Origin of the sequence: Vibrio sp. YT-18 (assembly GCF_033337345.1) — a bacterium.
GTDB classification, from domain to species: Bacteria; Pseudomonadota; Gammaproteobacteria; order Enterobacterales; family Vibrionaceae; genus Vibrio; species Vibrio alginolyticus.
The window spans coordinates 1-115,343 of record NZ_JAWOQO010000012.1 but is presented as its reverse complement, the minus strand read 5'-3'; the positions used below and the strand labels follow the sequence as shown (position 1 = coordinate 115,343).

107 protein-coding genes, 1 tRNA gene and 1 pseudogene are annotated in these 115,343 nt (G+C 44.6%); 53 read left to right on the top strand and 56 right to left on the bottom strand.

The window, feature by feature from the left end:
• Window positions 1-146 precede the first annotated feature (146 nt).
• The 9 genes from R7M72_RS16780 to R7M72_RS16740 form a co-directional block, all read right to left on the bottom strand.
• On the bottom strand, window positions 147-959 hold the full coding sequence (locus R7M72_RS16780) for a hypothetical protein (protein ID WP_033906890.1): 813 nt from the start codon (window positions 957-959) through the stop codon (window positions 147-149).
• 172 nt (window positions 960-1,131) lie between these two features.
• A complete protein-coding gene (locus R7M72_RS16775) occupies window positions 1,132-4,116 on the bottom strand; it encodes a M6 family metalloprotease domain-containing protein (protein ID WP_182016607.1) in 2,985 nt (994 codons plus the stop codon).
• Window positions 4,117-4,476: 360 nt separating this feature from the next.
• Window positions 4,477-5,844 (bottom strand): TrkH family potassium uptake protein, encoded by a 1,368-nt coding sequence (locus tag R7M72_RS16770; protein ID WP_318056262.1) that lies wholly within the window; start codon window positions 5,842-5,844, stop codon window positions 4,477-4,479.
• The gene (locus tag R7M72_RS16765) at window positions 5,841-6,503 is read right to left on the bottom strand and encodes a potassium channel family protein (protein ID WP_005388291.1); all 663 of its coding nucleotides are present in this window, start codon (window positions 6,501-6,503) and stop codon (window positions 5,841-5,843) included. The genes R7M72_RS16770 and R7M72_RS16765 overlap by 4 nt, the downstream gene beginning before the upstream one ends.
• Before the next feature lie 250 nt (window positions 6,504-6,753).
• Window positions 6,754-7,962, bottom strand: coding sequence for a DEAD/DEAH box helicase (locus R7M72_RS16760; protein WP_005382264.1), 1,209 nt, complete (start codon window positions 7,960-7,962; stop codon window positions 6,754-6,756).
• Between the two features lie 99 nt (window positions 7,963-8,061).
• A complete protein-coding gene (locus R7M72_RS16755; protein ID WP_017634789.1) occupies window positions 8,062-8,802 on the bottom strand; it encodes a transglycosylase SLT domain-containing protein in 741 nt (246 codons plus the stop codon).
• A gap of 210 nt (window positions 8,803-9,012) precedes the next feature.
• The gene (locus R7M72_RS16750; protein WP_085569948.1) at window positions 9,013-10,257 is read right to left on the bottom strand and encodes an NAD(P)/FAD-dependent oxidoreductase; all 1,245 of its coding nucleotides are present in this window, start codon (window positions 10,255-10,257) and stop codon (window positions 9,013-9,015) included.
• Between the two features lie 7 nt (window positions 10,258-10,264).
• Complete coding sequence (locus tag R7M72_RS16745) at window positions 10,265-11,332, bottom strand: class I SAM-dependent methyltransferase (RefSeq protein ID WP_053307501.1); 1,068 nt, start codon at window positions 11,330-11,332, stop codon at window positions 10,265-10,267.
• Window positions 11,333-11,359: 27 nt separating this feature from the next.
• Window positions 11,360-11,758 carry a hypothetical protein gene (locus tag R7M72_RS16740; protein ID WP_005382272.1) on the bottom strand — a complete coding sequence of 133 codons (399 nt, stop codon included), beginning with the start codon at window positions 11,756-11,758 and terminating at the stop codon, window positions 11,360-11,362.
• 76 nt (window positions 11,759-11,834) lie between these two features.
• Between R7M72_RS16740 and R7M72_RS16735 the strand changes: the two genes are divergently transcribed.
• From R7M72_RS16735 to R7M72_RS16655, 17 genes are read left to right on the top strand one after another with little or no spacing between them, the layout of a single operon-like run.
• Entirely contained in the window at window positions 11,835-12,563 is a 729-nt protein-coding gene (locus R7M72_RS16735; RefSeq protein WP_017634792.1) for a beta-ketoacyl synthase chain length factor, read from the top strand.
• The gene (locus tag R7M72_RS16730; RefSeq protein ID WP_005388305.1) at window positions 12,560-13,327 is read left to right on the top strand and encodes a lysophospholipid acyltransferase family protein; all 768 of its coding nucleotides are present in this window, start codon (window positions 12,560-12,562) and stop codon (window positions 13,325-13,327) included. Before R7M72_RS16735 ends, R7M72_RS16730 begins: the two co-directional genes overlap by 4 nt.
• 13 nt (window positions 13,328-13,340) lie before the next feature.
• Window positions 13,341-13,601, top strand: coding sequence for a phosphopantetheine-binding protein (locus R7M72_RS16725; RefSeq protein ID WP_005382278.1), 261 nt, complete (start codon window positions 13,341-13,343; stop codon window positions 13,599-13,601).
• Window positions 13,602-13,616: 15 nt separating this feature from the next.
• Entirely contained in the window at window positions 13,617-13,874 is a 258-nt protein-coding gene (locus R7M72_RS16720) for an acyl carrier protein (RefSeq protein WP_005382279.1), read from the top strand.
• On the top strand, window positions 13,874-14,434 hold the full coding sequence (locus R7M72_RS16715; RefSeq protein WP_017634793.1) for a hypothetical protein: 561 nt from the start codon (window positions 13,874-13,876) through the stop codon (window positions 14,432-14,434). Before R7M72_RS16720 ends, R7M72_RS16715 begins: the two co-directional genes overlap by 1 nt.
• Before the next feature lie 4 nt (window positions 14,435-14,438).
• Window positions 14,439-15,839, top strand: coding sequence for an AMP-binding protein (locus tag R7M72_RS16710; RefSeq protein WP_042523999.1), 1,401 nt, complete (start codon window positions 14,439-14,441; stop codon window positions 15,837-15,839).
• Between the two features lie 10 nt (window positions 15,840-15,849).
• Complete coding sequence (locus R7M72_RS16705) at window positions 15,850-16,218, top strand: 3-hydroxyacyl-ACP dehydratase (protein ID WP_017634794.1); 369 nt, start codon at window positions 15,850-15,852, stop codon at window positions 16,216-16,218.
• The gene (locus R7M72_RS16700) at window positions 16,211-17,917 is read left to right on the top strand and encodes a glycosyltransferase family 2 protein (protein WP_318056261.1); all 1,707 of its coding nucleotides are present in this window, start codon (window positions 16,211-16,213) and stop codon (window positions 17,915-17,917) included. The genes R7M72_RS16705 and R7M72_RS16700 overlap by 8 nt, the downstream gene beginning before the upstream one ends.
• A complete protein-coding gene (gene hutH / locus R7M72_RS16695) occupies window positions 17,901-19,454 on the top strand; it encodes a histidine ammonia-lyase (RefSeq protein WP_085569954.1) in 1,554 nt (517 codons plus the stop codon). The genes R7M72_RS16700 and hutH overlap by 17 nt, the downstream gene beginning before the upstream one ends.
• On the top strand, window positions 19,454-19,900 hold the full coding sequence (locus R7M72_RS16690) for an acyl-CoA thioesterase (protein WP_054702228.1): 447 nt from the start codon (window positions 19,454-19,456) through the stop codon (window positions 19,898-19,900). The genes hutH and R7M72_RS16690 overlap by 1 nt, the downstream gene beginning before the upstream one ends.
• Complete coding sequence (locus R7M72_RS16685) at window positions 19,900-20,520, top strand: LolA family protein (protein WP_017819935.1); 621 nt, start codon at window positions 19,900-19,902, stop codon at window positions 20,518-20,520. Before R7M72_RS16690 ends, R7M72_RS16685 begins: the two co-directional genes overlap by 1 nt.
• Window positions 20,492-22,834, top strand: coding sequence for an MMPL family transporter (locus tag R7M72_RS16680; RefSeq protein ID WP_086046588.1), 2,343 nt, complete (start codon window positions 20,492-20,494; stop codon window positions 22,832-22,834). Before R7M72_RS16685 ends, R7M72_RS16680 begins: the two co-directional genes overlap by 29 nt.
• Window positions 22,831-23,442: a DUF3261 domain-containing protein gene (locus tag R7M72_RS16675; protein WP_017634797.1), complete on the top strand. Its 612-nt coding sequence runs from the start codon at window positions 22,831-22,833 to the stop codon at window positions 23,440-23,442. The genes R7M72_RS16680 and R7M72_RS16675 overlap by 4 nt, the downstream gene beginning before the upstream one ends.
• A 20-nt stretch (window positions 23,443-23,462) precedes the next feature.
• Window positions 23,463-24,650, top strand: a complete 1,188-nt coding sequence (locus R7M72_RS16670; protein ID WP_258474063.1) for a beta-ketoacyl-[acyl-carrier-protein] synthase family protein — start codon at window positions 23,463-23,465, stop codon at window positions 24,648-24,650.
• Entirely contained in the window at window positions 24,643-25,107 is a 465-nt protein-coding gene (locus tag R7M72_RS16665) for a hotdog family protein (RefSeq protein WP_005388322.1), read from the top strand. Before R7M72_RS16670 ends, R7M72_RS16665 begins: the two co-directional genes overlap by 8 nt.
• On the top strand, window positions 25,104-25,829 hold the full coding sequence (gene fabG / locus R7M72_RS16660) for a 3-oxoacyl-ACP reductase FabG (RefSeq protein WP_005388326.1): 726 nt from the start codon (window positions 25,104-25,106) through the stop codon (window positions 25,827-25,829). The genes R7M72_RS16665 and fabG overlap by 4 nt, the downstream gene beginning before the upstream one ends.
• Window positions 25,826-27,049, top strand: a complete 1,224-nt coding sequence (locus R7M72_RS16655; protein ID WP_258474064.1) for a beta-ketoacyl-ACP synthase — start codon at window positions 25,826-25,828, stop codon at window positions 27,047-27,049. The genes fabG and R7M72_RS16655 overlap by 4 nt, the downstream gene beginning before the upstream one ends.
• Before the next feature lie 185 nt (window positions 27,050-27,234).
• On the opposite strand, the gene R7M72_RS16650 is transcribed toward R7M72_RS16655, so the two are convergent.
• Window positions 27,235-27,311: transfer RNA gene (locus tag R7M72_RS16650), tRNA-Arg, on the bottom strand.
• A gap of 203 nt (window positions 27,312-27,514) precedes the next feature.
• On the opposite strand from R7M72_RS16650, the gene folD reads away from it, so the two are divergent.
• The gene (gene folD, locus R7M72_RS16645) at window positions 27,515-28,375 is read left to right on the top strand and encodes a bifunctional methylenetetrahydrofolate dehydrogenase/methenyltetrahydrofolate cyclohydrolase FolD (protein ID WP_005382297.1); all 861 of its coding nucleotides are present in this window, start codon (window positions 27,515-27,517) and stop codon (window positions 28,373-28,375) included.
• Between the two features lie 67 nt (window positions 28,376-28,442).
• Here folD and R7M72_RS16640 read toward each other — a convergent pair whose 3' ends face one another.
• The 4 genes from R7M72_RS16640 to R7M72_RS16625 all read right to left on the bottom strand — a co-directional run bounded on the left by R7M72_RS16640 (window position 28,443) and on the right by R7M72_RS16625 (window position 32,234).
• A complete protein-coding gene (locus R7M72_RS16640) occupies window positions 28,443-29,642 on the bottom strand; it encodes a NupC/NupG family nucleoside CNT transporter (protein WP_005382298.1) in 1,200 nt (399 codons plus the stop codon).
• A gap of 257 nt (window positions 29,643-29,899) precedes the next feature.
• Complete coding sequence (locus tag R7M72_RS16635) at window positions 29,900-30,844, bottom strand: LysR family transcriptional regulator (RefSeq protein WP_017634801.1); 945 nt, start codon at window positions 30,842-30,844, stop codon at window positions 29,900-29,902.
• Window positions 30,845-30,932: 88 nt separating this feature from the next.
• A complete protein-coding gene (locus R7M72_RS16630) occupies window positions 30,933-31,904 on the bottom strand; it encodes a lytic transglycosylase domain-containing protein (protein WP_017634802.1) in 972 nt (323 codons plus the stop codon).
• 48 nt (window positions 31,905-31,952) lie between these two features.
• Window positions 31,953-32,234 (bottom strand): YcgL domain-containing protein, encoded by a 282-nt coding sequence (locus tag R7M72_RS16625; RefSeq protein WP_005382303.1) that lies wholly within the window; start codon window positions 32,232-32,234, stop codon window positions 31,953-31,955.
• A 197-nt stretch (window positions 32,235-32,431) separates the two neighbouring features.
• Here R7M72_RS16625 and minC point away from each other — a divergent pair, with 197 nt between their 5' ends.
• Genes minC through minE form a run of 3 tightly spaced genes read left to right on the top strand, consistent with a single transcriptional unit; the run spans window position 32,432 to window position 34,190 of the window.
• Entirely contained in the window at window positions 32,432-33,094 is a 663-nt protein-coding gene (minC, locus tag R7M72_RS16620) for a septum site-determining protein MinC (RefSeq protein WP_005382304.1), read from the top strand.
• 17 nt (window positions 33,095-33,111) lie between these two features.
• A complete protein-coding gene (minD, locus tag R7M72_RS16615) occupies window positions 33,112-33,924 on the top strand; it encodes a septum site-determining protein MinD (protein ID WP_318056260.1) in 813 nt (270 codons plus the stop codon).
• Window positions 33,925-33,926: 2 nt separating this feature from the next.
• A complete protein-coding gene (minE, locus tag R7M72_RS16610) occupies window positions 33,927-34,190 on the top strand; it encodes a cell division topological specificity factor MinE (protein WP_005388332.1) in 264 nt (87 codons plus the stop codon).
• Between the two features lie 77 nt (window positions 34,191-34,267).
• On the opposite strand, the gene rnd is transcribed toward minE, so the two are convergent.
• The 7 genes from rnd to R7M72_RS16575 form a co-directional block, all read right to left on the bottom strand.
• Window positions 34,268-35,386, bottom strand: a complete 1,119-nt coding sequence (gene rnd, locus R7M72_RS16605) for a ribonuclease D (RefSeq protein WP_031777213.1) — start codon at window positions 35,384-35,386, stop codon at window positions 34,268-34,270.
• Window positions 35,387-35,465: 79 nt separating this feature from the next.
• Window positions 35,466-37,157 carry a long-chain-fatty-acid--CoA ligase FadD gene (fadD, locus tag R7M72_RS16600; RefSeq protein WP_005382216.1) on the bottom strand — a complete coding sequence of 564 codons (1,692 nt, stop codon included), beginning with the start codon at window positions 37,155-37,157 and terminating at the stop codon, window positions 35,466-35,468.
• 106 nt (window positions 37,158-37,263) lie between these two features.
• Window positions 37,264-38,118 carry an alpha/beta fold hydrolase gene (locus R7M72_RS16595; protein WP_005382215.1) on the bottom strand — a complete coding sequence of 285 codons (855 nt, stop codon included), beginning with the start codon at window positions 38,116-38,118 and terminating at the stop codon, window positions 37,264-37,266.
• Window positions 38,119-38,124: 6 nt separating this feature from the next.
• Entirely contained in the window at window positions 38,125-38,682 is a 558-nt protein-coding gene (locus tag R7M72_RS16590; protein WP_054578017.1) for a Slp family lipoprotein, read from the bottom strand.
• A gap of 41 nt (window positions 38,683-38,723) precedes the next feature.
• Complete coding sequence (locus R7M72_RS16585; protein WP_017819942.1) at window positions 38,724-39,029, bottom strand: hypothetical protein; 306 nt, start codon at window positions 39,027-39,029, stop codon at window positions 38,724-38,726.
• Window positions 39,030-39,089: 60 nt separating this feature from the next.
• On the bottom strand, window positions 39,090-39,791 hold the full coding sequence (gene tsaB / locus R7M72_RS16580; protein WP_318056259.1) for a tRNA (adenosine(37)-N6)-threonylcarbamoyltransferase complex dimerization subunit type 1 TsaB: 702 nt from the start codon (window positions 39,789-39,791) through the stop codon (window positions 39,090-39,092).
• 29 nt (window positions 39,792-39,820) lie between these two features.
• Window positions 39,821-41,761, bottom strand: coding sequence for an ATP-dependent DNA helicase (locus R7M72_RS16575; RefSeq protein WP_005382210.1), 1,941 nt, complete (start codon window positions 41,759-41,761; stop codon window positions 39,821-39,823).
• A 218-nt stretch (window positions 41,762-41,979) separates the two neighbouring features.
• Between R7M72_RS16575 and purU the strand changes: the two genes are divergently transcribed.
• Entirely contained in the window at window positions 41,980-42,813 is an 834-nt protein-coding gene (gene purU, locus R7M72_RS16570; RefSeq protein ID WP_005382206.1) for a formyltetrahydrofolate deformylase, read from the top strand.
• 74 nt (window positions 42,814-42,887) lie between these two features.
• Here purU and R7M72_RS16565 read toward each other — a convergent pair whose 3' ends face one another.
• On the bottom strand, window positions 42,888-43,487 hold the full coding sequence (locus tag R7M72_RS16565; RefSeq protein ID WP_017634806.1) for a VOC family protein: 600 nt from the start codon (window positions 43,485-43,487) through the stop codon (window positions 42,888-42,890).
• 220 nt (window positions 43,488-43,707) lie between these two features.
• On the opposite strand from R7M72_RS16565, the gene argS reads away from it, so the two are divergent.
• The 3 genes from argS (at window position 43,708) to R7M72_RS16550 (ending at window position 46,666) form a co-directional block, all read left to right on the top strand.
• Window positions 43,708-45,441: an arginine--tRNA ligase gene (gene argS, locus R7M72_RS16560; protein WP_025517318.1), complete on the top strand. Its 1,734-nt coding sequence runs from the start codon at window positions 43,708-43,710 to the stop codon at window positions 45,439-45,441.
• A gap of 124 nt (window positions 45,442-45,565) precedes the next feature.
• A complete protein-coding gene (locus R7M72_RS16555) occupies window positions 45,566-45,994 on the top strand; it encodes an HIT family protein (protein WP_005382194.1) in 429 nt (142 codons plus the stop codon).
• 150 nt (window positions 45,995-46,144) lie between these two features.
• The gene (locus R7M72_RS16550; RefSeq protein WP_042523163.1) at window positions 46,145-46,666 is read left to right on the top strand and encodes a YqhA family protein; all 522 of its coding nucleotides are present in this window, start codon (window positions 46,145-46,147) and stop codon (window positions 46,664-46,666) included.
• Window positions 46,667-46,776: 110 nt separating this feature from the next.
• Here R7M72_RS16550 and R7M72_RS16545 read toward each other — a convergent pair whose 3' ends face one another.
• The 5 genes from R7M72_RS16545 to znuA all read right to left on the bottom strand — a co-directional run bounded on the left by R7M72_RS16545 (window position 46,777) and on the right by znuA (window position 54,808).
• A complete protein-coding gene (locus tag R7M72_RS16545) occupies window positions 46,777-47,007 on the bottom strand; it encodes a FeoC-like transcriptional regulator (RefSeq protein WP_053303289.1) in 231 nt (76 codons plus the stop codon).
• Entirely contained in the window at window positions 47,004-49,280 is a 2,277-nt protein-coding gene (gene feoB, locus R7M72_RS16540; RefSeq protein WP_053303290.1) for a Fe(2+) transporter permease subunit FeoB, read from the bottom strand. The genes R7M72_RS16545 and feoB overlap by 4 nt, the downstream gene beginning before the upstream one ends.
• Window positions 49,280-49,507, bottom strand: coding sequence for a ferrous iron transport protein A (locus R7M72_RS16535; RefSeq protein ID WP_005382190.1), 228 nt, complete (start codon window positions 49,505-49,507; stop codon window positions 49,280-49,282). The genes feoB and R7M72_RS16535 overlap by 1 nt, the downstream gene beginning before the upstream one ends.
• Before the next feature lie 833 nt (window positions 49,508-50,340).
• Entirely contained in the window at window positions 50,341-53,718 is a 3,378-nt protein-coding gene (locus R7M72_RS16530) for a helix-turn-helix domain-containing protein (protein ID WP_315956905.1), read from the bottom strand.
• Between the two features lie 202 nt (window positions 53,719-53,920).
• A complete protein-coding gene (gene znuA / locus R7M72_RS16525) occupies window positions 53,921-54,808 on the bottom strand; it encodes a zinc ABC transporter substrate-binding protein ZnuA (RefSeq protein WP_065274261.1) in 888 nt (295 codons plus the stop codon).
• A 78-nt stretch (window positions 54,809-54,886) separates the two neighbouring features.
• Here znuA and znuC point away from each other — a divergent pair, with 78 nt between their 5' ends.
• Both znuC and znuB read left to right on the top strand, forming a co-directional pair.
• Window positions 54,887-55,675, top strand: a complete 789-nt coding sequence (gene znuC, locus R7M72_RS16520; RefSeq protein ID WP_017634809.1) for a zinc ABC transporter ATP-binding protein ZnuC — start codon at window positions 54,887-54,889, stop codon at window positions 55,673-55,675.
• A complete protein-coding gene (gene znuB, locus R7M72_RS16515; RefSeq protein ID WP_005382183.1) occupies window positions 55,668-56,453 on the top strand; it encodes a zinc ABC transporter permease subunit ZnuB in 786 nt (261 codons plus the stop codon). Before znuC ends, znuB begins: the two co-directional genes overlap by 8 nt.
• A 119-nt stretch (window positions 56,454-56,572) precedes the next feature.
• Here znuB and sucD read toward each other — a convergent pair whose 3' ends face one another.
• The 8 genes from sucD to sdhC form a co-directional block, all read right to left on the bottom strand.
• Entirely contained in the window at window positions 56,573-57,445 is an 873-nt protein-coding gene (sucD, locus tag R7M72_RS16510; RefSeq protein ID WP_005382181.1) for a succinate--CoA ligase subunit alpha, read from the bottom strand.
• Window positions 57,445-58,611: an ADP-forming succinate--CoA ligase subunit beta gene (gene sucC / locus R7M72_RS16505; RefSeq protein WP_005382179.1), complete on the bottom strand. Its 1,167-nt coding sequence runs from the start codon at window positions 58,609-58,611 to the stop codon at window positions 57,445-57,447. The genes sucD and sucC overlap by 1 nt, the downstream gene beginning before the upstream one ends.
• A 213-nt stretch (window positions 58,612-58,824) precedes the next feature.
• Complete coding sequence (gene odhB, locus R7M72_RS16500) at window positions 58,825-60,033, bottom strand: 2-oxoglutarate dehydrogenase complex dihydrolipoyllysine-residue succinyltransferase (protein WP_005382177.1); 1,209 nt, start codon at window positions 60,031-60,033, stop codon at window positions 58,825-58,827.
• Window positions 60,034-60,061: 28 nt separating this feature from the next.
• Entirely contained in the window at window positions 60,062-62,887 is a 2,826-nt protein-coding gene (sucA, locus tag R7M72_RS16495; protein WP_005382176.1) for a 2-oxoglutarate dehydrogenase E1 component, read from the bottom strand.
• Between the two features lie 171 nt (window positions 62,888-63,058).
• Complete coding sequence (locus R7M72_RS16490) at window positions 63,059-63,769, bottom strand: succinate dehydrogenase iron-sulfur subunit (RefSeq protein ID WP_005382174.1); 711 nt, start codon at window positions 63,767-63,769, stop codon at window positions 63,059-63,061.
• A gap of 15 nt (window positions 63,770-63,784) precedes the next feature.
• Entirely contained in the window at window positions 63,785-65,551 is a 1,767-nt protein-coding gene (sdhA, locus tag R7M72_RS16485) for a succinate dehydrogenase flavoprotein subunit (protein ID WP_318056258.1), read from the bottom strand.
• The gene (gene sdhD / locus R7M72_RS16480; protein WP_005382169.1) at window positions 65,552-65,896 is read right to left on the bottom strand and encodes a succinate dehydrogenase, hydrophobic membrane anchor protein; all 345 of its coding nucleotides are present in this window, start codon (window positions 65,894-65,896) and stop codon (window positions 65,552-65,554) included.
• Window positions 65,890-66,282 (bottom strand): succinate dehydrogenase cytochrome b556 subunit, encoded by a 393-nt coding sequence (gene sdhC, locus R7M72_RS16475; RefSeq protein WP_017634811.1) that lies wholly within the window; start codon window positions 66,280-66,282, stop codon window positions 65,890-65,892. Before sdhC ends, sdhD begins: the two co-directional genes overlap by 7 nt.
• Window positions 66,283-66,678: 396 nt before the next feature.
• Here sdhC and R7M72_RS16470 point away from each other — a divergent pair, with 396 nt between their 5' ends.
• The gene (locus R7M72_RS16470; protein ID WP_238970223.1) at window positions 66,679-67,968 is read left to right on the top strand and encodes a citrate synthase; all 1,290 of its coding nucleotides are present in this window, start codon (window positions 66,679-66,681) and stop codon (window positions 67,966-67,968) included.
• 92 nt (window positions 67,969-68,060) lie between these two features.
• Here the strand turns inward: R7M72_RS16470 and R7M72_RS16465 are convergent, their stop codons facing one another.
• The gene (locus R7M72_RS16465) at window positions 68,061-68,819 is read right to left on the bottom strand and encodes a Nif3-like dinuclear metal center hexameric protein (protein ID WP_238970222.1); all 759 of its coding nucleotides are present in this window, start codon (window positions 68,817-68,819) and stop codon (window positions 68,061-68,063) included.
• 231 nt (window positions 68,820-69,050) lie between these two features.
• Here R7M72_RS16465 and R7M72_RS16460 point away from each other — a divergent pair, with 231 nt between their 5' ends.
• The gene (locus R7M72_RS16460) at window positions 69,051-69,824 is read left to right on the top strand and encodes a DUF1853 family protein (RefSeq protein ID WP_017634812.1); all 774 of its coding nucleotides are present in this window, start codon (window positions 69,051-69,053) and stop codon (window positions 69,822-69,824) included.
• Between the two features lie 61 nt (window positions 69,825-69,885).
• Here the strand turns inward: R7M72_RS16460 and pgm are convergent, their stop codons facing one another.
• Both pgm and seqA read right to left on the bottom strand, forming a co-directional pair.
• Entirely contained in the window at window positions 69,886-71,532 is a 1,647-nt protein-coding gene (gene pgm / locus R7M72_RS16455) for a phosphoglucomutase (alpha-D-glucose-1,6-bisphosphate-dependent) (protein WP_315956903.1), read from the bottom strand.
• Window positions 71,533-71,624: 92 nt separating this feature from the next.
• On the bottom strand, window positions 71,625-72,167 hold the full coding sequence (gene seqA / locus R7M72_RS16450; RefSeq protein WP_005382149.1) for a replication initiation negative regulator SeqA: 543 nt from the start codon (window positions 72,165-72,167) through the stop codon (window positions 71,625-71,627).
• 92 nt (window positions 72,168-72,259) lie between these two features.
• On the opposite strand from seqA, the gene R7M72_RS16445 reads away from it, so the two are divergent.
• The 3 genes from R7M72_RS16445 to fldA all read left to right on the top strand — a co-directional run bounded on the left by R7M72_RS16445 (window position 72,260) and on the right by fldA (window position 73,943).
• Window positions 72,260-73,027 (top strand): alpha/beta fold hydrolase, encoded by a 768-nt coding sequence (locus R7M72_RS16445; RefSeq protein ID WP_017819953.1) that lies wholly within the window; start codon window positions 72,260-72,262, stop codon window positions 73,025-73,027.
• A 112-nt stretch (window positions 73,028-73,139) separates the two neighbouring features.
• Window positions 73,140-73,361, top strand: coding sequence for a DUF2788 domain-containing protein (locus R7M72_RS16440; protein ID WP_005393038.1), 222 nt, complete (start codon window positions 73,140-73,142; stop codon window positions 73,359-73,361).
• A gap of 48 nt (window positions 73,362-73,409) precedes the next feature.
• Complete coding sequence (gene fldA / locus R7M72_RS16435; RefSeq protein ID WP_005382146.1) at window positions 73,410-73,943, top strand: flavodoxin FldA; 534 nt, start codon at window positions 73,410-73,412, stop codon at window positions 73,941-73,943.
• Between the two features lie 52 nt (window positions 73,944-73,995).
• On the opposite strand, the gene R7M72_RS16430 is transcribed toward fldA, so the two are convergent.
• Window positions 73,996-74,499: a DUF4442 domain-containing protein gene (locus tag R7M72_RS16430; protein WP_005382144.1), complete on the bottom strand. Its 504-nt coding sequence runs from the start codon at window positions 74,497-74,499 to the stop codon at window positions 73,996-73,998.
• 200 nt (window positions 74,500-74,699) lie between these two features.
• On the opposite strand from R7M72_RS16430, the gene fcrX reads away from it, so the two are divergent.
• Entirely contained in the window at window positions 74,700-75,149 is a 450-nt protein-coding gene (gene fcrX, locus R7M72_RS16425; RefSeq protein ID WP_005382141.1) for a ferric iron uptake transcriptional regulator FcrX, read from the top strand.
• 222 nt (window positions 75,150-75,371) lie between these two features.
• Here the strand turns inward: fcrX and glnS are convergent, their stop codons facing one another.
• Entirely contained in the window at window positions 75,372-77,042 is a 1,671-nt protein-coding gene (glnS, locus tag R7M72_RS16420; protein WP_005382124.1) for a glutamine--tRNA ligase, read from the bottom strand.
• 276 nt (window positions 77,043-77,318) lie between these two features.
• On the bottom strand, window positions 77,319-78,812 hold the full coding sequence (gene nagE / locus R7M72_RS16415; protein ID WP_005384985.1) for an N-acetylglucosamine-specific PTS transporter subunit IIBC: 1,494 nt from the start codon (window positions 78,810-78,812) through the stop codon (window positions 77,319-77,321).
• Between the two features lie 489 nt (window positions 78,813-79,301).
• Here nagE and nagA point away from each other — a divergent pair, with 489 nt between their 5' ends.
• The 4 genes from nagA (at window position 79,302) to asnB (ending at window position 85,221) form a co-directional block, all read left to right on the top strand.
• Window positions 79,302-80,438 (top strand): N-acetylglucosamine-6-phosphate deacetylase, encoded by a 1,137-nt coding sequence (gene nagA, locus R7M72_RS16410; protein ID WP_054578023.1) that lies wholly within the window; start codon window positions 79,302-79,304, stop codon window positions 80,436-80,438.
• A gap of 2 nt (window positions 80,439-80,440) precedes the next feature.
• Complete coding sequence (gene nagC / locus R7M72_RS16405) at window positions 80,441-81,655, top strand: DNA-binding transcriptional regulator NagC (RefSeq protein WP_042523152.1); 1,215 nt, start codon at window positions 80,441-80,443, stop codon at window positions 81,653-81,655.
• A gap of 81 nt (window positions 81,656-81,736) precedes the next feature.
• Window positions 81,737-83,326, top strand: coding sequence for a cation:proton antiporter family protein (locus tag R7M72_RS16400; protein ID WP_005384981.1), 1,590 nt, complete (start codon window positions 81,737-81,739; stop codon window positions 83,324-83,326).
• A gap of 230 nt (window positions 83,327-83,556) precedes the next feature.
• Entirely contained in the window at window positions 83,557-85,221 is a 1,665-nt protein-coding gene (gene asnB, locus R7M72_RS16395; protein WP_005384979.1) for an asparagine synthase B, read from the top strand.
• A 115-nt stretch (window positions 85,222-85,336) separates the two neighbouring features.
• Here asnB and rfaH read toward each other — a convergent pair whose 3' ends face one another.
• The gene (gene rfaH, locus R7M72_RS16390; RefSeq protein WP_005382098.1) at window positions 85,337-85,837 is read right to left on the bottom strand and encodes a transcription/translation regulatory transformer protein RfaH; all 501 of its coding nucleotides are present in this window, start codon (window positions 85,835-85,837) and stop codon (window positions 85,337-85,339) included.
• Between the two features lie 333 nt (window positions 85,838-86,170).
• On the opposite strand from rfaH, the gene R7M72_RS16385 reads away from it, so the two are divergent.
• Window positions 86,171-87,559, top strand: coding sequence for a peptide MFS transporter (locus R7M72_RS16385; RefSeq protein ID WP_005382097.1), 1,389 nt, complete (start codon window positions 86,171-86,173; stop codon window positions 87,557-87,559).
• A gap of 49 nt (window positions 87,560-87,608) precedes the next feature.
• Here R7M72_RS16385 and hemH read toward each other — a convergent pair whose 3' ends face one another.
• From hemH to htpG, 3 genes are all read right to left on the bottom strand, one after another.
• Complete coding sequence (gene hemH, locus R7M72_RS16380) at window positions 87,609-88,571, bottom strand: ferrochelatase (RefSeq protein WP_005382095.1); 963 nt, start codon at window positions 88,569-88,571, stop codon at window positions 87,609-87,611.
• Between the two features lie 167 nt (window positions 88,572-88,738).
• Window positions 88,739-89,383: an adenylate kinase gene (gene adk / locus R7M72_RS16375; RefSeq protein ID WP_005382094.1), complete on the bottom strand. Its 645-nt coding sequence runs from the start codon at window positions 89,381-89,383 to the stop codon at window positions 88,739-88,741.
• A gap of 320 nt (window positions 89,384-89,703) precedes the next feature.
• Window positions 89,704-91,608 (bottom strand): molecular chaperone HtpG, encoded by a 1,905-nt coding sequence (gene htpG, locus R7M72_RS16370; RefSeq protein ID WP_053303298.1) that lies wholly within the window; start codon window positions 91,606-91,608, stop codon window positions 89,704-89,706.
• 271 nt (window positions 91,609-91,879) lie between these two features.
• On the opposite strand from htpG, the gene R7M72_RS16365 reads away from it, so the two are divergent.
• The 4 genes from R7M72_RS16365 to R7M72_RS16350 are packed head-to-tail and all read left to right on the top strand — an operon-like array spanning window position 91,880 to window position 94,387.
• Complete coding sequence (locus R7M72_RS16365) at window positions 91,880-92,758, top strand: transcriptional regulator (RefSeq protein ID WP_017819958.1); 879 nt, start codon at window positions 91,880-91,882, stop codon at window positions 92,756-92,758.
• An 11-nt stretch (window positions 92,759-92,769) separates the two neighbouring features.
• Window positions 92,770-93,285 carry a transmembrane regulator ToxS gene (gene toxS, locus R7M72_RS16360; protein ID WP_005382091.1) on the top strand — a complete coding sequence of 172 codons (516 nt, stop codon included), beginning with the start codon at window positions 92,770-92,772 and terminating at the stop codon, window positions 93,283-93,285.
• 46 nt (window positions 93,286-93,331) lie between these two features.
• Entirely contained in the window at window positions 93,332-94,087 is a 756-nt protein-coding gene (locus R7M72_RS16355) for a sulfite exporter TauE/SafE family protein (protein WP_315956901.1), read from the top strand.
• Between the two features lie 21 nt (window positions 94,088-94,108).
• Window positions 94,109-94,387 (top strand): SelT/SelW/SelH family protein, encoded by a 279-nt coding sequence (locus tag R7M72_RS16350; RefSeq protein ID WP_151514577.1) that lies wholly within the window; start codon window positions 94,109-94,111, stop codon window positions 94,385-94,387.
• Between the two features lie 39 nt (window positions 94,388-94,426).
• Here the strand turns inward: R7M72_RS16350 and yfcE are convergent, their stop codons facing one another.
• From yfcE to R7M72_RS16320, 6 genes are all read right to left on the bottom strand, one after another.
• Entirely contained in the window at window positions 94,427-94,972 is a 546-nt protein-coding gene (gene yfcE, locus R7M72_RS16345; RefSeq protein WP_005389637.1) for a phosphodiesterase, read from the bottom strand.
• Window positions 94,973-95,047: 75 nt separating this feature from the next.
• The gene (locus R7M72_RS16340) at window positions 95,048-95,257 is read right to left on the bottom strand and encodes a hypothetical protein (protein ID WP_005382086.1); all 210 of its coding nucleotides are present in this window, start codon (window positions 95,255-95,257) and stop codon (window positions 95,048-95,050) included.
• Between the two features lie 149 nt (window positions 95,258-95,406).
• The gene (locus tag R7M72_RS16335) at window positions 95,407-95,814 is read right to left on the bottom strand and encodes a CBS domain-containing protein (RefSeq protein ID WP_031781352.1); all 408 of its coding nucleotides are present in this window, start codon (window positions 95,812-95,814) and stop codon (window positions 95,407-95,409) included.
• Window positions 95,811-96,161 (bottom strand): P-II family nitrogen regulator, encoded by a 351-nt coding sequence (locus tag R7M72_RS16330; protein WP_005382084.1) that lies wholly within the window; start codon window positions 96,159-96,161, stop codon window positions 95,811-95,813. The genes R7M72_RS16335 and R7M72_RS16330 overlap by 4 nt, the downstream gene beginning before the upstream one ends.
• Entirely contained in the window at window positions 96,151-96,942 is a 792-nt protein-coding gene (locus R7M72_RS16325; RefSeq protein ID WP_005382078.1) for a DUF1538 domain-containing protein, read from the bottom strand. The genes R7M72_RS16330 and R7M72_RS16325 overlap by 11 nt, the downstream gene beginning before the upstream one ends.
• The gene (locus R7M72_RS16320) at window positions 96,939-97,673 is read right to left on the bottom strand and encodes a DUF1538 domain-containing protein (RefSeq protein ID WP_047102893.1); all 735 of its coding nucleotides are present in this window, start codon (window positions 97,671-97,673) and stop codon (window positions 96,939-96,941) included. The genes R7M72_RS16325 and R7M72_RS16320 overlap by 4 nt, the downstream gene beginning before the upstream one ends.
• A 255-nt stretch (window positions 97,674-97,928) precedes the next feature.
• Here R7M72_RS16320 and R7M72_RS16315 point away from each other — a divergent pair, with 255 nt between their 5' ends.
• From R7M72_RS16315 to R7M72_RS16290, 6 genes and pseudogenes are all read left to right on the top strand, one after another.
• Window positions 97,929-98,843 (top strand): TIGR01777 family oxidoreductase, encoded by a 915-nt coding sequence (locus tag R7M72_RS16315; RefSeq protein ID WP_169628603.1) that lies wholly within the window; start codon window positions 97,929-97,931, stop codon window positions 98,841-98,843.
• 44 nt (window positions 98,844-98,887) lie between these two features.
• Window positions 98,888-99,723, top strand: a pseudogene (locus tag R7M72_RS16310) (SDR family oxidoreductase).
• Window positions 99,724-100,195: 472 nt separating this feature from the next.
• Window positions 100,196-101,050, top strand: coding sequence for a co-chaperone YbbN (locus R7M72_RS16305; RefSeq protein WP_054578026.1), 855 nt, complete (start codon window positions 100,196-100,198; stop codon window positions 101,048-101,050).
• A 159-nt stretch (window positions 101,051-101,209) separates the two neighbouring features.
• Entirely contained in the window at window positions 101,210-102,127 is a 918-nt protein-coding gene (locus tag R7M72_RS16300; RefSeq protein ID WP_213896440.1) for an SPFH domain-containing protein, read from the top strand.
• Between the two features lie 3 nt (window positions 102,128-102,130).
• Window positions 102,131-102,592: an NfeD family protein gene (locus tag R7M72_RS16295; protein WP_005382058.1), complete on the top strand. Its 462-nt coding sequence runs from the start codon at window positions 102,131-102,133 to the stop codon at window positions 102,590-102,592.
• Between the two features lie 611 nt (window positions 102,593-103,203).
• Window positions 103,204-103,386, top strand: coding sequence for a hypothetical protein (locus tag R7M72_RS16290; RefSeq protein ID WP_021707681.1), 183 nt, complete (start codon window positions 103,204-103,206; stop codon window positions 103,384-103,386).
• A 40-nt stretch (window positions 103,387-103,426) separates the two neighbouring features.
• Here the strand turns inward: R7M72_RS16290 and R7M72_RS16285 are convergent, their stop codons facing one another.
• From R7M72_RS16285 to zipA, 3 genes are all read right to left on the bottom strand, one after another.
• Window positions 103,427-104,836 (bottom strand): hypothetical protein, encoded by a 1,410-nt coding sequence (locus tag R7M72_RS16285; protein WP_005382055.1) that lies wholly within the window; start codon window positions 104,834-104,836, stop codon window positions 103,427-103,429.
• Window positions 104,837-105,346: 510 nt separating this feature from the next.
• Entirely contained in the window at window positions 105,347-107,359 is a 2,013-nt protein-coding gene (gene ligA / locus R7M72_RS16280; protein ID WP_318056257.1) for an NAD-dependent DNA ligase LigA, read from the bottom strand.
• A gap of 90 nt (window positions 107,360-107,449) precedes the next feature.
• On the bottom strand, window positions 107,450-108,406 hold the full coding sequence (zipA, locus tag R7M72_RS16275; protein WP_064369048.1) for a cell division protein ZipA: 957 nt from the start codon (window positions 108,404-108,406) through the stop codon (window positions 107,450-107,452).
• A gap of 251 nt (window positions 108,407-108,657) precedes the next feature.
• Between zipA and cysZ the strand changes: the two genes are divergently transcribed.
• The 5 genes from cysZ to crr all read left to right on the top strand — a co-directional run bounded on the left by cysZ (window position 108,658) and on the right by crr (window position 113,588).
• Window positions 108,658-109,401, top strand: a complete 744-nt coding sequence (gene cysZ / locus R7M72_RS16270) for a sulfate transporter CysZ (protein WP_025998633.1) — start codon at window positions 108,658-108,660, stop codon at window positions 109,399-109,401.
• Between the two features lie 164 nt (window positions 109,402-109,565).
• Window positions 109,566-110,534, top strand: a complete 969-nt coding sequence (gene cysK, locus R7M72_RS16265; protein WP_005382045.1) for a cysteine synthase A — start codon at window positions 109,566-109,568, stop codon at window positions 110,532-110,534.
• Between the two features lie 300 nt (window positions 110,535-110,834).
• Window positions 110,835-111,092 carry an HPr family phosphocarrier protein gene (locus R7M72_RS16260; protein WP_005382043.1) on the top strand — a complete coding sequence of 86 codons (258 nt, stop codon included), beginning with the start codon at window positions 110,835-110,837 and terminating at the stop codon, window positions 111,090-111,092.
• A 140-nt stretch (window positions 111,093-111,232) separates the two neighbouring features.
• Window positions 111,233-112,957 carry a phosphoenolpyruvate-protein phosphotransferase PtsI gene (ptsI, locus tag R7M72_RS16255; RefSeq protein ID WP_005389298.1) on the top strand — a complete coding sequence of 575 codons (1,725 nt, stop codon included), beginning with the start codon at window positions 111,233-111,235 and terminating at the stop codon, window positions 112,955-112,957.
• 121 nt (window positions 112,958-113,078) lie between these two features.
• Window positions 113,079-113,588: a PTS glucose transporter subunit IIA gene (gene crr, locus R7M72_RS16250; protein WP_005382041.1), complete on the top strand. Its 510-nt coding sequence runs from the start codon at window positions 113,079-113,081 to the stop codon at window positions 113,586-113,588.
• A gap of 94 nt (window positions 113,589-113,682) precedes the next feature.
• Here the strand turns inward: crr and R7M72_RS16245 are convergent, their stop codons facing one another.
• Window positions 113,683-114,807, bottom strand: a complete 1,125-nt coding sequence (locus R7M72_RS16245; RefSeq protein WP_318056256.1) for a flagellin — start codon at window positions 114,805-114,807, stop codon at window positions 113,683-113,685.
• Window positions 114,808-114,923: 116 nt separating this feature from the next.
• A partial coding sequence (locus R7M72_RS16240) for a flagellin (RefSeq protein WP_263856746.1) occupies window positions 114,924-115,343 on the bottom strand: 420 nt, incomplete at its 5' end.

Below are 115,343 nucleotides of genomic sequence, written 5' to 3'. Positions count from 1 at the left end.
TGTGAGTATACGTGTGAATGTCCCTGTCATTCAGCCATGAAATGGGCATGGGTATTTTGCGTGAATAACGCGAAGGCGGCAGGAAGGTATCAACCTGCCGCAGACCGTCTCCTAAACGGAGGTAGCATGTAAAAACGATCAAAGGGTTAAGCGGAAAATTCTTCACCCGTTTTTGGTGGCTGTGATGGCGTATCAAAACGAGCGCGTTCGATATCCACTACCGTTTTATAGCTCAATGATAACAATGCCAGCTGGTACGCGCCAAAAATACCATAGGCCACACCGACGAGGCTCAACATAAAGAGATTCGTAAAGTGGCTAAAGATCAGCTGACTGAGCAAGCCCGCACCCAATGGAATTAGTCCCATCAAAATGAATACTTGTTTGTTGTATGGTCTGCTCTGGTTCCACGAACGACGCAAACTGCGCGGCTGATGATCCATTGCAGTCGCTGGCAACACAAATGACCATCGCGCCATTACCCAATAGCCAGGAATGCTTGCAATCGTTGTGATAATAGCCATAGCAACAAAGTCGGCTTCACCACTTTCTGCAATGTAGATAAACGACAACACAAAGATCGGGATACCAATAACGAGCATCATCATCAGTCCAAACAGTATCCACCAGCCTATGAAACGGAATTCTCGAGCTGACAAACGAAATACATCCAACGCAGAGTGCATGTAATCGCCGGCTAAATAAATTCGATGCACACGCACAGCCGCCATAGCGGCAACAAGTGGGTACAAAATAATTGTGACGAAATAAAATCCTGCGACATTGCCTTCTTGAACGTTCGCTTGATCTTGCCCCGTCATTTCAGGATACATAAAAGCAAAAATTGAGTGCACGATAATCAACGGAATACAAGCAATAACAATTGCGAGTAGATTCCTTCTCACCATCACTGCCGCTTCTCGGCATATTTCCGAAACAGAAAAGCCCTCGGTAGACATATAACATCCTTAGTTCATAAAAATCGGCCCCTAGGGTAACCGCAGAGTAGAAAAATCGCTTTAAAAATAATGAGAAACACATCTCATAAGACAATGAGAACGAAACCAAAATAGATCAGATAAAAAATAAGCCACTCAATGTGAGTGGCTTATACCGCAATTCAATACCGTTTTAGACGCGACGTCGCCAGCCTAATGTTGCAAGTAACATCAAAGCCCAATAAGAAACACTGCCGCTACCTTCTGAGTTCTTGAATGTCGTTGTCTTCAAAGAAGCAACAACCGTCACGATAACTTCCCCCGTAGCAGTGGCACCATGACCATCTGAAACCGTATATTGCAGCTTGATGCCGTCAGTAGGGCTATCCGGTGCTTGAAAACGGATTTTGCCATTCTCTACACTCGCACTTCCCACACCCGTTACGTTCTGTACGCTTTCTACAACCAGTTTATCGCCGTTCACATCCGAATCATTGCTCGCTGCATCAATCAGAATACTTTCACCAACGGCAACGGTCGCCGTATCTGCAAGCGTAAGTGGCGCTGCGTTTTTCATGGTTAAATCGACGGTAGCACTGGACGTTTCATTACTAGGGTCAGTCACGGTTAAACGGAATGTCAGAACCTCACCCGCTTTTGCACCTTGAGGCACCGTAAAGCTTGTGCTAACACTGGTTGCATTGCCAAGAGAAACTGAAGTGCCAGCCAACTGCTCCCATTTATAACTCAACACATCGCCATCAGCATCCGTACTATTTAACGCAGACAACGTGACTCGCTGCCCAACCGTCATGTCTTTATTATCAACATCAATCACGGCCACTGGCGCTTCGTTGCTGCCAAGCACTTCCACCTGCACATTCACGATTGAAGATGAGTACGCACCATCAACCGACAACAAACGATATTGGAAAGTGTCCAGACCAACGAAGTTAGCTTCAGGTTGGTACTGGTTGCCAGAGATGGTGCCGTGCTCAGGCTTCTGCACAATGTCCACATTGAACTGATACCCTACCGCCATGAAATCATTGTCCATCAGGTTCAGTTTGATTGGCGTATTTTTATTGGTTTGTAACGAATCAGATTTCGCTTCAACCAAGTTGCTCGCATCCACATTTAATAATGCTGCAAACGGAATATAAGAGAACCCGGCTTTTTCTAGACCAAACGTGCCAATCTCACTGTAATCACCAGTCCACATTACAGGTAGGGAGGCTTTTTCAGTTTTTAGCAAGCGGCCGAAGTCAAAGTTTGCATCAAATTGACCGCCTTCCAATTCAACGACCAATAAGTGCTGACCCGCACTCAATTGGCTTGATTGGGGGAATAAAATTCGAGATGACTTTTGGAAGTTACCTTGCTGTAAAAGCTCAGCGTTGTTTTGATTCAATATTAATCGATAGCCAATGTTTCCAGAAAATGGGAATCGCCAAACTCGATAAGTCATGTCACTTTGAGCGCTATCTCTTTGCGCGTAAAGTTGAAGGCCATCAAGCTCTGTATCACTATTCAAGTCCAGTGACACCGCCAGAGTGTTACTCCCACTCGCGTACACATAACCTTGGTGAAGAGAGTTCAGCCATGCTGATTTATTTGGTTCGTTTGTATGTTCAAGAGAAAAACTACCACCGTTGGTGTTGCTGGCAATGTTGGAAATACGAACCCCAGTATCAAACCCTGTGATCGCTCTCAGACCCGGGGTCGATGTATCTGAAATGACATCGCCACCATTAGGATATAAATCGTCAGCGTCACTCCTACCATCATTTTCTAACTCATTCAGACCATCAGCCTGCATGATTTGAACCTGCATCGCGCCAACATCATTAAAGCGGTTCTGGACATTAACCGACGTCGCCAGGATACCTTCAGCCGCCAATGCTCGGTCGTAACCGCTAAAGGTGCGATTTTCCAAGTAAATACGTGGACCAAACTCTTTCAAGTACGGGTCGAGATACACCAGCTTGACATCGTCGTTGTTCACAGAAATAGGCGCTGGACTTTCATGAGTTACCGTTGGTACAACAAAACCAGCAGCGTGTTTGCTCCATGCACTCATGTTCACCGGAGTGTCGCCAGCGTATGAATCTCCCGGTTTCTGCGCCCATGAACCGCCACCCATCACGCCCCAAGAGCCAATCGAGGCATCACTGTTCCTTGCGTACAAATCCGGTAAGCCAAGCATTAAGTGACCAAGCTCGTGTACGATCACGCCCAACGTCGCTTGATGATCAACTTGATAGTCAGCGAACACACAATAGTCTGTGATCTTTTTACCATCTAGTGTGACATCATCGTGAGAGAATTTGTGCGGCCAAATCGCAGGACGGTTGAGAACCCCTGTTGAACGATCGCCCCCCGCAAAAATAAACATGACAGAGAGTTCTGACGGTTCTACGGTACCATTTTGATTGCTGTCGTAGGCCGAAAGATTAAAGTATGGATCCAGTTTTTGATAAGCCTCGGTGAAAACCGCATTCAACTTGGCGGTGCATGTCTTATCAGTCGAACTAGAGTGACAGTTAGGGTGGCTTTGTGCCACAGTCACATCTATCACACCGTCATTGGCGGTGCCGTAACTCTCAAGTGCAGGAACAACTTTGAATTTACCTTGAGAGTTTTTATCAAAGTAATCCACAACGCTTTGACCATTGGTATTAAATACGCGTTGCTCAAAATCATGCACCATTGCTTGGTCATCAAACGAAACTTGCACAACCAATAGGGGCTGCTGCTTCACCGTTGAACTGCTCATCGCCTGGTAACCTTGCGCCGAACGCAGTAGGTTTTTTCGTGCCATCGGCTCAATGGTTTTTAGAGAAGATAATTGCGGTTTAACTTGTAAATCCGGGCGAAACTTCGCCGACTCAGGTGGCTCACTCGACTGCGTTTTCACCACACCTGTCGAGATCAATATTGGCGTGTCTGACTCGCGCTGAATCTGCGCGAAAAACCAAACGCCGTCTTCCTGAAGTAAGGCATTGCCCTGCTTATCTTCAAACCAGTGGAAATCTGCCGTTCCACGTAGAATTGCCTCACTGGAGCTACCATCGCTCAACGCAATAGTATGCCAAACCGGTGATGGCGGAGTAGTTGCCATGCTCTTCCCTGCAAGAAGCGCAGTTAGCATAGCCATGGCGAGTGTGTTGAATTTCAAAGTACGACTCCATCTTTTCGATTCGTTAATTAATACCGAGCACAACAAACACAAAGTAACCCTATGGGCATAGAGTAAGACTGAGTGACTATTGACGAAGGCTGGTATCAATTCGCTCAGATAACACGACGTAGTTTGGTGTCACACTACAAAAGCGTCGGATTCCAAAACGCTGTTATGAGCGTAGCTTCTAAGAATATAAATTGAGTGAATGAATAGTATCGAAACGAAAGGAAGAAGAAATGAACTTCTACGAATTTGTAGGTAAAACTGGGCAACATTCCACATATTCTATAAATGTACGAGCACTGCTATTAATCAATGCTCGTAATGGTCGCGCGGCCATTGTTTAACGCTATATTAACCTGTAAGAACGGCGTCTTCTGGGTATTTGACCAAGGTAGGTTCAGGACGTGCCAACATGTAGGCAAGCGTGAGCGGCCCAATACGACCAATGATCATCACCACGATCATAATGTATTTACCAGGTTCAGAAAGTTCCGCAGTCAAACCGGCGGTGAGCCCCACTGTGGCAAATGCGGAAATGGTTTCAAACATAACTTTATCAAAGCTGGCCTTCTCGGTAAGCATCAATAAAAACATTGCGCTTGTCAGGATGGCTCCGCTCACAACGATAATTGCCAATGACTTAGTCACAGTTTGCCAATTTATGGTTCGCTTAAACATAACCACATGTTTCTTTTGGCGTAAAAAGGTCCACGTAGCCATAAACGCAACAGCAAATGTGGAAACTTTAATACCGCCCCCCGTTGAGGTGGAACCCGCTCCAATTAACATTAGAACAATCATGACCAGTAAGGCTGGCTGGGTAAACAACGCCAAGTCAACACTATTAAACCCTGCCGTTCGAGCACTCGCAGATTGAAAGAATGCCGCCAACCATTGCCCTGTTGCAGGTAAAGACGCCATTGTGTTTGGGTTACTTCGTTCAAGTAACCAAAACAGCATCGTTCCGACTAAGAGCAATATCGGTGTCGCAATCAGCATGATTTTGGTGTGAAGATGCAAAAAGTGGAAACCTTTGCGCCAGTTTATCCAGATGTCACCCACAACAGTAAAGCCAAGCCCGCCAAAAATGAATAGCCCCGCCAGTGTAAAGATAACCAACGGATCATTCACAAAGCTCATCATACTGTCAGAAAACAGCGCGAACCCAGCGTTGTTAAATGCAGAAATTGCATGAAACAAGGCGTAAAACATACCAGTCTTCCAGCCCATTTCAGGGACCCAGCGGATAGAGAGAAAAATAAACCCGATCGTTTCTGCAACAAGCGCGAAAACAACAATCCGCTTTACTAGTCGGTTTAGATTGACTTGCCGATCTTGCCCTAATGCTTCTTTCGCCAGCGCTTGTTGACGCAAACTCAAACGCACGCCGAACATATAGAGTAAGACCGCCGACAAAGTCATCTGCCCCAACCCACCGATTTGCATTAAAAACATCAGCAAGATTTTACCCGCAAGCGTAAAGTGTTGCCCAGTATCGACAACACCAAGCCCTGTCACACTAATAGCGGACGTTGCAGTAAACAAAGCATCCGTTATCGACAGGCCCGTAACAGAAAAAACTGGCAAGGTTAGCAATACCGCAGAAGGCAGTAAAACACCGAGAAAACTGAGCAATATAATTCGCGGTTCGTTGCCTTTCGCTTTCTCTTGTTTACCATCTGGTGCGTAAAAAACACCTTTCTGATGAAAATACGTCATAGCGATTTTAATTTATTTGCGAGCGCATCTTGAGGGCCGACCACAATAATTAGGTCACCAATTTCTAGTGTGGTATTAAGGTCAGGTGCCTTGGTAATTTCTGGGCCCCGTTTAAACCCTAGCACTTGCACGCCATCGACTTTGCACAGAGCCAAATCACTTAGTGTCTTACCCATCCAACGAGAGCCAATCACAAACTCCGTCATAGCTAAGCCACTGCCTAATGGGTGGAACTCAAGAACCCGTTTATCGAGCATTTTACGCGCGACACGTATCCCCATGTCACGCTCAGGCATGATAATGTGGTCTGCGCCAATTTTTTGCAGAACACGAGCTTGGAAGCGGTCGTTGGCTTTAACCCATACTGACTTTACTCCCGCCTCTTTAGCAATCAATGTCGCAAGAATACTGGCATTGACATCCGCTCCGATGGCAATCATCACCATGTCGTAATCATCAAGTTTGAGCTCAGCAACCGTCTCTTCGTGAGTACAGTTAGCCACAACCGCCTGACTAACAAAACTGGCAGCTTCTTTAACTCTGTCTTCGTTGATGTCAACGGCTAAAACTTGAGCGCCTGAATCTTGTAACTCTTTACACACTGCCAAACCAAATCGGCCAAGACCAATAACGGCGAATTGCTTATCACCTGTTTTCATTTGTGCCCCATCTTATGCATTCATTAGCAAGCAAAAAAGTTTGCGCCCATTCCTTACCTTGTGCAAACCTGCGGACAGATAATTGACAAAAGCTTAACGCACCTTGATTCACTTTACGTGTTAAGCGTATGACACTGATTAACTTTTTTCCTCATTACCGAATAGAAACCGTCGCGATGGCTACATTATTGGATGCCTAAAAACGCAAAAAGCCGCAAGAATGCGGCTTTTAGATCATGGGATAAACTGGCTATTTTGATTCGCGCTTATCGTGCGGTTTACGTTTATTCTTAGGCACGTAATTTAAAATTGAAATTGGTACTGGCTTTCTTGGCGCAAAACCTTCAATTTCCACTCGCTCTAGCAAGTGCCCTAAACGGCTTTCAATCATGCAGAGGTTCTTAAAGTCGTCTTTTGAAACCAGTGATATCGCCTCACCTTTCGCGCCAGCACGACCTGTACGACCAATACGATGTACATACTCATCCGCTGGGTAAGGTAAATCGTAGTTGATGACAACTGGCAGATTATCAATATCAATACCGCGCGCAGCAACGCCGGTTGCGACTAAGTACTGGATTTCACCCGCTTTAAACTTTTCTATTAATTCCTGGCGAACACGCTGATTACGGCCACTGTGGAATGCTTCTGCCACAATGCCACGTTTCTCAAGTTGGCTTACCAGTTTGGCTGCACCGTGTTTAGTTTCAATAAATACCAGTACTTGCGACCAGTCATTTTCTTTAAGCAAGTGACTTAACAGCGACGACTTCATGTCTTTATCGACGGTCGTGATCCACTGTTTAATATTTGATTTTGAGGCACTGTGCTTTGCAATCGTGATCTCTTCAGGATCAATAATCGCATTTTTCGCCAAGTCACGAACAGGGTTAGATAACGTCGCTGAGAACAGCAAACTTTGCACATGTTCTGGCATACAGTCGACGATTTTGTCGATCGCATCGATGAATCCCATATCCAACATTTTGTCGGCTTCATCAAGCACTAGCATTTCCACTTCATCAAAGTGAATCGCGCGTTGACCGTACAGATCAATCAAGCGCCCAGGCGTGCTTACCACAATATCGACACCCTCGATCAAGGCTTGTTTTTGTGGTGCATAATCCACACCACCAAACATCGCCATTGAGCGTAATGGTAAGTTTTTACCATAAGCTTCAATACTTTGATGAACCTGAAGCGCAAGTTCGCGTGTTGGCGTTAGGATAATCGCACGAGCGCGTTTTTTACGTTGCGTTTCGCCTCGACTAAGCTTTTCTAAGATTGGCAGAACAAAACTGGCCGTTTTACCTGTGCCCGTTTGCGCTGCTGCAATTAAATTGCGGCCACGCAATACGATTGGAATGGCTTTTTGTTGGATAGAAGTGGGTTTTTCATAACCTAGCGCTTTTACTGCATCAGCAATCGATGCGCTTAAACCAAGCTTAGAAAATGGCATAGAAAGGTCTCAACAGAGGAAATGGGCGCGTAGTGTATCAGAATCCCCGTGAAGTAACAGAAGGATTCATGCGCGAAAAACTAGGAACATGACACAATCTTAGCCCAGGAAATTGGGCTGCAAACCTTTTTCTAATTTTTTCCTCACTTTGTAGGAAACATCATTAAGCGTGATTTTCCCCGTTTTGTGGCGGTCGATACCTGCATTCTGTCGATAGGCAATTGAGCCTTGTCTGAACAAAACGAAAGACGGCGGTTTACCAATCGCAGCAGGGTAGAGAATGGCCATGTAAGCATCTTCTAAGCTATTAATTTTATTTCGATAGGGCCAATAGTACGCTTTCACATAGTCAAGTTGTTCAAGCGCGCTCATTCTCGCAAGAGTCTTTGTGTTCACTCCTAATGACTCTGCGGTAGAGGGCATAAATTGAATTAACCCTGTAGCCCCGCTTCCGGAACCATTTTTGATGCTTGGACTGAAAGTTTCAGCAGTTTCAAATGCCATGCACGCCATAAGATGATTAGGATTGATCTTTAGCTCTTTACTAATACGGATGACTTTAGATTTGAACTCTGGAGAAACTTTACCTCCCCACGCTACCGCGTTCTCGGGATCTGCAATCGAAGAGACCGTTGATGCGTCATGTTCTTCGACAATTTTAGAAAGTAGAGGAAGCGTTTGGCGTAGTCGATGGCTCGAACTCACCAAGCGAATTGATTTGGTAAGAAACTTGTCTTTTTTTTGGTGTAGTTTTTGGAACTTTACTAACTTATACAGTTGCTTATAAACCGTTTTCACAACGAAGCCGGATGTAGGGAACACTCCCAGAATGTAATCCATTTCCTACAAATTTAATATAAATATCAGCAACAGGAATTCTAGATGTGATCAATGTCACCATAAAAATTCTCAAATTCGATACACACCGATGTAAGTGGTCAATGTGTCTCCAACACGCTAGAAGTAAAAGTAAAGAGGCATTAAAAAGGTCTTACCAATTTTTTGGTAAGACCTAGGTTTACTGATTCTCGGATAAGCGAATGTATATTCTTACAGTTCAGCTTCCCGAACCAGTTCTGCAAGCGTCGACAAACGCTGCTCACTTTGTTTTACGTAAGGATTATTCGTATCCCAAGCATATCCAGCCAAAATCGCACTAATCATCTGTTTAATACGTGGATTCGGGTTTTGATAGAAAATCACATCTTGCAACGTGCCGTTGTACCAGCCTTCCACATAAGTGCGGAATGTGTTCACTCCCACCATTAAGCGTTGCGAGTACTCTTCTTGCCAATCAACCTTTTCACCATTCAGCTGACGAACCACGCAGTCCGCTGCAAACTCTGCCGATTTCATGGCGATAGTGACACCCGATGAAAATACAGGATCAAGAAACTCACCTGCATTACCAAGCAACGCGTAGTGCTCTGTCGCTAAACGTTTGACGTTAGCAGAATAGCCACCCAACTCGCCTGCTGGATTCGGGTAATTCGCGTTTCGCAATAAAGCAGCCAAACCCGGCTCTTCATTGGCTAACTGCTGCAACGCTGCAATCTTATCTTCTGGGTATTTTTCGAAAAATTCTGGCTCACCCACCACACCAAACGAACAGGTACCATTAGAGAATGGGATTAGCCAGTACCATACGTCGTGATTTTCAGGATGAACTGAAATTAAAATTTTGTTGCGATCGTATTCCGGCTCTTGGGGAGAGATATGATCTTCGATATGGGTAAAGATCGCTTTTCTAGGCGGAAGACAAGAAGGTTCTTCTAGCTCCAACAAGCGTGGCAAAACACGCCCAAAGCCACTTGCATCCAACACAAAATCTGCTTCGATTTGATAAGCCTTCTTATTTGAGTCGAGCACTTCTAATCGAGACTTTTTCCCTTCAAACACTAGGTTGAGCAGCTCATGCTGATAACGAATCTCTACGCCTTGCTCTTCAGCGCTATCTGCCAATACTTTATCAAAGTTGGCACGTTGAACCTGAAACGTCGTGCCCGGTCCTGGCGTGTATTTGTTTGTAAAGTCGAACTGGGTGTATACGCCATTACGACGAAATGCAGCACCATCTTTATACTGGAAGCCAAACTGCTTTACCGCATTGGTCATTCCTGCTTGTTCAACAACTTCCATACATGCAGGGAGTAGGCTTTCTCCTATGGAAAAACGTGGAAAAGTCGCTTTTTCTAAGACAACAACATCTATGCCACGCGATTTTAATAACGCAGAAACGGTTGAACCTGATGGTCCCGCTCCTACGACAACAACTTGCTTGAGCTCTGTTTTCATTCTGAATTTAGTTTGCTTGTAGTTTTAATAAGGTATGACCAAGGCCAATATTGTCGGTTCTTTCAACGACAGATAAACCTGCCGCTTCGACAATTTCTAAGAAATCATCACTGCGATAAAAGCGACTATTACCGTTAGCTAAACAGGTAAAATAAAGAGAAGTGGCATTAAGGCTATAGGAAGCTCCCGCGTATTTTTGAGCATCCCAAAACAGCTCCAATACGTAAATAGTATCTCCCTTCGTTAACTGGGCTTTAACTTTTTTAAGGATATTGAGGATCTCAATTGGGGAAAAGCAATCCAAGAACTGGCTCATCCACCATACGTCAGCATGCTCAGGCAATGTTTGTGCTTTATCCAGCATGTTTGCAGGGTATGGACGTACACGCTCGACGAACTGGTTTTCTGAAACATTCTTCATCGCTACTTCTAATTGCTGCGGTAAATCAACAATCGTCACTTGAACGTCAGGGTCATGTTTACAACACTGAATCGCCCATTTCCCCGTATTTCCGCCAATATCCACAAGATGCTTTGGCTTGCTTGCAAATACCTCTTTAAGCAGAAGTGGGAACGAGCGATCCGAATAGAAATGATCGAACTTAAACCAGCTCTGTTTGGCTTGTTCTGGTAACGTCGATAGACCTTGATAGATGGTCTCCCAATTGCCCAACTCTTTCAAACCAGACGGTTTACCTTCTTGAATTGCTTCCGTCAAATGCATCATCGCGGCGTAACAAACATCTGCCGTAAAATCCATGTTTGCATTCGTCATACCATCATGAAGAAGGTAAAAACCAAGGTTTGCAAGCGAATAGTTAGGTCGTTCCCATAAAACAATATGCGCACTAATCGCCATATCCAACAGTACTTTAACACCATATTCTGATACTCCCGTTTTCTCGGCAATATCTGTGGCACTCATGCCTTGAGCGCCAGCGCTGTCTAAAGCGGCTAAAATACCTAAATCTCGAAGCGTTTTGGCGGTCTGGAACACGATTGGTGCAAAAGATAACTTCTGAGCTTCTGTCTTCGCTTCAAAAGCATTAAAAGGGTCATTATTTTGATTTAACACGGAAAAACCTAACTGCAATTAATAGTTTTATTGTTGAGATTGATTGCCCAACAATGCAATAGCTCGCTGAATATCAACATTCAAGTTGTTTACCCAACGATTGTAATTGCGGTGGATTTTGCCATCACTTGCTTTGAGATTTACTGAGTTGAGATAAATAATTGAGTAATATTTATTATTGTATGGGATTTTTACTTCTGCAGAGTGTTTACGAACGTGGATTTTTGCAATAAGAACACCAGGGCTTACTTCTTCGATCGTCCAGCCTCGGTTAGTTGCTGATTGCACTATGGCCATTTTTACTTGTTTATTTTGAAGATCATAAGCAACTGGAGTATCCTCCACATTCATTACAGGTTGTACTCGTCCACAACCAACAAGAAGCAAAGTTAATAATAACGAGACATACAGCTTAAAACGCGACATGATAATTTCCTTTTTATTGTGAATTTGGGTCAACCCCAATTTGTATCGAGCTGTAAAATAAACAATTTAACCCAATATGCCAAACTCGAAGATCAACATTTCGTTCAATATTGATGCGTGGACAGCGAATTCATTCGGTTTATCCGAATCCAATGAATGGAAACAATGGGCAACAGAGATAAAATGGCCAGAAGATGGCAAAATCAATGTTGCAAATATTCCTGCGATGATGCGCAGAAGAATGAGCCCACTCAGTAAACTGGCGGTACAAACTGCAATCGAAATGCTTAATCAACATCAAGTTGATTACCTTGTATTTTCAAGCCGTCATGGTGAACTGCATCGCAGCGTCGCACTAGTTGAAGATATAATTAATGGAGAAGAGGCGTCTCCGATGGCTTTTTCTCAATCGGTGCACAATACCGCCGCAGGGCTTGCCACTATCGCAACTAAACAACCCATTCCCCTAACTTCTATCGCTGCGGCAGAAAACACATTCCAAAGCGCAATATTAGAAGCATGGCTGTTTTTGTCCGACAATCCTGACAAAAAAGTACTGCTTGTTGATTTTGATGAGCCTATGCCTGACTCTTATTTAGAATATGAAAGCCAACAATACCAAGGGTTTGGACTTGGCTTAATACTTTCTCATGGAGACAAGTTCGCGATACAAAGCTCCATAAACGCAGAACGTTCCGGTCATCCTCTTCCTCAAGGTTTAGTATTTTTGCAACAATACTTGTTAGATAAAAGCCAGTGGACTATTTTCGCTCCGCAACAAGCTTGGGAATGGCACAAAAAATGACTCGCTTAAATCAGTATTGGCGTGTGCTAGCAACAGGCTTTTGTTTTTCAGTATTTGGGTTAGGTGGTTTAGTACTGAGTTTCATTGTTATTCCGACCATTCGTATTTTTGTTTCAGACCAAACGGAACGCGAATATAAAGTTCAGGGTGCGATTCGATATTCATTCAACACATTTTGTAAATTGATGAAGTTGAGTGGCGCAATCGATTATCAAATTATTGGTGCCGATATTCTTCAACAAGATCGTAATTGTTTAATTGTTGCCAATCACCCTAGTTTAATCGATTACGTTCTCATTGCTTCACAATTAAATCGCTGCGACTGTTTAGTAAAATCGGCAATATGGTCGAATCCTTTTATGAAGCACATCGTAAAAGCAGCCGGATATATTCCCAATGAAGCACCGGATGATTTATTAGCACTTTGTGATGAACGATTTAACAAAGGCAACGTGTTGCTTATATTTCCTGAAGGAACAAGAACAACACCAGGTGTAGAGCCGAAATTACAACGCGGTGCAGCACAAATTGCGGTAAGAACAGAACGAGATTTAAGAGTTGTCCATATTACGGTAACACCAAGTTTCCTCACAAAAGAGAAAAAATGGTATCAAGTACCGGCAACAAAGCCCTTTTTCAGGGTTGAAGTTAAGGATAAAGTTGAGATTACCCCCTTTATAAAGCAAACTACGTCGCCGACAATAGCGGCGCGACGCTTACAACAGCACCTAGCTGAAAACATTTTTCCAGAAAACTTTTATTAATAAGCAGGTCCCAGTGGAACAGTTACACAACGACATTAAGCAACTTATCATTGATGCTTTAAACCTTGAAGATTTAACCGTAGATGATATTGAAACGGATGCACCACTTTTTGGTGATGGACTTGGCTTAGATTCTATCGACGCGCTTGAGCTTGGACTCGCAATAAAAAAACAATACAACATCGTTATTGATGCCGACGACTCAAATACACGCGAACACTTTGCGTCTGTAGCAAATCTAGCGAAATACGTTTCTTCTCAAACTAATGAATAAGTTGTAGGTATATTCATGACTGATGTAAATAAAGATCAAGTATTTGAACAAGTTAAAGATGCGCTTGTTGAGCTGTTCGAAATTGACGCAGCCGACATTCAATCAGATGCGCACTTATACCAAGATCTCGATCTTGATAGCATTGACGCCGTTGATTTGGTCGTACACCTACAGAATGTCACTGGCAAAAAAATCAAGCCAGCAGAGTTTAGTGCAGTAAGAACCGTTGACGATGTGGTTAACGCTGTCACTGAATTATTGAAGGAAAGTTAATGCGCAAATTGCTGACTGGTCTGTCTGCAATTGTACTGTTTGCCTACCCCTTCGCCGTCTATTTCGGTATAGATAAATTTGGCTTGAACTTAGTTGGGGGCTTGTTAATTGCTGCGTTACTTTTGCGTGTTTTCGTCGCAAATAAGACCCCACTAAAAGAGTTTAAGTTCTTGGCGCTCGTTACGGGCGCTGTTGGCATTGTCCTAATTACGCTTGGCATGGTGTTTAAACAACATGGGTGGCTTCAGTTTTACCCTGTCGTTGTCAATGTATGTATGCTGTGTGTATTTGGACTGAGCTTAAAACAGCCGCAATCGATCATAGAGAGGCTTGCTCGCTTGCAAGAACCCGACCTTCCGGCTAGTGGCGTGGCTTACACTCGCAAAGTGACGATGGTTTGGTGCGCCTTTTTTACGCTCAACGCTGCCGTTGCACTCTATACCTGTTTCCTACCAGTAAAAATATGGACGCTTTATAACGGCCTCATCAGCTACTTACTTGCTGGTGGCTTGTTCGCTGGAGAATGGATCGTGCGTCAATTTGTTCGAAAGGAACACTAATCGTATGAATACAACGTATTCGAGCTTTACCTCCCTAGCGACCTTGTTCATCGCGGAGAGGTCTGAGCAATCCCCAGTCTCTTACGATCGCGATACGGTTATCACGTGGGGTGATTTCCAACAGCACGTCGCAACACTTACTCAACAGCTAGAAACCCAACCAACGCAAAACATTGCGTTGTGTTTTGGCAACAGCTACCTGTTTGCCGTTGGCTTTTTTGCTTGTTGTTATGCAGGAAAATCCATTGTATTACCTGGTAATTACCAACCAGAAGCACTCAAAGAGCTCAGTGAGCACTACGATTTGTTGCTGCATGATGCCGATGTCTCGGCTCCAGAACTCGTGAGCTCGCTTTTGATCGAAGCTCAATCATTGCTAGAAACCACCGTGATTAGCGAGCCAGAGGCCAAACAACCTTATTTTTGGCGTGAATTAAACCTGGCAGAAATACCAGTAACGCTATTTACTTCGGGTTCAAGCGGCACACCAAAAGCCATTGCAAAAACGCTGAAACAGCTCGATATCGAAGTTGCTATTCTAGATAACCTGTGGGGCGACACGGTTGCCAGCACACGCGTTGAAAGCACCGTTTCTCATCAACACATTTACGGCTTGCTGTTCCGCGTATTGTGGCCTTTGTGCTCCGCACGTCCATTTTCAGCACACAACCTTGAGTTCCCAGAGCAAATTGTCCATCACGCTGATGCTGACACCACGCTAGTAAGCAGCCCTGCGTTACTAAAACGACTCAGTGAAGAGCACAATCCGGTTGCGATTCGGTGCGTATTTTCTTCTGGTGGTCCCTTGCCAAACCAAGCCGCGCAGCACAGCCAGTTGTTGTTTGGGTCACTTCCTATTGAAGTTTTTGGCAGCACAGAAACCGGCGGCATCGCTTACCGTCAGCAGCACGAAGCCAGTACTCCCTGGACGTTATTCCCTGGTATTGAAGCCGAGCTTAACCATGAAAATTGTTTAAAGCTCCGCTCGCCACACATTGATGAAAACACTTGGTACCAAACTGCGGATGAATGCTATTTCCATGATAGTATTTCTTTTGAATTGCGTGGACGCACTGACCGAATCGTCAAAGTCGAAGAAAAGCGTATTTCCCTTGTCGAAGTGGAAAAACGTTTAGAGCAATTGCCGTGGGTTCAAGAAAGCGTGGTGATCCCAATGGAAGAATCTGGTCGCCTCACGTTAGTCTCGATCATCGTACTTAACGATCAAGGCAGCGATGTGCTTAATGAACTTGGTAAAGGCAAATTTTGGCTTGAGCTTCGCAAGGCACTGCGCAATTGGCTAGAACCGATCGCTATCCCGAGAAAATTCCGAGTGGTCGACGAAATTCCATTGAACAGCCAAGGCAAACGCCAAGTTGCTGAAATTGAAAAACTATTCCAATAAAGCTAGTAACATGGAAAAAAGAAAACCAACTATTCAGAATATTGAAGTGAGTGACCATACCGCGGAGCTGTCGCTGCGAGTGGATGCTGACATCTTAGATTTCCAAGGTCATTTCAATCACTTCCCTCTTTTACCCGGCGTCACTCAAATTGATTGGGCGCTGTTCTACGCCGTTCAATATTTGAATACTCCCAAGGTATTTAAAGGAATGGAAGTCATCAAATTTCAAGAGCCGATTCTGCCAAACGCCGACGTTTGCCTCTCACTATCTTGGGACAATGAGCGCGAGAAATTGACCTTTAAGTACACATCGACAAACGGTGAAACCTTGGTGACTCACTCGTCAGGAAAAATGAAACTGGGTGAGTCACGTGAGTGATTATCGCCCCTGCTTTTTAATTCCTTGCTACAACCACGGCAGCACAATTGCAGACGTGGTTGCGTCGTTATCCTCTTTCGCTTTGCCAGTGCTGGCCGTTGACGACGGCAGCAATGAAGACACCAAACAAGCGCTTTCTGCTTTGAGCAAGCAAGGACTGATAAAACTGATTAGTTTGAGAGAAAACCAAGGCAAAGGTGGCGCTGTGATGGCAGGCCTACATCAAGCTCACCAACTTGGTTTTACGCACGCCATTCAAATCGACGCAGACGGTCAACACGACCTAGAAGCATTGCCGAAATTGCTCAGCGCCAGCGAAACAAAACCAGATAACCTGATTTCGGGCCAACCGATATACGACGAGAGCGTACCTAAATCCCGTTTGTATGGTCGCTACGCTACGCACGTGTGGGTGTGGATAGAAACCTTGTCACTATCTATCAAAGACAGCATGTGCGGTTTTCGCGCCTACCCAGTGGCGAAAACGGTCGCCGTGTTGAACAAGTACAGCATCGGCAAACGCATGGATTTTGATATCGAAATTCTAGTGCGAATGTATTGGGAAGGCGTCGACATTGATTTTGTTCCAACGCGCGTGATCTACCCTGAAGGTGGCATTTCCCACTTCGACGCATTGTGGGACAACGTCAAGATAAGCTGGATGCACACTCGCCTATTTTTTGGCATGTTGCCGCGCATTCCTTCGCTACTCGCCAGAAAGCGCCAAAACACAGATGACAATAATGCCCACTGGTCGAAACGAAAAGAACAAGGCACGATTTTAGGCATCAAAACCTTACTCGCGGTTTACCGCTTGTTCGGCAGAAAAGCGTTTGACCTGATTTTAAAATTAGTCATGCGCTACTACCACTTCACGGGTAAATCTGCCCGTGAAGCGTCTGAGGTTTACCTGCAAAACTTGCAGTACTACGCAACGCAGCAGAGCATCGCACTACCAAAACAGTTGGACAGCTATCATCATCTGCTTTCTTTTGGGCGAACCATGCTCGACAAACTGGCTGCCTGGCAAGGTGACTTTAACGTCGATAACCTAACCATTCACGGCCAGCATCATTTCGAAGAGATGGCGCAGAAAAAACAAGGCGTGCTCATTTTAGGCTCGCACCTTGGCAATATCGAACTCTGCCGCGCGCTTGGTCGTCGACACTCTCATGTCAAAATCAATGCCTTGGTATTTACCCAACACGCTGAACAATTTAATGCTGTAATGAAGGCGGTAAACCCAAATTCGGAACTGAACCTGATTCAAGTCAGCTCAATGGGACCAGACACCGCGATTCTGCTTCAACAAAAAATCGAGCAAGGCGAATGGGTGGTGATCGTTGGCGATCGCACTTCCACCAGCAAAGAAAATCGTGTCGTTTGGGCAGATTTTCTTGGTAAACCTGCCCCATTCCCGCAAGGCCCATTCATGCTAGCCTCGGTATTAAAAGCGCCGGTCTATCTACTCTTCGGCCTACGCGACGATGAAGCGAACATTCCGCATTTTAATGTGTACTTTGAACACTTTAGTGACCAAGTCACGCTACCACGCAAGGAGCGTCAGCAGGCACTAGAACGCGTTGTTCAACAGTACGCACAAAGATTAGAACACCACACACTGCAAGCGCCGTTACAGTGGTACAACTTTTTTAACTTCTGGACTTTAAGTAATCAGCCACATGACAAACAACAATAATCACAACATCACTTTTGGTGCCCAATCTTTAACCATCGAAGATGTCGTTGCCATTGCTCAAGGTGCAAAGGCAAACATGAACACCTCGCCAGAATTTACCGCGAAGATTGATCGTGGCGTGGCGTTTCTGGAACGGTTACTGAAAGAAGAAGGCGTTATTTACGGCGTAACCACGGGTTATGGTGATTCATGCACCGTGGCGATTCCACCCGCTCTTGTGGATGAACTTCCGTTGCACCTTACGCGCTTCCATGGCTGTGGCTTAGGTCAAATCCTTTCTCATGAGCAAGCTCGTGCGGTGCTAGCAACACGTTTATGTTCATTGTCGCAAGGCGTATCTGGCGTGTCTCACGATCTGTTGAACCAAATCGTTACGCTTATCAACCACGACATTGCGCCGCGTATTCCACAGGAAGGCTCGGTGGGCGCAAGTGGCGATTTAACGCCTCTGTCGTACCTAGCGGCGACCTTGATTGGCGAGCGTGAAGTACTTTACAAAGGCGATGTGCGATCAACACAAGAAGTGTTTTCAGAGCTGGGCATTGAGCCAATTCGCCTAAAACCAAAAGAAGGTTTGGCGTTAATGAACGGTACATCCGTGATGACTGCTCTCGCCTGTCTTGCCTACAAACGCGCAGAATACCTAGCGCAGCTGTGCACCAAGATTACCGCAATGGTCTCTGTGGGTATGCAAGGTAACGATTTCCACTTTGATGAAGCGTTGTTTGCGGTAAAACCTCACCCTGGTCAACAGCAAGTTGCGGCTTGGCTGCGTGATGATCTCAATGCTGAACGTCCGCCACGCAATAGCGACCGACTGCAAGATCGTTACTCGCTGCGTTGTGCGCCACACGTAATTGGCATGGTGCAAGACTCACTGCCTTGGCTACGTCAATTGATTGAGAATGAACTAAATAGTGCCAACGACAATCCAATTATCGATGGCGACAATGAGCGCGTTCTGCATGGTGGTCACTTCTACGGTGGTCATATCGCAATGGCGATGGATACGTTGAAAGTGAACATTGCCAACTTAGCTGATTTGCTGGATCGTCAGATGGCGCAATTGATGGATTACAAGTTCAATAACGGCCTGCCGTTTAACTTAACTGGTGCAGAAGGCGAGCGTAAACCGATCAACCACGGCTTTAAAGCGGTTCAGATTGGTATCTCAGCTTGGACGGCAGAAGCTTTGAAAAACACCATGCCAGCGAGCGTTTTTTCTCGCTCAACCGAATGTCACAACCAAGACAAAGTGAGCATGGGCACCATCGCGGCTCGTGATTGCCTACGCGTGCTTGAGTTAACAGAGCAAGTTGCTGCGGCTTCACTCCTAGCAAGCGTTCAAGCGGTTGAGATTCGTCGTCGTCATAACGAATTGGACGAACACCACATGAGTCAGAGTTTGCGAGTAATTCGTGACGCAGTACTGAGCGAGTTTGAATTTGTGATTGAAGATCGCCCATTGGAACAAGATTTGCGCCATTTCATTGAACGCATTCAGCAACGTCATTGGCCACTCTACGCGGAGGTATAATGCAAGAGCAGGTTCTCTACCCATTAGAAGCGGAGGTGACTATGGTCACCTCATTCCAAGATGCTGACCCGATGGGCGTGATTTATCACGGCAACTTCTTTCGATATTTTGAAGAAGCGCGTCGTGTGCTGATGGAGAAGCTCCAATACAGCTATCGCGATATGCAAGACTCTGGGTACATGTGGCCGATCATCGATACGCGCGTTAAATACGTGAAGGCGATTCCGTTTAATCACACCATTCGTATTACCGCACAACTCACTGAGTGGGAAAACCGCTTACGTGTGGATTACGTGATTTACGACGCCGAAACGAATCAACGTATGTGCAAAGCGCATACAACGCAAGTCGCTGTATCCATTGAAAAGCAAGAGATGTGCTTTGTTTCTCCGGCAATCTTTTTAGATAAAGTAGAGCAATGGCACAACCATGGGAGCCTGAACTAATGCAAAAGTGGTTACTCTCTTTTTTGTTGATATTTTCTGTTCCAGCACTGGCCACACCGACAGCAAACGTAACAGATTTGGCGTCGCTTCAACAGCAGTTGTCTCAGCATGAAATCGTGCGCGGAGATTTTACGCAGCAGCGTCATCTGGAAATGTTCAGTCAACCTCTAACCTCTAAAGGTCAGTTCACACTGAGCAAAACACATGGCTTGTTGTGGCAACAAACAGAACCTTTCGCAGTCAATTTGGTATTGACGGAAAACAAACTTCGTCAAACTTTTGCCGACCAAGCACCGAAAACGATCTCTGCACAAGAAAACCCAATGGCGTTCTACTTTAGTCATGTGTTTTTATCCGTGTTCCACGGGGATACTTCTGCACTGCAAGAACAATTCACACTCGATTTTTCAGTTGAGAACAATCAGTGGCAGCTCGTTTTAGTGCCCAAACAGTCACCATTAAATGCGGTGTTTAAAGCCATCACCCTTTCCGGTAAAACGCATATTGATCGCCTAACCCTGCAAGAGCTGCGCGGCGATAAGACCGAAATCACGTTTACAAACCAGACCTCTCTACCTCAGGAACTCACGGATGCCGAAGACGCTCAATTCCGTTTCTAAACTCAGTCTTGGCACTCACACCTTTGCTCTGGTTTGGCTCAATCTCGTTGTTTTAGCGGGCGCGTTGCTACTCAAACAATGGGTTTGGAGTGCAGAATCTCCGATTGAGACCAACATTTTAAAACTGTTGCCGAAGAACCAACAAAACCCGGTGGCTGAGCAAGCCTTTGAGTCGGTCTCGGCAAGTATGAGCGACAAAGTCATTTTCGTGATCACAGCGCCGGACAAAAATGCCCTTTTTGCAGCAGCCGCTGAATTTGATAAGGGTTTGCGTCAGAGTAATCATTTTCGCGATGTGGTGGGAAAAATCTCACCTCAAGAGCAGCAAGCTTGGGCGAGTTACTACTTTAAGCACCGCTTCCAATTGCTGACGCCTGAACAACGAGAGCGTTTAAGCCAAAATCCAGAACAGCAAGTGCAGCATGTGATTCAGTCGCTGTACAACCCGTTTTCTGGAGTGACCGGGCAAGAGTTACAAAATGATCCTTTCTTGCTATTTCGTGATTATTTGAGCCAAGTTACCCAGCAATCGTCCTCTTTCCGATTGGATAACGGCTATCTGTCCGTCGAAAAAGACGGTGCTCAATACTTGCTTATTACTGCCGAGCTAAAAGACTCGCCTTATAGCCTAACTGGGCAACTTGCAGTCCCTGATATTCAAGCGCTAGAACAAGGCGTCGCGCAGAAATATGGCGCTGAAGTCGCACATACTGGCGTTCTATTTTACGCTGACTTTGGTACGCAAAGTGCAAAATCGGAGATCAGCACCATCGGTGTATTCTCTCTACTCGGTATCATTGCATTGTTCTTGCTGGTCTTTCGGAGTGTGATGCCGCTGTCCCTAGCACTGCTTTCCATCACCATTGGTCTGCTCGTTGCGTTGTCCGTTACGACGTGGATTTTTGGAAAAGTCCATCTGTTCAGCTTAGTGTTTGGCGCAAGTTTAATCGGTGTGTCTATCGACTACGCATTCCACTACCTAACGGAACGTCTTGCGGCGGGAAATGAATGGGATAGCGAGCAAGGGTTAAAGCATATTTTCATAGCGATCACACTGGGCTTAATCACCAGTTTGATCGGCTATTTGGGCATGTTAGTGGCACCGTTTCCTGGTTTGCAGCAGCTTGCGCTGTTTTCATCCATTGGTCTGATTGCCGCTTACATCACCGTGGTGGCTTGGTATCCGATACTGGCTCGTAACCCATCGCGCACCATTTCGACTTTACCGGGACAATCACTGTTGGCGAAATGGTTAACGCTTTGGAATCAACCTCGAATTAAAGTCGGATTGCCGATGTTATGTGTGGTTGCGAGTGGCTTTTTCTTGCTGCAATTGAACTACGATGACGACATTCGTCTACTGCAAACGATGCCGAACGATCTCAAGCAGCAAGAAACCTTGATTACGACGCTCAGTGGCATGCAATCTTCACAGCAAATGTTGGTCGTTACCGCCGACGATGACGAAAACCTAATGAAAAAGCTGGAGTCTTTGACGCCAACATTAGAAGCGTGGAAAGCGGACAGCACCATCGAAAGCTACCAGAGCCTGAGCCGCTACTTGAGCTCAGTGGAGCGTCAGCAACAAGACTATCAATTGATTCGCGATCTTTACGCGACACAATCCAGCCCACTTACTTCCGGGCTGGGCTTAAGTAAAAAGCCCAAAATGGACGCCGACTTTATCCCTGTTACGGTTGAACAGTACTTGCAAAACCCGGTATCAGCGCCTGTACGTTTTCTTCATTTGGGTAAAATTAAAGAAAAATCGGCAACGGTAGTGGTGTTAAACCAATTGCAAGACTCCGCTGTTGTTAAGGCATTTGCCAAATCACAGTCTGATGTTGTCTACCTAAACAAAGCTGAAGAAATATCCACCCTATTTGGTGAATACCGAATCAAAATCATGGAGCTATTGGCAGCCGCCAGTGCTGTGATCTTTCTGGTATTAATCAAGCGGTACGGTCTGCAACACAGTTGCCGAGTTTTACTGCCATCATTGATTGCTTGCGCCTGCGGTCTTGCAACTGCTGTCGCGATGGGAACAACATTAAACCTGTTCAACTTGCTTGGCTTGGTGCTCATTCTTGGTATCGGGATCGATTACACTCTGTTCTTTGCCGAGAAAGCCCGCAGTGTGAGCACACTATTGGCGATCACCCTTTCGGCAATGACCACTGTGTTGTCATTTGGATTGCTGTCACTCAGCCAAACTCACGCGATTCACAGTTTTGGCATTACGGTGTTAAGTGGTATTTTTGTCGCTTGGCTGCTCTCTCCGATTGCAATTAAAACAGAGGAAACGACGTCATGATTTTCAATCACGCCTTTCGCTGCGCGACGTTATTCGCACTGAGCCTGTTTTTAAGTGCATGCAGCTTGGTCCCTCACCAATCGACGCCTCAGGTCGACATTGCCGAGCACACCCAAGTTAGCTTGCCCACTCCCGCAAGCTTGGGCTATCAGTTGTCTGCCAGTCAGTTAATTACGGCTTCTTGGGCAATAGATGGTAAAACCAAATCTGAGCAACTTCCGGTACAACTGCAAGTGATCAACAACGAAGTGGTGCTGGCAGGCTTCTCATCCTGGGGGACGAGAGTACTCTCACTGTCTTACGATGGAGAACAAATTCAAACCGAAGTGCTCAACGGTTTACAAGGTTCGCTACCGCAGCCAGAACAGGTATTATTTAACCTGATGATCACGCTCTGGCCGAGTTCCGCTTGGGAAGGGTCGTTAAATGAGGTAAGGTGGCGAATTATTGATAAAAATAATTCTCGCGCCATCTTTGATAGCGACGGTGAAAAGATCATTAAGATTCAATACAGCTCTTCTAACAAGTTAGAGGGTAAGATTGATTTTCATCACCTCAAACATCAGTTTTCAATTTCTATTCAAACACTGCAACATCAGATTAATTAAGAACAATTTAGAATAACAATATGCCTATTCGCTCTTCTCAACCTTTGTATATTCAGGCCTGTGGCTTTCACTCTGCCATGGGACAAGATGATGCGCTCATCCACCAGTGTTTATCAGGAGCGAAGCCATCCAACATGGTGGTTGACCAAGATATTTTAAATTCAGGCCGCCAAACAGTAATCGGTCGAATTGCACAGACGTTACCGCAATTACCGACCGCACTCAGCCAGTTTGATACGAGAAACAACCGCCTCGCACTTTCGGCTTTGCTGCAAATCGAAGGCGACGTGCGTGACGCCATTGCTAAATATGGTCGTGACCGTATCGCAGTCGTGATCGGCACCAGCACATCTGGCATTTCAGATGGCGAAATCGCATTTGGCGAAAAGCTGGCAAACGGTAATTTTCCTGCCGACTACCATTACACCAAACAAGAGCTTGGCAACTGCAGCGATTTTATTGCCGCCTACTTTGATTTGAGCGGCCCACATTACTCAGTTTCAACCGCCTGCTCTTCTAGTGGCCGTGTCTTTTTAACCGCGCAGCGCCTGATTCGCTCTGGCATTGTTGATGCAGTTATTGTGGGTGGTGTAGATACCATTTGCCGCCTCACACTAAACGGCTTTAACGGTTTAGAAGCTCTATCCGATACTCTTTGCAAACCGTTTGACCAACATCGTAACGGCATCAATATCGGCGAAGCCGCAGCATTAATGTTGCTAAGCAAAACACCTGCGCCCGTTGCTCTTCTCGGAGCTGGCGACAGCTCAGACGCACATCATATTTCCGCACCACATCCAGAAGGGTTAGGCGCAGAACAAGCGATGAAAAAAGCGTTGGCCAATGCAGGACTTACAGCGCAAGACATTGGTTACATCAACGCGCATGGCACAGCAACGCCGTTAAACGATGCGATGGAAAGCAAAGCCATTCATCGCTGCTTTGGAGACTCCGTTCCCGTAAGCTCGACAAAGCCACTTACCGGACACACATTAGGCGCAGCAAGTGCAACGGAAGCCGCGATCGCTTGGCATATTCTCAAGTACAACCTTGATTTGCCAATACAGCACTGCGAAACCAAAGCAGACGATATCCATATATCGTTAGTTGAGACGCCAACCAAACTCGGTAACAAAGCGATTCTCAGCAACTCTTTTGCTTTTGGTGGCAATAATATTAGTCTTATTTTTGGTTACGCTCATGACTAAACTTCCTCCCATCGAACAACTTTTGCCACACGACAAACCAATGATCTTGGTTGATCGTGCTTTGGATGTTCAACAAGATACGATTCACTGCCAGGTTGATATCGCAGAACACAACCCGTTCTTCGACTCGACCTCTCAAACCGTGCCAGCTTACGTTGGCATTGAGTTTATGGCGCAATCTGTCGCGGCGTGGTCTGGTTACCACGCATTAATGAAGGAACAAGCGCCACCGATTGGCTTTTTACTTGGTAGCCGTCGATACACGTCTGAATGCGATACGTTTTCTCGCGGACAGGTGCTCGATGTGTATGCTGAAAAAGTTATGGAAGATAACGGTATGGCGGTTTTTTCAGCCCGTATTGAGCTACAAGGAACTGTTGTAGCGACTTGCCAATTGAACGTTTACGTTCCATCAGAAGAAAAATTACAAGAAATGAAAATCAGGAGTCAACAATGACCCGACAAGTCCTCGTTACAGGTGCCAGCAAAGGCATCGGTAAAGCCATTGCCGTTCAATTAGCCAAAGATGGTTTCCAAGTCATTGTCCATTACATGGGCGATCAACAAGGCGCGCAAGACACCCTAAACACCATCGAACAGCATGGTGGTAGCGGTCGTCTTATCCAATTCGACATCAGTGACCGTGCAGATTGTCGTGAGAAGCTAGAAGCCGATATCGCCGAACACGGCGCTTACTATGGCGTCGTAAACAACGCTGGCATCACAAAAGATACCGCTTTCCCTGCGATGACCGAAGAAGAATGGGATGGTGTGATTCATACCAACTTAGATAGCTTCTACAACGTTCTTCACCCTTGTGTTATGCCAATGGTGCAAAAGCGCAAAGGCGGCCGAATTGTTACGCTTGCATCAGTCTCTGGCCTAATGGGGAATCGTGGTCAAACTAACTACAGCGCAGCGAAAGCGGGCGTAATTGGTGCAACAAAATCACTCGCGCTTGAACTGGCAAAACGCAAAATCACCGTCAACTGCGTTGCTCCAGGGCTTATCGACACAGGCATGGTAGACGAACACGTGAAAGAACATGCGATGCCGCAAATTCCTTTGCGCCGCATGGGAGAGCCAGAAGAAGTTGCTGGTTTAGTCAGTTACCTTATGTCTGACATCGCAGGCTATGTAACTCGCCAAGTCATTTCGGTAAACGGAGGCCTAGTATGAGCCGTCGAGTTGTTGTCACCGGAATGTCAGGCGTGACTGCGTTTGGTAACGATTGGCAATCTGTCGAACCAAAACTGCGTGACTGCCAGAACGCGACGCAATACATGCCTTCTTACGAACAGTATGATGGTTTGAACACCAAGCTCGCGGCACCAATTTTAGATTTTGAACTGCCAAAGCACTACAAGCGCAAGCAAGTACGCGGCATGGGGCGTGTTTCCAAATTGGCGACCGTCGCAACAGAAAACGCACTAAGCCAAGCAGGTTTGATTGGTAACAACGTACTCACCAATGGTCAAACGGGTATCGCATACGGCTCATCAACAGGCAGTACTGACGCAATCGGCGCATTTGGTGTCATGCTGAATGAGAAAACCACTAAAGCGATCACCGCAACGACTTACGTGCAGATGATGCCGCATACTACGGCAGTGAACGTTGGTCTATTTTTCGGTTTGAAAGGCCGAGTGATCCCAACCAGCAGTGCATGTACTTCTGGCAGCCAAGCAATCGGCTATGCCTACGAAGCGATCAAACACGGCTACCAAACGGTGATGGTTGCTGGTGGCGCTGAAGAATTGTGCCCAACGGAATCTGCTGTCTTCGATACCCTTTTTGCCACCAGTCTGAAGAATGAAGACCCGAAAAGCACACCAAGACCTTATGACTCCGATCGCGATGGTTTGGTGATTGGTGAAGGTGCGGGAACACTGGTTCTGGAAGAGTACGAACACGCCGTCGCTCGTGGCGCGAAAATCTATGCAGAAATCATCGGTTTTGCCAGCAACTGTGATGCCGCACACGTCACTCAACCACAGATGGAAACCATGCAAATCTGTATGGAAATGGCTTTGCAAAACGCGGGCATTCCTGCTGAGAAGATCGACTATGTATCTGCTCACGGCACAGCCACCGACCGCGGCGATATTGCGGAAAGCAACGCAACAGCGAATGCTCTGGGCAAAGTGCCAATAAGTTCACTCAAGAGCTACTTTGGCCACACACTAGGCGCCTGTGGCGCGATTGAAGCGTGGCTAGGTTTAGAAATGATGCACACAGGTTGGTTTAACCCAACGCTCAACCTAGAAAACCTCGACGAGCAATGTGGCGATTTAGACTACATCGCCGGACAAGGCCGAGAGCTGGACGTGAAATATTTGATGAGTAACAACTTCGCCTTTGGCGGCATCAACACCTCCATCATCTTTAAAAAGATGTAATGCCCTTAGTAAATGCAAAAGCGCTGGTTAACCAGCGCTTTTTTGTTGGTGGCTATCCAGATTGCTAGAAATTGCAATGGCTAGAATGCCATTCAAAAGTTGTAGATAGAGTGGCAATTACAGCCAAAAACCTAAAAACGACAAAGCCCCGACAACTCAAAGAGTTATCGGGGCTTTTGAATAAATGGCACGCCCTATTGGATTCGAACCAATGACCACATCCTTAGAAGGGACGTGCTCTATCCAGCTGAGCTAAGGGCGCGCTACAGGGACAGGATTATACGAGTTCAAACGGGTAAATCAACGGGTTTTCATAACATTCTGATCTGAATGCCTAAAAAAAGTCCATTAAAACGCTTAATGTTCAAAAACACCACAAAGCAAACGTTTGCGTATGGATGTTGATAAGAAATTCTGCGACAATGCGCCGCAGATAATCTGCCTTCTTAATTTATAAGGAAAGTCATGACTGCTCAAAATATAGACGGAACTCTCATTTCCCAAACTGTTCGATCCGAAGTGGCTGCACGTGTTAAAGCACGTGTTGAAGCTGGGCTACGTGCTCCTGGTTTAGCAGTGGTTCTAGTTGGTGAAGATCCTGCCTCTCAGGTTTATGTCGGTAGCAAACGCCGCGCATGTGAAGAAGTTGGGTTTGTTTCTAAGTCTTTTGACCTTCCTGCGTCTAGCTCAGAAGAAGAGTTACTAGCGCTGATTGATGAATTAAACAATGATGATGAAATTGACGGCATTCTAGTGCAATTACCCCTTCCTGCGGGCATAGACACAACACATGTTTTAGAGCGCATTCACCCAGAGAAGGACGTGGATGGCTTCCACCCTTATAACGTTGGCCGTCTTGCGCAACGTATTCCAAAGCTTCGCTCTTGCACGCCAAAGGGCATCATTACCCTACTCGACCGTTACAACATTGAGCTACGTGGTAAGCATGCGGTTGTGGTTGGCGCATCAAACATTGTTGGTCGTCCAATGACACTTGAGCTGCTGCTTGCGGGCTGCACAACAACAACATGTCACCGTTTTACCAAAGACCTAGAGAGTCATGTGCGTCAAGCTGACGTTGTCGTGGTTGCGGTTGGTAAACCTAACTTCATCCCTGGTGAGTGGATTAAAAAAGGCGCAGTGGTGGTCGATGTCGGTATTAACCGTCTTGATTCAGGCAAACTAGTTGGCGACGTGGAATACGACAAAGCACGTGAAAGTGCGAGCTTTATTACTCCTGTTCCTGGTGGCGTTGGCCCAATGACCGTCGCAAGTTTAATTGAGAACACGATGCTCGCTTGCGAACAGTTCCACACAGACAAATAACGTAAATTTCAGATACGAAAAAGGCTCCGCAAGGAGCCTTTTTGCTAATTGTTGATATCTATTTCAATTACAGACTTAAAATCACGCCCGCAATAGAAGCGCTCATTAAGTTCGCCATGACACCAGCGATAATCGCACGGAAACCATGCTTAGAAACAAATGCACGCTTTTCTGGTACCAAAGAGCCCAACCCACCAATCAGCATCGCCATGCTTGAGATATTTGCAAAGCCACACAAAGCAAACGTCACGATTGCTTGTGAGTGTTCACTAAGTTGAGACTTCACTTCTGCAAGCTGGATGAAAGCGACGAACTCATTCACCACAATCTTGTTACCAATCAGCGAGCCTGCTGTGGTTGCTTCTTGCCATGGTATACCCAACAACCAAGCGACTGGCGCAAACACAAAACCTAGGATGAGCTCAAAACTTAATGGTGTCCCAATCAGATCACCTATCCAGCCTAACATGCCGTTTAGCATTGCAATGACACTAATAAACGCCAGTAACGTACCACCGACCGATACAGCAATGCGTACACCCGCCATGGCACCATCGGCTAATGCTTCTACTACGTTGGTTGCACGTGGAATTTCAACTTGGCTAATGTCGATATCTGCTGCTTTATCCGTATCTTCTGGCATTAAAATTTTTGCCATCAACAAGCCGGCAGGTGCCGACATAAATGCAGCAGCAATAAGATAGTTGAGGTCGACACCCAGTGATGCGTAACCAACCAACGTTCCGCCAGCAACTGACGCTAAACCACCTGTCATAACTGCAAAGAACTGCGAGTCAGTCATGTGTTTTAGGTAAGGCTTTACCATTAATGGTGCTTCAATGGTGCCAACAAAGATATTCGCCGTAGCAGACAAAGACTCAGCACGACCGATACCCAGCAGCTTTTGAATACCACCACCGATAAAGTTAATGATTTTTGGCATCACACCAATGTGATAAAGACCTGAGATAAGAGAGGAGAAGAAAACGATGATACCCAGAACATTGATCGCAAAGGTGAAGCCCCCTGTCGCCAAATTACCGAATAAAAACGCAATGCCCTCTTGACCATAGTTGATCAAATTCGACACAACACTGCTCACTGAATTCAGCGCATCTCGTCCTGCTGGTACATATAAAACCAACAACGCAAACAGTACCTGCAAAGCAAACGCAAACGACACCGTTCTCAGCTTTATATTTTTTCTATTTGTAGAAAGTAGCCATGCTAGGAATAGTATGGCTACGATACCAATAATTGAGTTCATAAAATGAATCCGACAGAAGGGGGATATAGAAGGCACCGGATTGTATAGCGGACTCAAAATGCTGCAAGTTGAGGATGTTAACAGTGTGAAAAGTTTAAGCGACCAATAACTGATCAACAAAATAACCAATTGAATTTATTGAAGATAAACGTTTGCTTATTTTAATTGTTTCCATATGGAAAATATGTTTCTGATTCAGGAAAAATTTTTGTGAAGTGAATCACCTTATGTGTCGTTCTACAACGTCATTGATCCTGTTATTTAGGAATAGAGATGTAAGGCGCCAAACGTTGGTCCCAATGACAAGGGTTGCCGATCTTCTGTTTGATAAAGTTAATCACTGCGGATATTTTTTTTGGCATATGCTGGCGGCTTGGGTATACCGCATAAAACGGCATCGACTGGCTGGCTTTCCAATCAGGTAACAGCTGTATTAACTTACCCGTTCTGAACTCATCACCCAGCAAGTAAGTGGCAAGGTAGGCAATACCCCAACCTGCAATAGCCGCATCCCGAACGGCTTCTGCCAGATCTACTGAATAGTTACCCGAGACTTTTACGTTCAATTCTTGCTGATCTTTGGTAAACGCCCACCCCGTATAGTCACGCTCCCAGCTTCTGTATATGAGGCAGTTGTGAGCAGATAGGTCATCCGGTTCTGTTGGCGTGTCATGTTTCAATAAGTAATCTGGCGATGCCGCAACAACAAACTGGCAATCCGTCAAACGCTGCGCAATGTAACCTTCAGGCAAATGCTCGTTGTTGGTTACCCATAAATCGAGCCCTTCGGCTAACATATCGACCTTATAGTCAAACAGATGTACTTCCACTTGAAGTTGAGGATACAGTTCGCGTAACTCTTGAATCGCTGGAATAATGTGTAAGGTACCAAATGATTGCGACAACCCAAGACGTACCAAACCTGCTACTTCATCCCGCTGGGTTTCCATCTCTAATGTGGCGCTGCTCACCGCTTGTACCACTTGCTCACAGTGATGAAAAAAGGTTTTCCCTGCCTCAGTCGGCGTAAAGCTTCGCGTAGTGCGTTGAACAAGCTTGATACCAAGAGACGCTTCTAACTGACTCAACTGTTTACTCACATGAGACACCGACACGCCTAAGCTCTTTGCAGCAGCTGTGAAGCTTTTGTGTTTAAGAAGAGCGGAGAAAATCACCATTTGTGCGGCACGTTCAGATAACACGCTTTACCTCGATTTGGTTATAGAAAAAACAAAGGGCTCCGAAGAGCCCTTGTATTGAAGACTGAATGCCAAATTGTTTGATGGCAGATCAGTATTTAATGCGGTCAGCCAAGTGACTCACAGCAAGTGCGAAGTAGTAAGAGCGGTTCCACTTCATCAATACGTTGTAGTTATTGTAAACCAGATACGTACGACCATTCTCGTCGTCCGGCATGATCAACCATGCTTTGATGTCTTCATCCAGTTTTGGCAACGGGCTACCGTCATATTTTGTGATACCTAATTGGCTCCACTCTTGAAGGTATTTGCCTTTTTCAGCCGTGCGCCCTTCTAGGCTGCGATCAATATTTTTAGGAACCTTAACTTGGCGACCCCAAGTATATTTATCATCCCAACCAGACTTGCTCAAATAGTTAGCGGTTGATGCAAACACGTCCGCTTCAGATTGCCATATGTCTTTTTTACCATCACCGTTGCCGTCAGCAGCAAAACGAAGGAAAGAGCTTGGCATAAACTGGCATTGACCCATCGCACCAGCCCATGAGCCTTTAAAGTTCTCTAGCTCAATATGGCCTTGATCGAGGATCTGAAGTGCCGACATAGTCTCTTTACGGAAAAACTCTTCACGACGGCCTTCAAATGCCATTGTGGATAGTGCATCAATCACTTTAAAGTTGCCGGTAAACTTACCAAAGTTACTTTCAACTCCCCAAAGTGCCACAACAAAGCGCGGGTGGACACCGTACTCATCGCCTATACGCTTTAGCTCGGTGTAATGCTCTTTGTAGAGTTGTCTGGCTTGCTTCACCTTCCATTCAGGCACCGCGCGAGGAATGTACTCATCCAATGTCAGTTTCTTTTCTGGTTGGTTTCGGTCCGCTTTTACTGCTCGGGGCTTGTACTCAACATTAGCAAAAGCAGCACTAATGACCTGCTCTGAGATACCTTTATCACGAGCTTCAGCACGCAGCTTATTCAAGTATTCATCAAAACCCTCGCTACTTGCAAAAGCCGAGGTACACATACCAACGCTAAGCATGGTAGCCAGTATCTTTTTCATATTGCCCTCCTTGAGCAAGGCAGAAATCCCAGATGAAAAACGATGACGTTATTCGCCTTTCTGCTGGGCTTTTTGTTCTTTGTACTTTTCTAATAGGTTCTCCGGCGGCGGTGGAACCTGAAGAAAGAAGCCATCATTTTGTAATGAAGCCTTCACTTTTTCGATATCAACTTGTGCCAATTTACGGCCATCAAGTTTAATCGTCATGACAGCGATAGGCTTACCGAACATCTGCATTAAGGTGTCAGGAACCTGTGAAAAATCATCCTTTTTCGGAATATAGAGATAAGTACCTTCTTTTTTCGAGCTTTTATAAATAGAACAAAGCATGACACGCCTTTTATGCTGATTTAGCCGCGTTGAGTGCGGATTAGGTTGTAAACGTCAAATTCTCGCAAACTTAATAGCAAATTTGAGATTAATTCACCTATTTGCCCACGAGAGAACTTGCTGCGTCAAAGGATGAAATATAACATGACATACCTAGTTTAAGGCAACGCTCTTTCAATAAAGGCAAGAAGTCCACGATGACCCATTCACCAGACCTTAAAGGTAGCAGTTTTACATTGTCAGTTTTACACCTTTCTGACAATGAGATCGCAAAGACTGTCGAATTTTTGCAAGAAAAAGTTTCTCAAGCACCTTCTTTTTTTGCATCCGCGCCTTTGGTAATCAATATAGCAAAAGTACAAGGCGACATTGATTTCCCTAAGCTTAAACAAGGCATCTCAGATGCTGGTTTTATTCCGGTCGGTGTAACGGGCTGTAAAGACAAGCGTGTACAAAACCTTGCTTCCGAAGCTGGCTTCGCCATTATGTCGGCGAGCAAATCACCAAGCCAAGCACCTGCCAAAATGGCACCAACGAAAGTAGTTCGTACGCCTGTCCGCTCAGGACAACAGATCTACGCAAAAGATGGTGATTTGGTGGTGCTAGCGCACGTAAGTGCTGGTGCTGAAGTCATTGCTGACGGCTCTATTCATATCCATGGCACACTTCGAGGTCGTGCGATTGCAGGAGCAAGTGGTCAGCAGGAAGCGCGTATTATTTGCCACGATTTACAAGCAGAACTGGTATCCATTGCGGGTGACTACTGGTTAAGCGATCAAATTGAAAGCGAGTACTGGCAAAAGAAAGTAATGATCAGTAAAGCCGATGAATCATTACATTTAGAAGTTCTCGCGATTTAATCTAAAAAGGAAAAAAAATGGCACGCATTATTGTAGTAACGTCTGGTAAAGGTGGCGTTGGTAAAACCACTTCAAGCGCAGCCATCGCCTCTGGTCTAGCTCTTAAGGGAAAAAAGACCGCGGTGATCGATTTTGACATCGGTTTGCGTAACCTCGATCTAATCATGGGCTGTGAGCGCCGCGTCGTGTATGACTTTGTAAACGTCATTAACGGTGAAGCGACATTAAACCAAGCGCTGATCAAAGATAAGCGCACGGACAACCTATTTATTCTTCCTGCTTCTCAAACTCGTGATAAAGACGCACTGACAAAAGATGGTGTTCAGCGCGTATTCGGCGAACTTGATGAAATGGGCTTTGATTTCATTATTTGTGATTCACCAGCAGGTATCGAGAAAGGCGCGTTAATGGCCTTGTACTATGCCGATGAAGCCATTGTCACAACGAACCCAGAAGTCTCTTCTGTACGTGACTCTGACCGCATTCTCGGTATTTTAGATTCTAAGTCACTGCGTGCAGAACAAGGGCTAGAGCCAGTAAAACAGCATCTGTTACTGACTCGCTACAACCCATCTCGCGTCACTCAAGGCGAAATGCTAAGCGTTGAAGACGTAGAGGAGATCTTACATATTCCACTACTGGGCGTGATTCCAGAAAGCCAAGCCGTGCTTAACGCGTCAAACAAAGGTGTGCCAGTCACTTTTGACGATAACACCGATGCGGGTATGGCTTATTCTGACACCGTTGATCGCTTATTAGGCAATCAGGTTGAATTTCGTTTCCTTACTGAGGAGAAGAAAGGACTCTTTAAACGACTCTTTGGAGGCTAGACATGTCATTATTAGAATTTTTCCGTCCACAGAAGAAAACTTCTGCGAATCTAGCTAAAGAGCGTTTGCAAATCATTGTCGCAGAGCGCCGCAGCCAAAATGATCCTGCGCCGTCTTACTTGCCTCAATTAAAAGAAGACATCTTGAAGGTGATCAGCAAGTACGTGGCAATTGATCCAAATATGGTTGACTTAACATTTGAGCACAAAGACGACGATATCTCAGTTCTTGAGCTGAATGTGAAGCTACCAGACGAAGAAAAGTAATCAGTTTCTCTCGCAAGACGAATACTCTAATTAGAACGAAAAAGGTTGGCATCGAGGCCAACTTTTTTCATCTTTCATTACTTTAATGCTTTGTTCATCTTGTCGCCGAGTAAATCCAAACGCCACCCTTGCATCAAATCAGGCAATACTTCTGGGTCACGATCTTTTTTCCAAACCCAACTGATCAACTGATTGATCTGCTTTTTAGAGGCAAGGAACTCCGTGGCTAAACCTGACTTCTGCGAAGCCGATTTCACCAAGTCTTTCATATTTTTGAAGACCTGCTTGTAACCCGGATAGTCCATTAAACGCTCAATTTTCGCAGGATACTCTTCAGAAGGTGTTTGCTTCGCTTGTTTAACAATCGCGGCAATCTTCGCGCCATGGCGGTTAATCGCTCGGATATCAATATCTTCTGCTTCCATCTTCTTAAAGTTCGTTAAACCAAGACGAGCGACCGTTAATAGATCACCTTCTTTGAAGATAAAGTTCAGCGCTAAATCTCGTTTGATTGCTTCACGATAACGCCACGTCGCCAATGGCTTTAAAATCGCCAGCTCAGAAGGTTTTAATTGCCAAGCGCCCTTAATATCAAGGTAGGCATTCTCTTCATTGGTTACGCGAATACGTTTCGAAACGAGTAAATCACTTTCTTGCTGTACAGCTTCCCACCAACCTGCTTGCGTCACCTTATCGAACAGCTTTTCGTATAAGGGTAACAAGTAATGAACATCTGCGGCAGCATAATCTAATTGCTTTTGTGTCAGTGGACGAGCCATCCAGTCGGTACGTGATTCACTTTTGTCGAGCTCTACGCCTAAATATTCTTCCACCAGCGATGCGAAGCCTGTCGATAGGCCGTGACCGAGAAAAGCGGCCATCAGCTGCGTATCCACCATAGGGAATGGTGTACAACCAAAAGCGTTTTGGAAAACTTCTAAATCTTCACCACATGCGTGCAGCACTTTTAGCACAGAAGTATCTTTTAATAGCGCTACAAACGGCGTCATATCCGTTAATTCAGTCGGATCAATCAGCGAGAGGCGATTACCATCGAAAAGCTGAATCAGACCTAACTGCGGGTAGAAAGTGCGAATACGAACGAATTCGGTATCCAGCATCACTACGTCTGCCTCTCGGGCATGAGTGCAAACCTCTTCTAGGTCTTTGTTTTTAGTAATAATTTGATAGTTCACATACTTCTCGCTATAAAAAATGCCAGCAAAACGCTGGCATTCTATCATTTTTTAAATCTCTCGACTCGACGAAATCGGCTTATGCGCTTTTCTTCGCAAGTTCAGCGTCATTCTCTTCGCGTAAAACACGACGCAAGATCTTACCGACATTGGTTTTAGGTAAGTCTTCGCGGAATTCAACCAACTTCGGAACTTTGTAGCCAGTTAGGTGTTCTCGACAATGCGCGATCACTTCGTCTTTGGTCAAGCTCGGATCGCGTTTCACGACATAAATCTTCACTAATTCACCAGACACTTCATGCGGCTGACCAATAGCAGCAACTTCAAGTACTTTGCCGTGTAGTGCTACAACGTCTTCGATTTCGTTCGGGTAAACATTAAAGCCTGATACTAAGATCATGTCTTTCTTACGGTCAACGATATGCAGGAAGCCTTCGTCATCGAACTTAACGATGTCGCCAGTTGATAGCCAGCCGTCTTCGTTAATCGTATCTTTCGTTGCTTCAGGTCGTTGCCAGTAACCTTGCATAACCTGAGGACCACGAACTTGAAGTTCACCAGTTTCAGTATTCGCAAGAGCGTTGCCTTCTTCGTCCACGATACGAACTTCTGTTGATGGTACCGGCAGACCAATAGAGCCATTGTATTCAACAAGATCATGCGGATATGCCGCCACCAACGGAGAACACTCTGTTAGACCGTAACCTTCGAGCAAGTAGCAACCCGTGGTCTTTTGCCATCTTTCTGCCACTGAGCGCTGCACTGCCATGCCGCCGCCAACAGCTAAACGTAGATTACTGAAATCCAACTCGTGGAAATCTTCATTATTGACCAATGCATTAAATAAGGTATTCACGCCCGTAATCGCAGTAAACGGATGCTTTTGTAGCTCTTTCACGAACCCTGGAATATCTCTAGGGTTGGTAATAAGTAAGTTACGACCACCCATTTCGACAAACAGCAGACAGTTTACGGTAAGAGCAAATACGTGATACAGCGGTAACGCTGTTACGACTAATTCACGCCCCGGAGATAAAACCGGTCCGTACGCGCCTTTTGCCTGTAGAACGTTCGCAATCATGTTGCGGTGAGTCAGAATCGCACCTTTCGCGACACCTGTCGTCCCCCCCGTATATTGCAGGAATGCAATGTCATCCCCAGACATAAACGGTTTAACGTATTGTAGACGACGACCTTTACGTAGAGCCTGACGCATTGAGATAGCACCAGGTAAATCGTACTTAGGCACCATGCCCTTAACGTACTTCACGACAAAATCGACAATCGTACCTTTCGCTCGTGGCAGCATTTGACCAAGACTGGTTAACACTACGTGTTTGACTGGTGTTTTATCGACGATTTGTTCTAGCGTATTCGCAAAGTTAGACACAATCACAATCGTCGTCGCACCTGAGTCATTCAATTGGTGTTCAAGTTCACGAGGAGTGTAAAGTGGGTTAACGTTTACGGCGATACAACCTGCACGCAAAATACCAAACAACGCCACTGGGTATTGCAGTAGGTTTGGCATCATCAGAGCAACACGGTCACCCTTTTGCAGTTTTAACTCGTTTTGCAGATACGCTGCGAATGCGCGACTACGCTCTTCCAATTTACGGAAGGTCATAACCGAGCCCATGTTCATGAATGCTGGTTGGTCTGCATATTTTTGTACAGACTGTTCAAACATTTCTACCAAAGACTCATATTGCTCTGGATTAATGGTTTCAGGTACGTCACTTGGATAACGTGAAAGCCATGGTTTATCCACGATGTTACTCCTCGTTTATAACTGGCTAAAAAATAGCGTCCTTTTTATTTTGAAAGCTATTACAGCACAGCGAACGTGCTTGAGCACGCAACTCTCAAACACTTGTTTAAATTTTGTTAACTACACCAAGAATTCGCGTTGCGACCTCGAGTATTTGCTCTAAATGACAGTGATGACCACCCTTGACAGAAACCACTTGCGGTGGGTTCTCTCCCCAATCAGCTTGGTTAGATGGTAAATTCTGAAATCCTTGATCGCCTAATACAATCAAATGAGGACAACGTATTTGGCTGGTAATCGAGTTAGCATGCGCTTGCGCCATTCGGTAAAGCGACGCACATTTTAACTTGGCGTCATGCCGCCAATACCATTTATCTCCTCGCTGCTCTGTTCCACGCTCTACTATCGGTAGAAGCTGCTCAGCGGTTAATTGGTTGGCTTGCATGCGTAATTTTAACGCCAGATCGAAGGAGGCAATGGCTCGCTCTGGCTTGTTTTGCTGTCTTATTCGACTTAAAACGCCATCGCGAAGACGAGGCAAACTGTTAGTAGGATCCTCATGAAGAGGTCCTGCTCCCTCAATTTGCACAAGAGCTTCGACCTGCTCTGGAAACGCTGCACTATAGCAACTTGCGATTAAAGCACCAAGTGAATGCCCTACTAATATCAGTCTGTTTGGTGATAATTCGTCCAAAAACTGATACAAATCGGCAATATAGTCGTGAAAGGGGTAATAATTATCGTGAGATTTATGACTCGATAAACCGTGACCAAAATGATCGATGGCGAGGAGGTGTAAGTGAGGATTAAGTTGATTCAACTGCTCCATGAGCGCTTTAAAGCTGCCCGCATTATCTAACCACCCATGAAGAAAAACGACTGACAAGTCAGCCGTTTTCTCGTTCCCTATCTCAAGGGCTGCCATTTTGCCGGCAGGAAGCTCGAATTGACGCTCATGCATCGCAGATTATTTGACCTGTTTTATCACTTTACCGTCTTGCGGGAAATCATTACGCCACATGCGGCAGTTAATCGAGTAACATGGGTAAAAGTAGGTTGGCGAGTCATACATGCGTACACGTTCTTCAATTTTCCATAAACGGTACCCTTCCCCCTTAATTACCGGGAAGATGTAACCGTGCTCACCGATCTTTCCTTCTTCTTCCCCTGCTCCTTTGCCTACAACCGTCACCAAACGGCCTTCACTAAAGGCGACAGGCTCTAAATAGCCATCAAAATAGGCGACAAAACGCCCCGTAGGCTCTTCATCAATATCAGGTTTACCAGACTCACTGATAGGAAGGTTTACAATCTCTAGACGCGTTTTATCTTTAAAGTTATCCACTTTAGCGATGATTCCACCAAGGCGAACATCTTCACTCACTTGCCCCTGAGACTCAGCAAACGCTTTATAGTCTGTAACGACCAATGCTGTGCTTGCATTTAGCTCCTCTGGCAAAGAGCTACACGCAGACAAACCAACCGTAGCAAATAATGCGAGAAAAAACCGTCCAAAAACCTTCATAAACCACCTTTCAATATTAGTAACCCCAAGCTGGGGAGATCTCACACGTAAATATCGACACCAAGTAATTGAGCCAGTTCCTCTTTTTTAGCTCGATTCATGACATCCATGTACTGCTCCATTGCTTTACGTGCGCCCCCTTCAGGAAGGTCATATTGCACTTGAGCTCGGTGAATTTGGGACTCATCCACGTGTTTTATGGAGTGCGCCACGGCGTTAGCAACCTTTGAAGGCTGACCTACAGGCTGCTTTGTTTGTGATTTATTTACCTGCTTCTTTTGACTGGCTTTATGAGTGCGATTTGCACCGGGAATCAAAGAAGGAGGCAAGCCATTAATCGACGCCATAGCACTCCATAAAAATACAGGGCAAACGCCCTGCTTTTTGTCAGGTTAATGAAAAACGGACTATTCGCGACCAGGAAGTTTTTTCCATGTCACATTATCACGTAAATAAACAGGGCTCGAATCTTCGACCGGCACGGTATTACCCTTTTTAAATTCTTGTTCAGCAAGAATCACGATGTCTTGTGAATCAGGGTACAGAACGTCACTATGCGTCAAATTAAACGGTAGGTCTGCTAATACTTCTTGGTAAGCATCCCAACCAGTACCTGCTGTCGTCCACGTTTTGTCGTCTGCTTGTGCTTCTTCAACGAGACGTGCTGGTGGAATTACGCACTCTGCATCCATCTCTGCCCACTCACCGTTTGCTTGGCGAGTGTAACGTGCCCAGTAAACTTCACCCATACGTGCATCAATGGCCACAGCGACATCGGTCACACCATGTAAGCGATAGCTACCTTGAGCCATTGCAGCCAGCGTTGAAACGCCGATCATAGGTAAGTCAGCACCGAACGCCAAACCTTGTGCGATACCAATACCGATACGAACGCCAGTAAAGCTACCTGGACCACGTCCAAACGCTAACGCATCCAGCTCTTGTAGAGTCAGGCCAGCTTCTTTGAGTACTTCATCAACCATTGGCAGTACTTTTTGGGTGTGATCGCGTGGTGCAACCGCGCTACGTGAAATCACTTGATCATTAGCCAACAACGCAACTGAACAGTTTTCAGTCGCTGTATCGATAGCAAGAATTTTTGCGCTCATTTAACTCTCTACAACTTTCATTTATTGGGTTATGCCTCAGCACTTGCGTCTGTGACAGATTGTTCTGCTTTCAGGAATGCTTTGATTCCATCTAAGTCTCGCGTCCTTGGGATAGGTGGTAGGCTTCCGAGGAAAATACCACCATAGTCTCGCGTGACGAGGCGATTATCACAAATGATCAACGCACCGTGATCCTTCTGATCTCGAATTAATCGCCCGACTCCCTGCTTTAACGTAATCACTGCATCCGGGATTTGTACTTCAGCAAATGGTTCACCGCCACGTAATCGACAATCCTCGATACGGGCTTTGAGTAACGGATCGTCAGGGGCGGTAAACGGTAATTTGTCGATAATAACACAGCTCAGCGCATCACCTCTAACATCAATCCCTTCCCAGAAAGCGCCCGTCGCCACGAGTAAAGCGTTACCCAGTTCCATAAACTCCGCCAAGGTTTTCTGCTTACTCATCTCCCCTTGCATTAACACAGGCAGCTCAAGTACTTCTCGGAACTTCTCACCTAGTTCACGCATCATGCTGTGCGAGGTACATAAAAAGAAGCAGCGACCATCATTTTCTTCAATCACCGGAGCAAGCATTCGGACTAACTTATCCGCTAAGCCGTTACTGTTTGGCTCTGGCAAATACCTTGGCACACAAAGGCGCGCTTGCTTTTGATAATCAAAGGGGGACGGCAGAGAAAATTGCTTTGTAGGCTTGAGGCCAAGGCGCTCAGTAAAGTGCTTGAAATCGCCCGATACGGCTAGGGTTGCTGACGTGAAAATCCAAGCGCCTTGTTTAATCTCTATTTGCTCATGGAACTTGTCCGCGACAGAAAGAGGCGTAATGTGCAGAGCGAAATGACGAGGCGAGGTATCGTACCAGTATGAGTAACCGGTAATATCGACATCACATACCCGGTCGATACGGCCTTTGATCAAATTTGCTCGTTCAAAGGCGGTATCCAGTAATTGACTGCGCCCTAAGGCTATTTTGAGTACATCAATCGCCAATTCGAGGCTGTCAGTTAAGCGCAATAATTCTCGCTTAATAGAACCTGATTGCAACGCCTCACGCCAGTTGCCACGAAAGCCTGGCTCACCCAATACAATCCGCATGTCCATTGCGCTTTGCATGAGTTTGTCGCCCACTTTTTGCAATTGACGCATATCTTTGGCTTCGGTGCGATAGGCTATTTCAATGTCTTTGGCAAGATCGTGAATTTGGCGGCTTGAAACTGACTGGCCGAAATATTCGCTCGCAATATCTGGCAACTGATGAGCTTCATCAAAAATAAACACATCGGCTTCTGGAATCAGTTCACCGAATCCTGTTTCTTTGATCGCTAAATCAGCAAGAAACAAGTGATGGTTCACTACAACAATGTCGGAATCCATGGCTCGCTTACGCGCTTTCAATACAAAGCAATCAGTGTAGCTCGGACATTCTTTACCTAAACAGTTATCATTGGTTGAGGTGATAGTCGGAATGATCATGCTGTCTTCTGGCAGATCATCACAATCACCAAGGTCACCTGTTTTGGTTTCTGATGACCAAGCACGCACTTTAACCAGTTGAGTTAATAACGTCGGGTCAGATTCATTAGTGTGGCTTTCGACCATTTGGCGGCTCAAACGATCCAAACACAGATAATTAGAACGCCCTTTTAATAACGCCACTTGGCCATAAAAACCAAGCGCATTGACCATGAGCGGTAAGTCACGATGGTACAACTGCTCTTGCAAGTTTTTCGAGCCTGTACTGATGATCACTTTTTTACCGCTTAACAGCGCAGGGACTAAGTAGGCGAAGGTCTTACCGGTTCCGGTTCCTGCCTCCACCACCAACTGGGTTTGATCTTTGATCGCACTGCTGACGGCTTCCGCCATATCGATTTGTGGCTGACGAGCTTGAAAGCCAGGAATGGCCTTACCTAACGCGCCATCAGAGGAAAAAGTTTTTGCGATCATGCTTGGTATTGAGTTTGAAAAATTATCGAGAGTATATCAGAGGAATAGGAGTGACATCAGCCCACAATCTGACCAGCTTGCGGCGACACGCGGATATTTTGTTGAAACCAACGTAAGAATAGATTATTTATGGTGAAACATGGCAGTACAGTTACACCCGCCAGGGAATAATAACAAATTCGTACGCTAAAATATTAATGCATGGAAGTACCTGATTTATGGAAAAGAAAACACTGTTGACCCACTGTTCTGACGCCCCGGGTCTCATCTCGAAAATTACTAATATCTGTTACAAGCACCAACTCAACATCGTTCACAATAACGAATTTGTTGATAATACCAGTGGCCACTTTTTCATGAGAACGGAGTTGGAGGGGTACTTCAACGATCAAACGTTTCTTGCCGACTTGGACCAAGCTCTCCCGCAAGGTGCTAAGCGTAAATTGGTTGGCTCTCGCCGTAAGCGCATCGTCATTCTCGTCACAAAAGAAGCGCATTGTTTAGGCGATATTCTGATGAAAACCTACGATGGAAGCCTAGATGTTGAGATCGCCGCTGTGGTGGGGAATTACGACAAACTGCAAACTCTCACTGAACGCTTCGACATTCCTTACCACCATGTGACCCATGAAAACCTTAGCCGTGAAGAACACGAGCAGAAGATGCTAGAAGTGATCGATCAATACGATGCTGACTTTTTGGTGCTAGCTAAATACATGCGCGTATTAACGCCGACGTTTGTTGAGAAATATCACCACAAAATCATTAATATTCATCACAGCTTCTTACCTGCTTTTATTGGCGCGAAGCCATATCAACAAGCTTACGATCGCGGTGTGAAAATCATCGGTGCAACAGCACACTTCGTGACTAATGATTTAGATGAAGGGCCGATCATCAAGCAAGACGTAATTCCTGTCGACCATACATTCAATGCCCAAGATATGGCGCAAGCGGGACGCGATGTAGAGAAGAACGTATTGAGTAAGGCTTTGAATAAAGTGATCAATGACCACGTCTTTGTTTATGGGAATAAGACAGTGATCCTTTAAGTTCATCGCTTTTGAATGAAAGAAAGGGTTGCTCATTTGCAAACCTTTCTTCTTTCTAGTCGTTCAAAACTTGCTTATTCAGCCTGCTCAGACTCCACAATACGCTTAAGTGAATGCGGGTGCAGTTTGATACAAATGTCTTGGTACTTAAACGCCACCGTTGGGTTGTTCAAGCGTTCGCCATCCCCTTTCGGGCTCGACAGTTTGATCTTCACACCCAGCTCTTCCAACTCATTAAAACGCGCCCCAAACGCTGGGTAAGTGTGTTTCAAATCAGCAAGAAACTCGTCTGCAGTTTCGGCATGAGACGGAATAACAAACTCCACATGTTCCCAGCTTTCAGTTGAGTAGATTTTGCCTTCCGCAGGGTATGGCAGTTCCAGACACTCAATCTTCCAGCCACGACTTTCCAACGCTTTATCGAATTCGATAACGATGATTGGGCGACCGTTGATTTTCGCTTGTGAAATCACCTTACCGTATTGATTCCATGCTTCATGCGCGGCTTTTGCTGTTTCAGTATCATTAATTCGCAGCGCAATATGGTCAGCTTGAGCAAAGCTCAGATCCAGTTTTAACAGGGATGCAAGCTCTTCAATCTTCGCCATAAATGCATCCAGATCTTGGATCATCAATTTAGGCGCTAGGCGTTTTTCAACTAGTTGAGTCGTCATTGTGGCTCTCTTTTGGGGCGATTTATCTCATTACTCTGAGCGCAATAGTAAACTCAAACCAAACCACATTTCCATTCAATCGAAAAAGTATAAATTTCCCCAATTCCTCTCTGTATGAAAAGCAATAAAGTTGTTATCATTAGCCCCATTTTTGTGAACTCCAACAGAACTCGGCACTTACTTCGCCGAGTTCTTCGTCCTTGAATTGAAGGAAACGCGTGTGAATATCCAAGCACTTATTAATGACAAAGTATCTCAGGCTCTAGAAGCCGCTGGCGCACCTGCAGGCAGTCCTGCGGCAGTACGCCAATCAGCAAAGCCACAATTTGGTGACTACCAAGCAAACGGCGTAATGGGCGTTGCTAAAAAACTGGGTACTAACCCACGAGAATTTGCACAGAAAGTACTGGATGTTCTAGACCTAGATGGTATTGCAAGCAAGACAGAAATCGCTGGTCCTGGTTTCATCAACATTTTCCTAAGCGAAGAGTTCCTAGCAAAACAAGCGGAAGCAGCACTGGCTGACTCACGTCTTGGCGTTGCAGCAGACGAAGCTCAAACTATCGTTGCCGACTACTCTGCACCAAACGTTGCTAAAGAAATGCACGTTGGTCACCTACGTTCAACCATCATCGGTGATGCGGTAGTACGTACTCTTGAGTTCCTAGGTCACAAAGTGATCCGTGCGAACCACATCGGCGACTGGGGTACTCAGTTCGGTATGCTTATCGCAAACCTTGAGCGTGTACAACAAGAGTCTGGCGAAGTTTCTATGGAACTTGCGGACCTTGAAGGCTTCTACCGCGAATCGAAAAAGCTGTACGATGAAGATGAAGAGTTCGCAGTAAAGGCGCGAAACTACGTGGTAAAACTGCAAAGCGGTGACGAGTACTGTGCAGAAATGTGGAAAAAACTCGTTGATGTAACCATGATCCAAAACCAGCGCAACTACGACCGTCTAAACGTGTCACTGACTCGTGACGACGTGATGGGCGAGAGCATGTACAACGACATGCTTCCTAAGATCGTTGCAGACCTAAAAGAACAAGGTCTTGCCGTTGAAGATGATGGCGCGCAAGTTGTATTCCTAGATGAATACAAGAACAAAGATGGCGAACCAATGGGCGTTATCGTTCAAAAACGCGATGGCGGTTTCCTATACACAACAACAGACATCGCATGTGCAAAATATCGTTATGAAGAGCTAAGCGCAGACCGTGTGCTTTACTTCATCGACTCACGTCAACACCAGCACCTAATGCAAGCTTGGACAATTGTTCGTAAAGCAGGCTACGTACCTGAGTCAGTATCTCTTGAGCACCACGCGTTCGGCATGATGCTTGGTAAAGATGGTAAGCCATTCAAGACTCGTGCGGGTGGTACCGTTCGCCTTGCCGACCTTCTAGATGAAGCAGAAGTTCGTGCAGCACAACTGATCGAATCTAAAAACCCTGAACTAGATGCGGAAGAAAAAGAGAAGATATCTAAAACAGTTGCAATGGCAGCGGTTAAATACTCTGACTTATCTAAACACCGTACGACTGACTACGTGTTCGATTGGGACAACATGTTAGCGTTTGAAGGTAACACAGCACCATACATGCAATATGCATACACTCGCGTAGCTTCTATTTTCGCTAAAGCTGGTGTTGCTATGGACGCTCTCCAAGGTGACATCAAAATCACTGATGAGAAAGAGAAAGCACTTATTGCTAAACTTATGCAGTTCGAAGAAGCGGTTCAATCTGTCGCTCGCGAAGGCCAACCGCACATCATGTGTAGCTACCTATTCGAACTAGCAGGTCAGTTCTCTAGCTTCTACGAAGCATGCCCTATCCTAGTTGCTGAAGACGAAGCTGTGAAACAAAGCCGTCTGAAACTAGCAGCGCTAACAGCGAAGACCATCAAGCAAGGTCTGTCTCTACTAGGTATTGATACTCTAGAGCGTATGTAATCCGCTTTTACGTAGGTAGCTTAAGTAGCACAAGCTAAATGATGACAAAGGTTGACGTGAAAGCGTCAACCTTTTGTTTTATCTGGCGTATACTGATGTCATTCAATTCAAATCGGACAACATAATGAGTTTTGAACTGCACCCTCAACTGGCAAAAGACACCACCGTTATCGGCCACTTCCCACTGTGTGTGGCGCTTTTGCATAAAGATAACGCCGTGCCATGGGTTATCTTAGTCCCTAAACGTGCAAACCTAAAAGAGCTTCACCACTTGCCAATGCAAGAACAGCAACAGTTTTTGCTAGAGTCTCAAGCGGTAAGCCAAGCACTGGAAGCAACATTCCGTCCAGACAAGCTAAACCTTGGTGCGCTAGGTAATATGGTGCCACAGCTGCACATTCACCATATTGCTCGCTTCAAAGATGACGTAGCATGGCCGGGACCGGTTTGGGGGAACACCAAAGGTGAATTCCGTACAGAAGAAGAGCAAAACGAATTGCTTGGTCGTATTAAGAACGTGTTATCACTGAGCTCTATTTTCCAAAAAGCATAAGCACTGTAAGCGAAAATAATTCGCCTTTGAATACGGCTAAAATAGACAGAGAAAGATTAATACGTATTTGTAACAATCTTTCTCATTTTTCTGGGATTATAACTAAAATAAAACTTGTTTAGACTACCAGCTCAGTTAGAGAGGGTCATCATGAAACAAGTCTTCAACACATTCCGATACGTCAGCTGGATCGCCATCATCTGTTCTATGGCTGCTTCATTCTTGCTTTTTCTTATGGGTGCAGCAAAAACCTATTCAGCATTTGCGGTCTTCATTCTTAATCAAACACCTCCAGAAGCACTCGCACATTTAGATAAAGCAGACATCGCGATCGCTTATTTGATCAAGTCACTGGATACATTTCTTGTCGCACTAGTTTTGTTCATCTTTGCTCACGGCATCTACACACTATTTATTTCCAACAAAGCTAAAGCGAAAACACAAGAGCAGTCGGTTTTGCATTGGATCAGAACCCCAAACATCGGCCATCTAAAAAACATTTTGGCTGAAGTCATCATCGTGATCTTGTTTGTGAAATTCTTAGAGCTCGTGCTGATTAACTTCGACAGCTTAGATTGGACGATCTTAACATTACCTATTTCGATTTTAGTTTTAAGTCTTGGTTTGAAGTTCCTAGGGTTAGGCGCGACTAAACACTCTGAAGAGCATTAATTTCGCTGTATTCACAAACAATAACCAGCAAAATAAAAGCCGCATCATTGCTGATGCGGCTTTTTTCGTTTTAACGTGATAATCTTTTAGGTGACTAATTTTGATACTCGCTACATGGTGACTGTCAGAGACAAACCATCTTGTTTAGTCACTGAGTAGCGAACTCGAGTCACGTCATGAGCTTTATTGGTGTCGACTAAACGGCTAACTTTACCCTTCTTGATCCACACGCTTAACATCGCGTCGGCACCATCTTCACTCATCCCAAACTGCTTAGCCAGATCTGACTGGGAGACGGTTCCTTTGTCTGCAATGTATTGATAAAGCTCTTTTAAAATCATGCTACTTGCGCCTCTAATGCACCGTTTTGCTTCTTACCAACACGTTTGAACACACGGTATGTGCCAAAGAAGATAGCTACGATCACTGCCATCCAAACGCCACTCGTCACTGGGCTATCTGCGAAATGCGTCAATTGGTTGTAGAGCGTCGCACATAGGTAAGCCAAGCCCATTGTCCAAACCGCGATAAAGCGTGCGAACTTATGACCAAACTCACGTACGTAAGCACCCATCGCTGCCACACAAGGTGTGTACAGTAGGATAAAGATTAGGTAAGCAAATGCGGCATTGCCAGAAGCAAACTGCGATTTGATATTACCGAAGATAGAAGCATCGACTTCTTGTTCTTCTGCAACTGCATTTGAGTCAGTTAAGTCACCCACTTCAATGCCTAGTGGATCTGAGTAGCTCAAACCGGCTAGGTTTTCAGGGATACTCATTACTGCCTCTTCTAGGCTGCCCAATAGATCAAATTCTGCGTCTTCACCGTCGCTTGGCGTCGTGTATAGACTGTTCAGCGTACCAACTACCGCCTCTTTTGCGAAGATACCAGTAATGATACCTACCGTCGCTGGCCAGTTATCTTCTTGAACACCGATTGGCGCGAATACTGGAGTTACAACTTGCGCAGCTTTAGAAAGCACCGAGTTTTCGCTGTCTTCATTACCAAAACTGCCATCAGTACCCAATGAGTTGAAGAAACTCAGAATAGCAACAACGATAACGATGGTTTTACCTGCACCAAGTACAAAGCGCTTTAGCTTTTGCCAAGTTTTGATCACCACGTTTTGTAGCGTCGGAAGCTCGTAATCTGGCATTTCCATCACTAGGCTATCGCTGCTACCTGGGTAAAGCGTGTGCTTAAGGAAAAGACCTGTGAAGATCGCTGCCACAATACCAAGTAGGTAAAGTGCGAATACAATGTTCTGGCCAGAACCTGGGAAGAATGCCGCAGCGAATAGCGCGTATACAGGCAGACGAGCACCACATGACATAAATGGCGCCATAGATGCAGCCAGTTTACGCTCACGTTCTTGGTCTAGAGTACGAGTTGCCATGATTGACGGAACGTTACAGCCAAAACCAAGAACCAACGGTACAAATGCTTTGCCCGGTAGGCCGATCTTCTGCATCACTTTATCTAGTACGAATGCTGCACGAGCCATGTAACCTGAGCTCTCAAGTACCGCTAGGAACAGGTACAAACACGCGATAACCGGAATGAAGGTTGCAACCGTCTGGATACCACCACCGATACCATCAGCAAGAACCGTCACTAACCACACAGGCAAATGACCGTCTAACAAGTGATGCCCACCATCAACCAACAATGCGCCCACACCAATGTCAAAAAAGTCGATAAATGCACTACCGATGTTAATCGAGAACATAAACATCAGGTACATAACAACAAAGAAGAAAGGAATTCCAATCCACTTGTTCAAAATAAACTGGTCGAGTCTTTCAGTCACACTACGACTTAACTTGCCTTCGCTTCGGCGAACTTTTTTACACTGTTCATGCAGATGCGTGTACTTAGTATCCGCGACATGCAAATCGATATCCAAATCTAACGTCGTAATGACTTCCAAGACTTTGCTTCTATCAATATCAGAAAGACTATTGAGCACCATTGTGTCTTTTTCAAGCGCACGAATCGCTAGTGCACGATGAGCGACGGTTTGGTCGTTAAAAAGTGCGGAAACCGTTTGAATTGCCGACTCCATCTTCTCACCATAATGCAAAGACAATTCTTTAAGTGGCACTCCTTGAACGATGGATTTATGGAGCTTTTCTTTAAACTCTGCCACTTGAGTTTTATTGGTTGCAGATAAACTGACAACCGGACAACCTAACGTTTTCTCAAGCTCTGCAACGTTAATCATCTGACGTTCACGCTTTAGCGCATCCATCTTGTTGAGGACAACAATCATAGGGCGACCAAGTTCGCGAAGTTGCAGCGTCATGTATAAGCTGCGCTCTAAACTTGTAGCATCCACCACGTTAATAATGAGATCAGCAGGATGAGTTAGAACCGCACGCGATGCGATGGATTCATCAATACTATTACTATCATTACCACTGTCTAATGAGTAAATACCCGGAAGGTCAGTGAGCAAAAACTCATCCCCAGCATGCTTGAATTGTCCCGTTTTCTTTTCAACCGTGACGCCTGCCCAGTTACCAACTTGCTGTTTTGCGCCAGTTAAACCATTAAATAGCGTCGTTTTACCACTATTAGGGTTACCTACGGTTAGCACTTGATATTGCATTACACTCGCTCCACTTCAATTTTCTGAGCAATTGTTTCTCGCAATGCGACAGACACACCACGGACTTCGACTTGTAAAGGATCGCCCATTGGCGCACGTCGAATCACTTTGACTTCTGTATTGGGAAGCAGCCCCATTACCATGAGTTTCTTTCTGATATCTGATGAAAGACCATCTAACAACCGAATCGTCACCGTATCGCCAGGATTAATCTCTGATAACTTCATAGTGGCCCTTAAGAGTATTGCTAATGAGAAATATTATTATTTAATAAGTTTAGGTTGCCAATATTACTCCCCTATACCCCTTCAATCCTTGTGTGAAATCAAAGATTCCGTAAATGTTTTCACGCTTTCAAACGTTAACTTCGTAAATTTCCTCTCGTTATTTACGTCAAAATTAACAATTAAAAATGACACCTAACGAAACAAAAATGTCACAAACCAAGATAGAAAACAAAAAATACAAATTAAAACAATTGGTTAAGTAAAAAACCAAACGTTGTCGCTTTTCTCATATAAACATGGCGTTATTTTTATAAGAAAAATAAGTAACCTCTCGTATAGTTACTCCATCGAGAGGGCAACCTCTCTAATAAATTCCAGAGGTGGCATGGCAACATGTCACTCCGGCAGCAAGCGAAGGTGTCCTTGACACCCGTGGTATAGTCCCCCCGGCTATACCACGATATTTTTTTTCACCTCTTTCAAAACTTCTTTACCTTATTCATCTTTTCAACACAGTTTTCGTTTTCACGAATGTCGCACACCATCATTCACCCAAATGAACAACGCTCTTTTGATACAGCAATACAACTGTCATTTATTTGTTGCAACTATCAATAAATCATTCTCTTGAAGCCATTTATGCTTATTGCTATGAACATCGCGACTAACAGATAGAACGTGATCGTGCTTACGTGTTGAGAATGGATTTGTAGGCTAGATGTGATGAAAAAACAATGAAACTCACTGCGTTAGCAACTGCAGCAATAATAGAGCACTGCATGCAGCTCCCCAGCATCTTAACTATTAACTAGGGAGCGTGTAATGAAGGTTTTCTAGTTAATTTCTTGGCTTTCTTGAGTCAAAGCAAACTTGGACGGGGGCAAACCAAAATGTAGCTTAAACTTTTGGCTAAAGTAAGATGGATCATTAAAGCCACAGTTAAAGGCGACTTCACTGATTTTCTCACCCGCCAATAACTGTTCACACGCCGTTTCTAAACGAACCTCTGTGACATAGTCTTTTAATGTTCTTGACGAGGCAGATTTAAAACGTCTCTGCAAAGAGCGTTCAGACATATACAGCATTTTAGCGGCTGACGCAGTGCCAAATTCAGGATCATGGTAATGCTCTGCCACTAATTGATAGACTTTTTGCAACCACTCTTTCTCTGGTGTGACTTGATCTTCTGCAATAGTTACAGGATTGAGTTCTTGCTGCGGTTCATCCAGATAACTCCTTTCCTTCGCAGATGGCCATGTAATCTCGACTTTGTTTTGAGCATCAGAAGAGAAGACAGCCAAATAACCACCACTCGTTGTCACTAATTGGGCAAGGTGGTCAATACTCAACTCAGAGTGATTTAAGTTAGATGGAAACCCAGTCGCGACTTTATTAGGTAATTGCGTCCCGTAATCAAGAAAGCTCAATGACACAATATCATGCCCCTCTTCTAGCATAATTCTAACCGTTTGACCTCGGAAAGAGCGCTTGATGATATTGGCAAAAATGCTATTGAAAATAACATCAAGATTAAAGCTTTCCAGAGCAACCCGGCTCTGCTTGCTCTCATCTTCTAGCTCTACCAAAATACCCGCTTTTGCAAAGTCATCTTGCCATACATCAACCACTGACTGAGTTATCTGACTCAAGTTGTAGTTCTGGCTCCCACCACTTACATCACTTGGAACACTTTTGAGTTCATTTAACTGCCAATTCGTTTTAGCCAAATGATCCTCTGTCGCAGTATCCAGAGGCATAGGTAGTTTCGCCACAATAAAGTCGACGCTTGATTTTATGGATAGAGCTACATGGTCTACGAGTAGGTTTCTAACTTGAATCTGTTTACGTAATTGCTGGTTGCTCGTAAGCAACACTCTACTTTGATGTCTTAACTGATTCGTTTTGAGGGTCACTTGAGCTGCTAGATCACGGTTAGCCTGTACAACGTAGCGCGAGCGCCAGAATACGAGTACTGCAACGACCGCAATACTAGCTACGACAAAGCCTAAAATAGCAAATCGCGATAGATACCAAGGATGAAGGACGATAAAGTGAGATTCTAAACCAACGACTCCAGCGGCAACTTGAGACTCATTACTGACCTGCAAGTGATATTCACCGGAACTAAGGTGCTCGAGTGTCAGTTGGCCCCCCTCTAACGTTTGCCATGGGTCATCGTTGTTCAATCGATAGTACAAGTTTTGACTGTCTGGTTTTGGCATCACACCGAATAAAAAACTCAGCGAAGATCCATATGGCAGTGTGAGCCCATTCAGATCGGCACTACCAACTTGCAGAACTTCATTTTCAAGCACAACTTGGCTAACAATAAACTTAGACTCTGGGGGATTAGATACAAGCAGCTTGGATGCTTCTGCTTTTACGAGTCCGTACTTCGACCCCAGAACAAGCTCTCGCTCACCAATTTCTGTCTGCTGTATAACGCTACAAATACCAGGGAGGAACTCATTGTTCATTAAGCCTGATGACGATGAGTAATGTTTCACTAACTCACCCGAAAGGTGGTAATAGCTTAAACCGACAGAGGAAGCTAACCATACACCTTGCCTGTCTCTGATCAAGCAAGCAGGTCTGGCGTTGGGCTCACTCATTTCAACAACACGTTTTTCATCGCTTCGTGTATCAGTTTTAAACACACCATAAGATGAAGCAAACCACTGGCTGCCATCAACCGCCGTGGTCATGTCTAATGATTCACCAAACTTTTCTGAAAAACGGATAAACTGGATGTTGTCATTACTGTATTGGTATACGCCATGATCGGTGCCTATTAATAGGGCATCTTCAGTATCATATAGGCGCGTAACCTTAGCAGGCAAATACTGACTTACTAGCCACTCACTTCCAAAGTTTCGTACGCTTTGTGCAGCAGTATCAACATTGTAAAGATGATATCCGCTTGATACCCAAAGACGGTCATCACCATCAACGGTCACATGCTCTACGGCATGTCCGGCCATAACCTGTAAATAAGGAAATGTAATCTTGTTGAGACCATTTAGATCAAATATTTCCAGCCCTTTTGAGGTTGCAAGCCAAAGCATGCCGTTTTGAAACGCAAATTCATTGATCTGCGACTCCAACTCTAAGACTTGGTTAATCCCACTCTTTCCTGAACGATAAATCTTTCGGTCATCAGCAAACCAAAGCGCACCATCAGGACCTTCAATAGTTTGCCGAATTCGTCCTGATAGGGTGTGTGAGTCATAACTACTAAAGGTCACTCGTTCAAATTTTTTACTAAATAGCGAGTAATAACGAATACCTTGGTTAGTCGCAATCCACATCCCTCCCATATTGTCGCTCAACAACGAATAAATCTTCGTGTTATCTAACTCTAACTCAAGAAAACTTGCAGGCGCGACTTCGGTGACCTCACCTGAAAAAAATGAGTACAAATAAAGGCCATGCTCTGTCCCCACCCAATACTCTTTATTTGTCTCTGCGAATGTCAAAACATGTGAGCCGCCAATTCTAATCACTTCTTTATCAGGCTGGTAAATGTTGAAAATTAAAGCGCCACGCAATGTACCTATCAAAATTTCTCTTCGCGTGTGTGAATAATAGACTTTCTCAATGTAGCTTTGACCTGAGGCAGCGACATGGTCAAACTTATCACCTTCAGAAAGATAGAAGCCGGAAGTCGTTGCTAGTGCCCACTTCGTTTCAACTAGCACCGCATCATTAATGTAAACGTAGCTATTATTACTATGTTGATAGAGCTGCAATAGAGAGAAAGAGTTTAACTCGCTAGTGTCGATATTGTAGGTATAGAAATGCGAGCCATCACTCACCCAAATATAGTTCTTTGAAGACCCTATTTTTCTTATTTGTGAGCCTGGATTTAAACTAAAGACTAAACGTCGTTCCTGATTTGGATAAGTTCGATAGACCTCATTTTCAATAAAGGTCCAAAAAGCACCTTTATGATAAGCCAACTGCTTAGCCGACGTTTGTAGGAAGCTACCTGATTTAGGCAATATAGTTTGACCATCGTAAAACAGGACTCGTCCGTGTACGTCATGAATCCACAAACCGCCCTTTTCACCCAAGAACAACTTTTTAGCCGCGATAAAAGTACCCTTTGCCTGAGTTGGCAAAGGGTAAAAGATTGCATTTGCATTATGAAGCGCAAATGCTTGGTAGGATAAGACAAAGCCCAACAGAGCAAGGGCTAATTGGCGTAGCAAGACGAAAACCTTTTGTATCAATTTGTGCTCTGAAAGTGACCGTTCATCGTTTGTAAAACATGGATTGATACGGTTATTTTGAGCTGATAATTATTGGTAATGATATCTCAATTACTTTCTGAGAAAAGGCTCGCCTTACCAAAGGTTGTAATTCTTACTACTGGATCACGTTAAAAAGACTACTCCTACATTACGACAGCACTTAATCTGACTTTTTGTTCAAGCATTGCTCAAAACTATTCGCCATATTGTTGAGAAAAGTAAAGTAACTGCCAGGTTTTGCTTCAATTGTACTCCCTAACGGGTCAAGCTCGCCTTTAGTGACATCACTGCCTCTCATTACGCTCTGAACGACAGCCGGGGTAAACTGAGGTTCAGAAAATACACAAGCCACATCTCCACCACTTAGCTTTTGACGAATTTGAATTAAGGTCTTCGCTCCTGGCTTGCGTTCCGGGCTCACAGTAAAATGCCCCATTTGATTTAGTTCATAACGATCTTCGAAATAACCGTAAGCATCATGGAATACAAAGTAACCTTTGTTTTTTACTGGTGCCAGCTTCTGCTTTATCTGTTGGTCAGTGTCTTTTAGCTCGAGTTCAAACTTTTTGAGGTTCGCTTGATATTGAGCTGCATTTTCCGGATCAAGTGATACAAGTTGATTCACAACAGCCTTGGCCACTTGTTGTGCTTGGCTTACACCTAGCCAAAAGTGCGGATCATGTGAGCCATGATCGTGCCCATCATGGTCATGGTTGTGCTCACTATCAAATTCACGCAATTCTAGATTTGGAATTTGACTAATAGTCAAAGTATTCGATCTATCCGAAACAACTTTCTCTAGAAACGGTTCAAGATCATGTCCGTACCAGATAACCAAATCAGCCGAAGCGACCTTTTTAACATCCGATGGACGCAAAGCGTAGTCATGGGGTGATGTGTTAGACTGCAATAACACGTCTGGTGAAGTTACTCCTTGAGTAAGCTCTGTTACTAACAACTGAATAGGTTTGATACTCGTCAGTACCGTTACCGCCTGTGCTGGCAGTGTTAACATTGCTGAGGCAGCAAGAATTAATGCTCTTTTCATAGTTTTACTTGGGATATGGCGTGGAAAGTGAGATAATGTTACATTATAACATTATTGATTTGCAAATGAGTTTCATTCATGTCTTCCTTAGTCCATCTTGAGCAGTTATGCGTCGAGTTCGATGGCCGCAGAGTTCTCGATAACATTAGTATGGAATTAGAAAAGGGCAAAATAACTACCCTAATTGGTCCCAATGGAGCGGGAAAATCAACGTTAGTCAAAGTTATCTTAGGTCTTCAAAAGCCAACTAGCGGCAAGTTGAACCGACAAAGAAAACTGAAAATTGGTTACGTTCCTCAAAAGTTGAAGCTCAATGACTCCCTTCCATTGAATGTAACCCGCTTTCTAAATTTAGCAGGAAAATACAGTAAGCAGGAGTGCATTGATGCATTACGGCTTGTTGGCGCTGAACATTTACTTAATAGTAATATGCATCGCTTATCCGGTGGTGAAAACCAACGAGTGTTACTGGCTCGCGCTCTGCTTCAACGTCCTCAGCTATTGGTATTAGACGAACCAGCTCAGGGGGTGGATATCCAAGGTCAAATCGATCTCTATGACTTAATTGAGAGCATTCGTCACCGCTTTGATTGTGGCGTATTTATGGTATCGCATGACTTACATTTAGTGATGGCGAAAACGGACGATGTTATTTGTCTGCATCACCATGTTTGCTGCTCAGGTTCACCTGCCACTATTACTCAGCACCCTTCTTACATCGCACTATTTGGCAATGCAGCGAGAGAGTCTCTCGCGTTTTATCATCACGACCATGAGCACCATCATCACGATTTATCCGGAACGCCAGTAAGCGGTGATGCGATATCATGCTCCCACCATAAACACGGACATCACCATCATGATTGAGTTTCTCCTACCTTCTATTCTTGCTGGTATTGGTATCGCGATCATTGCCGGTCCACTTGGGTCATTTGTCGTTTGGCGTAAAATGGCTTACTTCGGAGATACCCTAGCTCATGCATCGTTAATGGGCCTAGCGCTGGGCTTCTTGCTCAACGTAAATCTCTACCTTGCGCTACTCGTCTGCTGTTTAGCTCTGGCCGTTTTGCTTGTCACTCTGCAAAAGCAACAACTTGTGGCTACAGACACGTTGTTAGGTATCTTGGCACACAGTGCACTCTCTATCGGTTTAGTATCGGTTAGCTTTTTGGAAAACGTGCGCGTCGATTTAATGAGCTACCTATTTGGGGACTTACTTGCCGTCTCTCCACAAGATCTGATGTTTATTTACGCAGGTGTTGTTGCGGTAAGTGCGTGTTTGTACGTCTTCTGGCGCCCACTGCTTTCTAGCACTGTTAGTGAAGAACTTGCCGCTGTTGAGGGCGTGAATACAGACTTAGTTAGATTGGTGTTAATGCTAATGGTGGGTGTAGTAATCGCAGTAGGTATGAAGTTCGTTGGCGCGTTGATCATGACTTCGCTCCTAATTATCCCAGCAGCAACAGCACGTAAAGTCTCTTCATCACCAGAGCAAATGGCATTGTTCGCATCCATTATTGGCTCAGTGGCAGTACTGATGGGGCTTAGCCTATCATGGCACTTCGATACACCGGCCGGCCCTTCCGTAGTGATCAGCGCAACATCCTTATTTATGCTGAGCCAGCTGATTAAAAGCAAAGCATAATCGCATTGAGTATTAAACGCGAAAGACCTTGCTAACAACAAACATAAACCCACGGAAACGGAAAAAGAAAAGCCTGCGAAATCGCAGGCTTTTTAATACTTATTAAGTAGTGTGGTCGATTACCAACCCGTCACTTCACGTAGACCTTGGCCAATCTCTGCTAGAGATTTCACAGTTTTAACGCCAGCCGCTTCTAGTGCAGCAAATTTGTCTTCAGCAGTACCTTTACCACCAGAGATAATCGCACCAGCATGGCCCATACGCTTACCAGGAGGTGCAGTTACACCAGCAATGTAAGAAACCACTGGCTTCGTTACATTTTCTTTAATGTATGCTGCTGCTTCTTCTTCTGCAGTACCACCGATCTCACCGATCATAACGATCGCTTCTGTCTCAGGGTCTTCTTGGAACAGTTTTAGGATATCAATGAAGTTTGAACCCGGGATTGGGTCACCACCGATACCAACACAAGTAGACTGGCCGAAACCTTCGTCAGTGGTTTGTTTAACTGCTTCGTAAGTTAGAGTACCGCTACGAGATACGATACCTACTTTGCCTTTCTTGTGAATGTGACCAGGCATGATACCGATCTTACACTCATCAGGAGTGATAACACCCGGACAGTTAGGACCGATCATGCGAACGCCAGTTTCTTCTAGCTTCACTTTCACGTCGATCATATCTGTTGTAGGGATACCTTCAGTAATCGTTACGATTAGCTCGATACCCGCGTCAATCGCTTCTAGGATTGCATCTTTACAGAAAGGTGCTGGTACGTAGATGACTGTCGCTGTTGCACCAGTCGCTTCTACTGCTTCACGAACTGTGTTGAATACAGGAAGACCTAGGTGAGTTTGGCCACCTTTACCTGGAGACACACCGCCAACCATTTGCGTACCGTATGCGATAGCTTGCTCTGAGTGGAAAGTACCTTGACCACCAGTGAACCCCTGACAGATTACTTTAGTGTCTTTGTTAATTAATACAGACATTATTTAGCCTCCGCAGCAGCAACAACTTTCTGAGCAGCATCAGTTAGCGACTCAGCAGCAATGATATCAACATCAGAATTAGCAAGAACTTCGCGACCTAGGTCAGCGTTAGTACCTTCAAGACGAACAACAACAGGTACGCTTACGCCTACCTCTTTAACCGCACCGATAATACCTTCTGCGATCATGTCACAACGTACAATACCACCGAAGATGTTAACAAGTACCGCTTTCACATTGTCATCAGATAGGATGATCTTGAATGCTTCAGCAACACGCTCTTTCGTCGCGCCGCCACCTACATCTAAGAAGTTAGCTGGTTTGCCGCCGTGTAGGTTTACGATATCCATCGTACCCATTGCTAGGCCTGCACCGTTAACCATACAGCCAACGTTACCGTCTAGTGCTACGTAGTTCAGCTCCCACTGAGCTGCGTGTGCTTCACGCTCATCTTCTTGTGAAGGATCGTGCATTTCACGAAGCTTAGGCTGACGGTACAGTGCGTTTGAGTCGATGTTGATCTTACCGTCAAGACATAGCAAGTTGCCTTCACCAGTAATCACAAGTGGGTTGATCTCTAGCAGAGCAAGATCGTACTGAGAAAACATAGTGCCAAGACCCATAAAGATCTTAACGAATTGTTTGATTTGGTCGCCTTCAAGACCAAGTTTGAACGCTAGCTCACGACCTTGGTAAGCTTGTGGACCTACTAGTGGGTCAATTGCTGCTTTGTGGATGAGTTCCGGCGTTTCTTCCGCAACTTTTTCAATTTCCACACCACCTTCGGTAGAAGCCATGAAAACGATCTTACGGCTAGCACGGTCAACTACCGCACCTAGGTATAGTTCGTTCGCAATATTTGAAGCTTCTTCAACAAGGATTTTTGTTACTGGCTGACCATTTGCGTCTGTTTGGTAAGTTACTAGGTTTTTACCTAACCACTTCTGTGCAAACTCTTTAACGCCTTCTTTTGTATCGTGTAGCTCTACGCCACCCGCTTTACCACGGCCACCAGCGTGAACCTGACATTTAACTACTTTCTTGGCTGTACTAATACGGCCTGCGGCTTCAAAAGCTTCTTGTGGTGTATCACACGCGTAGCCTTCTGGCACAGGCAAACCGAATTCTGCAAACAGCTGTTTGGCTTGGTATTCATGCAAATTCATTTCGATATTCCGTTTGTTTTTCCCTTAAGGGATTTATTATTTCCATAACGCTGCAGTCTTGGCTGCTTGTACGTCTGTAGGGTCTTCTCAAATCAATCCTTTATCATGAGTTCTCATACTGAAGGATTCAAATGAAGGCCAAACGTTGAGCTAGTCTAGCCATTGAAATTTTTAACGTCTAGCTACCTACGATAACTAGACGTTTTAGCGATATTAAACGTCTAATAGGAGACGTGCTGGGTCCTCTAGTAACTCTTTAATCGTTACTAGGAAACCAACTGATTCACGACCGTCAATTAGGCGGTGATCGTAAGATAACGCTAGGTACATCATCGGCAAGATTTCAACTTTGCCATCCACTGCCATCGGACGCTCTTGGATCTTATGCATACCAAGAATCGCTGATTGAGGTGGGTTGATGATTGGTGTAGACATTAGTGAACCGAACACACCACCGTTTGTGATAGTGAAGTTACCGCCCATTAGCTCGTCTACCGTTAGCTTGCCATCACGACCTTTGATAGCCAGTTCTTTGATGCCTTTTTCAACATCAGCGAAACCAAGCTTGTCACAGTCTTTTAGGACAGGTGTAACTAGACCACGTGGCGTTGATACCGCCATGCTAATGTCGAAGTAGTTGTGGTAAACAATGTCATCGCCATCAATCGAAGCATTTACTTCTGGGTAACGCTTAAGCGCTTCTGTCACTGCTTTCACGTAGAAAGACATGAAGCCCAAACGAATACCGTGACGCTCTTCGAACTGATCTTTGTACTGCTTACGAAGGTCCATGATTGGTTTCATGTTCACTTCGTTAAACGTCGTTAGCATTGCCGTGTTGTTCTTCGCTTCTAGCAAACGGTTAGCAACTGTCTTACGAAGGCGAGTCATTGGAACACGTTTCTGACTGCGAGCCGCTGCCGGCACGTCAACCACTGCTGGCGAGTCTTCTTTTGACGCAGATTTAGCGTTCGCAAGATGCGCTTCAATATCTTCGCGCGTAATACGACCACCAACACCAGTGCCTTTCACTTGGCTTGCTTCTAAGCCATGTTCAGCCAATAAACGGCGCACTGCTGGGCTTAGTGCGTCATTACTTTCTTCGCTAAGCGCAGCTTTGTGACGCTTATCAGGAGATGCTTCAGTACCTTCTGTTTTGTCTGCAGTTGGTTCACCTGCAACTGCGCCTGGCTTCAATTTAGCAATGATTTGTTTAGAAAGTACTGTCGCACCTTCTGCTTCAACAATAGCTTCTAAAACGCCAGCTTCCGGAGCTGGAACTTCTAGCACAACTTTGTCTGTTTCGATGTCAACCAAAACCTCGTCACGCTCTACTGCGTCGCCCGGTTGTTTGTGCCATGTCGCTACGGTTGCATCAGCAACTGATTCAGGTAAATCTGGAACCAGAATTTCAATTGTCATATCTGTTTCTTCCTTTAACTTCTAGTTCTTAATTCGAAGTTTTTGAGTTCACGTTCAGAGCGTCTTCAACCAACGCTTTTTGTTGTTTCAAGTGCACCGACATGTAGCCAACTGCTGGCGAAGCAGAAGCTGGGCGACCTGCGTATTTAAGATTTGCACCTGCAGGAATAGCGGCACGGAAGTTATGTTGGCTACAGTACCAAGCACCTTGGTTCTGAGGTTCTTCCTGACACCACACGAAGTCTTCAACGTTAGTGTATTGAGCAATTGCTGCTTGTACTTCTTCCATTGGGAATGGGTAAAGCTGTTCAATACGCACGATAGCAACATCGTCTTGCTCGTTGTTACGGCGCTGCTCTAGTAGGTCAAAGTAAACCTTACCAGCACAGAACACGACACGTTTCACTTTGCTTGGTTCTAAATCATCTACTTCTGGAATTGCAGATTGGAATGTACCATCCGCCAAGTCTTCAATCGTTGAAGTACATAGAGGGTGGCGCAGCAAAGATTTCGGTGACATAACAATGAGAGGTCGACGCATTGGGCGTACAACCTGACGACGAATCATGTGGTACACCTGAGCCGGTGTTGAAGGAACCACAACCTGCATATTTTGCTCAGCACAAAGCTGAAGGTAACGCTCTAAACGTGCAGATGAGTGCTCAGGACCTTGACCTTCATAACCATGAGGTAGAAGCATAGTAAGACCGCACAAACGCGCCCACTTTTGCTCGCCTGACGAGATAAACTGGTCGATAACAACTTGTGCACCGTTGGCAAAATCACCAAACTGTGCTTCCCAGATAGTTAAACCACCTGGTTCGGCTGTTGCGTAACCGTATTCAAACGCCAACACAGCTTCTTCTGACAATACTGAGTCAAAGACTTGGAATGGCCCTTGGTTGTCATGAATATTCGCTAATGGAATGTAAGTGCTTGCATCGGTTTGGTTATGAAGAACCGAGTGACGGTGGAAGAAAGTACCACGACCCGAGTCCTGACCAGAAAGACGAATACGCTTGCCATCGTCAACCAATGTAGCATACGCCAATGTTTCAGCCATACCCCAGTCAATAGCTTTTTCACCGGTCATCATTGCTAGACGATCGTTGTATAGCTTATTAACACGGCTTTGCAGTTTATGGCTTTCTGGGTACTGACACAGACGATTGCCTAGCTCAATAAGGCGTGTCTTGTCGTATTTTGAATCCCACTCCATATCCCATTCGTGCCCTAAGTAAGGGGACCAGTCTACAGAGTGCAACGCCATTGGACGCCATTCTTTAACAACCACTTCACCGCGATCTAATGCATCGCGATACTCATTGACTAACTGAGTCGCTGTCTCGATATCTGATTCATTTTTATCGATCAGAACATCTGCATACAATTTGCGTGGTGTAGGATGCTTTTTGATTTTCTGGTACATCAAAGGCTGAGTCGCATTTGGCTCATCCGCCTCATTGTGACCGTGGCGACGGTAACATACAAGATCGATCACGACATCACGCTTGAACTCGTTACGGTAATCCAATGCAATGCGAGTAACAAAAGCAACTGCTTCTGGGTCATCTGCATTTACATGGAAAATTGGCGCCTGCACCATCTTCGCGATATCGGTACAGTACATCGTAGAACGCGTGTCACGAGGATTAGACGTCGTAAAGCCTACTTGGTTGTTGATGACGATGCGTACCGTACCACCAACTTGGAACCCACGAGCAAGAGACATATTGAACGTTTCGGCAACCACACCCTGACCAGCGATTGCTGAATCACCATGGATGGTGATAGGAAGCACTTTGCTACCTTGATTATCACCCAAGCGGTCTTGACGTGCTCGAACTGAGCCCATGACTACCGGGTTTACGATTTCTAGGTGCGACGGGTTAAATGCAAGTGCTAAGTGAACATCACCGCCTGGAGTCGCAAAATCAGCAGAGAAACCTTGGTGATATTTCACATCACCCGTACCCCAAGTTTCGTCGTGTTTACCTGCGAACTCATCAAACAGGTCTTGAGGTTTCTTACCAAGTACGTTCACCAGCATGTTCAAACGACCGCGGTGAGCCATACCGATAACCACTTCACGCATTCCACTTGTACCCGCATGACGGATCAACTCTTTCGTCATCGGAATCAGCGCATCACCACCTTCTAAAGAGAAACGTTTTGCACCTGGGAATTTCGCCCCGAGGTAACGCTCCAAACCTTCAGCGGCTGTTAGCTCTTCTAGGAATGTGCGCTTCTCATCTTTGTTGAATGATGGCTGGCCTACGACAGACTCAAGGCGTTGCTGAATCCAACGCTTTTGCTCTGTGTCAGTCATGTGCATGTATTCAGCACCGATGGAACCGCAATAAGTTTTGTTGAGGGCTTCATAGATATCTTTCAACTTCATGGTTTCTTGCCCAACAGCAAAAGAACCTACGTTGAAAGTTTCTTCGAAGTCATCTTCGGTAAGATTATGAAAAGCAGGGTCTAACTCCGCCACGGTTGGGCGTTGCCATAGACCTAGTGGGTCTAATTCTGCAGCTTCATGCCCGCGGAAACGGTATGCGTTGATTAGCTGTAGAACTTTTACTTGTTTTGCATCGACATCTGGGTCACTAACTTGGACATTGTAATGCTTTGTTTCTCTAGCGAGTCGTCGGAAGTAGTCACGGACACGTGAATGTGGTTGTTCTGCCACTTCTTCTGATGGCTTAGGCAAGCCTTCAAAAACACGTTTCCACTCCTCACTTACCAGATCGGGATCACTTAGATACAGTTCGTAGAGGTCCTCTACATACGTTGCATTGGCGCCAGCCAAGTGTGAAGACTCGAGCCATGCCTTCATCACGCCGTTGTGCATATTTTCCCTTAACCAGTAGTTTTCACGTTTGCTTCGGTCTTTGCCGAGCTATAAGAGCCGACTAAAAATACGGTCGGCAATTTTTGTATTCTTTACTCGAATATTACTGAAGCAGTGAAGCGGTCATATCGGGTGATCCGCAACACTGCGACATTCCTAAGAGCGAGTAAATTAAACCGAACGATTAACCAACATCGACTTAATGTGACCGATGGCTTTCGTCGGATTTAATCCCTTAGGACAAACACTTACACAATTCATGATGCCATGGCAACGAAAAACGCTAAATGCATCATCAAGATCAGACAAACGTTCATCTGTTGCCGTATCGCGGCTATCAATTAGCCAACGGTACGCTGCGAGAAGACCAGCTGGGCCGATGAATTTATCAGGGTTCCACCAGAATGATGGGCAAGACGTTGTACAACATGCACACATGATACATTCGTACAATCCATCTAAATGCGCACGATCATCAGGCGATTGTAGGTTCTCACGTGATGGTGGTAATGCACCATCATCAATCAAGAATGGTTTAACTTTCGCATAGTTATCATAGAACTGCGTCATGTCAACGATAAGATCGCGCACGACAGGTAACCCTGGTAGTGGACGAATAACTATCTTATCGCCTTGTAGAGCAGATAACGGTGTGATACACGCTAGGCCGTTTTTACCATTCATATTCAAACCATCAGAACCACATACCCCTTCACGGCATGAGCGACGGAACGCGATGCTTGGATCTTGCTCTTTTAGCAGAATCAATGCATCAAGCACCATCATGTCTGAGCCTTCGTCTACCTCAAGGGTATACTCTTTCATGTAAGGCTTGGTATCCACATCCGGATTGTAACGGTATAAAGAGAAGTTTAATTTCATAGTCGTATCCTCCCTTTAGTATGTACGTACTTTCGGCGGGAAAGCTTCACGATGCGTTGGCGTCATGTTCACATCACGCTTAGTCATCGCTTCTGTTTCCGGATTGTAGATAGAGTGGCATAGCCAGTTCTCATCATCACGCTCAGGGAAATCGAAACGAGCATGTGCGCCACGACTCTCTGTACGGTAGTTCGCTGCAACGGCAGTTGAAAACGCGGTTTCCATCAGGTTATCAAGTTCTAGACACTCAATACGCTGCGTGTTGAACTCTGAAGACTTGTCCGCTAGATGTGCATCTTTCAAACGTTCGCGAATCACTTTCAACTCTTCTAGACCGGTTGCCATCGCATCGCCTTCACGGAATACCGAGAAGCTATTTTGCATGCATGCTTGTAGGTCTTTACGAATCTGAACCGGATCTTCACCACCAGTGCTGTTTTCCCAACGCATAGTACGCGCTAGAGACGCTTCAATATCAGATTCTGTTGCAGGACGAGCTTCTGCTTGCGCTGCTAGCGTTTCGCCAAGGTGCAAGCCAGTAGCACGACCAAATACGACCAAGTCTAGTAATGAGTTGCCGCCCAGACGGTTAGCACCGTGTACCGATACAGAAGCAATCTCACCACATGCGTAAAGGCCTTGTACTTCCATCTCGCTACCGTCGGCCTTCTGCTTAATTGCTTGGCCAGAGACTTGAGTAGGTACACCACCCATCATGTAGTGACAAGTTGGAATTACTGGAATTGGCTCTTTCACAGGGTCAACGTGTGCAAATGTACGAGACAGTTCACAGATACCTGGTAGACGTGATTCAAGTACTTCTTTACCAAGGTGATCAAGTTTCAACTTGATATGTGGACCCCAAGGACCATCACAGCCGCGGCCTTCACGGATTTCAATCATCATTGAACGAGCAACCACGTCACGACCAGCAAGGTCTTTCGCGTTTGGTGCGTAGCGCTCCATGAAGCGTTCACCATCTTTATTTAGAAGGTAACCACCTTCACCACGACAACCTTCCGTCACTAGAACACCCGCGCCAGCAATACCTGTTGGGTGGAACTGCCACATTTCCATGTCTTGCATTGGAACGCCTGCGCGAAGTGCCATACCAACGCCATCACCCGTGTTGATGTGCGCGTTAGTGGTCGATGCGTAAATACGACCTGCACCACCTGTAGCTAGAATGGTTGCTTTTGATTTGAAGTAACAGATTTCACCCGTTTCCATACAAATCGCAGTACAACCCATGATTGCGTCTTCTTGGTTTTTCACAAGATCCAAAGCGTACCACTCCGAGAAGATGGTTGTTTTGTGTTTTACGTTTTGCTGGTAAAGCGTGTGAAGAAGTGCGTGACCAGTACGGTCTGCAGCAGCGGCTGTACGAGCAGCCTGCTCACCACCAAACTCTTTAGATTGACCACCGAATGGACGTTGGTAGATGGTACCGTTATCGAAACGAGAGAATGGAAGACCCATTTTTTCAAGCTCGATAACTGACTCAGGACCATTTTTACACATGTATTCAATCGCGTTCTGGTCACCGATGTAGTCGGAACCTTTAACGGTATCGTACATGTGCCATTGCCAATCGTCTTTGTGCGAGTTACCCAGAGCAACGGTAATGCCGCCCTGTGCAGACACAGTATGAGAACGTGTTGGAAATACTTTTGACAACAAAGCACATGATAGGCCTTGCTCTGAAATTTGTAGTGCAGCGCGCATACCTGCACCACCAGCGCCGATTACTACGGCATCAAACTCACGAACTGGAATAGACACTTACGCACCCCACAGAATAAATAGACCAGAGAAGACATAGCCGAATAGCACGGCAATAACACCAAGTTGTAGTGCGCCACGTAGTTTCGCGCACTTAATGTAATCAGTTAATACCTGCCACAAACCAACCCATGCGTGAATCAGGATCGAGACAAGTGCCAACATGGTGAATACTTTAGTGAAGGTACCACCAAAGAATTGGGTCCAAGATGCGTAAGAGATATCTGAAAATGCACAGAAGCTAATCAGATAAATCGTGTATAGCGTCATAATGATTGCAGTTGCACGAATTAGTAGGAAATCGTGTACACCATTACGACCAAATGAAGATACGTGTTTTACCATACCAAGATCCCCGCCAATAATGATAATACTGCTGTTGCACCAAACGCGACTTTAGCGCTCATCGTGCCTGAATCTAGTTCTTCAAAGTGACCTAGATCCATCAATAAGTGACGGATACCACCTGCGATGTGGTAGGCAAGTGCAGTAAGAATTCCCCACAGGATGAATTTTACGAAGAAACTATCGACGATGTCAGCGGCTTCCATAAAACCCATTGGGGATGACAGAGAAATGGATAGTAACCACAGTAGTATACCCACCGCAACAAACGTAATTACCCCAGACACACGGTGTAGGATGGATGCGATTGCTGTGATAGGAAAGTGGATGGTCTGTAAATCTAAATTAACAGGTCTTGACTTTCTTTCTTTCACGGGCTTGCTCACTCAGCTCCATTGAGCATTTATTGTTATAACCAATTTCAGCTTCCAAACGTACAAAAGTTAACATCTATTTAACAAATATCGCGAGTAACCACTCAGATAAGTGTAAACAATTTGTTAACAAACGGAATCCAGCAACAAACCTCACTCTTTGTTTCTAGCCCCGAATTTATAAGGATTTAACTAAAATTTTCTTTGCCAATATACGGCGAGCAACATTCTAATACAATTGGTGTAACAAATTATGCTACATAGAACAGATTTTTAACGATTTTCATGAGAAAAATCATAACAAGTGCACACAAAGATGGAGAAAAATTGACTTTAAGCTTTAACAACAGTACAAAAATGGCACATAAACATCCTGGACGGATTAAATAATAAACAAAGGAGATTGTTATGGCGGATAAGAAAGCGACCCTTCATGTTGAAGGTCAAGCGCCAATCGAACTGCCAATTATGGACGGTACGCTAGGTACACCTGTAATTGACGTTCGTAAGCTGGGAGCCAATGGTTACTTTACTTTTGACCCAGGTTTTCTTGCCACTGCATCTTGTGAATCATCAATCACGTACATCGATGGCGGCAAAGGTATTCTTTTGCACCGCGGTTTCCCGATTGATCAATTAGCCAATAACGCAGATTACTTAGAAGTATGTTACATCCTTCTTTATGGTGAAGCCCCTACCCGAGAACAATACGAGCAATTCAAAACGACCGTTACTCGTCACACAATGGTACACGAGCAAATCGCAAGCTTTTTCCATGGCTTCCGACGCGATGCACACCCAATGGCGGTAATGTGTGGTGTAGTTGGAGCACTTGCAGCCTTCTATCACGACTCTCTTGACATTAACAACGACGAACACCGCGAAATTACAGCGTACCGTCTGCTGTCAAAAATGCCAACACTGGCGGCGATGTGTTACAAATACTCTATCGGTCAGCCATTTATTTACCCTCGTAACGACCTTAGCTACGCAGAGAACTTCTTGCATATGATGTTCGCAAACCCTTGCGAAGAGTATGAAGTAAATCCTGTGGTTGCCCGTGCGATGGATAAGATTTTCACTCTACACGCGGATCACGAACAGAATGCGTCGACATCAACTGTTCGTCTAGCTGGCTCTTCTGGTGCGAACCCATTTGCATGTATTGCCGCTGGTATTGCATCCCTTTGGGGACCTGCTCACGGTGGTGCAAACGAAGCCTGCTTGAGAATGCTAGAAGAGATTGGCAGCGTCGATAACATCCCTGAATATGTAGACCGCGCGAAAGACAAAGATGACCCATTCCGCTTAATGGGCTTTGGTCACCGCGTTTACAAGAACTACGACCCACGTGCGACAGTAATGCGCGAAACGTGTCATGAAGTTCTCAAAGAGCTAAACATTCAAGACCCTCTGCTAGACGTCGCAATGGAACTTGAGCGCATTGCGCTTTCTGATGAGTACTTCGTGTCTAAGAAGCTGTACCCGAACGTAGACTTCTACTCAGGTATCATTCTTAAAGCGATTGGTATTCCAGTTTCTATGTTTACGGTTATCTTCGCGATTTCTCGTACCATCGGCTGGATTGCTCACTGGAACGAAATGCACAGCGATCCACTGAACCGCATCGGTCGTCCTCGTCAGCTATACACTGGCGAAACACAACGTGAGTTTTCTCCACTTCACGAACGTGAATGATCTTTTAGTACGAAGATAGACAAACAAAAGGGTTGAGATTTTCGTCTCAACCCTTTTTTCTTTTTTGCGTTTAACGTTATTAATGGAGAACGCTAAACCGGATTATCAATATCGATAAACTCCACATGTAGGCCATATTCATCCGCTAGCCATTTGCCTAAGGCCTGAACACCATAACGCTCAGTAGCATGATGACCTGCAGCAAAGTAATGAATGTCCATTTCACGAGCGGTATAAGTGGTACGCTCTGAAATTTCTCCAGAGATAAATGCATCCAGCCCGTGCTGTACAGCAAGTTCAATGAAATCCTGCCCTCCACCAGTACACCAGCCGACTGTCTCAATCATCTTATCAGTATTCTCTGGAGCGATATGCAGAGGCTCTCTTTCAAGAACTTGGTTGATCTTACTCGCAAATTCAACACCAGACATCGGCTTTTTCAAGCGCCCAAACATAGCAACTGACTGAGGGTGCCCTTCAAGCCCACCTTCTACTTCGATTTCAAGTAAGCGAGCTAATTCAGCGTTGTTGCCTACCTCTGGATGAATATCTAGAGGAAGGTGATAACCATATAAGTTGATATCATTTTTGATCAGGCTACGAATTCGTTTACCTTTCATGCCACGAATTGGCTCAGGCTCACCTTTCCAAAAATAGCCATGATGAACAAGCAATGCGTCTGCATTAAGCTCAATCGCTTTATCGATTAAGGCTTGAGAGGCGGTTACGCCAGTGATAACACGCTTTACCGCTGATTTCCCTTCTACCTGTAACCCATTTGGTGCGTAATCTTTAATTAACTGCGGTGACAGTTTGTCATTAAGAATCTGTTCTAACTTTAAGTTATTCATTATTACTTCCAATTTCTAGCGCATGTAAACCTAAATAACCTCTCGATGGAATCAGACGAAAGAGTGCAACCTAGTTGATACAACAACGTTTTGACATCTGGCACCTTGATATCATTTAGGTCTTTAAAGTGTATCTCGAACCCTAATATCGATGCTAGCCACCCTACCCTCAAAAGCAAATTTAGTTACAATAACAAAGCTTGTCGCCTCACCATAGATTTAGGGATACGGATGAACCAACTGCAACGCTTTTACCAATGGATCGCCACTTCACCTCCGCTTTTCAAGTTACGCCCTCCGTTTGCAACCTTAGAAGATGTCTCGGTCAAACCTTTGAATAGCTCAGAACAATACAATGGTAATCCGAGACTGGGTTTTTTATATCAGCACCTATGCACTGCGGCTCTTTCTAATTCAGGACGATATCAGATTATTGCCGAAGAAATTCAGTTAAACGACGCTGAAGGTAAGACCATTGGTGCTGTCGATTTGGTGTTGAGGAATACAGAATCAAATCAGATAGAACATTGGGAAGTGGCGATTAAGTTTTATCTTCTTTACAACGGCATTTGGTATGGCCCGAATGCTCACGACCAGTTACATGCAAAATTGGATAGAATGCTCACGCATCAGCTGAAAATGAGCGATCGCCCGGAATTTCAAAAAATAATTCCTTTAAACGACTCTCCAGAAGAGCGCCTAATGATGCAAGGACGACTCTATATTAATCCGTTTACTCCAGAGCCAACTCCTAAGGAGTGCTTGGGTTATGAATTAAATCCAAGTCAGATTAGTGGTTACTGGTGCTATCAAAGTCAATGGGATTTAATTGGTAAACCCCTTTATCATTTACATAAACCATGCTGGGCGATCGGTACAGACGATTTCTCTCAACCTATTGAAAAGCCTTTAGATCGATTCATACACGCACAAACGGAAGACGGTCAATTCTGGTTTGTGGTACCAGATTCATGGCCCGGAGATAAAGCGGTTCGGGGCACTTAAACATGAAAGGGTTGATGTTTTCACATCAACCCTTTGCTAGATACATTGACCATTGGATGTTTTACAAACCAGCGGCTGCAAACACTTGATTAACGATCTCTTGTGCTTCTGCTTCGATTTGTTTTAGGTGCTCTTCACCTTTGAAGCTTTCACAGTAAATCTTGTAGATGTCCTCTGTGCCTGATGGACGAGCAGCGAACCAACCGTTAGCTGTCGTTACTTTAAGGCCACCAATCGCAGCACCATTGCCTGGTGCATGCGTTAGACGAGCAGTGATCTCATCACCTGCTAGAGTTTCAGCCGCAACCATTTCTGGTGACAACTTCTTCAATACGTCTTTTTGTGGGCCATTTGCTACAGCTTGAATACGGTTGTACTTCGACTCACCGTGCTTCGCCGCTAGCTCTTCATAGTAATCTTGTGGGTTCTTACCCGTTACCGCAGTGATCTCTGCTGCTAGAAGGCATAGCAAGATGCCATCTTTGTCTGTTGACCAAGGCGTGCCATCTTTACGAAGGAAAGACGCACCAGCACTTTCTTCGCCGCCGAAACCAAACTTACCAGTGTACAGACCGTCTACAAACCATTTGAAACCAACAGGCACTTCACATAGCTCACGACCTAGATCCGCAACAACACGGTCAATCAGCGCACTTGAAACTAGTGTTTTACCAACAGCGACATCTTTACCCCACGCGTCACGATGACGGTACAAGTAGTCAATACAAACGGCTAAGAAGTGGTTCGGGTTCATCAAACCTTTTGGCGTAACGATACCGTGACGGTCGTAGTCAGGATCGTTACCAAATGCTAAATCGTATTCGTCTTTCAGTGCCAATAGACCCGCCATTGCGTAAGGAGAAGAACAGTCCATACGCACAACGCCGTCTTTATCTAGCGACATGAATTGGAAAGAAGGATCGATCGATTCACTTACTAGCGTTAGGTCTAGGTTGTATGCCTGACCAATTTGACGCCAGTAATCGATACCGCTGCCACCCAATGGATCTACACCAATCTTCAGGTTCGCTTTTTGGATTGCTTCCATATCAATAACGTTCACCAGGTCATCGATGTATGGCTTCACCAAGTCCATCTCTACAAACAGATCCGATGCTTTTGCTTCTGCTAGTGGTAGGCGTTTAACACCTTGTAAACCTCCAGCAATCAATTCGTTCGCACGATCTTCGATAGCTTGAGTCAACTCAGCTTCTGCAGGACCACCATGTGTCGGATTGTATTTGATACCGCCGTCTTGTGGTGGGTTATGTGATGGGGTAATAACGATACCGTCTGCTTTTTCATCGTGTTTGATGTTGTAAGTCAGAATCGCGTGTGAAATACCCGGTGTTGGCGTGTAACCGTTGTCTTGTTGGACAATCACTTTCACACCGTTTGCAATCAGTACTTCAATCACACTTGAGAAAGCAGGCTCAGATAGCGCATGCGTGTCTTTACCCAAAAACAACGGGCCAGTTGTGCCTTGCTCAGCACGAACTTCTGCTACCGCTTGAGCGATCGCTAAAATGTGGTTTTCGTTAAAAGTGTGCTTGTCTGCAGTACCGCGGTGGCCAGAAGTACCAAATTGAACTTTGTGTTCTGCGTTTGCCGCGTCTGGTTGAAGTAAGAAGTAGTTAGCAACGAGTGCTGGGATATTGTGAAGATCTTCCTGCTGCGCTTTTTGCCCAGCACGAGGGTGCATAGCCATGTTTGACATCCTTTCTTTCAATACAAATAAAATTAAAAAAGCCTCATAATATCCGCTCACTGCGACGCATTATGAGGCTTCTATCAGGTTTCTTAGATTGAACCTGTTACTTTTTCTATTAAGTCAGGTTGGAACCCCATGTGTGCCATAACTTGTTCAACCATCTGTCTTTTACGACTTGTATTGTTATTCGTGATAACCCAAAACGGTGTGCCAGGAATGGCTTTTGGCTTGGTCGTATTACCGTTTGCTAGCAAGGTTTCTTCATTATCTGCAAAGTACACGCGTTTGCGTCCTTTTACATTCGTAGCCTGGGCGAAACCTTCTGGATTCAATTTATGTAAGGTCGATAATACCAACATAAAGCGATCAATCGCTTTTTTTAGACCGGCAAACTCATCAGAAATAAGCAGCGAACGCATTTCTTTCACTACATCAACAGATTCCGTTTTACCCGCATCTTTACTTACTACAATCCCTTGTGGCTTCTCTACTACAGGCGCGGCTTTAGCTTCCTGCAACTGACCATCAAGGTTTAAAAGGCGTCGCAAAATATCCGAGGCGCTTTCACCGATATGCTTAGTTTGACTAGCTATATAACGGTATAGATCCTCATCAACCTCAATTGTTTTCATTCGCTTTTCACATTCTCAATGTTTAAACTCTGGGGGATTATAACGAGATCCACGCGGATACTCCACGTTAAACCCATCACGAATAAGATAAAATGTCAGCATTACTCAACTATAAGCAGGAAGGCCAAGGCCAAACAGTTGTTTTGATTCACGGATTGTTTGGTAGTTTAAGTAATCTGGGTCTACTCGCCCGCGATCTTATTAAAGATCACACGGTGATCAGTATTGATCTGAGAAATCACGGCCTCTCTTTCCACTCCGAAGTCCATAACTATACCGATATGGCAAAAGATGTGGCTCAGCTCCTTCAGCACTTAAACGTTGAGCCATCTATTGTTATTGGTCACTCCATGGGCGGAAAAGTCGCGATGGCTCTTGTGGACATTGCTCCAAATGTAGTCAAGCAGTTAGTCGTTCTCGACATGGCGCCTGTAGCCTACACTACGAACCGTCACGATAATGTTTTTAACGGCTTACATGCTGTTATTAATGAAAAACCAGCAAATCGACAGCAAGCCATGGATATCCTAGCTCAACATATTGAACTCGATGGTGTAAGACAATTTCTCTCTAAATCACTGTACAAAAATGGCGATAAGATGGATTGGCGGTTTAACGTACCGAGCCTTTTTGAGAATTATGACCAAATTATTGGCTGGCAAGAAATCACACCAACAGATATCCCAACTTTATTTATCAAAGGCGGCGACTCTGACTACTTAATGCCAGAACATCAGCCGGCAGTGAAGCGACAATTTAACCATGCTAAAGCACACATTATCGCTGGCACTGGTCACTGGTTACACGCCGAGAAACCGACAGAAGTAATGAGAGTCATTCGAAAATACATTTCGAGTTAACAAATTCGAAAAGCAACACTAGATTATTGAAATAACCCTTCTTGTAGTGCATTAACTTTACCGTTTAACAGTGGTATAGTGCGCCCAAGATTTTTCGGCATGAAGGGCTAAAATGCTTTACGACTATATGGATATGCTCGAGTCTATTGGGCTCGATCTTCTTTTTGCTGCTATCTTTTTTTTCATCGGGATGGCGATAAAAGATGTGCTAAAGCAAGGCAATGTACCTGTTTTTGGTCGTCGTATTGTGTGGTTAGTCCTTTTCCTAGGCTGTGCTGGCTTTATTGCAAAAGGTGTAATTCAGCTAACTTGGGAAGGCTCAGGGTTAGGTTAAACCCTTAGTAACATCGCCAATAACAAACAATGTAAAGGTATAGACTCTATGGCAAGTGTAGGTATCTTCTTCGGTAGCGACACAGGTAATACTGAAGCCGTTGCAAAGATGATTCAAAAGCAACTAGGTAAACATCTAGTTCACGTTCAAGACATCGCGAAAAGCAGCAAAGAAGACATTGATAACTTCGATCTTCTTCTTCTAGGTATCCCAACTTGGTACTACGGCGAAGCACAATGTGATTGGGATGACTTCTTCCCTGAACTTGAGCAAATCGACTTCTCTACTAAGCTAGTGGCTATCTTTGGCTGTGGCGACCAAGAAGACTACGCAGAATACTTCTGTGACGCGATGGGCACAGTCCGTGATATCGTTGAGTCTAAAGGCGGCACAATTCTTGGCCATACCTCGACAGAAGGCTACGAATTTGAAGCGTCTAAAGCACTTGTTGAAGGTGACGAAAGCCAATTCGTAGGTCTATGTATTGATGAAGACCGCCAACCAGAATTGACTGACGAGCGTGTTGAAAGCTGGGTTAAACAGATCTATGAAGAGATGTGTTTAGCTGAGCTAGAAGGCTAATCAAATTGAATGATGCAAAGACCTCCACTTGGAGGTCTTTTTGTATGTATTGTCACACAGCATCGGTAAGTACTTCCTCTTCGCGATACTGAGGTTTCTTTCTTACATAAAGCTTGCGTTGAACCTCTGAAACCACATTCCCCTGTTTATCTTTTACATGAGTAATAAACTCAGGAAAACACTTTTCTCCATTCCGTGTCATTTGATAAATGTTTTCCAGCATCCCTTCAGTGACCTCAAATTCTGCAAACAAATCACTTTGCCCCGGCTTAATAAAGTTAATGCTTGCCTCTTTATCCCACACATAATATTCCTCTCGTAGAATCCCCATCAGCATCAACGAGTAAATAGGATCAGTTAAAGAGAAAATACTGCCGCCATATTGGGTGCGATTGGCATTTTTATTCCACCAGCGAAGCTTTAAACGTACCTTTACAGTACGGAAGTCTTGAGAAATATGTAAGATTTTAATACCCGCCCCCCAAAAAGGAGGCCAAATATTGAGTGCGAACTTTACAATTCCTGGTTTGTATATCTTCGCTAGTCGCCTATTCATCGCTATCTCTGCCCTCTCCAAGCTTAATGTTACATAATTGTAACTGGTCAGAGCTGTAATATAATAGACCTGTTTCTAATTTACAAAAAGATTCTATTAACCCTTTGAAGTTCGTGGTTTAATGTTCCGAACGCTTATCCTATAATGGTAGGAAGATTGAATTCTGTTAAATCGCTGCAGATGATCCAACGGGAAAGTATATGTCAGATAATAATCAGGCGCTGAAGGATGCGGGTTTAAAAGTAACCCTTCCGAGGCTAAAAATTCTAGAAGTACTTCAGCAGCCAGACTGCCAGCACATCAGTGCTGAAGATTTGTACAAAAAGTTGATTGATCTAGGTGAAGAAATTGGCCTAGCAACTGTTTACCGAGTTCTAAACCAGTTCGACGATGCTGGTATTGTAACTCGTCACCACTTTGAAGGTGGAAAGTCAGTCTTCGAATTATCGACTCAACATCACCACGACCACCTAGTGTGCCTAGACTGTGGTGAGGTAATTGAATTTTCTGACGATCTTATTGAAGAACGTCAAAAAGAGATTGCAGCTAAGTACAATGTCACACTAACAAACCACAGCTTATACTTGTACGGCAAGTGTAGCGATGGTGGTTGTAAAGACAATCCAGATGCACACAAACCGAAAAAATAAGGGTTTGTTAATTTAAAAAGTAAACGTCAGCACATGCTGGCGTTTTTTGTTTCTAGAAGTCAGAACCTTAGACGTCAGTACTTTGGTTACAGAACAAAAGCTACTAAACACCCATCTTTTTTCTCCACAGTTTTGCACATCTATATAGCACTCTGTGGGATTAGGTATAAAAAATGCCAGCGTTTGCTGGCATTTTTTCATCGTTCTCAGCATTAATTGAGATTATTGATTCTCAATTTTTGCCCAGGTATCACGTAGACCAACCGTGCGGTTGAATACTAGATTATCTGCTGAAGAGTCTTTCGAGTCTGCACAGAAGTAACCCATACGTTCAAACTGGTAACCTTTTTCTGCTTCTGCGGAAGCTAGGCTAGGCTCGACGAAGCCATTGATCACAACTAATGATTCAGGGTTGATAGTAGAAGCAAAATCTTCCGCTGCGCCTGGGTTTGGCACCGTAAATAAACGATCGTACAGACGAATTTCCGCTGGAAGAGCTTTATCAGCTGACACCCAATGAATAACGCCTTTCACTTTACGACCATCTGCTGGGTTTTTACCTAGCGTATCTGCATCGTAAGAACAGAAGATCGTTGTGATGTTGCCTTCGGCATCTTTTTCAACGCGCTCAGCTTTGATCACGTAAGCACCACGTAAACGAACTTCTTTACCTAGCACTAAACGCTTGTACTTTTTGTTCGCTTCTTCACGGAAGTCTTCACGCTCAATCCACAATTCACGCGTGAATGGCACTTCACGCACGCCCATTTCAGGTTTATTTGGGTGGTTGGCAACTGTCAAGTTTTCTACTGCGCCTGCTTCAAAGTTTTCGATAACAACTTTAACAGGATCCAGTACAGCCATTGCACGCGGAGCGTTCTCGTTTAGGTCATCACGAATACAAGATTCTAATGAACTAAACTCGATCATATTTTCTTGCTTCGTTACACCAATACGCTTACAAAACTCACGAATAGATGCAGGTGTGAAGCCACGACGACGCAGACCTGAGACAGTCGGCATACGTGGATCATCCCAACCATTAACCAGTTTTTCAGTAACTAGCTGGTTAAGCTTACGCTTAGACATCACTGTGTATTCAAGGTTTAAACGACTGAACTCGTATTGATGTGGACGGCTTTCGATCGTGATGTTGTCTAGAACCCAATCGTACAGACGACGGTTATCCATGAATTCAAGCGTACAAATAGAGTGCGTAATGCCTTCTAATGCATCAGAAATACAGTGCGTAAAGTCGTACATTGGGTAAATGCACCACTTATCACCAGTTTGGTGGTGCGTAGCAAAACGCACTCGGTATAAAACTGGATCGCGCATGACCATGAATGAAGAACCCATGTCGATTTTAGCACGAAGACACGCTTTACCTTCTTCAAATTCACCAGCGCGCATTTTTTCAAACAACGCCAAGTTCTCTTCAACAGAACGGTCACGGTATGGACTTGGTTTACCTGGCGCCTTTAGTGTGCCGCGGTATTCACGAATTTGCTCTGGACTTAGCTCATCTACGTACGCTAAGCCTTTGTTAATCAATTCAATTGCATATTCGTAAAGCTTATCGAAGTAGTTTGATGAGTAACATACTTCACCACTCCACTCAAAGCCCAACCAGTTTACATCTTTCTTGATAGACTCAACGTATTCGATGTCTTCTTTTTCAGGGTTTGTATCGTCGAAACGCAGATTACATTGACCCTGGTAGTCCTGAGCAATACCGAAGTTCAAACAGATAGACTTAGCATGACCGATATGCAGGTAGCCATTTGGCTCCGGCGGGAATCGAGTATGCACGCTAGTGTGTTTACCATCCGCTAGATCTTTATCAATGATCTGGCGAATAAAGTTTGATGGACGAGCATCAGCTTCACTCATCTATAGCACCTCAAAAATATTAGTATTGTCAGAGAAAACGGAACCCTGTATCCAAGTATGGTTTCACAGAGTACATTGTTCCTAATGATCCACAATTCTAAGCAATTAGACAACAAGAACTCGCTCTAAAACGACAATATTTATCGAGTTAGCGTGAAAGCAAAGCAGATTCAAAGGGCCTAAACGAAAAAAGGCCTCCTGCGGAGGCCTTTTGCGATGTTGTAGTATCAATTGTTTGCAATACCAATAACAAACAATCACACCACTATTAAACAGTTAAGCTGGTAGCTGAACACCACTTAAGTCTTCATCTTTAGATACATTCTTCATCTCACCAGCAACAATCTCTGCTAGTGGACCAAGGATAACTTGTAGGTTGTTTGTACCTAGCTTCACAACTCCCATAGCTCCAAGATCTTTCAGAGTTTTCTCATTGATAACGCTCATATCTTTCACAGAAAGGCGCAAACGAGTAATACAGGCATCGATAGAACTTAGGTTGTCATGACCGCCAAGTGCTTTCAAGTACTGACGAGCAAGCTCTGAAGAATTGCTTGATCCAGCCACGTTAGATGAAGCTTCTTCATCATCTTCACGTCCCGGTGTTTTAAGGCCAAACTTAACAATCACGGTACGGAACACGAAGTAGTAAACCGCAAAGAAACCAAGACCTTGCACAATGAGCATGTACCAGTTTACCGCTAGCGGGTTACGAGTCGACAATACTAAGTCGACTAAACCAGCAGAGAAACCGAAACCTGCAATCCACTGCATTGATGCCGCGATATAAACTGATAGACCAGTCAGCGCTGCGTGAAGAACGTACAGTCCTGGAGCAAGGAACATGAATGCAAATTCAAGTGGTTCTGTTACACCTGTAAAGAATGAAGCAAACGCAGCCGCAATCATGATAGATGCCACTTTCTCTTTATTCTTTGATTTCGCAGTATGGTACATCGCTAGAGCAGCGCCTGGTAAACCAAACATCATGATTGGGAAGAAGCCCGCTTGGTACATCCCCGTAACACCTACCGTTGCCGTGCCTTCAGCTAATGATTTCGCACCGCCAAGGAAGTTTGGAATGTCATTAATACCAGCAACATCAAACCAGAACACTGAGTTTAGTGCATGGTGCAGACCAACAGGAATTAGAAGACGGTTGAAGAATGCATAAACACCTGCACCTGCTTCACCCATACCTTGAATGCTTTCGCCAAAACTGACCAGACCGCCGTAAACTGATGGCCAAACGTACATCAGGATGAACGCAATAACGATACCAGCAAAAGACGTTAGGATAGGTACAAGACGCTTACCAGAGAAAAACGCCAGTGCTTTGTGCAGCTCTACGTGAGAAAAACGGTTGTACAACTCAGCAGAAACAATACCAACCAAGATACCTACGAACTGGTTATTGATTTTACCAAATGCAGCAGGTACTTCACTTGGGTCAATGCCTTGAATTTGTGATACTGCACCAGGGGCCAAAAGCGTTGTGACAACTAAGAAGCCCACGAAGCCTGAAAGTGCAGCGGCGCCATCTTTGTCTTTAGACATTCCGTAAGCAACACCAACAGCGAACAATACTGACATGTTGTCAATGATCGCTGCACCAGCTTTAATAAGAAATGCAGCAAGTGCACTGTTTGCGCCCCAGCCATTTGGGTCGATCCAGTAGCCAATACCCATGAGTATTGCTGCTGCAGGAAGTGTGGCAACCGGCACCATAAGCGCCTTACCCACCTTCTGGAAGTATCCGAGAATGTTCACCTTAAGTTCCCCCTATAGGATTAGATGTTATGTTGAATGACTTATTTCAGCCGTCCAATTTAGTCATCCTAAGTTTATGATATTAATTTTGCTCCGCAAATTAAAAGCTCACCGTTTGTGATCATAATCACCACAATTTGCCCTTTCGGAAGGTTTTTGCTAGCGAGATCATAAAACTTATTTTATTATACGAAAAAATGGCGTTTTAAAGATAATATTCTCGCACTTTATGCAAGGCAGAATCAGTGTTATTTTGGTATCTAGGCGGGTAAATCACTGTAACTTTGCTCTGAAAAAGAATCATAAAAAACCATACAATTATTACTTTTCAGTTAGTTACTATGACAATAACATCGATAAAACGCGACTTGCTGTATGTGACTCGTTATCTAATTCAGTGATACAAACTAAGTACCCATATGACTGAAGCAGTCTCTACTTAGATAACGATATAGAAATTGAATTCTCATCTATAAGGACTAGCTGACTATGTATGCGCTAAGTAACTGTAAAATTTATACCGGTAGTGATGTTCTTACCGATCATGCGGTCATCATCGAAAACGATCTTATTCAATCTATTGTGCCGGTTTCTGAGCTACCTCAAAGCATCGAACTAAAAGACCTTGCAGGCGCTAATCTAAGTCCAGGCTTTATCGATCTGCAGTTGAACGGTTGTGGCGGTGTAATGCTAAACGATGCAATTACCCCTGAAACCATGCAAATCATGCACCAGGCAAACCTCAAATCTGGCTGTACTAGCTTCCTGCCAACACTCATTACGTCATCTGATGAAGATATGCGAACTGCAATTGCCGCAGCTCGTGAGTACCACAACAAGTATCAAAATCAATCGCTTGGTTTACACCTCGAAGGTCCTTACCTTAACGTCGCGAAAAAAGGCATCCATAACGTCGATTTTATTCGCCCATCAGACGAAAGCATGATCGACCTTATCTGCGCAAACGCCGATATCGTAGCGAAAGTAACGCTAGCACCTGAGCATAACGACCCAGAGCATATTGCGCGATTAAAGGCTGCTGGCATCGTGGTTTCAATTGGCCACACAAATGCAACCTACGCCGAAGCACGTAAAAGCTTTGAAGCAGGCATTACTTTTGCCACACACCTCTTTAATGCAATGACACCAATGGTTGGTCGTGAACCAGGAGTTGTTGGTGCAATTTACGATACTCCTGACGTATACGCTGGCATTATTGCTGATGGTTTTCACGTCGACTACGCAAACATCCGAATTGCTCATAAAATCAAAGGTGAAAAGCTTGTTTTGGTGACGGATGCCACAGCTCCAGCAGGTGCTAACATTGATCACTTTATTTTTGTCGGTAAGAAAGTATATTACCGAGATGGTAAGTGTGTTGATGAAAATGGCACGCTAGGCGGCTCAGCTTTGACAATGATTGAAGCAGTTCAGAATTCAGTTGAGCACGCGGGGATCGCTTTAGACGAAGCTCTACGAATGGCCACGTTATACCCAGCAACAGCAATTGGTGTTGAGGATCGCCTTGGCCGAGTTCGAAAAGGGATGGTTGCAAACCTGACTATTTTCGATCGTGACTTTAAAGTAAAAGCGACGGTTGTTAACGGACAATACGAGCAAAATTAAGCATGAATGGCGGACAGATTGGTAATGTAGATTTAGTAAAACAGCTTAACAGCGCTGCGGTATATAGGCTGATTGATCAGCAAGGTCCTATCTCCCGTATTCAAGTCGCGGACGTGAGTCAACTCGCGCCTGCTAGTGTTACCAAAATAACCCGCCAACTTTTAGAGCGCGGCCTTATTAAGGAGGTCGCCCAACAAGCTTCAACTGGTGGTCGTCGTGCGATCTCTTTGACTACTGAAGTCAAACCTTTTCATTCGATTGCCGTTCGCTTAGGTCGAGATTACGTACAGTTCAGTTTATACGATTTAGGTGGTACCGCGCTGGCAGAAGATCAGCATGAACTGTACTACACTAACCAAGCAGACTTAATCGCAGGGCTTATCGATTTATTAAAAGATTTCGTAAGCCGTTGCGAAGACAAAATTGATCAACTCATCGCTATCGGCATCACTTTACCGGGCCTTGTTAACCCAACAACTGGCGTGGTCGAATACATGCCTAATACCGATATCGATAATCTTGCTCTCGGTGAAATTGTTGGAGAGAAGTTTAATACAGCATGCTTTGTTGGCAACGACGTACGTGGCATGGCGTTGGCTGAGCACTACTTTGGAGCAAGCCAAGACTGCCAGGATTCTATTTTGGTTAGCGTCCACCGCGGTACTGGCGCAGGTATTATCGTTAACGGCCAGGTTTTTCTTGGTTTTAACCGCAACGTCGGTGAAATTGGTCATATCCAAATTGACCCGCTTGGTGAGCAATGCCAATGTGGAAACTTTGGCTGTTTAGAAACCGTAGCTGCAAACCCAGCGATTATTCAACGAGTGAAGCAACTGATTACTCAAGGATACGAATCAAGCTTAACCGACCTTGAAAACATCACAATTGAAGCGGTATGTCAGCACGCAATGAATGGTGATGAACTTGCGAAACAGAGTTTAGTGCGAGTGGGCAACCAGCTAGGTAAAGCGATTGCGATTACGGTTAACTTATTTAATCCACAGAAAATTGTAATTGCTGGCGATATTACTGCAGCACAAGATATTCTTTTCCCTGCAATTCAACGCAACGTAGAGAATCAATCTCTTAAAACTTTCCATAACGACCTCCCTATCGTGGCTTCTCACATTGATAAGCAGCCAACGATGGGCGCATTTGCGATGATTAAACGCGCTATGCTGAACGGAGTTTTGTTACAAAAGTTACTGGAAGACTAAGTTTATACAACCAATTGAGTTACAATCTCGGGCTGTGTTTTCACAGCCCGTTTTTGTATATCAGGAATACAGCTTAACAGTATGGAAATTATTCTAATTACAGCCGCTTTTTTAGCTGGTTTTATTGCGCTTAAATGCAGCCTCCCTCCCCTCGTTGGTTTTCTACTAGCTGGATTTGGCTTGCATGCATTTGGTTACCAAAGCAATGACGTTATCGTCACTCTCGCAGATCTTGGTGTTACTCTTCTTCTGTTTACTATTGGACTCAAACTCGATGTAAAAACCCTGCTGTCCAAAGAAATATGGGGAGGGGCAACCGCCCACAACATACTCTCTACCGCTTTTTTTGCCCTAGCGTTATCCGGCTTAAAACTACTGGGCTTGACTTCGCTAGCCAGTATGGACGGCAGCCAAATCCTGCTTTTAGCTTTTGCACTATCGTTCTCTAGTACCGTTTTTGCCGTAAAAGCATTGCAAGAAAAAGGCGAAATGAACGCGACCTACGGCACACTCGCGATCGGTATTTTGGTTATGCAAGATATTTTTGCCGTAGTATTCCTGACTGCTTCAACCGGAAAAGTCCCAGAATGGTATGCCATCGGTTTGTTCGCACTGCCTTTCCTTCGTCCCCTATTCTATAAGCTGCTCGATAAAGTTGGCCACGGCGAAATGCTGGTGCTATTCGGTATTTTCTTCGCGCTTGTTGTCGGTGCTGGGCTATTCGAGTTGGTCGGGATGAAACCAGACTTGGGCGCGCTAATTTTAGGCATGCTACTCGCAGGTCACCCAAAAGCCTCAGAACTATCCAAGTCATTATTCAATATGAAGGAGCTCTTTTTAGTCTGCTTCTTTTTAAACATTGGTTTATCCGCCTCATTGAGCGTGAATGGCGTCGTTCTCGCCCTGCTATTTATCTTACTGCTACCAATCAAAGGACTCTTGTACTTCGTCACTATTAATCATTTTAAGTTTCGAGTACGTACCTCTTTGCTCGCCTCTTTATCACTATTTAACTACAGTGAGTTTGGTCTTATTGTTGCTGGATTGGCCTATAAAATGGGCTGGATGCCAAGTGATATGCTTGCTGCGATTGCGGTTGCGGTGTCGGTATCCTTTGTAATTTCCGCGCCACTTAACCGCCTTAGCCATAAAATTTATCAACATTCAGGTAAGTGGCTGCAAGAGACAGCGGTAGAAAAGCTCAATCAACGCGACCAACTCATCAACCCAGGTCATGCCCAAGTATTGATCTTAGGTATGGGGCGTATTGGAACGGGCGCTTATGATGAGCTACGCTCACGCTATGGCAAAATTTCATTGGGTATAGAAATTCGTGAAGACGCTGCACATCATCATCGTTCAGAAGGAAGAAATGTGATTTCTGGTGATGCCACCGACCCGGATTTCTGGGAGCGAATTTTAGATACAGGTCATGTAAAACTGGTTCTGCTTGCAATGCCACATCATCAAGGTAACCAAACAGCACTTGAGCAGCTTAAACGCAGAAAATATAAGGGGCAAATTGCCGCTATCGCCGAATACCCAGATCAATTGGAAGGCTTACTTGAAAATGGCGTTGACGCAGCATTCAATATATATAGTGAAGCTGGTAGCGGTTTTGCTCGACACGTCTGTAAACAACTTCAGCCTAAATTCACACCAATTAAATAAGCAACAGCACTGATATTTTTTGAAAGGCTTTCTATTGATAGAAAGCCTTTTTTGTATAGTTTTTATACCAAACCTTGATCTCATTCACCAAAACAACGATTGAGTTAAATATTTTCCATACAACAAGGCCTTTTATCATTTTTTTAATCACAAAACGTTGCTTTTTTTATTAGTAATGGCAAATTTAAACCATACCGATTAGAAATTGTTTAGTTTAGTAAGGATGTAGTATGTGTTCAGTATTTGGCATTTTAGACATTAAAAGCGATGCAGCCGCATTGCGCCCTATCGCATTAGAGATGTCGAAAAAACTTCGTCACCGTGGCCCAGACTGGTCTGGGATTTACTCTTCAGAGCGTGCTATTTTAGCGCACGAGCGCTTGGCGATTGTTGGTCTAAATAGTGGTGCACAGCCGCTATACAGCCCTGATAAGAAGCTCATCCTTGCCGTCAATGGTGAAATCTACAACCATAAAGAAATTCGTGCTCGTTACGAAGGAAAGTACGAATTTCAAACCGATTCAGACTGTGAAGTCATTCTTGCACTTTACCAAGATATGGGTGCAGATCTCCTTGAAGAACTAAACGGTATTTTCGCTTTTGTGCTCTACGACGAAGAAAAAGATGAGTATTTAGTCGGCCGTGACCATATTGGTATTATCCCTCTTTATCAAGGTCACGATGAGCATGGTAACTACTATGTGGCATCAGAGATGAAGGCTCTTGTTCCAGTATGTAAAACAGTAAGTGAATTCCCTCCTGGTAGCTACTACAGCTCTAAAGATACTGAGCCAACACGTTACTATGTTCGTGACTGGAACGAGTACGCAGCAGTACAAGGTAACAGCACTAGCAAAGAAGAATTGACTGAAGCGCTAGAAGCGGCTGTTAAACGCCAACTAATGACTGACGTGCCTTACGGTGTACTTCTTTCAGGCGGTCTAGATTCTTCTATTACATCTGCGGTAGCAAAACGCTTTGCAGCGATGCGTATTGAAGATGATGAAAAGTCTGAAGCTTGGTGGCCTCAACTGCACTCTTTTGCTGTTGGCCTAGAAGGCGCGCCTGACCTGAAAGCAGCTCGCGAAGTTGCCGACCAAATTGGTACCGTTCACCACGAAATGACGTACACGATTCAAGAAGGTTTGGACGCGATTCGTGACGTGATTTACCACATTGAAACGTATGACGTGACGACTATCCGCGCATCAACACCTATGTTCTTAATGGGTCGTAAGATCAAAGCGATGGGTATCAAGATGGTATTGTCTGGTGAGGGCGCTGACGAAATCTTTGGTGGCTACCTTTACTTCCACAAGGCGCCAAACGCGAAAGAGTTCCACGAGGAGACAGTGCGTAAACTGCTTGCTCTGAACATGTTCGACTGTGCTCGTGCTAACAAGTCGCTGGCAGCATGGGGAGTTGAAGGACGCGTACCTTTCCTAGATAAAGAGTTCATAGATGTAGCAATGCGCTTGAACCCAGCAGACAAGATGTGTGGCAACGGTAAAATGGAGAAACACATCCTTCGTGAGTGCTTCGAGCACTACCTGCCAGAATCGATCGCATGGCGTCAAAAAGAGCAATTCTCTGATGGCGTTGGCTACAGCTGGATCGATACGCTGAAAGAAGTCGCGGAACAGAAAGTGACAGACCAGCAGATGGAAACAGCTCAATATCGATTCCCATACAACACGCCAACGACAAAAGAAGGCTACGTGTACCGTGAAATCTTTGAAGAGTTATTCCCACTTCCATCAGCAGCAGAGTGTGTACCAGGAGGCCCTTCAGTAGCGTGTTCTTCAGCGAAGGCGATTGAATGGGATGAATCGTTCCAAAACTGTGTTGACCCATCAGGTCGTGCAGTACAGACCGTTCACAACGACTCATACTAATTCTCTACGATAAAGATAAGGGTCGGTTCGTCCAACCCTTTTAAAACAGACAGAAAATTAGATACGATCAAAAAGAGGTGCTTTTGCACCTCTTTTTATGTTTGATGGAATTAGGCTATTTTAAATCTAAATCACTATTGTCTATGCTGACAGGCACACGCTTGGTGATCATCTGAACTAGCATAATTGAGCGTTTCTCACCATCTTGTTCTTGGAAGATGGCATCTATGCCCGCAAATTGACCGCTTTTAACTCTAATTTGATCGCCTGGTTTTGGCATACATTCAGAAACGGTATTGTCATTACAACACTTTTCTAGCTGCATCAATTCGAAGACCAAGTCACCTTGAACTTCTTTCGGTTGAGCACCAAAACGCACAAAGTCAACAACACCTCGAGTAGAGCGGACTGAGGTGAAGTTTGGCCCTTGCTCATAATCAAAGTAAGCGAATACGTAACAAGGAAACAGCGGTTCCTCGACTTTTTGTCTTTTACCGCGCAAAATCTTCTCAACTTCTACAGTTGGATAAAAGCACTCTACACCTTGATTTTCAAGGTGTTGTTTCGCCCTAACCTGCTCCCCACGTTTACAATAAAGTAGATACCAACGTTTCATCTTTTTACTAGCCAATTCTATTTTGTTTTTATCCTAGCATTAAGCCAAAGTTGAGTCATTGATATTCAGTTTATCTATAAAAGTATGATTATACATCGCTCGCATTAACGACATTTTTCAGTAACTTACGATAAAGAAGTCCATAGGCAAAAATGGAAATTAAGTTTGTAACACAACCAATACACCATCATATAATCTGCAAATCCAATCAAAAACAGCCACTTAACAAACAAAAATAGTTGAATGGCAAAATTTTATTATTTGTCACTCGTTGAATTGCATTGTATACGTAGAAGTCGTTAAAAAATGTAATAACTATTATTAGAAGAGCTTATGTCAAACCAACATCAATATTTTGGTCATCCACGTGGCCTGTTCTTATTGTTCGGTACAGAACTGTGGGAACGCTTTTCTTACTACGCAATGCGTGCCATTCTCGTGCTTTACCTTACTGATACAACAATGAATGGCGGCCTTGGCTGGTCAACCAAAGACGCATTAGACCTATACGGCATATACACAGGGCTTGTGTATATCACGCCTCTTATCGGTGGTTACCTAGCAGATAACTATTTAGGTCAACGTCGCTCAATTTTGCTTGGTGGCGCGTTAATGGCCATCGGCCAGTTTACTCTTGCACTTCCTGCTGATGCTTTAGGTATTGGTTCGCTACACAGTTTCTATTTAGGTCTTGGCCTACTTATCACTGGTAACGGTCTCTTTAAGCCAAATATCTCAACCATGGTTGGCGACCTTTATCAAGAAGGTGACAACCGTCGTGACGGCGCATTCACTATCTTTTATATGGGTATCAACTTAGGTGCATTACTTGCCGGCGTCGTTTCTGGCTCTGTGACAACCTCTTACGGTTGGAAAGCTGGCTTTGTTGCCGCTGGTGTGGGTATGCTGGTTAGCCTAGTGATGCAAATGGTACTGGCTCAATCATGGCTTGGTGATATTGGCCGCGAACCAGCGGCGAAACGAGATCTAAATAACAAAAACGCCACCACGAAGCAGCCACTCACCAAAGAAGAAGTGAATCGACTAAAAGTAATTCTGGTCATGAGCTTATTCACTATTGTCTTCTGGGCAGGCTTTGAACAAGCTGGTGGCCTGATGAACATCTACACTCAACAATATACTGATCGCATGATTGGTGGTTTCGAAGTTCCTGCTGCGTGGTTCCAATCACTAAACCCATTTTTCATTATTACTCTAGCGCCAGTTCTGGCTGTCCTTTGGGTAAAATTGGGTAAACGTGAACCTACTTCGCCAGTGAAATTTGCGATGGCACTATTTTTCTTGGCGATTGGTTTCCTTTGTATGGTTGGCGCAGTGCTAGAACAAGGTGGAGATACAACAGTAAAAACATCGATGTTATGGTTGGTCGGCGCTTTCTTCTTCCACACATTAGGCGAGCTGTGTTTATCTCCAATTGGTCTTTCATTGGTGACTAAATTAGCACCGCTTCGCTTAGCTTCACTTATGATGGGTGCATGGTTTGGCTGTAATGCGATTGCTAACTATGTTGCGGGCTATGTGGGTTCTCACGTAGGCGAGTTAGGCGCTATGGCTATCTTTAGTGGTATTGCGGTCAGCGCAACCGTAAGTGGCGTAATCTTGCTCCTGTTCTCTAATACACTCGTTCGCTGGATGCATGGCGCTGAAAATACGCACAGCACGGCAGAGCAAGTAGAAGAGCAGCAAGTACAAGTCGCTTGATCGCTCAACTAAACGTAGAAAGGGTCGCTATTGCGACCCTTTTTTGTATCTAAAGTTTAGATTTAACTAACTCAACCATCATCTCGATATGAAGTTCACTATCGTTCAAACAAGGGATGTAGGTAAAGTTTTCACCACCTGCTTCAAGGAAAATCTCTTTACACTCTTCCGAGATCTCTTCCAACGTCTCTAAACAATCTGAAGAAAATGCAGGGGTCACAACATTAATATTTTTCACACCCTTTGCAGGAAGTGCCTCTAGGGTCTTATCGGTATAAGGTTGAAGCCACTCTTCTCTCCCAAATCGGGACTGATACGTCATGCCAATTTGTTGTTCACTTAAACCTAACGCTTCCCCAAGCAAGCGAGTCGTCTCTTCACAATGCTGTGGGTAAACATCACCATTGTCAGCATAGCGTTTTGGAATACCATGATAAGAACACAGCAGGTAATCTCCCTGACCATTCTTTTGCCAATGTTCACGAACTGAATGCGCTAACGCTTCAATATATTTCGGGTGATTGTAATAATCACGAATAAAGCTAAAGCTTGGCATCACAGGCAGGTTTTTAAATGCTTTAGTGATTCCGTCAGAAACCGCTGCCGTTGTTGTTCCCGAGTATTGCGGATACAACGGTAAAACAATGACTTCATCAACGCCTTGCGCCAATAGGGCTTCAAAGCCTGATTGTAAACTTGGGTTACCATACGTCATACCAAGCTCTACAGGTATATCAAGCTTTTGTGCTAACTTTTCAGTTTGGCGTTTAGAGTACACCATCAACGGCGAGCCCTCTTCCATCCATACTGATTGATAGAGTTTGGCAACTTTAGGAGCTCGGATAGGAAGGATAACGCCGTGCAATAGTGGACACCAAAGCCATCGAGTCATGTCTACCACTCGGTGATCATGAAGAAACTGACTTAAAAAGCGCTTTACGGCAGGAGCGGTTGGTGCGTCAGGAGTTCCCAGGTTAACTAGGAGTACACCCTGTTTATTATTCTCTTTCATAACATCCTATTCATGGTAAACGGCTTGGTTCATATATTTAAGTAACCTCGAAGTAACGAATAGCCGAGCTGAAGTTAATTAGATATATGTTTACGAGTAAACTAAAAAAAGCGACCACTTGGGCCGCTTTCAATATATCAAAATATTAAATTTTTGACTTCAGCAAATTAAGATAGTGCTTTCTCGATATCCGCACTAACTTCAGCTACTTGCTTAGTACCATCAAACTTAAGGTACTTAGTCTTGCCTGCTTCAGCTTCTTTGCCGTAGTAGTTGATTAGCGGCGCAGTTTGCTCGTGGTAAACACCTAGACGAGCACGTACTGTTTCTTCTTTGTCGTCATCACGAACAACAAGATCTTCACCAGTTACATCATCTTTACCTTCCACTTTAGGCGGGTTGTAAACCACGTGGTAAGTACGACCAGAAGGAAGGTGAGCACGACGACCAGCCATACGCTCAACAATTACATCGTCTGCAACGTCAAATTCGATAACGTAGTCTACGTCTACGCCCATTTCTTTTAGGCCGTCAGCTTGAGGGATAGTACGTGGGAAACCATCTAGTAGGAAACCGTTTGCACAGTCTTCTTGAGCGATGCGCTCTTTGATAAGACCAAGGATGATTTCATCAGAAACTAGCTGACCAGCGTCAATAACAGCTTTAGCTTGTTTACCAAGCTCTGTACCTGCTTTGATAGCAGCACGAAGCATATCACCAGTAGAGATTTGTGGAATACCGTATTTTTCCATGATGAAGTTTGCTTGTGTGCCTTTACCTGCACCTGGAGCACCTAGAAGAATGATGCGCATGATTTATCCTCTTTAATATTTAAGATTTATACCGAAGCTCACAATAGCTGACCTCTTAGACATCAAACCTGAGAAGCACCTGCAACGATAAGTTTCGGTATAACGTATATAGGCGAGCAAAAATACACGCCTTATTACTCACATTCAAGTCGCAGATTCTATCACAGGTTCTCTGAGCAAAGAGTGTATTAAGACTAAAGAATGTTAACAGTACCCTCTTTCACGCCCTATTGATTATTAACTCAGCACTTGAGATGCAAAATTTTGCGACAACAAACAAAAAGCTCGCGAAATGCGAGCTTTTTGATTTGCAGAGGTTATTACACCTTAGTCAAAAGTTGATTAACGGCTCCTAAGAACTCTGTTGGATCCTCAATAGAGCCTCGCTCCGCTAGCATTGCCTGACCAAGCAGAACTTCAACCCAGCGACCAAACGCTTCTTCATCGGCTTCGTCAGCCATACGCTTAACCAATTTGTGCTCAGGGTTTAGCTCAAAGATGTATTTCACTTCCGGCACAGCTTGACCAGCTGCCGCAAGAAGCTTCGCCATTTGAGTACCCATTTCGTAATCGTCCGTTACCACAACAGCAGGCGTAGATGCGAGTTTGAAGGTGGTACGAACTTCTTTCACACGATCGCCTAGGTAAGACTTCGTGCGCTCTACAACCGACTTAAACTCTTCTTCGGTTTCTTTTTGCTTCTCTTTTTCTGCTTCATCTTCAAACTGACTTAGATCAAGCCCAGCTTTAGTGATTGACTGGAACTGTTTACCATCAAACTCAGTTAAGTAGTTCATCAGCCACTCATCAATGCGGTCGTACATCAAGATAACTTCAATGCCTTTCGCTTTGAACTGTTCTAAGTGAGGGCTGTTTTTCGCAGCTGCATAGCTGTCTGCCGTCAAGTAGTAGATCTTATCTTGACCTTCTTTCATGCGCTCAACGTAAGACGCCAAGCCCACAGTTTGCTCAGAAGAGTCCACTTCAGTTGAGGCAAAGCGCAATAAACCTGCAACTTTCTCTTTGTTTGCAAAGTCCTCCGCAGGGCCCTCTTTCATCACAAGACCAAACTCTTTCCAGAATGATTGGTATTTCTCTTCGTCATTCTTGGCCATACGTTCAAGCATCGTTAGCACGCGCTTAGTACAAGCATTACGTAGAGACTGAGTCACTTTATTGTCTTGTAAGATCTCACGCGATACGTTTAGCGGTAAATCGTTTGAGTCTATTAAACCACGTACGAAGCGTAAGTATGACGGCATAAATTGCTCTGCATCGTCCATAATGAATACGCGCTGTACGTACAGTTTCAAGCCTGATTTGTGGTCGCGGTTCATCATATCCCAAGGTGCTTTCGATGGGATGTATAGTAAGCTCGTGTAGTCGTTTTTACCTTCTACACGGTTATGACTCCAGACCAAGGGATCGGCAAAGTCATGTGATACGTGCTTGTAGAACTCTTGATACTCTTCTTCTGAAATATCAGATTTGTTACGCGTCCACAGTGCCTGGGCTTTGTTGATTTGCTCCCACTTTTTCTCATCTGTTTCCTTGCCTTCGTCATCACGAACGACAGTTTGGATTGAAACAGGAATGCCGATGTGATCAGAGTACTTACTGATAACGTCACGTAGACGCCACTCATTCAAAAACTCTTTACCCTCTTCACGCATATGAAGAATGATGTCGGTACCACGTGACTCTTTGGTAATGTTTTCGATGGTGTACTCACCTTCACCCGCTGAGTGCCATTGTACCGCTTCATCAGCGGCTAGACCCGCAGCGCGAGTGCGCACGGTAACGGCGTCAGCAACGATAAATGCCGAGTAGAAACCAACACCAAACTGACCAATAAGCTGAGAGTCTTTGCTCTGCTCTTCAGATAGCTTTGAGAAAAACTCGGCTGTTCCAGATTTTGCGATTGTTCCTAAGTGCTCAATCACATCATCACGGCTCATACCGATACCGTTATCAGAAATGGTTAAGGTATTTGCGCTTTCATCAAACGACAGTTTCACGCAAAGATCTGCATTACCTTCGTATAGATCTGGGTTAGATAACGCCTGAAAGCGCAGTTTGTCTGATGCATCTGATGCGTTAGAGATCAGCTCGCGCAAAAAGATCTCTTTATTTGAATAAAGAGAATGGATCATTAAATGCAGTAGTTGTTTTACTTCTGATTGAAAACCACGAGTTTCTTTATTTTGAGATACGGTTTCGCTCATGTGTGCTCCATAACATCTAAACTAATTGGCTTTTTCATAGGGACAAGTTTGTGACTTTCCCCTTGAAATCACCTTACCGAGATGTCATTTAACATGTGGCTGACAAATGTAAATTCAAGGTCAATATTGCTAAAAACGGTGTTTTTTTAGAAAATTTTAATTATCCTACCCGTCTAAAAGCATCTAAAATGTCGTGCGCACTCCAAGCGCCCCGGTAATTTTGTGACATAAATCACCATAATTACAACATCATCCATCTAAGAAGAACTAAATGACTAACATTGGCACCAAATTTCTACTTGCTCAAAGGTTCACCTTTGATCCAAATAGTAATTCGCTCGCTGACCAACAAAACGGCAACGACGTTGTACGATTAGGAAGCAACGAAAGCCGTATACTTCTGATGTTGGCAGAGAGACCAAACGAAGTTTTAACCCGTAACGAGCTTCACGAGTTTGTTTGGCGTGAGCAAGGTTTTGAGGTGGATGACTCAAGCCTGACTCAAGCGATTTCTACTCTGCGTAAGATGTTGAAGGATTCAACAAAATCTCCAGAGTTTGTTAAAACGGTACCTAAACGTGGCTACCAACTCATTTGTTCAGTGGAACGCTTGAGCCCATTTTCTACTGACTCTAACACTGACGTTGAAGAAACCGCTTCTGAACACGAAGCGCCAGCAGTGGAGTTAGAAGCGAGCGATACACCACCAACAGAGATAGTGACCGATACTACTGCTGATCTTGAGCCTCAAGTAGAGCCGACTAAAACTCAGCCGAAGCCAGCATCTAACACGATTAACTGGCTACCGCGTGTCATTATCTTTTTGTCTCTGCTGCTTCCTGTTTGCGTATTGTTATTCACGAACCCTGCGGAATCCCAATTCCGTCAGATTGGTGAGTATCAAAATGTACCAGTAATGACACCTGTAAATCACCCTCAAATCAACAACTGGTTGCCTTCAATAGAGCAATGCATTGAGCGCTACGTGAAGCACCATGCAGAAGACTCGTTGCCAGTTGAAGTGATTGCCACTGGTGGACAAAATAACCAGCTGATTCTGAACTACATTCATGACAGTAACCACTCTTACGAGAACGTAACACTGCGTATTTTCGCAGGTCAAAACGATCCAACAGACATCTGCAAATAAAGGAGGCCAATATGAAGATTAAATTAGCATCTGCGGTTTTGGCCGTATCCGTTCTTTTCAGTAGTTGGTTGTATTGGGGAAGTGACCTAAAAGTGGAGCAGCTCCTCACAGCAAACGAATGGCAGTCGACCATGGTGACAGTCATTACAGACAGCTTGCCTGACGATACTGTCGGCCCACTACGCCGAGTTAATGTTGAATCAAACGTGAAATATCTCCCTAATGGTGACTATATTCGCGTAGCAAATATCAAACTATTCGCTCAAGGTTCAACCGCAGAATCAACGATAAATATCTCGGAAAAAGGCCGCTGGGAAGTAAGTGACAACTATTTGTTGGTCTCGCCTTCGGAGTTTAAAGATATTTCATCTTCTCAATCAAAAGACTTTTCCGAAGCACAGCTACGTTTGATTACTCAAATTTTTAAGCTAGATGCGGAGCAAAGTCGTCGTATTGACGTCGTGAACGAAAAAACACTATTGCTCACTAGCTTGAACCACGGTTCTTCGGTACTGTTTAAAAACTAATTTTGATTGGATGATAAGGGGGCAAGACGCCCCCTTTGTTTTGCTTATGGATTGGCTAGATACCCTTACCCTTTTTTTCGGTTCACTAATCGCCAACACGCTGGCTTCACTTTCCGGTGGCGGAGCAGGCTTGCTTCAATTCCCTTTACTCATCTTTCTCGGCTTACCGTTCTCCGTTGCGCTAGGCACACATAAAGTGGCTTCGGTCGCTTTAGGCTTAGGCGCAGCAAGCACGCATTTAAGATCAGGCACTATTAAATGGAAAATCGCGCTCTACCTTATCTTGTCCGGTAGTATTGGCGTGATTTTAGGGGCTAACTTAATTGTACAGATCCCTGATGGTATCGCGGAAAAGATGCTCGGTACGATGATCCTAGCGCTAGGTATCTACTCGCGATTTAAGACATCGCTAGGCCAAGCTGAAGTAATACGCAACCGTCATCCTATTGGTTGGGTTATTGGTGGAATTGGCTTACTGTTTATCGGCATCATCAACGGATCTCTTACCGCAGGTTCTGGTTTGCTCGTGACACTATTTTTAGTGCGCTGGTTTGGTTACAACTACAAACAAGCCGTTGCTTACACCATGATTTGTGTCGGCCTGTTTTGGAATGGCATTGGAGGCATTGCCGTCGTACAGGCAGGGGCCCCTATTCACTGGGCTTGGCTGCCTGTTTTATTGTTAAGCTCATTTCTAGGCGGCAGTTTAGGCGCATGGGCCGCGACTCGATACAGTAACAGAGTGATTAAAGTTGCATTCGAAATTCTCACGTTTGCCGTGGGCATCAAGTTGCTGGTTTAAAAAGATTAAAAGGAAAGTTTCATGGATAAAGCAATCATTGATATTTATTACTGCCGCCAGTGCAACTGGATGTTGCGTTCAACTTGGCTATCGCAAGAATTACTGCATACTTTTAGCGAAGAAATAGAAACAATCAGGTTACACCCAGACACAGGTGGTCGCTTCGAAATTTTCTGTAATGGCCAACAAATTTGGGAACGGAAAAAAGACAGCGGCTTTCCTGAAGCCAAGGTGCTAAAACAGCGCGTTAGAGACATTATCGACCCAGAACGCGATTTAGGACATTCAGACACAAAATAGGGAGCAATTCGCTCCCTATTTTTTTACTTAGTAAAACCGTTAAATCATGGTTTGTGCTAATACTTCGCCTTCTGGCGTTTTTACCGTTAGCTTATTGTCTTCTAGAGTACCAAAGCTTCTCGGTAAGCCATTACGTGGGAATGTCATCGAGCCTGGGTTGAATATAATGGCTCCGTCTTGCATCTCTGCGACGGGAACATGTGTATGACCGTGGGCGATGATATCACCTTCACGCAGTGGCGGCCGTTTTTCAGAGTTGTACAAGTGACCATGAGTCAAAAAGATTCTCTTGCCAGATTCAAGTAGCACCCATGAGTAATCCATCATCATTGGAAACTTCAATAGCATTTGGTCCACTTCACTATCACAGTTGCCACGTACAGAAATAATTTGATCACTGTATTGGTTCAATAAGTCTGCTACCTGTGGAGGGTTGTAGCCTTCTGGAATAGGGTTTCGCGGCCCATGGTTTAGCGTATCTCCTAGCAAAATCAGGTGGTGCGCACCAGAGGCCAAAAATAGATCAATGGTTTCTTTAGTTGCTGGCAAAGAGCCATGCAGGTCTGAGGCAAAAAATAGTTTCACGACATCGTCTCCTCAAAAAGTATGAGGTCATTCTACGGCATTTTTTTAGCAGCTCAACCTACGACGGTTTGAATACTACTGATAGCGCAATGATTCAATGACCATAGGCAAAACATAGAACCATGCTGCATACGCTGTTCCAACCAACACCAGTATCCAAAACACCATCGACATAAATTTTGATTTGGCTAGATGGTGCAGCGGATCGGGCTCTCCGCATCCTGGACATGCATGAGCGCGTTTTGAGATTTGTTTCTCACACACGGGGCAAGAGACTAAAGGCATGATACAGATTCCTCGACATTAGGCTTAGGGCGCAAAGAATAATGGTGAATTAACACATATGCAACCTAACATATATTAAATATTTTAGTTCTTTGTAACAGTCGCTGACTTGAGAAAAAATTCGTTGATTTTTCATTTATATCAACCTATTACACTTCTTCTCGCACCATACCATTGATGACAATATTGTTATAACTCACCATCCCAATGACCTCGCCACTTTCAATGACCGGCGCTCTGCTTATGCCAAATCGCTCAAACAAACGTGCACAATATTTTACGTTCATATCTGGTTCGACACACAAAGCGGGCTTGGTCATGATTTCATAAATATTTGTGCGCTGAGGAGAACGATTATTCGCCAGCACCTTTTTGGCGATATCATTCATCAACACGATGCCATATTCATCATTATCATCTCGCTTTTTCACCACCAGTGCTTTGACTTGGTATTTTTTCGCTAGCGTTATGCCTTCGTATACGGTCATCAGTCCATCAACCATTACATACGTTGCCGCCATAACATCTCGAACTCTAATTATCGTTTGACTGCTCATAATTCATCCTCGACTACTTTGGTCAATGTCTCGACTTGATGCGCGACACCGACTGCATCTTCAATATCGATCTGAATAGCAATCCCCTGTCCCGACTCTCTGTCAAATTCACCAACCTCATTAATGGTCTCTAATATGTGTCGAGATAGATGTTCCTCGACCACAAACAGCAGCACATCTTTTTGCACTTCTAGCGTTAAACCAAAAAACGTTCGCTTTTGATTTAAACCTTGCCCGCGAGCATTGTTAATCACTGTTGCACCGGTCGCACCAGCATCGCGTGCAGCGTCCAACACCTTGTCTGTTTTGCTGTCTTCAACAAACGCAAGTATCAATTTAAAGCGCATTTTCTTCTTCCTCCGAGACGTTTTTATTCAGCCACTGGGTTATTTGCGCATAGCCCATCACAGAGATCATAGGAAATAGACTGGCAAACGCGATCAAGCCAAAGCCATCAATCATTGGGTTTCTTCCAGGGACGGTCGAAGCAAGCCCTAACCCTAATGCAGTTACAAGTGGGACAGTGACGGTAGAAGTTGTTACGCCTCCAGAATCGTAGGCGAGTGGAACAATAAGCTTAGGAGCGTAAAACGTTTGAATCACAACGACGATGTAACCCGCGATGATGTAATAATGAATGGGATCGCCCACGACAATCCGGTAACTCCCTAATGCAATACCAATTGCCACCCCAAACGCAACGGCTACGCGCAAGCCGTTAATACTGATACTGCCTCCAGAGACTTGGTTTGCTTTTATCGCTACAGCGATTAAAGAAGGCTCTGCAATCGTGGTACTAAAGCCTATAAAAAAGGCGAAGGTGTAAACCCAATAATAGTCGACCCACATTAAGGCTTTCCCTACCGATACTTTGAACTCTTGTAAAAACTCCGGCGCCGTTAATTGCACAGCCATCGTCTCCCCAAGTGGAAACAACGCCATTTCTAATCCAAGTAAAAAAAGAGCTAACCCGAAAATCACATAAACGAACCCAAGCAAAACTTTCTTAAGGTTGCTAACAGGACGCCTTAACACCGCTAACTGAAAACCAAAAATAATGCTGGCGATGGGAACGACGTCTCGAACGGTCGATAACAAAGTGTCTAGGAAATGATCAATTGAAATCATGTTACGACCATTCCGTAAACCATCACAAACATCATCGGTAACAGCGAGGCAAAAGCGATTAAACCAAAGCCATCCACCATAGGGTTACGCCCTTTAATAGAAGACGCTAAACCGACGCCCAGTGCAGTGACCAGAGGTACTGTTATGGTGGACGTGGTTACACCTCCGGAATCGTAAGCGACACCAATAATGGCTTCAGGTGCAAACCACGTCAGTATTACAACGCCGACGTAGCCACCAATGATCATGTAATGAATCGGCCACCCTTTTAAGATACGCAAAACACCGATAACGATGGCTATCCCCACTGAGAGAGCTACTGTTACTCGAAGTCCTTCTCCGTAATCCTGCATGGACTGCTCTGAGTTAGCGATCATTCCGCCCTCTGCTGCAACTTTTGAGGCTTCTTCCGCTACCGCGGTTAATGCAGGTTCAGCTATCGTGGTGCCAAACCCCAAACAAAACGCAAAGACTAATAACCAAAACACGCTGCCTTTTTTTGCAAAGGCTTGAGCCATACTCTCTCCGATAGGAAAAAGACCAAGTTCTAGGCCAAAGATAAAAAAGGTTAATCCTAAAACGACAAGCAACAAGCCAAAAAGAATGGAGACCAGGTTGGGCAGCGGCTCTTGCAAAACGACTAATTGGAAAAAAGTGATAACAATGATGATGGGTAATAAGTCACGAGCACTATTGAGGAGCGCTCGAAAAAGCGCAACAAATGCTTCCATGCCTATCCTCCTTGATTGTGCAAACTGATTACGCTCGTTCCAATGAGCGATAACTTCTAGTCTGGCATAGATTTCACTCTTCTACCGTGAATGCACTAGCGCCATCTATAACATTTAGTTACATATTTTCTAATATGTGAAGTTAATAGTATCTCTGCCAGCTTGTCACTATCCCAGAAATAATGGTGTTGAGATGATCAAGCTAAGAACAAAACGACTATAATGTTCTAATACGTGTACATTCAAAGAGATAACATGAAGATATTACTCACAGGTGGCACTGGGTTTATTGGCTCGGAGTTGCTCAAGCTGCTATCAACTCACCAGGTTATGCTACTTACACGCTCTCCAGAGCGAGCAAAACAACGCCTACAGCATGCTGATCTGGGTAATATCGAATACCTTGACTCGCTCGAGTCGTTCGCCGATCTCAATCACGTTGATGCCGTCATTAATCTTGCAGGTGAGCCTATTGCGGATAAAAGGTGGACCAGCGAGCAAAAAGAAAAAGTCTGCAAAAGTCGTTGGAAAATTACCGAACAAATTGTTGAGCTGATCCACGCAAGTACCGAACCTCCCTCTGTTTTTATTAGTGGCTCGGCAGTTGGCTACTATGGTGACCAACAAGATCATCCGTTTGATGAGTGCTTACATGTTAATAGCGACGGCTTTCCTCACGAGGTTTGTGCAAAGTGGGAGCAAATAGCTAAGCGCGCAGAGTCGGAACAAACACGGGTTTGTCTACTGAGAACTGGCGTGGTACTCGGCCTTAATGGTGGTGCGTTGGCAAAGATGCTATTACCTTACAAGCTTGGCGTAGGCGGCCCACTTGGGAACGGTAATCAGTACATGCCTTGGATTCACATCCTAGATATGATCCGCGCTATCATGTACTTGCTTGAAACACCACATGCCCACGGTGCATTCAATATGTGCGCCCCCCATCCTGTGACTAATCGTATATTCAGCGGCACACTAGCTAAAACGCTAAAACGTCCGCATATCTTGTTCACGCCTAAATGGGCGATGGAACTCCTAATGGGAGAATCTTCCTGCTTGTTGTTTGATAGCATGAGAGCCAAACCCAAAAAACTCACCGAACTGGGCTTTAAATTTAGCTACTCCAGAATAGAGCCAGCACTCAAGCACTTGCTTCATGACCGGAGCTGATGAATGATGGCTCCAATCAATGTTTCTGAGTCTTAAATTAAATTATGAAAAAGTCGATTCTTATTACGGGTTGTTCAACCGGCATCGGTTACGTGTGCGCTCACGCCCTACAAAACAAGGGATTTAATGTCATTGCATCTTGTAGGAAAGAACAAGATGTCCAGCGCCTAATTAATGAAGGGCTAACCTGCATCAATCTAGACCTAAATAGCCCAGAAAGCATTTCTTCGGGCGTGAAGCAAGCGCTAGAGTTAGCAGAAGGTAAGCTTTACGCAGTGTTCAATAATGGTGCCTATGGTCAGCCCGGAGCACTGGAAGACTTACCCACCGAGGCTCTTCAAGATCAATTTCAGACCAACTTTTTTGGTTGGCACCAGTTGGTCAGAGAGGTGCTTCCTCATATGCGCCAGCAAGGCGAAGGACGCATCATACAAAACAGCTCTGTTCTTGGTTTTGCCGCAATGAAATACCGTGGTGCCTATAATGCATCAAAATTTGCCTTAGAAGGCTGGACAGATACGCTCAGGCTAGAGCTTGCGGATACGAATATCAAAGTGGCATTGATAGAACCAGGACCGATCGAAACTCAATTTAGAAACAATGCATTACGAGCCTTTGAGAAGTGGGTTGATATTGAATCTAGCCCCCATCGTCATGCTTATGAAGGACAAAGAGAGCGACTCAACAACAACAAGTCTAATAATCGATTTGTTTTGCCTGCAGAGTCTTGCATCGCACCAGTTCTTCATGTCTTCATGCATTAACTAGCGTTTCACCGAAAATTCGTTATCGAATTACTACACCGACTAAATTATTCGCAGTCTTGAAAAGACTATTACCAACCCGTGTACTTGATAAAATTTTGCGACAGGCTGCATAAAAAAGTTTTGTCGAAATGTAATTTCACCGTAACAATGTGATGTCATTATGAACATGTAGGTAAAAAAAACCTCAACTAAACGAATCAATTTCTACGCAATTCAGCGGGGATTCTTTCGCCCAAAGTGATTGAGTTGCTTAGATTTGGTATCGCCACCCATTACGTTTTGTAGCAATGTTTATACTACTGCGAGGCAACAATGACATTAAATCAGCTTAACTGGCTTAGTGTGGGTGTAGTGTTGACCATGTTCATCCTATTTTGATACCGCACTAACAAATAGCATTAGAATTGCGCTGCTTCGGCAGCGTTTTCTTTTTATCTAACACCTGAGCAGCAATAACCTCACTCTATTACCTCACGTTTTCTCAAAATAGAATGATTCATTATTGATGGTGAATGTCGCTTGAATTTCACCTAAATCAACTCCATATCTAATATCAACGACAAGACACAAGGCAAGGATACTCTGATGCAATCCCCATTTATCGTTGAGATAACAGAACAGAACTTTCGCGAAACGCTTGAAGGATCAATGAACACGCCCGTTTTGATCCACTTTTGGGCCAACGCTCAGCCAGAAAGCGCACAGATACTCCCTGAGTTGCAATCTCTTGCTCAACAGTACAACGGTGCATTTACGCTTGCTCTACTAAATTGTGAAGATCAGCCAGCTTTAGCGTCTCAATTTGGCGTGCAAGTATTGCCAACTATCGCGCTGTTTATAAATGGTCAAGCCGTCGATGGTCTGGGAGGCCCCCAGCCAATTGATGCCATTGCTACCATGCTACAAAAGCATTTGCCAAGCCCAGATGAACAACTATTAAAACAAGTCAGTGAACTTCTTCAGCAAGGTGAGCATGCTCAGGCTTTGAGTATAATCCACACTTTGCCGCCAGAGCTGCAAGAGCGTGGTGATGTGAAACTCGCGATGGCTGATTGTTTGCTAGAAACCAAACAATTTGATATTGCCCAAGAACTACTGAACGCTATCCCTCTCGAGTATCAAGATAACTACTACAAGAGCCTAATAGCCAAGCTCGAGCTGCATTTGCAGGCTGCAGATAGCCCTGAGTTACAGCGACTAGAACAAGCATACGCAGCAGACATGGCAAACTTCGAACTCGCTTGTGAATTGGCGGTACAATACAACCAAGTTGGTCGGGATGAAGAAGCGTTGGAACTGCTGTGGAATATTCTTAAAAAAGACTTGGGCGCCCAAGACGGTGAAGTGAAGAAGACTTTTATGGATATTCTCAGTGCGCTAGGTCAAGGTAACGCATTAGCAAGCAAATATCGTCGCCAGCTTTACTCAATTTTGTACTAAGCGTCGCATTCTTCTAGGAAGAAGACAACAAAGGCCGGGATTTCCGGCCTTTGTCATATAAAAAACCAATAACCTCTCAAAGGTCTCAGAACTTCAATTGTCTATTGTCTATAAATAGGTAAAAATGGATCGAATATTATGCACTTAAGGGAATAACTCATGCCAATTGATTCACTGATCACCATCGGTATTTTCGTCGTTCTTGCTGTCGTTATCTTATCTTCAGCCATTAAAACGGTTCCGCAAGGAAACAACTGGACAGTTGAACGCTTCGGACGCTACACCCACACATTAAAGCCGGGTTTAAACTTGATCATTCCATTCATTGATAAAGTTGGTCAAAAAGTAAACATGATGGAGCGCGTTCTCGATATTCCTGCGCAAGAGGTCATTTCAAAAGATAACGCTAACGTGGTTATTGACGCTGTCGGATTTGTTCAAGTGATCGATGCTGCAAAAGCGGCTTATGAAGTCAACGACTTAGAACACGCTATTAGAAACTTGACCCTTACGAACATTCGTACCGTTTTAGGTTCAATGGAACTGGACGAAATGCTGAGCCAACGCGACATGATCAACTCTAAGCTGTTGGCGATTGTTGACCAAGCAACAAACCCTTGGGGCGTAAAAGTCACACGAATTGAGATTAAAGATGTCCAGCCACCAGCCGATCTGACCGCTGCAATGAATGCGCAAATGAAAGCCGAGCGTAATAAGCGTGCGGAAATTCTTGAAGCAGAAGGGGTTCGCCAAGCTGAGATATTAAAGGCCGAAGGTCATAAACAATCAGAGATATTAAAAGCTGAAGGCGAAAAGCAGTCTGCTATTCTCCATGCAGAAGCACGTGAGCGTGCCGCGCAAGCAGAAGCAAAAGCGACTTACATGGTTTCCGAAGCCATTGCAAAAGGTGACATGCAAGCCGTCAATTACTTCATTGCACAGGGTTATACCGAAGCGATCAAGAGCATTGGTCAAGCCGAAAATGGTAAAATCATTATGCTTCCATTAGAAGCAACCGGACTAATGGGCTCGGTTGCAGGGATAGCAGAAATGTTTAAACAGCAAGATAAAGAATAATTTATGGACTTTTTTAGTTTGTTGGAAGGTATCTCTTTCTGGCATTGGCTAGCGTTTGGCTTTGCTCTTTTAGCAGTTGAGCTACTTGGTACCGCAGGGTATTTTCTCTGGCTCGGGATGTCTGCACTTATCGTTGGAGCCATCATGACCGTTTTGCCAATGAGCTGGCAATTGCAATGGCTTTGCTTTGCAAGCTTCAGCTTAATCACCACCTGGCTTTGGTGGCGACGACAATGGTCTAAAGACAAGCAAGAAGACCAAGAAAGAGATCTGAACCAAAAGTACAAGCAGTTAATTGGGCGTACTCTTATCCTTGAAGAAGACTTTTCCGTCGGGCTCAATCGCATCAAGGTAGCCGATACCACATGGTCCGCACAATCGGATCAAGCACTTCCAGCCGGTACCCGCGTAAGAATCACCGATGTTGAAGGTATTATTTTAATCATTGAGCCTGATTCTAATTAATTTATGCCAAAGTAATGGGGCAAATCATGCTCCATTACTTTAATCTAAACAACTGCTTTCATTTCATTACCTTAATTAAAATCGAGAAAAAAATAAGTATTAGTAATATTATTAATACCCTACCTACCATTTCCTATTATTTAATTATTCAACACACGACAATCAATAAGATAGAAATATATCTAGGTAAATTATCGATCTAAATTTATTTTAAAAAATAAAACTTTATTGAATTATTTTTTGATCTTTTTATCCTCGGATACATACTTAACGCATAAGCATTTAAGTTGAGTGCTTTTTATTTGGTAAGTAAGAGGATGTACTATGAATAAGCTTCTCTTTTTAATGTTGTGCGGTATTTTTTCTTCCTTTGCCTACAACAACGGAAACGGCGGTACAACTAATTTGGGACCTATAGTCGAATGTAAGATGCCAAGTGGCGACGTTACGAATATTCCAAGTGAAATGTGTCGATTTAGAGGTGGGGAATGGGAATAGTAAAGAAGTAAGAGCTTAGTTTGATATAAGAGCCCTATTCAACCTTGCCTTTCTGCGTAGTCACGGTTTATACAAGCACGTAGATATTTAAAGTTTATATTAAGGTGATTATTATGAGATTTTTATCTGGTCTATTAGTAATATCTTTTGCCATAATTCCGTTAACCACTCATGCTAATGGTGCATCCGGTGGTCGTACGTTAGGCCCAGAGATAAAGTGTGAGTTGCCAAACGGTAATGTACATATGTTGCCACCGTTATATTGCAAAATATACGACGGCCGAGAAGTGAAATAGAAAAGGAGCCTAGCGGCTCCTTTTATTATCTAATTAAGTATTAGTGGAAGCTGTAAGGGATAAGAACTTGTAGACGTAAGTCTGTTTCATCCGCATCGCCAGCACCTGCGTACTCATCACGTTCTAGGATTGTACCGTGTAAACGAATGGTAGAACCTTTAAGCGCGCCACTTTGTAGTGAGTAAGATACTGTTGCGTTAACTGCGTATTCGCTTTCGTAATCCCAGTCACCTGATGCTCCGCTTGCTGCAGAGTCAGCGCCAGTACCGTAACCAAAGCCTAGGTAGTAGTTCCAGCCGTTACCTTGGTTGTAAGATAGACGGTTGTACCATGCTAGCTCACCCGCTTTGTTCCAGTCAGACAGCGCGTCCCACCACTGAGACCAAGTACCATTGTTCATACCATATGTATGAATAGTACGAGGAACGAAGTCCGCACGGTTATCTGTGTCTGTGTAGCGCAACTCAGACATCCAAGCTAGCTTGCCGAAAGATTGATTCAAAGATAGACCAGTGTGGAAACCTAGACCATCGTATTTCACATCATCGTCAACACCGTAGAAATCAAATGCTAGAGTTGTACGGTCACTAACAGTGTACTTCAAGTAAGCCTTGTAAGAAGTGTTGTCAGTTTCGTTGTGGTAGCTAGTTACTTGACCTGCACCCCAGTCAACACCATTTGCATATTGAACGCCAGTAGCTTGACCCAAACCAAGTTGCATAAACAAGCTGTCAGTTAGGTTACCGTTTAGGCCTAGAGAGTGTAGGTAGCTCCATGAAGTGTCAGACCAAAGCGCTGGTGCGTAATCATCTTCGTGAAGCAGCCAAGGTGCTGTAAATTGGTCTGCGCCAAAGTAGCTTAGGTTGAAATCACCAAGTTTAGCGTTTAGTTCGAAACCACGGTAAGTACCAGGTACAAAGCTCCAAACGTTACCGATTGTACCGTTACCACCAGCCTGTAACATACCGAAACGAGCATTAAAGTTTTCGTTTGCTTTGAATTTCAGCGCTGCTTTGTAAACTTTAAGCTGCTGACCATCACCTGCACCCCAGTCTAGGTTGTTACAAGTTGAGATTTCGTTACATAGGTAGCCTTCGTTTGAATTGTAAAGACTATCGTTGTAAAGATCGCCAGAGTAGTAAGCCGCAACATCTGCGCCCACCCAACCATCGTGGTAGCCAGAAGTGAAGTCTAAAATTGCGTTGTAAGAAGAGTAGTTTAGACGACTCCAACGGTCACCATTTTCACCGCCGGGCTTACCTGTTGTACGAGTTCGTGAACGAGTATCAACTATGAATAATGCATTCAGACTTGAGTCTTGCATAAATTCGTTCACTTTCTCTACGTACTCGCCACCTGCTGCACTTTCAGTAGACGCTGTAGCTGGAGCGACAGCAACAACACCAAACATTGCTGCGGTTAACGCTGAAACCTTAAAAAATTTGTCCATGGAAAAACTCCTAAAAATGGATATAGCTGTATTTTTCTATCTCACCTTTAGTTGGCCGCCGAAGGAGAGAAGTAAATTCCTGATCAAACCTCATTATTTCTAATTTGGCTTTTTTTAGTTCCTGCATACACACCGTGTATCCACGTGATTAAGACTAACTTCGCAGCTAAAAACATCCAAATGGAACTTATTTTTTTTCTAAAAAAATATGAGCCACTCCAAAGTTCCATATAACTTATTGATCCAGATCTTATTTTTAACAACATCAACACAACACAATAAATTATTATTTAAAATCAAACACTTAAATTGAACTCAAAAGTATCAACTTGAAGTCACTCGCAGACTAAAAAAGCCAAAAAAACCAATAACCCAAGGTTCGATCTTGATCACTGAAAAGAACAAAGGCATCAATTACTCAATAAAAAAACACTTAATTATGAACAAGAAAAAGCCCCGCATGCTTAGCATACGGGGCTTTTAGTTATTTTTTAGCTTTTTTGAGAAGACTTAATTCATTAGTTCGAGTAAGTCTTGTTCTGTTTTAATTTCGATACCCAGTTCTTGTGCCTTTGCGAGCTTCGAACCTGCATTTTCACCAGCAAACAAAATATCGGTTTTCTTAGAAACACTACCCGTCACTTTAGCCCCCAGTGCTTGGAGGGCTTCTTTGGCTTCTGTACGCCCCAGTTGAGAAAGTGTTCCCGTTAATACTACTGTTTTACCTTCTAATGGTAATTCCCCCACCTGCTCAGTAGTATTAATCTCTGGCCAATGAATTCCTTGTTCAAGCAAATCTTTAACCACCGCTTGGTTCTGTTCTTCACTAAAGAAAGTCGTAATATGTTGAGCAACCACAGCACCGATGTCTTGCACTTCAATCAACTGCTCTTCGGTAGCATTTTGGATCGCTCCCAACGTTTTAAAGTGCATTGCTAAGTTTGCTGCGGTTGCCTCGCCAACTTCACGGATCCCCAGTGAATACAAAAACCGAGGTAAAGTTGTTTCTTTGGATTTTTCTAACGCATTCACAATATTCTGCGCAGACTTTGACCCCATGCGATCTAGTACGGTTAAAATCCCCGCTGATAACTTAAATAAGTCAGCAGGAGTTTTCACCATCTCACGATCAACAAGCTGCTCGATCACTTTATCGCCTAAACCGTCAACGTCTAACGCTTTACGAGAAACAAAGTGTTTTAGCGCTTGTTTGCGTTGGGCTTGGCAAACTAAGCCCCCCATACAACGTGTTACCGCTTCTCCTTCGATCCGCTCAACATGCGAACCACAAACAGGACACTGAGTTGGGAAAACAATATCTCGAGCTGTTTCTGGTCGACGCTCTTTGATGACAGATACGACTTGCGGAATAACATCGCCAGCACGGCGGATCACAACGTGATCACCAATCTTGACCTGCAGACGTTCTATCTCATCTGCGTTATGAAGCGTCGCATTACTTACCGTTACCCCGCCAACAAATACAGGCTCTAGTTTAGCAACAGGTGTAATCGCACCAGTGCGACCGACTTGGAACTCCACTTCATTCAGTGTCGTCATTTCTTCCTGTGCTGGGAATTTGTAGGCAATCGCCCAACGTGGAGCGCGAGCAACAAACCCCAGACGCTCTTGCACGGCAATATCGTCAATTTTAATAACGACACCATCGATCTCATAAGGGAGGGCATCACGACGCTGCAATATATCTTGGTAGTAAGCTTTTACATCCGCCAAGCTTTCAACTCGCTTAGTTTCCGGGCACATTGGCAGTCCCCAAGATTTGATTTGCAAAAAGCGTTCGTAATGACTTGCTGCCAATTCTGCGCCTTGCACCACGCCTACACTGTATGCATAGAAGCTAAGCGGACGAGAAGCCGTAATACGTGAATCCAATTGTCGTAAGCTACCTGCCGCAGCGTTACGTGGATTAACAAAGATTTTCTCGCCTTTCTTCCTTGCTAATTCATTGAGCTTTTCAAACCCAGCTTTCGGCATAAAGACTTCACCACGAACTTCAAGACGATTTGGCCAGTCATTACCCCTGAGTTTTAAAGGAATGGCTTTAATCGTACGCACATTCTCTGTGATGTTTTCACCCGTAGTACCATCGCCTCGAGTGGCCGCCTGAACTAACACGCCATTCTCATATAACAAACTTACGGCGAGTCCATCCAATTTAGGCTCACAACAGTATTCTTTCACACTCTGGCTGCCCACGCGCTCTTGTGCGCGCTTGTGGAAACTATCAAGTTCACTATCATCAAACGCGTTATCAAGCGAAAGCATCGGTACTTCATGTGTCACTTGGCTAAACGCAGAAAGAGGTTGTCCACCGACACGTTGGCTTGGCGAGTCTACGGTTATTAAGTCAGGGTTCTCAGCTTCAATATCCAGTAACTCTCGCATTAAACGGTCGTACTCGGCATCAGGGATCTCTGGGTTATCTTCCACGTAGTAACGCACAGCGTGGTAATGCAACGACTCTTTTAGTTCTTCTAGTCGCTGAAGTACTGATTCAGACATAGTAAAGCCCCGTGTATTTTCAATCGGTGAGGTTGGGAAATCCAAGAAAAAGGGCTCCATCCGGAGCCCTATTATTATTTGCTGTTAAGATTATGCGTTAGCGGCAGTAAACTCAACTATTTGACGTCGATAAGATGCTAAACGATCTGGCGTCATTAAGTTGCGCTGGTCATCAAGTACGTTACCACCTAAGTCATCAGCAATTTGCTGCGCAGTTCGAAGCATTAAGTTGAAGTTCTGTTCAGCCTCGCCATAACAAGGCAATGTCATGAAGAATGAAATACCCTTCGTTGTAAACTCAGCAGGATCAGCATGCTCAAACGTACCAGGGTGCATCATATTAGCGACGCTAAACAGCACTTTGCCGTTACCGGACAAGTCGACATGACGGTGGAAAATATCCATCTCGCCATAAATTAAGCCGTTTTGTTGCATACTCTCAAATAAAGCAGTACCAACAAATGGCTCTTCACCCGCACAGTGCACATTCAATACAATCACTTGCATTTCAGATTCTGGCTTTGGCTCTTCCTTAGGCTCTGCAACGACAGGCTCACTAACCGTTTCGACTTGCTGTTCTTTCTCCGTAATATCAAACGCGGCGGGAATAGCGTCTTCTTCCACAGCGGGCTGGAATGGCTCTTCAGCTACTGTTGCTTGAACAACAGGCTCAACGTCCTCTTCTTTATCTTTTTCTGCAACAAATGAAGGGATGTCATCCGGCTCCTGCTGCGTCTGTTTGACTTCAGATGGACCACCGAATAACGGGTCAGATTCAAACTTGTTGTCGAAAGAGCTCGCCATCCCAAAATCTGGTTCTTTGCGATCTTTGCGAATGATCTCAAAGTCATCTTCAGGAGCGGGAGCGAAGTCTCGTTCTTTCTCAACAAGATCATTTTTGTCTTCTTGGTTAACATCCAGCTTACCAAGTGGCTTGTTACCAAACTTTGCTTTGCCTTCTTTTTTACTGCTCCATAAACCATGAAACAGTAATGCCGCGATGGCTAATGCGCCAACAACAATGAGTACGAATCGCAATTCCTGCATTATTTACTCTCAATATACTTGTTTTTACTACTCGCAGTTCCTTGAGCAGCAACCCAAGTGCAATAAATCTGAATGATACGTTTACTTTACCAAAACTATATGTAGATTTAGAACAACTTAATGCAAGAAGTTCCGTTTTTTGTTGTGATTCTTGCCACGATTCCACTTAACAAGACGTCATTTGTCAGGGCATTGAAAGAAAAGTCCTCACAGGTACAATGAGTTTTCATTTACACGAAGCCAAAATAGACATGAAGCAAAACAATCAGCAGAGAACCGGGTTCGGTTATTTTCTATACGGGATACAATTGGCACTTGCCCCTAAAATCAGGCGCTTTGTCATCTTACCTCTACTTGCAAATATCTTGCTTGTAGGTGGTGCCATCTTCTATCTATTTTCAAACCTTAATATATGGATAGAAGGCTGGATTGGGCAGCTGCCTGAGTTTTTATCCTGGTTAACTTACATTCTTTGGCCTTTACTCGCTCTGACGATACTCGCTACCTTCTCCTATTTTTTCAGCACGCTCGCGAACTTTATCGCCGCGCCATTCAATGGCCTCTTGGCTGAAAAAGTGGAAGAGTACTTAACGGGACAAAAAGTAAATGATGATGGTTTCACTGCCGTCCTGAAAGATGTTCCTCGCGTTTTAGCTCGTGAGTGGAGAAAGCTCCTTTACATTTTACCTAAAGCAATAGGCCTATTCCTGTTATTGCTCATCCCTGCCCTTGGACAAACAGTAGGCCCATTTTTATGGTTTATCTTTACCGCCTGGATGCTCGCGATTCAATATTGTGACTACCCGTTTGATAACCACAAAATCCCATTTAACGACATGCGTTACAAATTGAAACAAAAGCAAGGTAAGGCCTATGGCTTTGGGGTATTGGTGTCTGTATTTACGACGATCCCAATTTTGAACCTCATTGTCATGCCTGTAGCAATATGTGGTGCAACCGCTATGTGGGTCGCGGAGTTTAAGCACCAACGATAGTCGATTAGAGATTAAGGAAAGGGATCAGCGCCAGCTTTTCCCTTTTCTTTTATCAAGTTCTGGGCCAACCTAATAAGATATAACTTTTTAATCCTTTTCCCTTTTTTTCATACCGCATATTCTTCTATCCATATTCACACAACGTGTAATGAAGGAACATCACTATGAGCAAAATCTACGAAGATAACTCTCTTACTATTGGTAATACACCTCTCGTTCGTCTAAACAAAGTAAGTAAAGGCAAAGTTCTCGCGAAAATTGAAGCGCGTAACCCTAGCTTCAGTGTTAAGTGCCGTATCGGTGCAAACATGATTTGGGAAGCAGAGAAAGCGGGCCTTCTTAAGCCAGGTGTAGAGCTTGTAGAACCTACCAGTGGTAACACAGGTGTTGCTCTAGCATTCGTAGCGGCTGCTCGCGGTTACAAGCTAACATTGACCATGCCTGAATCAATGAGCCTAGAACGCCGTAAGCTACTAAAAGCACTAGGCGCGAACCTTGAGCTGACTGAAGCGGCGAAAGGCATGAAAGGGGCGATTGCTAAAGCAGAAGAAATCGTAGCAAGCAACCCTGAGAAGTACCTACTTCTTCAACAATTTGACAACCCAGCGAACCCAGAAATCCACGAAAAGACTACGGGCCCTGAGATTTGGGAAGCGACAGACGGTGAAATCGACGTATTCGTTGCTGGTGTTGGTACGGGCGGTACTATCACAGGTACAAGCCGTTACATCAAAGGTGAAAAAGGCAAAGCCATCACTTCTGTTGCAGTTGAGCCAGCAGAGTCTCCGGTTATTGCACAAGCACTTGCTGGCGAAGAAATCCAACCTGCCCCACACAAAATTCAAGGTATCGGTGCTGGTTTCATCCCTGGTAACCTCGATTTAGACATTATTGACCGTGTTGAGCAAGTTACCTCAGAAGAAGCGATTGAGATGGCTCGTCGCCTAATGGAAGAGGAAGGTATCCTAGCTGGTATCTCATCTGGCGCAGCGGTTGTTGCAGCGAACCGACTTGCGGAACTACCTGAATTTGAAGGAAAAACAATTGTAACTGTCTTGCCAAGTTCCGGTGAGCGTTACCTAAGTACAGCACTCTTTGCAGGTATCTTTACCGAAAAAGAGAACCAACAATAATATGTGTTCAAATCAATTTTTAGTTTAAAAAAGCCCCGTTTAGGGGCTTTTTTGTTGATCCCTGCCCTACCTTTGGTAATATCAGGGTGTTTTATTTCTAGCTTCAAAATAAAGAAGCAGAACACAAAAAGGTTTCAAAGTGATTACGCACGCAAACAGTTGCGTAGTTACCAAACTTTTGACTAGTATCAGAACTGACGCGCTTTGAACTCTTCCCGTGCTAGCGCACAAGATGTAAAGCAGTTAAGCTAAAATCTGGTCACAAACTAACAAAAAAATACATTTATTGGGGTATATCACATGTACGAGAAGCAAGTAGAAATCACAGCAGAAAACGGCCTTCACACTCGTCCAGCTGCACAGTTTGTTAAAGAAGCAAAAGCATTCGACGCAGACATCACTGTGACTTCTAACGGTAAAAGCGCTAGCGCTAAGAGCCTGTTCAAACTACAAACACTAGGCCTAGTAAAAGGTACTCAAGTTACTATTTCTGCTGAAGGCCCACAAGCTCAGCAAGCAGTTGACCACCTAGTTGCTCTAATGGACCAACTACACTAATCCGGTCTCCTACTCCAGAAGCCATTTTGTGAAAGCAAAATGGCTTCGTTGGAAATAGGCTCAAAACTAAGCTAAAACTATTCGTTAGCGCACCCATTATTCTCCCGTTTTATAAAGTTGACCAAACTTAAGGTAAGGCTATGATTTCAGGCATCCTAGCATCTCCTGGTATTGCAATCGGTAAAGCACTACTACTTCAAGAAGATGAAATTGTCCTAAACACAAACACTATTTCTGACGATCAAGTAGAAGCTGAAGTTCAGCGTTTCTTTGACGCTCGTAACAAATCTGCAGCTCAGCTAGAAACTATCAAGCAAAAAGCGCTTGAAACGTTTGGCGAAGAAAAAGAAGCGATCTTTGAAGGTCACATCATGCTTCTTGAAGACGAAGAGCTAGAAGAGGAAATCCTAGCACTTATCAAAAACGACAAGATGACTGCTGATCACGCTATCCACTCAGTGATCGAAGAGCAAGCATGTGCTCTTGAGTCTCTAGACGACGAATACTTAAAAGAGCGTGCAACTGACATCCGCGATATCGGTTCTCGTTTTGTTAAGAACGCACTAGGCATCAACATTGTTTCGCTTAGCGATATCAACGAAGAAGTAATTCTTGTTGCTTACGACCTAACGCCATCTGAAACTGCACAAATCAACCTAGACTACGTGCTTGGTTTTGCTTGTGATATCGGCGGTCGTACATCTCACACTTCAATCATGGCTCGCTCACTTGAGCTTCCAGCTATCGTTGGTACTAACGACATCACGAAGAAAGTTAAGAATGGCGACATGCTGATTCTTGACGCAATGAACAACAAGATTGTTGTTAACCCATCAGAAGCTGAGCTAGAAGAAGCGAAAGCGGTTAAAGCAGCATTCCTAGCTGAAAAAGAAGAGCTAGCGAAACTGAAAGACCTACACGCAGAAACGACTGACGGTCACCGTGTAGAAGTTTGCGGTAACATCGGTACAGTGAAAGACTGTGACGGTATCCTTCGTAACGGCGGTGAAGGTGTTGGTCTGTACCGTACTGAATTCCTATTTATGGACCGTACTGCGCTACCAACTGAAGAAGAACAGTACCAAGCGTACAAAGAAGTTGCGGAAGCAATGAACGGTCAAGCTGTGATCATCCGTACTATGGATATCGGCGGCGATAAAGATCTCCCATACATGGATCTTCCAAAAGAGATGAACCCATTCCTAGGCTGGCGCGCTGTACGTATCAGTCTGGATCGTCGTGAAATCCTTCGTGATCAGCTACGTGGCATTCTACGTGCTTCTGCACACGGCAAACTGCGTATCATGTTCCCAATGATCATCTCTGTCGAAGAAATCCGTGAGCTTAAGAAAGCGATCGAAGAGTACAAAGAAGAGCTACGCGCTGAAGGCCACGCGTTCGACGAAAACATCGAAATCGGTGTTATGGTTGAAACTCCTGCTGCTGCTGCGATCGCACACCACTTAGCGAAGGAAGTGTCTTTCTTCTCTATCGGTACAAACGACCTAACTCAGTACACACTAGCGGTTGACCGTGGTAACGAGATGATTTCTCACCTATACAACCCACTATCACCAGCTGTACTTACAGTGATCAAGCAAGTTATCGACGCTTCTCACGCAGAAGGTAAATGGACTGGTATGTGTGGTGAACTTGCAGGTGACGAGCGTGCAACACTTCTACTTCTAGGTATGGGTCTGGACGAGTTCTCAATGAGCGGTATCTCTATCCCTAAAGTGAAGAAAGTAGTTCGTAACTCTAACTTCGCAGAAGTGAAAGCAATGGCTGAAGAAGCCCTTTCTCTACCGACAGCAGAAGAAATCGAAGCCGTGGTAGAAAAGTTTATTGCTGAGAAAGCTCAGTAATCGGTAGTACCAAGTAATTCAATACTTAATGGCCATTAGACGGCGAAAAAAGTCGTCTAATGAGCTATATTGGTATACTATAATTCGACAGAATAAAACCAAACCTTAGGAGCATGACACAATGGGTCTGTTTGACAAACTTAAGAAGCTTGTATCTGATGACAGCGCTGACGCTGGTGCTATCGAAATCATCGCGCCACTTTCTGGTGAGATTGTAAACATCGAAGACGTGCCAGATGTTGTTTTCGCTGAGAAAATCGTTGGTGACGGTATTGCTATCAAGCCAGCAGGCAACAAAATGGTAGCTCCTGTAAACGGTACTATCGGTAAGATCTTCGAAACTAACCATGCGTTCTCTATCGAGTCTGACGACGGTGTTGAGCTTTTCGTTCACTTCGGTATCGACACAGTTGAACTAAAAGGCGAAGGCTTCACGCGTATCGCTGAAGAAGGTCAAACTGTTAAAGCTGGCGACACTGTAATTGAATTCGATCTAGCTCTTCTAGAAGAGAAAGCGAAGTCAACGCTAACTCCAGTTGTTATCTCTAACATGGACGAAATCAAAGAGCTAAACAAGCTTTCTGGTTCTGTAACTGTTGGTGAAACTCCAGTTCTACGTGTAACTAAGTAATTTTTACTTAATCGAACACGAAAAAAACGCTGCCAATGGCAGCGTTTTTTATTATCTGACTTTTTTCTGAGCGATGTGCATCGCTGAAACACGTTCAACTGAGCAAGCCTAGTGCTGAGCTCGGCCTTTGCTTCGCTTGAGCGAGTAATGCAGTTGTCGCATCTTGGAGCACTTGAGAACGCACCATTTCCGTAGATTCTCTTGCGAAGTCTGTATCTCTTATTCGACTCTTGGACTCTGTAACACTCCGATTCACAGTATTTAAGTTATCCATCGAGCCGTTTACACGGTTCTGAAAGCTGCCAATTTCACTTCGGTGCGAATCAACGTACTTAATTGCTGCATCAATCACCCCAACTGAAAGCTGAGCCTTACCTGCCGTCGACATATCAATGTCATCCATTGTGACTAATTGACCAGCGCTCACATCAAGCTCATCCGCTAAACTCCCTTCGAGAACCACACCCTCTGGCGCCTTCATCGTAGAAGCGAAGAATTGCAGTTCGTTGTTTTCCGTTACTGAAGCATTCACTATCGATTGTTGAGTATTGATGTAAGTGGCGACCTGTTCTATACGGTCACCCAATTTGAGTCCAATGGATTCCGTTTGGGTTTGCCCTTTACTGTCTTGGTATTCGACTTTGAGAGTTTGGTTATCTTTAGTGACTCGCCAATCTTTATCGACCGCATCACCAACATAATGCTGCCCTCCCATCTCTGGGATATGGCTACGCATGTTACGTAACGTCAAAGAGATTGAATTAGCGTTCGCGCCAATATGGAAACTTTGTGAACCGTAAGATCCATCAAACAGGTTTTTATCCGCAAATGTTGTCGTGATCGCGACACGATCAAGCTCATCTTGCAGCGCTACGACCTCATATTGAATACTTTGCCGATCACTTGAGTCATAACTGCCGTTTGCTGCTTGAAGCCCCAGAGAGCGTAAGCGTTGCAATATGTCACTGCTTTCGTGCAATGCTCCCTCCGCTGTTTGAGCAACAGAAAAAGCGTCGTGTGCATTTCTTAAGGCGACATCAAGCCCTCTCGTTTGTACATGGAGAGTATTCGATATCTGTAAACCTGCCGCATCATCGCTCGCCGAGTTGATTCGAACCCCCGAAGTTAGGTTGCGTTGTGACTCAACATTTTGCGCAGCTGCTTGACTCAGGTGTCTCTGCGCCACCATCGCAGAAACATTGGAATTTAAAGAGATCATCTAATCGATATGAATGCCTTATCGAACATAATGTCAGGACACATCTGAATCGTTATAGCCAATAAGCAAAAAGCCAGGGATGAGCCTGGCTATGGTTTCTTGCTTTGTTAAATTGATTAACCTAGCAGACTTAGCGCTGAGTTAGGCGCTTGTTTCGCTTGCGCAAGGATTGAGCTTGACGCTTGCGATAGAATTTGTGATTTGGTCATTGCCGTCGTTTCTTTCGCGAAATCTGTATCTTTGATACGGCTCTTCGACGCATTCACGTTCTCGTTAATGTTGTCCAAGTTGCTGATTGCGTGGTTGAAACGGTTCTGGAAAGCACCTAGCTCTGCGCGGTGGCTGTCTACATATTTCAGTGCCGCATCGATGATGGCAACAGATTCTTGTGCGCCACCAACTGAGGTTACGTCAATAGTATCTACCGTCACCTTTTTGCCTTCGCCCAAGCCTAGTTCGCCAGATAGGCCGCCTGAAAACTCGACTTCGCCTTCGACTTTGTTGTTGCCAGCAAAGATTTGCAGTTTACCGTCTTG

Coding starts and splice junctions, on each gene's coding strand:
- R7M72_RS16780 (WP_033906890.1), bottom strand. CDS start 959: ATGTCTACCGAGGGCTTTTCTGTTTCGGAAATATGCCGAGAAGCGGCA.
- R7M72_RS16770 (WP_318056262.1), bottom strand. CDS start 5,844: ATGACGTATTTTCATCAGAAAGGTGTTTTTTACGCACCAGATGGTAAA.
- R7M72_RS16765 (WP_005388291.1), bottom strand. CDS start 6,503: ATGAAAACAGGTGATAAGCAATTCGCCGTTATTGGTCTTGGCCGATTT.
- R7M72_RS16760 (WP_005382264.1), bottom strand. CDS start 7,962: ATGCCATTTTCTAAGCTTGGTTTAAGCGCATCGATTGCTGATGCAGTA.
- R7M72_RS16755 (WP_017634789.1), bottom strand. CDS start 8,802: ATGGATTACATTCTGGGAGTGTTCCCTACATCCGGCTTCGTTGTGAAA.
- R7M72_RS16750 (WP_085569948.1), bottom strand. CDS start 10,257: ATGAAAACAGAGCTCAAGCAAGTTGTTGTCGTAGGAGCGGGACCATCA.
- R7M72_RS16740 (WP_005382272.1), bottom strand. CDS start 11,758: ATGTCGCGTTTTAAGCTGTATGTCTCGTTATTATTAACTTTGCTTCTT.
- R7M72_RS16735 (WP_017634792.1), top strand. CDS start 11,835: ATGCCAAACTCGAAGATCAACATTTCGTTCAATATTGATGCGTGGACA.
- R7M72_RS16730 (WP_005388305.1), top strand. CDS start 12,560: ATGACTCGCTTAAATCAGTATTGGCGTGTGCTAGCAACAGGCTTTTGT.
- R7M72_RS16720 (WP_005382279.1), top strand. CDS start 13,617: ATGACTGATGTAAATAAAGATCAAGTATTTGAACAAGTTAAAGATGCG.
- R7M72_RS16715 (WP_017634793.1), top strand. CDS start 13,874: ATGCGCAAATTGCTGACTGGTCTGTCTGCAATTGTACTGTTTGCCTAC.
- R7M72_RS16710 (WP_042523999.1), top strand. CDS start 14,439: ATGAATACAACGTATTCGAGCTTTACCTCCCTAGCGACCTTGTTCATC.
- R7M72_RS16705 (WP_017634794.1), top strand. CDS start 15,850: ATGGAAAAAAGAAAACCAACTATTCAGAATATTGAAGTGAGTGACCAT.
- hutH (WP_085569954.1), top strand. CDS start 17,901: ATGACAAACAACAATAATCACAACATCACTTTTGGTGCCCAATCTTTA.
- R7M72_RS16690 (WP_054702228.1), top strand. CDS start 19,454: ATGCAAGAGCAGGTTCTCTACCCATTAGAAGCGGAGGTGACTATGGTC.
- R7M72_RS16685 (WP_017819935.1), top strand. CDS start 19,900: ATGCAAAAGTGGTTACTCTCTTTTTTGTTGATATTTTCTGTTCCAGCA.
- R7M72_RS16680 (WP_086046588.1), top strand. CDS start 20,492: ATGCCGAAGACGCTCAATTCCGTTTCTAAACTCAGTCTTGGCACTCAC.
- R7M72_RS16675 (WP_017634797.1), top strand. CDS start 22,831: ATGATTTTCAATCACGCCTTTCGCTGCGCGACGTTATTCGCACTGAGC.
- R7M72_RS16670 (WP_258474063.1), top strand. CDS start 23,463: ATGCCTATTCGCTCTTCTCAACCTTTGTATATTCAGGCCTGTGGCTTT.
- R7M72_RS16665 (WP_005388322.1), top strand. CDS start 24,643: ATGACTAAACTTCCTCCCATCGAACAACTTTTGCCACACGACAAACCA.
- fabG (WP_005388326.1), top strand. CDS start 25,104: ATGACCCGACAAGTCCTCGTTACAGGTGCCAGCAAAGGCATCGGTAAA.
- R7M72_RS16655 (WP_258474064.1), top strand. CDS start 25,826: ATGAGCCGTCGAGTTGTTGTCACCGGAATGTCAGGCGTGACTGCGTTT.
- folD (WP_005382297.1), top strand. CDS start 27,515: ATGACTGCTCAAAATATAGACGGAACTCTCATTTCCCAAACTGTTCGA.
- R7M72_RS16640 (WP_005382298.1), bottom strand. CDS start 29,642: ATGAACTCAATTATTGGTATCGTAGCCATACTATTCCTAGCATGGCTA.
- R7M72_RS16630 (WP_017634802.1), bottom strand. CDS start 31,904: ATGAAAAAGATACTGGCTACCATGCTTAGCGTTGGTATGTGTACCTCG.
- R7M72_RS16625 (WP_005382303.1), bottom strand. CDS start 32,234: ATGCTTTGTTCTATTTATAAAAGCTCGAAAAAAGAAGGTACTTATCTC.
- minC (WP_005382304.1), top strand. CDS start 32,432: ATGACCCATTCACCAGACCTTAAAGGTAGCAGTTTTACATTGTCAGTT.
- minD (WP_318056260.1), top strand. CDS start 33,112: ATGGCACGCATTATTGTAGTAACGTCTGGTAAAGGTGGCGTTGGTAAA.
- minE (WP_005388332.1), top strand. CDS start 33,927: ATGTCATTATTAGAATTTTTCCGTCCACAGAAGAAAACTTCTGCGAAT.
- R7M72_RS16595 (WP_005382215.1), bottom strand. CDS start 38,118: ATGCATGAGCGTCAATTCGAGCTTCCTGCCGGCAAAATGGCAGCCCTT.
- R7M72_RS16590 (WP_054578017.1), bottom strand. CDS start 38,682: ATGAAGGTTTTTGGACGGTTTTTTCTCGCATTATTTGCTACGGTTGGT.
- R7M72_RS16585 (WP_017819942.1), bottom strand. CDS start 39,029: ATGGCGTCGATTAATGGCTTGCCTCCTTCTTTGATTCCCGGTGCAAAT.
- tsaB (WP_318056259.1), bottom strand. CDS start 39,791: ATGAGCGCAAAAATTCTTGCTATCGATACAGCGACTGAAAACTGTTCA.
- R7M72_RS16575 (WP_005382210.1), bottom strand. CDS start 41,761: ATGATCGCAAAAACTTTTTCCTCTGATGGCGCGTTAGGTAAGGCCATT.
- purU (WP_005382206.1), top strand. CDS start 41,980: ATGGAAAAGAAAACACTGTTGACCCACTGTTCTGACGCCCCGGGTCTC.
- R7M72_RS16565 (WP_017634806.1), bottom strand. CDS start 43,487: ATGACGACTCAACTAGTTGAAAAACGCCTAGCGCCTAAATTGATGATC.
- R7M72_RS16555 (WP_005382194.1), top strand. CDS start 45,566: ATGAGTTTTGAACTGCACCCTCAACTGGCAAAAGACACCACCGTTATC.
- R7M72_RS16550 (WP_042523163.1), top strand. CDS start 46,145: ATGAAACAAGTCTTCAACACATTCCGATACGTCAGCTGGATCGCCATC.
- R7M72_RS16545 (WP_053303289.1), bottom strand. CDS start 47,007: ATGATTTTAAAAGAGCTTTATCAATACATTGCAGACAAAGGAACCGTC.
- feoB (WP_053303290.1), bottom strand. CDS start 49,280: ATGCAATATCAAGTGCTAACCGTAGGTAACCCTAATAGTGGTAAAACG.
- R7M72_RS16535 (WP_005382190.1), bottom strand. CDS start 49,507: ATGAAGTTATCAGAGATTAATCCTGGCGATACGGTGACGATTCGGTTG.
- znuA (WP_065274261.1), bottom strand. CDS start 54,808: ATGAAAAGAGCATTAATTCTTGCTGCCTCAGCAATGTTAACACTGCCA.
- znuC (WP_017634809.1), top strand. CDS start 54,887: ATGTCTTCCTTAGTCCATCTTGAGCAGTTATGCGTCGAGTTCGATGGC.
- znuB (WP_005382183.1), top strand. CDS start 55,668: ATGATTGAGTTTCTCCTACCTTCTATTCTTGCTGGTATTGGTATCGCG.
- sucD (WP_005382181.1), bottom strand. CDS start 57,445: ATGTCTGTATTAATTAACAAAGACACTAAAGTAATCTGTCAGGGGTTC.
- sucC (WP_005382179.1), bottom strand. CDS start 58,611: ATGAATTTGCATGAATACCAAGCCAAACAGCTGTTTGCAGAATTCGGT.
- odhB (WP_005382177.1), bottom strand. CDS start 60,033: ATGACAATTGAAATTCTGGTTCCAGATTTACCTGAATCAGTTGCTGAT.
- sucA (WP_005382176.1), bottom strand. CDS start 62,887: ATGCACAACGGCGTGATGAAGGCATGGCTCGAGTCTTCACACTTGGCT.
- R7M72_RS16490 (WP_005382174.1), bottom strand. CDS start 63,769: ATGAAATTAAACTTCTCTTTATACCGTTACAATCCGGATGTGGATACC.
- sdhD (WP_005382169.1), bottom strand. CDS start 65,896: ATGGTAAAACACGTATCTTCATTTGGTCGTAATGGTGTACACGATTTC.
- R7M72_RS16470 (WP_238970223.1), top strand. CDS start 66,679: ATGGCGGATAAGAAAGCGACCCTTCATGTTGAAGGTCAAGCGCCAATC.
- R7M72_RS16465 (WP_238970222.1), bottom strand. CDS start 68,819: ATGAATAACTTAAAGTTAGAACAGATTCTTAATGACAAACTGTCACCG.
- R7M72_RS16460 (WP_017634812.1), top strand. CDS start 69,051: ATGAACCAACTGCAACGCTTTTACCAATGGATCGCCACTTCACCTCCG.
- pgm (WP_315956903.1), bottom strand. CDS start 71,532: ATGGCTATGCACCCTCGTGCTGGGCAAAAAGCGCAGCAGGAAGATCTT.
- seqA (WP_005382149.1), bottom strand. CDS start 72,167: ATGAAAACAATTGAGGTTGATGAGGATCTATACCGTTATATAGCTAGT.
- R7M72_RS16445 (WP_017819953.1), top strand. CDS start 72,260: ATGTCAGCATTACTCAACTATAAGCAGGAAGGCCAAGGCCAAACAGTT.
- R7M72_RS16440 (WP_005393038.1), top strand. CDS start 73,140: ATGCTTTACGACTATATGGATATGCTCGAGTCTATTGGGCTCGATCTT.
- fldA (WP_005382146.1), top strand. CDS start 73,410: ATGGCAAGTGTAGGTATCTTCTTCGGTAGCGACACAGGTAATACTGAA.
- R7M72_RS16430 (WP_005382144.1), bottom strand. CDS start 74,499: ATGAATAGGCGACTAGCGAAGATATACAAACCAGGAATTGTAAAGTTC.
- fcrX (WP_005382141.1), top strand. CDS start 74,700: ATGTCAGATAATAATCAGGCGCTGAAGGATGCGGGTTTAAAAGTAACC.
- glnS (WP_005382124.1), bottom strand. CDS start 77,042: ATGAGTGAAGCTGATGCTCGTCCATCAAACTTTATTCGCCAGATCATT.
- nagA (WP_054578023.1), top strand. CDS start 79,302: ATGTATGCGCTAAGTAACTGTAAAATTTATACCGGTAGTGATGTTCTT.
- nagC (WP_042523152.1), top strand. CDS start 80,441: ATGAATGGCGGACAGATTGGTAATGTAGATTTAGTAAAACAGCTTAAC.
- R7M72_RS16400 (WP_005384981.1), top strand. CDS start 81,737: ATGGAAATTATTCTAATTACAGCCGCTTTTTTAGCTGGTTTTATTGCG.
- asnB (WP_005384979.1), top strand. CDS start 83,557: ATGTGTTCAGTATTTGGCATTTTAGACATTAAAAGCGATGCAGCCGCA.
- rfaH (WP_005382098.1), bottom strand. CDS start 85,837: ATGAAACGTTGGTATCTACTTTATTGTAAACGTGGGGAGCAGGTTAGG.
- R7M72_RS16385 (WP_005382097.1), top strand. CDS start 86,171: ATGTCAAACCAACATCAATATTTTGGTCATCCACGTGGCCTGTTCTTA.
- hemH (WP_005382095.1), bottom strand. CDS start 88,571: ATGAAAGAGAATAATAAACAGGGTGTACTCCTAGTTAACCTGGGAACT.
- adk (WP_005382094.1), bottom strand. CDS start 89,383: ATGCGCATCATTCTTCTAGGTGCTCCAGGTGCAGGTAAAGGCACACAA.
- htpG (WP_053303298.1), bottom strand. CDS start 91,608: ATGAGCGAAACCGTATCTCAAAATAAAGAAACTCGTGGTTTTCAATCA.
- R7M72_RS16365 (WP_017819958.1), top strand. CDS start 91,880: ATGACTAACATTGGCACCAAATTTCTACTTGCTCAAAGGTTCACCTTT.
- toxS (WP_005382091.1), top strand. CDS start 92,770: ATGAAGATTAAATTAGCATCTGCGGTTTTGGCCGTATCCGTTCTTTTC.
- R7M72_RS16355 (WP_315956901.1), top strand. CDS start 93,332: ATGGATTGGCTAGATACCCTTACCCTTTTTTTCGGTTCACTAATCGCC.
- R7M72_RS16350 (WP_151514577.1), top strand. CDS start 94,109: ATGGATAAAGCAATCATTGATATTTATTACTGCCGCCAGTGCAACTGG.
- R7M72_RS16340 (WP_005382086.1), bottom strand. CDS start 95,257: ATGCCTTTAGTCTCTTGCCCCGTGTGTGAGAAACAAATCTCAAAACGC.
- R7M72_RS16335 (WP_031781352.1), bottom strand. CDS start 95,814: ATGAGCAGTCAAACGATAATTAGAGTTCGAGATGTTATGGCGGCAACG.
- R7M72_RS16330 (WP_005382084.1), bottom strand. CDS start 96,161: ATGCGCTTTAAATTGATACTTGCGTTTGTTGAAGACAGCAAAACAGAC.
- R7M72_RS16325 (WP_005382078.1), bottom strand. CDS start 96,942: ATGATTTCAATTGATCATTTCCTAGACACTTTGTTATCGACCGTTCGA.
- R7M72_RS16320 (WP_047102893.1), bottom strand. CDS start 97,673: ATGGAAGCATTTGTTGCGCTTTTTCGAGCGCTCCTCAATAGTGCTCGT.
- R7M72_RS16315 (WP_169628603.1), top strand. CDS start 97,929: ATGAAGATATTACTCACAGGTGGCACTGGGTTTATTGGCTCGGAGTTG.
- R7M72_RS16305 (WP_054578026.1), top strand. CDS start 100,196: ATGCAATCCCCATTTATCGTTGAGATAACAGAACAGAACTTTCGCGAA.
- R7M72_RS16300 (WP_213896440.1), top strand. CDS start 101,210: ATGCCAATTGATTCACTGATCACCATCGGTATTTTCGTCGTTCTTGCT.
- R7M72_RS16295 (WP_005382058.1), top strand. CDS start 102,131: ATGGACTTTTTTAGTTTGTTGGAAGGTATCTCTTTCTGGCATTGGCTA.
- R7M72_RS16290 (WP_021707681.1), top strand. CDS start 103,204: ATGAGATTTTTATCTGGTCTATTAGTAATATCTTTTGCCATAATTCCG.
- R7M72_RS16285 (WP_005382055.1), bottom strand. CDS start 104,836: ATGGACAAATTTTTTAAGGTTTCAGCGTTAACCGCAGCAATGTTTGGT.
- ligA (WP_318056257.1), bottom strand. CDS start 107,359: ATGTCTGAATCAGTACTTCAGCGACTAGAAGAACTAAAAGAGTCGTTG.
- zipA (WP_064369048.1), bottom strand. CDS start 108,406: ATGCAGGAATTGCGATTCGTACTCATTGTTGTTGGCGCATTAGCCATC.
- cysZ (WP_025998633.1), top strand. CDS start 108,658: ATGAAGCAAAACAATCAGCAGAGAACCGGGTTCGGTTATTTTCTATAC.
- cysK (WP_005382045.1), top strand. CDS start 109,566: ATGAGCAAAATCTACGAAGATAACTCTCTTACTATTGGTAATACACCT.
- R7M72_RS16260 (WP_005382043.1), top strand. CDS start 110,835: ATGTACGAGAAGCAAGTAGAAATCACAGCAGAAAACGGCCTTCACACT.
- ptsI (WP_005389298.1), top strand. CDS start 111,233: ATGATTTCAGGCATCCTAGCATCTCCTGGTATTGCAATCGGTAAAGCA.
- crr (WP_005382041.1), top strand. CDS start 113,079: ATGGGTCTGTTTGACAAACTTAAGAAGCTTGTATCTGATGACAGCGCT.
- R7M72_RS16245 (WP_318056256.1), bottom strand. CDS start 114,807: ATGATCTCTTTAAATTCCAATGTTTCTGCGATGGTGGCGCAGAGACAC.